The sequence below is a fragment of the Arthrobacter sp. KBS0703 genome, assembly GCF_002008315.2.
Classification (GTDB): domain Bacteria; phylum Actinomycetota; class Actinomycetes; order Actinomycetales; family Micrococcaceae; genus Arthrobacter.
This window is the reverse complement of record NZ_MVDG02000001.1, coordinates 3,756,439-3,871,130: the sequence shown is the minus strand read 5'-3', so window position 1 is coordinate 3,871,130 and position 114,692 is coordinate 3,756,439. Positions and strand designations below refer to the sequence as shown.

The window sequence follows — 114,692 nt, the reverse complement described above, 5'->3', positions numbered from 1 at the left end:
CTCCGTAGGTGTTGAACTGCACTTGCCCTGCGGAGAGCCGCGCGCAGGCGTTGTAGACCTGGGCGGCGGCGCCGACCGGAGGAACAGTCCCCAGGGTCAAAAGCATGACCAGGGCTGAAACCACCAGGGGCCGCAATCCGGACGGACGGTGCCACGAAAAAAGCCTCAATTTATCCCCCAAATAAATCGCGCCGCAGTGCCGCGCAGTCTGGCCAGCGGTAACGGATACCCCCTGTAGTAAACCACCCATTCAGGTGGGTGCCCCCGTGGATCGGCCTGTTCCCCAAGGTTTTCAGAAGTCGATCGGCGCACGATGGCCTTGTTCCACTCCCGGATCGGTAGTTGTGCATCAATTTCGTAGTCAGTCTTCTCCGCGGCAGAGCAAGGCTGGCGATAGCCACGGCCACCACATTGAAGCAAACGTGCCCGCAGCCCATACGAACTACCAGGAACTTGGAGGAGAAGTCATGGCAACACGAAGGGACATGCTGAAGCTGAGCATGCTGGGCGGCGCGGTAGCCCTTACCGGGATGAAGGAGGGCCCGGTCCTTGACGGTGTGGCAGCGAGGCGCGGTGCCGATGACAATGAAGCCACCACATCCACGCCGGTCACCACTCCGAGCAAGCTGGCCGCGAAGAACACTCCGGTCCCGTATACCGCCGCCTTCCGCCGTCCGCCGGAACTTGTCCCGTTCTCGACAGGTCGCGACCCTGACGGCCAGCGATTCGCGAAGTATTCGCTGACCCAGAAGCTGGGGCAGGCCCAGATCGCGCCCGGGCTGTCCACCACCTTGGCCGGCTACAACGGGATCTTCCCCGGCCCCACCATCCGCGTTCCGCAAGGCACACGCACGGAGGTCCGGATCAGCAATGCCCTTCCGGGGAGAGGACTGCTCTACACGGAGCCGTCCAACACGGTCACCCACCTTCACGGCTCGGCGTCGCTGCCGCAGTACGACGGCTACGCGAACGACCGCACCGCCCCGGGCAAGGTGAAGAACTACCACTACCCCAACTGGCAGGCGGCCCGGACGCTCTGGTACCACGACCACAACCACATGCTCACCGCGCAGGGCGTCTACTCTGGACTCGCCGCTATCTACACGTTGTCCGATGCGCACGAGCAGGCGCAGCTGCCTCAAGGCGAGTTCGACGTGCCGATCCTGGTCACCGACGTGATGCTGAACGCGGACGGCTCGCTCGGCTACAACGACAACGGGCACTCCGGCCTGTGGGGCGACATCGTGATGGTCAACGGCGTGCCCTGGCCCACCATGAAGGTCAAGCCCCGGATCTACCGGTTCCGGTTCCTGGTCGGCTCCATCACCCGCTCCTACCGGTTCGCGCTGTCCAACGGGGACCCCTTCTACGTGGTGGGCACCGACGCCGGCATGACCCCGAAGGTCCAGGCTGTTTCGTCCTGGCGGCAGGGCACCGCGGAGCGGTACGAGGTTTTGATCGATTTCCGGAAGTACCGGCCGGGCCAGTCAGTGGAGCTGCGGAACCTGAGCAACAAGAACAACGTGAACTACGCCAACACCGGCAAGGTCATGAAGTTCCAGGTCGTGGCGGATTCCCCGTCCCCGGCAGGGTCGAACTCCCGCTCGATCAGTTCCATCCCGTCCACCCTCGACATCGGACCGCACCCGAGCCGGGCCACCGGAGGCCTCGAGACCATGTCGCTGACCCCGGACATGGCCGTGGCCAAGAGGATCCTGCGGGTCCAACGCAAGGGCGGGGAATGGACCATCAACGGCGAAACCTGGGACACGGTGGAAAAGTCCAACTTCACCCGGTGTTTCGCGAACCCGCAGAAGAATCAGGTGGAACAGTGGACCATCGTGAACGAGTCCGGCGGCTGGTTCCACCCGGTGCACATCCACCTGATCGACGGCAAGATCATCGGCCGGAACACCAACGGCGGCAAGCCCTACGCCTGGGAGGGCGGCCCGAAGGACGTCTTCTACGCCGGGGAGAACGAGTCCGTCACTGTCCTCATGCAGTTCGATACCGGCAAGCACGAGGGCGGCCGCTACATGGTCCACTGCCACAACCTGGTGCACGAGGACCACGACATGATGGTCCAGTTCGCCGTGGGGGACCTGAGGAACAACGACCCCATCTACGCCGACCAGCCGGTGACGGAAACGATGCCGCCCGGACGTTTCGCGTCCACGTACAGGGCCGCCTACCCGGCAGGAACCTGAGATGAAGCGCCTTATCCTGATCGCGCCGGCGGTGCTGCTGTCACTCTCACTGAGCGGCTGCACCGGCGGTGCCCAGGCAAACCCGACGGCCAACCCCACGCCCGTCGCCGCGGCGAGCGAGTCCGCCACGGCCACGAAGGTGGGTGCCCAGTCCGAGGAAGGGCAGGACCTCGGCAACGGCCGGCCCAGCGTCAGCTTCGACGGCCTCATGGTCCGGCGCCGGGTGGTGATCGCCGTTCACTCAACGCTGGAGGCCAACGTTGAGGGCATCCGCAAGAAGCTGGACTCCGCTGCGGCGGCCCGGAACACCGTCCTGTCCAACATTTCCCCCGATGTGCTCGAGCCCGCCGTGCTCCAGCAGGTGGTTCCCGAAGTGATTGTGGCCCTTCCGGCCACGGCCAGCGTTGATGACGGCCGCGCCATCGTCACCAAGGCCACTGAAGAGGGCACCGCGAAACTGGGCGTGAACAACTTCTACGTCATCCCCGTGCTGGTGCACGATCTCCGGTTCAGCGTGAAGGCGGCCAACCCCGCCGCGCTGTCGGCTGCCGTGGACCGGGAGGGAATCCTCTCCGATGCGCTGGGGAACTACGACACGTCGGTCAAGGGCGGGGAGCTCAGCATCAGCTACACGGGACCGCTGCTCGGTGATGAGCTGGTGGAGACCGTCCGCGGAGGCATCGCCCGCCAGGCGCACGTTGCGTCATCCACCATTGCCGTGGGACCGAAGTCCACCTCCGGAACCGGCGTGGACATGGCCACCGAACCGCCCTGGGACCCTGAACTGCTTGTAAGCCAAGATGACCACCCCCACACAGACGGCTGAGGCCATCCGACAAGTTCCATCGATCCGGCACACAGCTGCCGGCGCCGCGTAGCGGCGAGAGTGACAGGAGTAGGCAGTGAGGAGCTTATCCAACCCCACCATCCGCGATGTTGCCGAGAGGGCGGGAGTCTCCTTGACCACAGTGTCGTACGTGCTGTCCGGCAGGAGCGGCGGCACGACCCGGATCAGCCAGCCCACCCAGGAACGCGTCCTGGCCGCCGTCGGGGATCTCGGCTACGTCCCCAACCAGGCCGCCCGCGGAATGCGCCGCGGACGGACGGACCTGGTGGCCATCGCCATCGGCGATCTTGAGTGGCCGCCGGACCGGGCGCTTGCCACGGCGGCTGCTTCCATCCTGCCGCGCCACGGCTACCAGCCCGTCATCCTGCTGGGCCAGACCTGGCGGCAGTTCATGCTCTCCGGCGGTGCGGACGGCGTCATTGTGGGCGTGTCCCCGCAGGCAGCCGCCGAGGACGGCACCATCACTGAACTCGCCAGGCGTGGAGTGGCGCAGGTGGTCATCGCGGAAACCATGCAAGCCGAACAGGCCGTCGCACTGCTGATGGACCAGATGGAGGCAAGGGCGCAGCACGACTCCGTGGGCCCGGTTCCTTTGAAGCGGCTCAGCGGTAGCGTCCTGTTTGGCGGCGGTGCGCTGCACGTGCTCCACGAGGTGCTGTCCGCCGTCGACGTCTTCGCGCAGCAACTCCCCGGTCTCTAGGAACCGGCCGCCGGCCGCAGCGTAACAATCGGACCCGCTCGCTGCCCGGCTGCCCGCTGAAGGGCAGGCGCCGCCGGCTGCCGCTGCCCGTCACTGGCCGTAGCGGTCCGAAACATCAGCGTGCCTGCGCGCCCCGAATCGGGCGCAATGCGTCATCCGATGGCGCCGGAAGACGCCCGCTGTTACTCAGTGTTTCTTCACGCGTCCCGTCGCGTCGTGGAGCCGGCTTACCCGGCCGGCGCCGGCAGATTACGCCGCGTTGCCCCTCGTGACCGCGCCCTTCAGGCGGTGATCCATCTCTGCTCTCATGGTGGACACGAACGCATTCAACCACCTGCTGAAGGGAAGCTCACCATGACTTCCGGCACCGCCCCCACCCCGAAAATCAGCCTCCAGAACATCACGAAGAGGTTCACCGTCCGGCCCACCAGGGAGAACCCCGAAGGCACGCTCCTGACAGCCCTCGACGGCATCTCCCTGGACGTCTCCGCCGGCGAGTTCATCACTCTCGTGGGGCCGAGCGGCTCCGGCAAAACCACGCTCCTCGACCTGCTGGCCGGGCTGACGAAGCCGGACGCCGGCAAAGTCCTGGTGGACGGCAGGGAAGTCACCGGACCGGGCCGGGACCGTGCCGTCGTCTTCCAGCAGTATGCGCTCTTCCCGTGGCGGACGGCGGCGGCGAACGTCTCCTTCGGCCTCGAAGGAGCCGGCAGCGACGGGAAACGCTTCAACCGCAAGGATCGCACCGAAAGGGCGCGCGAGTACCTCGAGCTCGTGGGCCTCGGCGGCTTCGAGGACCGGTACCCGCATGAGCTGTCCGGCGGGATGAAGCAGCGCGTCGCCATAGCCCGCAGCCTGGCCTACGAACCGGACGTCCTGCTGATGGACGAACCGTTCGCGGCACTGGATGCCCAGACCCGCGAGCAGCTCCAGGACGAACTGCTGCGCATCTGGGCCGCTACGGGCAAGACCATCATCTTCATCACGCACGGCATCGACGAAGCCGTGTACCTGGGCCAGCGGGTGGCGGTGCTCAGTTCCCGGCCAGGCCGGCTCAAAGAGATCGTGGACATCGACCTGGGCGACCGGTCCGGGGACGAGGACGTGCGCTCGAACGCCGCATTCGTGGAACACCGGCACAAGGTCTGGTCCCTCCTTCACGACGAGGTGCGGCGTGCCCAGGAAGCCGGGCACGCCAAGATCCAGCCGGACGGTTCGGCACCCGATGAAGCAAGAAACATCCCCACAGGAAAGGCAGCCTGATGAGCACGCCAACACTCGCCAAAGACACGACAACCCAGGACGCTCCCGCAACGGGCACTCCTGCGGTGGACGGCTCAGCAACGGACGCCGCGACGCCCGACGCGACCAAAGCCCCGGGCCAGGCGCCCCATGCCCTGTCTCTTATACACATCTAGATGTGTATAAGAGACCCTCACGGTTCCGCCTGGCGGCCCTGACGGCGGGGCGCGCGGCCTGGGGCGCCGGAGCGATCCTGCTGTTCCTGCTGCTGTGGGAGCTGGGCCCCACCTATCTCGCGCCGCCCTCCACGCGCGTCTTCCTTCCGCCCCTGCACGTGGTGCTTCAGGCACTGGGAACCCTCATCGAGAACGGCCAGCTGCAGAACCACCTCGCGGCCAGCCTGACCCGTTCGGCCAGCGGCTTCGGCATCGCCGTGGTGGCCGCCGTCGCCCTCGGCCTGCTGGTGGCGTGGTACCGGTCCCTGGACCGTTTCCTGAATCCGCTGCTGGAAGTGTTCCGCAACACGGCGGCGCTCGCGCTGCTCCCGGTCTTCACCCTGCTCCTAGGCATCGGGGAAACATCCAAGATCAGCATCGTGGCCTACGCCGCGTTCTTCCCGGTCCTGCTGAACACCATCGCCGGCGTCCGGACCGTCGATCCGCTGCTGATCCGGGCCGCCCGCTCGCTGGGGCTGTCGAACTTCCAGCTGTTCCAGAAGGTCATCCTGCCCTCCGCCGTGCCCACCATCTTCACGGGCGTCCGGATGGCGGGGACATCCTCCATCCTGGTCCTGATTGCCGCGGAAATGGTGGGGGCCAAAGCCGGCCTGGGCTACCTGATCGTGAATTCCCAGATGAGCTTCCTGATCCCGGACATGTACGCGGGGATCCTGACTGTTTCGCTGCTGGGCCTGCTGGTCAACTACCTGCTGGTCGCCGTCGAACGCCATTTCTCCCGCTGGCGGACTGCCGTCGGATCCCAGGCCGCGTAAGCGGCGCGCCCATACACGCCCCCCGAACACCAAGGAACGTCATGCCAGAACGTACACCCAGCAACAGCGACGCCGGCGGCGAACGCCAACTGCATCTGAACGCCTTCCTCATGAGCACCGGACACCATGAGGCCTCGTGGCGGCTGCCCGAAAGCGACAGCTTTGCGGGCACCCAGGTGGCCCATTTCCAGCGGCTCGCCCGCACGGCGGAACGCGGAACCTTCGATTCGATTTTCTTCGCGGACTCACCGGTGCTGCACGGGGACGTGCGCCAGCGCCCCTACGGCACGCTGGAACCCACGCTCCTGCTGAGCGCCATCGCCGCCGTGACCAAACGGATCGGGCTGATCGCCACGGCGTCCACCACGTACAACGATCCCTACAACCTGGCCCGGCGCTTCGCCTCGCTGGATCACATCAGCGGCGGCCGGGCAGGCTGGAACGTGGTGACCACGGCCGGAGAGGCCGCGGCGCGGAACTTCTCGCTGGATGACCAGCCCGCACACTGGCGCCGCTACGAGCGGGCCGCCGAGTTCCTTGACGCGTCCCGGAAGCTCTGGGACAGCTGGGAGGACGACGCCCCGGTGGGGGACAAGGCCGCCGGCGTCTGGGCGGACAGTTCCCGGGTCCACGCCGTCAACCACACAGGCCGGTACTTCCGGATCCAGGGCCCGCTGGACGTGCCGCGCCCGCCCCAGGGCCATCCGGTGATTGTGCAGGCCGGCTCTTCCGAGGACGGCAAGGACTTCGCCGCCCGTTACGCCGAAGCCGTGTTCACCGCGCAGCAGACCCTTGCGGAAGCCCAGCGGTTCTACGCCGACCTGAAGCGGAAGACCGCCGCCGTCGGACGGAACCCGGACCACGTCAAGATCCTGCCCGGCATTGTTCCGATCATCGGCTCCACCGAGAAGGAAGCGCGCCGCCTGGAACGCGAACTCGACGAACTGATCCACCCCGAACACGCGCGGAAGCAGCTGGCAGGCATCCTGCGGGTTTCGCCCGAGTCGCTGCCGCTGGACGCGCAGCTGCCGGAGGACCTTCCGTCGGAGGACGAGATCGAGGGCGCCAAGAGCAGGTACACGCTGATCGTGGAGCTCGCCCGGCGGGAGCGGCTGACCGTCCGCCAGCTCATCGGCAGGCTGGGTGGCGGCCGCGGCCACCGCACCTTCTCCGGCACGCCCGAGCAGGTGGCGGATGCGATCCAGGGCTGGTTCGAGAAGGGCGCGGCGGACGGGTTCAACATCATGCCGCCCGTGCTCCCGTCGGGCCTTGACGCGTTCGTGGACCATGTCATCCCGATCCTGCGGGCCCGGGGACTGTTCCGGCGCGAATACACGGGCAGCACCCTGCGGGAGCACTACGGGCTGCCCCGTCCCGCCAGCGTTTTTGCCGACGGCGGTCCCGCCGCGCCTGTTGCGCCGTTCGCCGACGGCGGTCCCGCCGCGCCTGTTGCGCAAGCCGCCCCTGCCGTCCCCGACGGCGCCCCCGAACCGACCGCGACCACCGAACCCGCCACGCCGACGAAAAGAGAATTCGTTGTTTCTGAACCGTGATTTAGACCCGGCCTCCCTCCGCGAAACCTTCGGCCACTTCCCCTCCGGCGTCGCGGCGCTGTGCACGCTCGTGGACGGAGCACCGCAGGGAATCGTGGCATCGACCTTCACCGTCGGGGTTTCGCTGGACCCACCGCTGGTCATGTTCGCGGTGCAGAACAGCTCGCAGACGTGGCCGCTTATCCGGGCAGGCGGCAGGATCGGTGTCTCGGTCCTGGCCGCGGGGCAGACGGACGCCTGCCGGCAGATTGCCTCGAAATCGGCGGACCGCTTCGCCGGCATCGGGCTCACTGCCACCGAACAGGGCGCGCTCTTCCTCAACGACGCCGGGCTCTGGCTGGACTGCTCGGTGGAGACTGAAGTCCCCGCCGGCGACCACGCCGTGGTCCTGCTCAGGGTGCACGGATACTCGGTTACGGACAGCAGCAGCGATCCGCTCATCTTCCAGGGGTCCGAATTCCGGAGCCTGGCGGTGCCCAGTTACGCTTAGCTGAACCGCCCGCATCCCGCAGCCTTCCGGGGAAGAACGGGCCGTGCCCGGTTGTTAATACCTAGTGGCAAGCAAGGTCGCGCCGAGGGGAGGCCTGCCATGACACGGATTGCGATCGTACTGGGAAGCACCCGGCCAGGCCGGCTGGGAAAGGCGGTGGCCGACTGGGTGCTGCTGCGGGCCGCCGAACGCGCCGACGCCCGGTTCGAGCTCCTCGACGTCGCCGACTTTGACCTCCCGCTGCTGGATGAACCGCTGCCGCCGTCGCTCGGCAAGCACGAGCAGGGTCACACCAGGGCCTGGGCGGAAGCGGTGGCCGGCTTTGACGGCTTCATCTTCGTGACGGGCGAGTACAACCACTCGATTCCGGGAGCGCTGAAGAACGCGCTGGATTACCTCTACGCGGAATGGAACAACAAGGCGGCGGCCTTCGTGAGCTACGGCAGCGCGGGCGGCATCCGCGCCGTGGAGCACCTGCGCGGCGTGGCGGCAGAGCTGCAGATGGCCGACGTCCGCGCCCAGGTGGCGCTGCCCCTGGCCACGGAATTCGAGCACTACAGGACCTTCACGCCCTCCGCCGCGGCGGAGAAGAACCTGGCCACGGTGTTCGATCAGGTCATTGCCTGGGCGGGCGCCCTCAAGGCGCTACGGCCGCCGGCCGGGAAGAACGAGCAAGACCGCGGCCACCTGGCGGCTTCCGCCTGAGGTCAGGAACCGCTGAGCCTCAGGAACCGCCGGGCGTGGAGTCCTGGAGGGGCCTCCGGGCCAGCAAGGCGGCCACGATGGCGCCGGAAATGTTGTGCCACAGCGAGAAAACGGCGGACGGAAGCGCGGCCAGCGGCGTGAAGTGGGCGGTGGCGAGTGTGGCCGCCAGGCCTGAATTTTGCATGCCCACCTCAAATGCCAGTGCCCTGCGAGCCTTGTCGTCCAGGCGGCCCAGCTTGCCGGCCAGGTATCCGAGTCCGAGGCCGAAGCCGTTGTGGAGCACGACGGCCAGGAACACGATGCCGCCTGCTGCCACGATCTTGCCGGCACTGCCCGCCACCACTACGGCCACGATGAGGGAGATGACGACGGCGGATGCCCAGGGCAGAGCCGGAAGCGCCTTTGCGACGAGGTTCTTGAGGAACAGCCGTGCCATCAGGCCGGCAATGACGGGCAGGAGGACGGTCTTGACGATGTCCAGGACCATGGCGCCGGCGTCGATGCTCAGGAACGATCCGGCGAGGAAGAGCACCAGTACGGGCGTGACGATCGGGGCGATCAGCGTTGACACGCTCGCCACGGCCACGGACAGGGCAACATCGCCCTTGGCCAGGAAGGCCATGACGTTGGAGGCAGTGCCGGACGGCGCGCAGCCAACGAGGATCAGGCCGACGGCCAGGGCCGGCTCAAGCTGAAGAACGGTGGCGATCAGCCACCCCGCCCCGGGCATGATCACGTAGTGGGCAACGATGCCCAGGACCACAGCCCACGGCCTGCGGGCCACGGCAGCGAAGTCGGGGGGCGTCAGCGTTAGGCCCATGCAGAACATGATGATGCCCAGCAGGTACGGGACGGCGGGGCCGAGGGGCTGGAAGGCGCCGGGGAGCAGGAATCCGGCCACGCCGGCAGCCAGCACCAGCAGCGGGAACACGGTCACGGCAACACGGGCGATCTTGGCCTCTGCCGCGAGGGCCGGATTCAGTGGCTCGACGCCGGCCGCCGTGGCCAACGGAGCAGTTTCGGGGGTCTTTGTTGCCTCAAGCATTCAATAATGCTGGCACTGAACAGCCGCCCCAAACCAATTCGTGACTGATGTCAGACAAATGTGTCGGCCGCGCAGAATCAGTCGGCGGCAGACTCATCGCTGGCGCAGTGCGGGTGCGATACTGGGTTGCACTGGATCGCGATGCAGGGGGCGGAAATGATCCTAGACACGGCAACACTCCGCGTTGCCTTCAGCGTGATGGCTTTAGTCATGGGCATCCTGTTCTACTTCTCCGCGTTCCGCACCACCCGTTCCGCATACAGTGGCTGGTGGTGCGTGGCCCTGCTGCTGTTTCTCGCGGGCGCGGCAAGCTTCCTCCTGGACGGAACACCCCACCAGGTGTGGGCCAACCCGCTGGGAAACGTCCTGCTCATTGCCGGGGTGGCGAGTGTCTGGGCCGCTGCGCGTTCGCTCCGGATGCTTAAATGCAACGTCTGGCTCTCCGTCGCCGTCCCGGGCATCGCGGGCATTGCCGCAGCCCTGGACAATCCGGGATCCAATACATGGGCCGGGGGTGCTGTATTCCTGGGCTCCATGTGCCTCTTCATTGGCCTGGCTTCCCGCGAGCTGTGGCAGCTGGAGCCCGGCTACTCCCGGGTGCGGATACCAACGGCCATAGCTGCCGGAGGCGTCGCCGTCTTCTACGTGGGCCGTCTGGCGATCTTCATCGCGGAAGGTCCGGCCGGTCCGACGTTTGTCACCTACTTCGGATCCTCCGTGACCACGCTAGTCACCATGGTGTTCCTGGTGGTCGGCTCCTTCAGCATGGCCGAACTCAGCACGGAGCAGCAGACGCGGGCACTCCAGACCGTGGCCAGGGAGGACGGCCTGACCGGCCTCCTCAACCGCAGCGCGTTCATTGAGCTGGCGGCGGCTGAGATGGACCGCTGCAGGCAGCTCGACACGTCCGGAACGCTGATCCTTGCCGATCTGGACCACTTCAAGACAGTCAATGACACCTTCGGCCACGCGGCCGGCGACCTTGCCTTGCAGGCGTTCGCCGATGCCTGCAAGGAGACGGTCCGCTCCACGGACCTTGTGGGGCGATACGGCGGAGAGGAGTTCATCCTCATGATCCCGGGCGTTGGTCCGCGCCAGGCCGAGACCATCACCACGGAGATCAGCCGGCGGCTTGCCAGATATGCCATACCGGAGGTGCTCCGGATGCCCACCGTCAGCTACGGCCTCTCCAAATTCACGGCAGGGACGGAAGACCTGGACGAGCTGATCGCCGCCGCCGACGTCGCCCTGTACGAGGCAAAATCGCAGGGGCGGAACCGAACCGTCCAAGGGTGACCGGGCCACGGCCCAGGAAGCCCCTATCCGTCAGACGTGGAGAGGCGCTCCGGCGTCGTGTCGAGCAGAAGGGCCTCCAGTTCCCGGATTTGCTCGTTTGCGCGGTCCAGGAAGCGGTTGACCGTGTCGGGGTCGATGCGCCCGTCCGTGCGGGAGAGGATGATCAGCGACTTCCAGAGCAGGGACTTTCCGGTGACCGCGCTGATGAGTCCTTCGAGGGCGAGCTGACCTGTGGCTCCGTCGGGGGAGTGCAGCGGATTCAGCGGATCCAGTTTGCCGATCTGGGCGCTGATCCACGACAACGGCTTCTTGTAGGCCGGCATGTGCAGATGCATCAGGTCGGAGAACTCGTGGAGCGCTGCCTTGTCCGCGCTCACTTCCGCGGCAAGGTGGCTGAGGGTGGTGCCGTGCGGCGTGCCGTCCCAGGTTTTGGCCGCCTGTTCGAAGAGGCGCTCTCCGGCGGCTGCCGCTATCAGATGGCTGTGCAAGTACGCGGACAACGAATTGTCATCGATGGTTCCGCCGTCGATGTTGCTCTCATTCACGGTCTTTTCCTCCCGGTGGCGGGCCGTCGTAATGGCTGTTCTGTCAGCATACTGATTAGTCCGCGGCTGGTGCAGGGGGATTTGGTGCGCATCCCCGGATGCTGCGGCGGGACAGTGAAAGGGCCGGCGCTCCGCTGCCCCCAAGGCAGCGGAACACCGGCCCTCCACGCGGTGCCCTAAGAGCCCCGCTGAATGCATGTTGTGGCGCTGTTAAGCCGCGGCCCGCACGAACGTGACCGGGCCCGTGGCGGTCAGCCAGGACAGCGGGTGAACCACGGTCTGGTTGGAGCCGTTCATGCCACCGCTGAGAACATTGCCGTTGCCGACGAAGATTCCCACGTGGCCGGACTGGACCACCATGTCGCCGGGCTGGGGGGTGGAGACGACGCTTCCGTAGTTCATGAACTGCATCGGGGCGAGGTCGCCCACCGGGATCCCGGAGGCGCCCAGTGCCTTTTCAACCATGGCGGTGCAGTCTTGGGTGATGCCCAGCTGGGCGTAGGCGGACGAGACCATGGAGGCGTTGACGCTGCCGGCGGCAGCCGCAGGGGCCTTGGCCGGAGCCGCCGCGGCCTGGACGGTGATTTTCGCCGGAGCCGGAGCAGCGACGGGTGCGGCCACGGGCGCCGGAGTCTCTGCCACGGGCGGCGCCTCCACGACCGGGGCTTCCACGACGGGAGCCGGGGTGGATTTTACGATGGGGCGCTCGTAGTCAATCCGGACGCTGGAGTCCGCACTCAGCGGAGCCTGCGCCTGGCTGACAGCCTCGGGTGCCGCGGCGGGTGCGGCGGCCGGGGCCGCGTCCTGCTGTGCGGGTCCGTTGGCGGCATTCGCGGCGATGCTTCCGGTGAAGGCAAGCCCCGACGCCGCGAGGATGACGGCGGTCTGGCGTCCCAGTCCTCCGGCCGTGACGGCGCGGGAGGCCGAAACGAGCGGATTCGAGCGGGTGGCGGCTGCGCGGCGGCGGCCAAGGATACTGTCTCTTATACACATCTGAGCCTCTCCCGATGCCTGCGAGGTGAGCTGTCGGATTCGGATGGGAGACACCCGGCCGCACGTCCTGAACAGAAGCAGGAGCTGCGCGGCTTCACCCCAAGGCCCGTTCAAGCGGGCCGAAAATTGGTTTCCCCGTCTCTGCCGGACATGGTCTGCGAACGGATCCCGGGCTGCGGCAGAGTTAGGCAATCAGCGCGGGAATGCCCTCTTCGGTGAAAAGGGCACCTTTTCCACGGTACGGGAGGCTCTTCCGAATGTCACATTAAGGTAACGGCACCCTGCGGTCCCTTAGTGGCCGGCGTTGAGCTTGCCCGCGAGGCGTTCGCGCATCTGGATGCTGGCCGCATTCAGTCCGATCAGTTCGACGTCCCGGCCGTGCCTGCGGTACTTCTCTGTCACGGCGTCCAGCACAGCGATGGTGGAGGCGTCCCAAAGGTGCGAGGCGTGCAGGTCGATCACCACTCCGGCGACGTGCGGCTCCGAGTCCCGGGCGTAATCGAACTGGGTGTAGAGGTCATTCGACGACGCAAAGAACAGCTCGCCGTCCACGGTGTACGTGGCCACGGTCCGGCCGTTCAGCTCCACCTCGGTCCGTTCCACTGTGGCAAAGTGGGCAACCCGCCGGGCGAACATCGCCATCGCGGCGAGCACCCCGGCGCCGACGCCGATCGCCAGGTTGTGTGTCACCACCACGGTGGCGACGGTGATCAGCATGACGGCCGTTTCGGAGCGCGGCATCCGCTTCAGGGTTTTCGGGGCAACCGAGTGCCAGTCAAAGGTGATGGCCGAGACGAAGATCATCACGGCCACCAGCGCGGCCATCGGGATGAGGCCCACGACGTCGCCCAGCGTCACCACCAGCACCAGCAGGAACGCGCCGGCGAGGAACGTGGAAACCCGGCTCCGCGCGCCGGAGCCCTTGACGTTGATCATGGTCTGGCCGATCACCGCGCAGCCGCCCATGCCGCCCAGGAACCCCGTCACAATGTTGGCCACGCCCTGGCCCCAGGACTCGCGGGTCTTGTTGGAGCGGGTGTCCGTGATGTCGTCCACGAGCTTGGCCGTCATGAGTGATTCCAGCAGCCCCACGAGCGCCATGGACAGTGCAAACGGGGCGATGGTCTGGAACGTCTCCAGGGTCAGCGGCACGTGGGGCACGAACAGCGAGGGCAGGCTTTCGGGCAGCTGTCCCTTGTCCCGGACGGCGGGGACATTGATTCCCGCCAGGACGGCCAACAGGGTCAGCAGCACGATCGCCACCAGCGGCGACGGTACCGCCGTCGTAATCCGGGGAACGCCGACGACGATCAGCAGGCCCGCGGCCACCAGCGGATACACCGGCCACGGGACGCCGATGAGCTCAGGAAGCTGGGCCATGAATACCAGGATGGCCAGGGCGTTGACGAAGCCCACCATCACCGAACGGGGGATGAAGCGCATCAGCCGGGTGACGCCGAGGACCGCCAGGAGGATCTGGAAGACGCCAGCCAGGATCACCGCGGAAATCAGGTAGTCCAGCCCGTGGCTGCGCATCAGCGGGGCGATCACCAGGGCCACGGCGCCGGTGGCCGCGGAAATCATGGCGGGACGGCCGCCGACGAAGGAGATGGTCACGGCCATGGTGAAGGACGCAAACAGGCCGATCCGGGGGTCCACGCCTGCGATCACGGAGAACGCGATGGCCTCCGGGATGAGCGCGAGGGCCACCACCAGGCCGGCCAGGGCCTCGGTTTTGAGCCGGCGCGGGGAGCGCAGTGTTGCCCGGACGGACTGGAGCTGTTCGGGCTTCATGGATCCCTATTTCTTGGTCTGGCGGTAGCGCTCGATCTGCTTCAGCCGCCGCTGGAGGCTGTCGCGCCGGGGGTGCGGAACGGCGTCGGGCGCCTCGGCTGTGAGGTCAATGTGCTTGGTGCCGTACTGCCAGAGGAGGAGGTCGTCCAGCAGCCGGTCCGGGCCGGGGGAGTAGCGGTGGTCCAGGGCCTTGCGGACCTCGGTGATCCGGTTGGCGCTGAGCAGGCCGGCGAGCTGCACGGTCTGGTTGAGGCCGTGGGCTGCCATGAGCTCGGCGGCCCATCCCCAGTCGTCATCTACTTTACGGTCCACGTGCGGAAGCAGCGTGCGCCAGACGTCGCGGATGCGGTTGGGCGTGAGCTGCGCCGAGCCCTCGCCGTCCATGTCCCAGTAGCCGCGGACCTCCTCGTAGCGTTCATGAAGGTCGGCGAATGCGGTCTCCACCGTTTCGAGCATGGCGGCGGTGGCGGTGAACTGGCGGTCGAAGTGCGGGGTCCAGGCCCGCGGGTCCTCGGCCTTGAACCGGATGTCATGCTCTATTTCGCTCCACGCATGCGCAAACACGGTGCGGATCTGGCATTCGAAGAAGTAGCTGCCGTTGGGCTGCGCCTCCGGGTTGAAGACCTGCTGGTAGTCCTTGACGGCCTCGTTCTGGATGGTCCGCAGGATGAGGTGGCGGCTGGAGTAGCCGTACGTCCCGGACTCGATGGAGCCGATGTCCTTCTCACGGTCGCCGCGGCAGTCGAAGAGTTGCCGCTGGCGCTTGATGAGGTTGGCCACGGCGGCGTTTTCGGCCGGCAGCTTGGTGATGACGCGGACGCCCACCATGTCGTTGAGGGTGCGGAACGGATCGGGGAACTTCAGCGCCCGTGGGTCGCCCGGTTCCAGCGGCTCTTCGGTGCGGGAGATTTTCTCCCGGAAGGACTCCACGGACTTGGTGCGGCCGGTGACGAACAGCGGCGTGACTTCGGTGTCCTTGAGCATTGTCCGGAGGGTCTGCAGGACCTCGCGGGTGACCAGCTTCAGGGCAGGCCGGACTCGCTCGTAGAGCTCTACGTTTTCCTGCACGGAGTCGCGCTGACTGACGTCCAGGCGATCCCAGTTGCTTGCCATGGTTCCAAACTATCAAGGGGGTGCGACGCCGGCGGGGGTGACACCCCCGCCGCCAGCCGCCGTCGTCATTCCTGAAACCTGGCCGCCTGCCCCGTCGCGGCGGTGGCTTCCGCCCGGCGGGACCGGCTCCCCTGTAGGCTCGGCACATGGCTGATGTGCGCCGTCGTGCCCTGCTGTCCAATGGACTGCCGGGCGCTGCGGCAGTGGTGAACCTGGCGGCGCTGGACGCCGTCCTGTTCACCGGGACCCAAGGAGGATGCAGTGAAGCGGCAGAAGTACCAGTACGGTGACCACCCCAGCCAATGGGGCGAGCTCTTTCTGCCGGAACCGCCGCCAGCATCCCAGTCCCGGAGCAAGCACACGGTGACCCGAGGCGTGGTGGTGGTCATCCACGGCGGCTACTGGCGCTCGCAGTACGGCGCGGAACTGGGAGAGCCGCTGGCCAAGGACCTCGCCGCGCACGGGATGGCCGCCTGGAACCTTGAATACCGGCGGGCAGGCAACGGCGGCGGCTGGCCGCACACCTTCGAAGACGTCCTCGCCGGGATCGACAAGCTCCGCGAAATAGCCGAAGAACACGGCCTGGATATTTCCCGTGTGGTGGCGCTGGGACACTCCGCCGGCGGCCACCTCGCCGTCTGGGCAGCCGGCCGGGACCGGCTCGCAGGGCTCGGGGCGCCGGACGCGGACCGGCAGGTCCTGCGGAACCTCAACGGCGAAGCGGTGCACCTGACGGGCGTGGTCAGCCAGTCCGGGCTTCTTAACCTGGCCCAGGCCGACTGGCTCGATCTCAGCAACGGCGCGGTGAGCAACCTCATGGGCGGCTCGTCCGGCAAGTACCCCAAGCGGCACAAGTACGCCGATCCCATGAGCGCCGTCCCGCTCGACGTTCCCGTCTATGCGGTCCACGGCCTTGAGGACGACACCGTACCCATGAGCCAGTCGGAAGCCTATGTGGCGGCCGCCCGGGCCGCAGGGGCGCCGGTGCAGGTGGTCAAGGTTCCGGGTGACCACTTCGCGCTGATCGACCCGAAGGCCTCGTCCTACCGGAAATGCCGCGAGCTGGTGCAGGAGCTGCTGGGGCTCTAGGGGAGGGCGGCTGGCGTGAAACGCCTGCCGGCCGCCCCCGCACCCCTGACGCGCTCCAAGGTTCCCTCTCACGTGGGAGACGGGAGTGGGGCAGTCCCGCTGCTCACGTTCCGGCCGGAAACGCCGGCCGGTAAACCGGTGGGAAAGCGTTCACGGGCAAGGAGTCGCGGATTGGCGGGTCAGAGGTGATGGGGTTGTTGGTCCGCAGGTCGCCCACTGAATACTGCACCATCATGTCGTGGTCCTCGTGCACCAGGTTGTGGCAGTGGATCATGTACCGCCCTCCCTCCCGCGGTCCGACGTCGAACTGCATCAGCGTGGTGATGGACTCGTTCTCACCGGCGTAGAAGACGTCCTTGGGCCCGCCCTCCCAAGCGAACGGTTTGCCGCCGTTGGTGTTGCGGGCGATGATTTTGGCGTCGGTCAGGTGGACGTGCACCGGGTGGAACCAGCCCCCGGACTCGTTGATGATGGTCCACTGCTCGACAGCCATTGGTTGGGGGTTGCCGAAGAGCTTGGTGAACCCGGACCTTTCTATGTCGTCCCAAATGACCCCGTTGATAGTCCACTGGCCGTGCTGGCGCATGAACTTGAGCTGCCGCTTCACCACGGCCATCTCCGGGGTCAGTTTCATCGTGGGGATACCGCCCCGGGACGCGGTGGGCGATCCGCCGTCGTCCAGTCGCGCGGGGATCGCGTCGATGGACCCCTTGCCGGAACCGGAGTCGGCCACCACCTGGAACCGCATGATCTTGTTGGTGTTGGCGAAGTCGAGGTTGTTCTTGTTGCTGAGGTTCCGCAGTTCCACGCTCTGGCCTGGCCTGTACTTGCGGAAGTCAATCAGGATTTCGTAGCGCTCCGCGGTGCCCTGCCGCCAGGACGACACGGCCTGCACCACCGGCGTCATACCCCCGTCGGTGCCGACAATGTACACGGGCTCTCCGTTGGACAGGGTGGGGCGGTAGGAGCGTGCAATCGAGGCGTCCAGCACCCGGAAACGATAGATGCGGGGCTTGACCTTCATCGTCGGCCACGGCACGCCGTTGACCATGATCACGTCACCCCACAGCCCCTTTTGGCCGTTGTCGTTGTACGCCAGAGAGCCATCGGCGTTGAACAATGCGTCCGACAGCATCAGCGGCACGTCGAACTCCCCCTGCGGCAGCTGCGCCAGGTCGAACCGGTCCGATAGCGGGTAGAACCCCGCCAGCCCCGAGTACACATTCTGGGCGGTGATGTGGTGCTTGTGGTCGTGGTACCAAAGCGTCCGCGCGGTCTGTCTGTTGGGATAGTGGTAATTCTTGACGTTGCCGGGAACGGTGATGTCGTTGGCATAGCCGTCGTACTGGGGCAGGGACGCCGAGCCGTGCAGGTGTGTGGACGTGCTGAAGGCGCCTGGCTGGAGAATGCCGAGCGGCGGGAAGGCGTTGCGAATCCGCACTTCGATCCGGGCGCCCTGTCGGGCCCGGATCGTGGGGCCTGGGAAGATGCCATTGTACCCGGCCACCGTGGTCGACAGACCGGGCAGGAACCGGGCCTGGCCGAGTTTCTGGGTGAGTGCGTAGCGTGCAAACGGCCGCTTCCGGTCGCCGCCATCGAAGCCCGTCTGGAAGGGCACCAGCTCCGGGGGCCGGCGGAATAGCGCCTGGAAAGGGATTGGCGTGTTCTTCGGTGCGAGCAGGCTCCCGGTAATGAGCGAAGAGGCCGGCGCCGCCCCACCAACACTCACCGCCACCCCGGTCAACGCTGCCGTGCCCGCCAAACCGAGCCTCAGAACTGCCCTGCGAGAAGACATGATTCCTCCAGATTGTGCGATCAGGTGGTGTTAAATGAAGCAGGCCCGCAGCCGATGGCCGCCGGCCTGCCAATCCCCCCTGAGGTGCAGAAACCTGAGGTACAACAACACCAGTGTTCGCTGGACAACTTCTGAAAACCTTGGAAGCTTGCCGGTATGGACTGCTATCCCACCCGAAATGGGGGCGTTAGTCGCCGAGCAGGCACCACGAGGTCCTGCAGGCAACGACCAGGCCCCGCCACCGGTGAGGCCTGGTCGTAGAGGGGTTGATGCTCGCGTACGCAAGAATGGGAACTCCACCGACCTCTGTTCGTTGCACAGTCATGGGGTAGGTAGTAAGGCCGCTGCCGGCTGAGTCCGGGCAGGGGCGCACCAGCCTTGCCCTCGGAGCTACCCGCTCGCCGTGACCATAAATGATAAGTACACTTACTGTCACAGTTGTTCCCGGTTGCTAGCGGCACCTGCATGGGGGAATGTAGTAGCTGGGGGTTGGGGTAGTTTTGTATATTACGATCACCGGCTTCACTAGGAGAAATATATGGGTGAATCCAACAGGTGGTGGACAACATGATTCGGCTTCGCAAATTGGCGCGCGCCGCGTCCGTTCTGACCACTCCGTTGGCGCCGGAGGATGTTCTTGCGCTTTTTAACCCTGTGTTCTCCGCCCGCCAGCTGCGCGGCGTGGTCACCAAGGTTGTTCCGGAAACTGCGGATTCGGCCACCATTTACTTCCACCCCGGCCGCGGCTGGAAGGCCCACAAGGCCGGCCAGTGGGCGCGGATCGGCGTGGAGCTGGACGGCGTGCGCCACTGGCGCTCGTACTCGCTCAGTGCCCCTGCCGGGCAGGATCCCGCCATCACGGTGAGTGACGTCGGCGCGGTTTCCGGCGTCCTGGTCCGGCAGACCAAGCCCGGGGACATCCTGTTCCTGGCGCCGCCGCAGGGCGACTTCGTCCTGCCGGAACACCCCCGCCCGCTGCTGATGCTCACTGCGGGCAGCGGCATCACGCCGGTCATGTCCATGGTCCGCACCCTGGTGCCGCACCGCCCGGACGCCGACGTCGTGCTCATCCACTCCGCCCGCACGCCGCAGGACAGCATCTTCCACGAGGAACTGTCCGAGCTCGCGGACCAGTTCCCCAACTTCCGCGTCACCCACTGGTACACCGGCGAACGCGGCCGGCTGGACTTCGGATCCAACGCCCAGCTGGAGGAGCTGTGCCCGGACTGGCGCCAGCGCGCCGCCTACGCCTGCGGCCCCGAGGAATTCCTCGACGACGCCGAGGCGCTTTGGTCCAGCGAAGCCGCCGCCCACGAGAAAGCAGCGCCGGGCCCGTTCGCCGCGGACCCCATCAGCCTGATCATCGAACGCTTCAACACCAGCCTGGTGGGCGGGGCGGGGCACGACGGCGGCCTGGTCACCTTTGAGGCGTCCGACCGCGAGGTTGAGGCCGACGGCGGCACGCCGCTGCTCGACGTCGGCGAAGACGCGGGAGTCCTGATGCCCAGCGGCTGCCGCATGGGTATCTGCCACAGCTGCCTGTTACCGCTGCGGGCCGGCCAGGTGCGCGACCTGCGCACCGGCGAAGTCCACGGCGAACCGGGCCAACTAATCCAGACGTGTGTTTCGGCAGCCGCCGGGCCCGTTAACCTCGACATCTGAGGAGCTACACCGTATGACTGCAATATCTGACCGCACAGCCGCGAAATCGACGTCGATCAACGGGACGGCGGCAAAGCACCGCCCCGGTGCGCTGGCCTCCTCCGGCAGCCCTCTGGTGCGTCCTCCGGCTGCGGCGCACCTTACCGATGAGCAGGTTGCCGAGATGGGCCGTGAACTGGACGCCATCCGGGACGACATCCTGGCCAAGCGCGGGGCGTCCGACGCCGCGTACATCCGGCGCGTCATCAAGGTCCAGCGCGGCCTCGAGATTTCCGGCCGCGCCGCGCTGCTGATGGGCCGCAACAAGGCCGCCTGGGTCACGGGCACCACTCTGCTGAGCCTCGCCAAGATTCTCGAAAACATGGAAATCGGGCACAACATCCTGCACGGCCAGTGGGACTGGATGCGGGACCCGGACATCCACTCCACCACCTGGGAATGGGACTTCGTCACGCCGGCACGTTCCTGGCAGCACACCCACAACGACCTCCACCACCGCTGGACCAACGTGGTGGGCCGGGACAACGACGTTGGATACAACCTCCTGCGCATGGATGCCGACCAGCCGTGGAAGCCGCACAACTTGGGCAACCCGCTGTACAACGCCATCCTGGCGCCCATCTTCGAGTGGGGCATCGCCATCTACGACCTCGAGCTGGTGGACTACCAAGAGGGCAAGAAGTCCAAGGAGGCCATGAAGCGTGACCTCAAGGCCCTGGGCCGCAAGGTAGTCACCCAGTTCACCAAGGACTACGCCGCGACTCCGGCCGTCGCCATGCTGACCGGCTCGGGCAAGCAGGCGCTCTACGGCACGTTGACCGCCAATGCCGTCCGCAACGTCTGGGCCCATGCGGTGATCTTCTGCGGCCACTTCCCCGAAGGGGCAGACACGTTCACCGAGGAAATGGTGGAAGGCGAGACCCGCGGCGACTGGTACGTCCGGCAGATGATCGGCTCGGCCAACATCTCCGGCTCCAAGTTCATGCACCTCATGACCGGAAACCTGTCCCACCAGATCGAGCACCACCTCTTCCCCGACCTGCCGTCCAACCGGTACGGCGAGGTTGCCCCGAAGGTGCAGGAAATCTGCAAGCGCTACGGCCTGCCGTACACCACGGGTCCGCTGCTCAAGCAGGTCGGATCGTCCTGGGCCAAGGTCTTCAAGCTCGCGCTGCCGGGAAAGAAGTCCTAGCGAATTACCGCAGCGGGAGCGTGCAGCGGGCCGGAAGGTCCGCTGCACTGTTGCCTGCCCGGATCCACTGAGCGCCGGGCCGCGTTCTCTGGCAGAGTATGTCCATGCTCACAGTTATTGGCGAGGGCCTCGTTGACGTCGTCCAGCGCAGCTCCGGAATCGAAGCCCACGTCGGCGGCAGCCCGCTCAATGTCGCGGTGGGCCTCGCCCGCCTCGGCCACCCCGTGCAGTTCATCGGCCGCTATGGCCGCGACGCCTACGGCGAGTCGGTGGCCGCCCACCTGAAGGCCAGTTCGGTCATGCTCCCGCAGGCCCCGGACGGCCTGCCCACCAGCGTGGCCACCGCACTGGTGGACGACGACGGCGCCGCCACCTACACGTTCGACCTCGCCTGGGAGCTTCCCGGCCTCGCCGAACGGCTGCCGTTCATGCTGCAGGGCACCACCCTGCTTCACACCGGCTCTATTGCCACGATGCTGGCGCCGGGCGCCGCTGACGTCCTGGCCGCCGTCGAACATTCCCACCCCTCCGCGACCATCAGCTTTGACCCCAACTGCCGCCCCAGCATCATCACGGATGCGGACTATGCCCGGCGCCAGGCGGAGAAGTTCGTGACTCTTTCGGACGTCGTCAAGGCGTCCGACGAGGACCTCGCCTGGCTCTACCCGGGCGTCGACGTGCTGGACTCGGCGCGGCGCTGGCTGTCGCTGGGCGGCGCCGAAGGCCCAGCCATGGTGGTGGTGACCCGCGGAGCGGCCGGCCCGTGGGGCATCACGGCGGCGGGGGAGACCGAATTCGCCGCGCCCCGGGTGGAAGTGGCGGACACCGTGGGTGCCGGCGACTCCTTCATGGCCGCGCTGCTGTCCGGCGTGGTGGACCGCGGGCTGGCCGGAGCCCAGAACCTGTCTCTTATACACATCTGATGTGTATAAGAGACAGGCCTCGCCGCCCTCCTGGCGCACGCCTCCCGCGCCGCCGCCGTGACAGTGTCCCGCGCCGGTGCCAATCCGCCCACGCGTGCCGAACTCAACCGCGTCGAAGCAGCAGCAGAGGAAGCCGAAGTCACCACCATCTGAAAGGCCGCCATGACATCCGCCAGTCCCTTTCCCAACCTCCCGGACGTACCGTCGTTCGAGCTCACCAGCCGCTCGTTCCAGGACGGTGAGACCCTGCATCCCGCGCAGCGCAGCGGCAGGATGCACGCCGGCGGCGCGGACGAGTCCCCGCAGCTGAGCTGGAGCGGCGCGCCGGCGGGCACCGCAAGCTTCGCCGTCACGGTCTTTGATCCCGACGCCCCCGGCGCCGGGGGGTTCTGGCACTGGGCTGTGCTCAACATCCCGGCCGATGTCACGTCGCTGCCGGAGGGAGCCGGAGCCGAGGCAGGCCCGCAGCTCCCGCCCAGCGCCGTACAGCTGAAGAACGACGCCGGCTTCCACGGATATCTGGGCGCCGCCCCGCCGCCCGGGCACGGCCGGCACCGGTACGTCGTCACCGTCTATGCCCTGGACGTCGGGGAACTGAAGACCGGGACCAAGCCCGCGGGTCTCGGAACCGAGCTCGCCAAGCACCTGCTGGGCACGGCCACGCTGACGGGAATCTACAGCCGCTAAGCCGCTGATCGATTCCACTCCGCTTATCGAGCTTGTCGAGATCGAGATTTCAGCAGGCCCAACCACCGCCGGGCATTCGATAGGCGTAGGCTATCTATGCTTCCGCGGCGACGGGAGCCCGGGATCGGAAGCGGTGACGAAGCTGGCATGGACACACGGAAGCTGAAGTATTTCCTGGCGGTGGTTGACCATGGCGGCTTCAACCGTGCCGCGGAACACCTGCTGATCGCCCAGCCCTCACTGTCCCAGACCATCGCCGGCCTGGAGAACGAGCTGGGCGTGCCGCTCTTCCACCGCATCGGCCGCCGCGTGGTGCTCAGCGAAGCCGGCAAGGAACTCGTCGGACCCGCGCGGCTGGTGATGCGCGATCTCGATGCGGCACAGTCGGCGGTCCAGGCTCTTCGGGGCGTCCGCAGCGGCAGGCTGGACATCATCACCATGCCGTCCCCGGGCATTGAGCCGTTGACGTCCATGATCGCCGGCTTCATCCGGGCCCACCCGTCGGTCCGGCTCAATGTCAGCGCCGCGTTCACCCCGGAAGAGGTGATCGAATCGGTCCGCAGCGGAAGCACCGAGATCGGCCTGGCCGGCTCGTCCAGCGCCATCAAGGTTCCCGGCGTCCAGGTGATCAACCTCGAGCGGCAGCCGCTGATCCTCATCGTCAATCCCCACGCGGACACCTTCGGCCCCGGGGCGGCAATCCAGCGTGAGGACCTTGGCGGGCACCGGCTGATCGCCAGCCAGCGCGGCTCGCTGATGCGTTGGCTGGTGGATGACGCCCTGGCCCACGGCGTTGACACTGAGATCGTGGTCGAGGTGGCCCACCGGACCTCCATCCTGCCGCTGGTGCTTGCCGGTGTGGGCCACGCGGTGATGCCGTCCTCCTGGGCCCCGACTGCCCACAAGGCAGGGCTGCGCACACTGCTGATTGAACCGGTATCGCACCTCGATGTGGCCATCCTGAGCAGGAAGGAAGACCTGACGCCTGCGGCCCGGGCATTCCTGGCAATCGCGGAGCTCCACGCCGTCCAGGACGAGACGCACGCCGCGAACCAATAGGCTCAACCTATTTACCGTATCGAATCTTGGTCTTGGACGCCGTTCGGGGTCATGCCCTCTACTTGAAGAGGAAGGGCAGTGTGACGCTGCTAACAGACTCAACGAGGAGGTAGGCACATGAGCGCCACCCAGATATTCACCATCGCTTCAATCCCCGCAGACGGCGTCGGCAAAGAGGTCGTCTCCGCAGGCCGCCGGGTCCTGGACGCCCTGGCCGAGAACTCCGGCGGCAAGTTTTCCTTCGAGTGGACCGAGTTCCCCTGGGGCTGCGGGTACTTCGAAAAGACCGGCCAGATGATGGACCCCAAGGGCCTGGAGACCCTGAAGGACTTCGACGCCATCTACTTCGGCGCCGTCGGCTGGGAAAACGTCCCGGACCACATCAGCCTCTGGGGCCTGCGCCTGAACATCACCCAGAACTTCGACCAGTGGGCCAACATCCGCCCGGTGAAGTTCCTCCCCGGCATCCAGTCGCCGCTCCGCAAGGCCGACCACACCGAGCTCGACTGGGTGGTTGTCCGCGAAAACAGCGAAGGCGAATACGCCGGCCTCGGCGGACGGAACCTCAGCGGCCGCGGCCCGGGCAACGAGGTCGCCCTGCAGACCGCGTTGTTCACCGAGAAGGGCTGCGAACGCATCATGCGCTTCGCCTTCGACCTCGCCCGGACCCGCACGGTGAAGAAGGTCTCCTCCGTGACCAAGTCCAACGCCCAGCAGTACGGCATGGTCCTCTGGGACGAAACCTTCCAGCGCGTGGCCCTGGACTACCCGGACGTGGCAACCGAAAGCGTCCTGGTCGACGCGATGAGCGCGAAGTTCATCCTCAAGCCGGAGGACCTGTCCGTCGTCGTGGCATCGAACCTGAACGCAGACATCCTTTCGGACCTCGGCTCGGCCCTGGCCGGAAGCCTCGGCCTGGCAGCCAGCGCGAACCTCAACCCGGAGCGCCGCTTCCCGTCCATGTTCGAACCGGTCCACGGCTCCGCTCCGGACATCGCCGGCAAGGGCATCAGCAACCCGATCGGTGCGATCGCCAGCGCCGCACTGATGCTGGACCACTTCGGCTTGCACAAGGAAGCCCGCCTGGTCGAGGCCGCGATCGAGCAGACCACCGCAGCCGGGTACCTGACCCGCGACGTCGGCGGCGAAGCCAACACCGACGACGTCGCCGACGCCATCATCAACGCCCTGAGCCACACCCTGGCCGCCGTCTAACCAGAACACCGGACCAGCCGACAAACCGGCGGTCAGTACAAGCCCGGAGTGGGCGGCGGTGCCGCAAACCGCCGCCGCCCTTTCCGCCACTTTCATTCTTCAAAGCACCCTCCAGCGACATTCCACAACGAGGTAGGAATCATGGATCACATCACCACCGCCGGCACGGCAACGCCGGCACCCAAGACACGCTGGTACAAGCAGCTGTACTTCTGGGTACTGACCGCCATTCTCATCGGCATCCTGGTCGGCTGGCTCGCACCGACAGTCGGCATCGCCATGGAACCCATCGGCACCACCTTCGTCAGCTCGATGAAGATGCTCATCGGCCCGATCGTGTTCCTGACCATCGTCGGCGGCATCGCCAGCGTCGCGGACCTCAAAAAAGTTGGCATGACCGGCCTGAAGGCCCTGACCTACTTCCAGGTCGGCACCATCTTCGCCATGATCTTCGGCCTGGTCGCCATTAACATCTTCCGCCTCGGCGACGGCGTCAACGCGGACGCGGGTTCGATCAAGACCTCAGAGTCTGCCGCGAAGCTTATCGACGCCGGTGCCCACCAGGAATGGTGGCAGTTCCTGACCCACATCATTCCCAACAGCATCGTTGGCCCCTTCGTCGAAGGCGACATCCTCCAGATCATCTTCATCGCCGTCGTCTTTGGCATCGCCCTGAATGCCATGGGCAAGGTCGGCGCGCCCGTCCTGGACGGCGTGCAGCGCCTCACCGGAGTCATGTTCAAGATCCTGAGCTTCATCATGAAGGCCGCTCCCATCGGCGCCTTTGGCGCGATGGCGTTCGCCGTCGGCAAGTACGGCGTCTCCTCACTCACCAGCATGGGCGGGCTGATCGCACTCTTCTACGCCACCTCGATCCTCTTCGTCGTCGTGGTCCTCGGCTCCGTCATGGCGTTCCTGAAGCTGAACATCTTCACGATGATCCGGCACCTCAAAGAGGAATACATGCTCATCCTGGGCACGTCCACTGCCGAACCTGCCCTGCCGGGCCTGATGCGGAAGCTCGAACATGCCGGCGTGAAGAAGGAAACCGTCGGACTCGTCGTCCCCACCGGCTACAGCTTCAACCTCGACGGCGCCGCCATCTACCTCTCCCTTGCCGCCCTCTACATCGCCCAGGCCACCAACACGGACCTGACCATCGGCCAGCAGCTGGGCCTGCTCGCGGTCATGCTGCTCACCTCCAAGGGCGCAGCGGGCGTCGCCGGTGGCGGCTTCATCGCCCTGACCGCCACGCTCACCACCATCGGGACCATCCCGGCCGCCGGCATCATGCTCATCTTCGGCATCGACAAGTTCATGTCCGAGTGCCGGGCCCTGGTGAACTTCACGGGCAACGCCGTCGCCACGCTGTTCATCGCCTGGTGGGACCGGACCCTGGACGCGGACCGCGCCCGCCGCGTCTTCGCCGGCGAGACGGTTGAGCCGATGCCCAGCGAGGACCCGATCCACCTCGACGAGGTCACGGACATCGACGACGACCTGGCCGAATACGGCCACCACGCCCCCAAGGAAATCAGCCCAAAACATGACGGGGGCGCCGATGAAGCCGGACACTCCCGCCGCCGCGGTCCGGCCTACTCGGAAACCGTCTGACATGCACAGCACCACCGCCCCGAAAACCGTGCGGACCCTCATCGCGCCCGACAAGTTCAAAGGCAGCCTCACCGCCGGCGAGGTTGCGGCCGCCCTGGCCGCGGGGCTCCGCTCGGCAGCCGGTGCCGCCGGCACAGCCGGAGCGGTCCATTGCGAACTGCTTCCGCTGGCGGACGGAGGTGACGGCAGCGTCGATGCCGCCGTCGCCTCCGGCTTCACCCGGCGAAGCTACACGGTCGCCGGCCCCACGGGCCAGCACGTCCAGGCGGACATCGCGTTCGACGGCGAGACCGCCGTCGTCGAGGTCGCCAACACCTGCGGCCTCGGGCTCCTCCCGGACGGAAAGCTGGAACCGCTCAGCGCATCCAGCCGCGGCTTCGGCGAAGCCATCCTGTTCGCCCTCAGCCTGAAGCCGGCCAGGATCGTCATGGCCCTGGGCGGCAGCGCCAGCACCGACGGCGGCATGGGAATGCTCACAGCCCTGGGCTACAGCTTCCGCGACGCCGACGGCCGGCACCTCTACGGCAGCGGCAGGGCCCTCGCACTGATCGACTCCGTCCACCGGACCGGACTCCCCGAACTGGCGGACACGGAACTCATCGTCGCCAGCGACGTCCACAACCCGCTGCTCGGCGGCCAGGGGGCACCGGCGGTCTTCGGCCCGCAAAAAGGCGCCGAGCCGAAGGACATCGCAGCCCTCGACCAGGGCCTGGAGCACCTCGTCGCCAAGATGGCGGAGGCAGGGTTCGCCGACGCAACGGCGCTGGCGGGGCACGCCGGCGCCGGAAGCGCCGGGGGAATCGGCTACGCCTGCCTGCTCCTCGGCGCCAAACAGGTCTCCGGCGCGGACTACTTCCTGGACCTGCTCGGCTTCAACGCCCGCAAGGACAGCTGCGACGTGGTCATCACCGGCGAAGGCAGCATCGACGAACAGACGCTGTCCGGCAAGCTGCCGGCCGCCGTCGCCCGCCGGTCTGGCTCCCGCCCGATCATCGCCGTCGCCGGCCGTTCCCTGTTGCCCCGGGAGCGGTGGTCCGAAATGTCGCTGACGAGGGTGTACACCCTGGCCGAATACACCGACCAGGACTCGTCCAAGGACCCCGAACTCTCCGCCGCTCTGCTCCAACGGATCGGCAAAGACATCGGAACAAGCCTCCTGTAGCGGGACAGCCCACCCGCCGCAAGAACGAGATTCGCCCGCCCGGGGGTAGCCCGGGCGGGCGTTTCCTGTGGGGCGTTGTGGCGGTCCAAAATCGGTAGGACACTGGGGAAAACGATGTGAAAGGAGACTGTTGTGCGCAAGAGAACAGCATGGATCATCGGAGCAGCAGTGGCTGCGGCAGCCCTGGGCGGCGCAACGGTTGCGGCGGCGGCCGGAAGCCTGGTGGTTGACGACTTGACCTCCAACGGAGGTTCCCAGAGCACCCTGAGCCAGGCCGATCGCGACAAAGCTGTCGAGGCCGCGCTTGCCAAGGTGGGGCCGGGGACGGTGACCGATGTTGAGGGCGGCGGGGACCCGGGCTCTGCCTACGAAGTTGAGATCCGGCTGAACAGCGGCCCGGAAGTCGAAGTGAACCTCGGCCCGGACTTCCAGGTCCTGAACCAGGGCGCCGAGGACGACTGACCGCCGCCCGTCCGCTGATGGAGCCCGCCCGCTGATCGAGCCTGTCGAGATCGAGGTTCCGACAGGCGGAACACTCCCGCTAGCGCCGGCGCGCTGCCGTCAGGCCGGCGTCACTCCGACCGGCGCGCTTGGGGGTCTTCCAGTCCGGCAGAACGCTCAGGCCGTCATCGATGATGCGGGTAAGCGATCCCGCTGCAGCGTCCCGGCGGCGGCGGCGCAGCCATGCTGCGAGGTTGCGTTCCGAGGCGTCGGGCGCGTTGGTTGCGGGGTACCGGCCCGTTTGCCGCACCATTCCGACGAGCTCGTTCATACGTTCGACGCTTCGCCGGGTTGCCCTGGCAGGGTCTCCGTTGGCGGCGGCAAAGTGCTCCTCACGAAGCGCCGGATCGGCGGTCCGTGCCGCCGTCAGGTGGTAACCCACGGTCGATATGGGCGCCCCGGTCTGATCCGAGATTTGGCCGCGGCTGAGGCCGCGCCGGTACATCCGTACCCACTCCGGGTTGGGAACAAGATCCCATCGTATGTTTGCCACTGACTTTCACTTCCTCGGTCGGTTCTTCCGCTTGTCTTGAGGCGAGAAAGGGTTAGGGCGGCCTGTTCGTGCTCATCCACCGCCGGAAGCCCAGCGCGCGATAAATTACGGCCGCGGGTCTGGAGGTGGCGTACATGGTGGCATTCTTTCCTGTAGCGGATCACGAAGGTCTCATGCACAGGATGGTGCACCGGTCATGAGAGCAAGCTGAGAAGCCCGTGCCGTAGGGACAGACCGGCCCTCCGTCAGGGATACTTCGAGAATGAATGGGCGGGGGCAGGCGTGAGAATTCTGGTTGTCGAGGATGAAAAGCAGCTGGCCGATACGGTCCGCCGCGGGCTGGCCAACGAAGGATTCGTGGTGGACGTCGTTCATGACGGCATCAGCGGGGTCTGGGCTGCGACGGAGAAGCCCTACGACGTGATTCTGCTCGATCTGATGCTGCCGCTGCAGAATGGCTATGACGTACTGAAAGAAATCCGGGGCCGCAAAATCTGGACGCCCGTTCTGGTGCTGACGGCCAAGGACGGCGAGTACGACCAGACGGATGCCTTCGACCTCGGAGCCGATGACTACCTGACGAAGCCGTTCAGCTTCCTCGTCCTGGTCGCCAGGATCAGGGCGCTGGTGCGCCGCGGAGCGCCGGAGCGGCCTGTCGTCCTGGAGCTGGGATCTTTGAGCCTTGACACGGCAAGCCGCCAGGTGCGCCGGGGGGAGGCCGCGATTGCCTTGACCGCCAAGGAGTACGCTCTGCTGCACTTCCTGATGCGGCGGCCTGGCCAGGTGATTTCAAAGGGCGAGATCCTGGACAACGTGTGGGATGCCGCCTTTGACGGCGGAGATAACGTCGTCGAGGTCTACGTTGGATATCTCCGCCGGAAAATCGACGTCCCGTTCGGCGTGCAGAGCCTGATGACGGTGCGGGGGATGGGCTACCTGCTCACCGCCGACAAGGCCCCGGTGGGATAGCGCGGCGCTAGCTAGCGCGGGACTTTCTTCCCCGGGATTCTCGTCCCGGCGATTTTCGTCCCGGCCCCGGCCCCGGCCCCGGCCCCGGCCCCGGTCCCTGCCCCGGTCCCTGCCCCGGCCTCGTCGGCAGGCGCGGCGTGCGGGAAGACCATTTCAAAGCGGCAGCCCCCTCCTGGCGCTTCCGTTGTCCTGATCGACCCGTCGTGGGCTGCCATCACGGCGGCGGCGATGGCAAGGCCCAGACCACTGCCGCCCTGTTCACGGGACCGGCTCTCATCAAGCCGGACAAACCTCTCGAAGATCCGCTCCCGGTCCGGGGCCGGCACAGACGGCCCGTCGTCATCGATGGTCATGATGGCTTGGCTCTCGCCGTTGCGAATCTCGATGGTCACCACGGACTTGGCATGCCGGTCGGCATTGTCAAGGACGTTACGGACCACCTGGGCCAGCCTGCGCGCATCGCCGGTAATCCGGGCCGGTTCGAGGTGCGCCACAATCCGGTGCCGGCTTGTGGAACGCAGGCGGACCACCTCGTCGTTGAGGATGTCGTCCAAATCCACGTCGGACTTCTCCAGGCGCAGTCCTCCGTCGTTGGCCTTGGCAAGCGTGAGCAGATCTTCAACGAGGTACCGCATCCGTGCGGTCTCGCCGGCAAGGACCGACTTCATCTCCTCCCACGTGCGTCCGGAGGGGTCGGCGGCGGCAATTTCCACCCCGGCGCTGAGGGTGGCGAGGGGGCTGCGCAGTTCATGGCTGGCGTCCGAGACGAAGCGCCGCTGTTCCAGATCGGCTGCCTCAATCCGGTCCAGCATCGAGTTCATGGTCTGCGCCAGGGCCTGTATCTCGTCGGCCGTGGGCGGCACCTCCACCCGTCCGTCCAGGCGGCGGGCGCTGATCATGGCGACTTGGCCGCGGATTCTCTCCACCTGGCGCAGGGACCTGCCTACCAGCATCCAGACGGCGATCCCTACCAGCGCCAACAGCAGCGGAATGGCGCCGAGCACGAACCACGACACGGTGGCGACGGTGTTGGCCTCGACCTGGACTGTGGCTGCCACCACCACCGTATAGAGGGCGCCCTTGTCACGGACGCCGGTCGCCACAACCAGGAACTCGTCGTCGTTTCCGAGGCTGGGCAGTTCCGGCACACCCTGGATGAGCATTTGCCCGGCGCTTGGGCGCGAAGCGGTCAGGGGAGTTGCTGCCGCGGCAGGCACCGAGGAGGCGAGAACCGCCCCCTTCGGATCCAGGATCTGGACATACTGCCCGGTGTCCGCGCCAGACTCAATGAAGTGGCGTCCTTCATCCAGGCCCTGGCCGGAGATTTGGGCGGCGACCTCCGCGGCTTCGGCCCGGGCGGCGACCTCCGCGGCGGAGACGAGCGACGTCCGGAGCAGTATCAGCAGCGTCAGGCCGCCAATGAGGAGCGCCACGGCCACGACGAAGACAGCAGTGGCCGTTGCGCGTTTTCGCACACCCCAGAGCTTCCGGGGCAGGCCACGGCCGGCAAGCGTCCGGACAGCATCCATGCTCCAAGGATGCAACCGTCACCGGCCATATACAAAGTCCGGGCCCAGGTTTCTCAGCCTGTCCACAACAACTCTCAGTATTGGCTCAGCAGCGGCCACTGCGTCTCGCTGTTGTACCTCACGCGACGTCAGGAATTGGCGTCGCACGCATGACACAAGCAACGGGCTCGGGATGTCAGTGGAGCATCGGGGAGTTCGCCACGGCGGATGGTGTCACGCTCCGGTGGGCCGCACTGGTGGAGGAAGGCCTGGCGCACGTGAAGGCCGGCAGCTGCAGGGCCCGGGGTTTGGGCGGAGGGGGGCCCGGCGCCGCCGTATGGGGGTACGGCGCCGGAGTTTAGGGAGCCTGCACCGCACGCGCGAAGCGTCCGCGTGCGGGGCTGGGAGCGCCTCGTGGCGGCGAGCTTCATGGGCCGCGCAGTACGGGCGGTGACCAGCCTCGCTGAGGCGGGAGGTCAGTGTGCCGGGGGACTGCGTGCGGTTGCCGCGCATGATGTCTCCTTCCGGTGGTGCGCATACTTTGAGCGTATGTCAGAACAAACTATTGACCCAGCGATTAGAGCGCTCTAATCTGGTGGGAACTGAACTGCACCACTCGTAGCATTCCCCGCCCGAAGGCCGTGGCAGTCCGGCCGAACGATCCAAGGATGTCAACAATGTCGTTGCACGCAGCACACCGGCCCGCATCGGGCTCCAAACACGGCGGGTATCTCACCCGCCTGACCATCATCTCCACGCTTGGCGGACTCCTGTTCGGCTACGACACCGGAGTCATCTCCGGTGCGCTGCTGTACATGCAGGACTCGTTGAACATGAACGCCGTCGAGCAGGCGACGGTGGTCAGTGCCCTGCTGTTCCCCGGCGCCGCCGCGGGTGCACTGACCGGAGGCCGGCTCGCTGACGCACTCGGCCGCCGCGGCACGCTCCTTGTCTGCGCACTGCTGTTCCTCCTGGGCGCCCTGGGCTGCGCCATCGCCCCCAATGTCGCCTTCATGGTGTCCTCCCGCGTGATCCTCGGCCTCGGTGTGGGCGCGGCGGCGGTAACCTGCCCCCTGTATCTGGCGGAAATGGCGCCGGCAAACCTGCGGGGCCGCATGGTCACCATCAACGAGCTGATGATCGTCACCGGTCAGATGCTCGCCTTCGCCATCAACGCTCTTCTCGACACCCTCATCCATGACACGTCCGTGTGGCGCCTGATGCTCGGCGTGGCGTCGATCCCCGCGATTGCGCTTCTGATCGGCATGCTGATGCTGCCGGAATCGCCGCGCTGGTTCGCGCTCCGGGACCGATTCGCGGATAGCCGGCGGATCCTGGACCTGAGCCGGGACCGGGACGAAGCAGAGGCTGAGTACAAGGAGATCGTCGAGTCCGCCACGACGGCCCGCAACGAGCGCTCGCATGCCTGGCGCGACCTGAAGAACAACCCGTGGATGCGCCGGCTGCTGTGGATCGGCATCGGACTCGCGGTCGTCCAGCAGGCGACCGGGATCAACACGGTGAACTACTACGCGCCCAGCATCCTTGAACGCAGCGGGCTCGGTGTGAGCGCGTCGCTGGTGGCAACCATTGCCGTGGGCGTGACATCGGTGGTCATGACCATCGTGGGCATCTGGCTCCTGGGCTTCGTCGGGCGCCGCCGCATGCTCATCATCGGATTCTCCGGTGTTGTCGGATCCCAGGCGCTTCTCGCCGTCGTCTTCATGCTTCCGCAGTCCAACGCCGTCAGTTACACGATCCTGGCCGCCATGATGCTCTTCGTGGCCTTCGTGCAGTGCTTCATCGGGACCTGCGTCTGGCTGCTGCTTTCGGAGATCTTCCCGATGGCCATCCGGGGATTCGCCATGGGGATCGCGGTCTTTGCCCTGTGGACCGTCAACGCGGCGATCTCCTTCCTGTTCCCGATCCTCGTGGTCGCCTTGGGATCGACGGGAACCTTCGCCGTGTTTGTGCTGGTCAATGTTCTGTCCCTGGTCTTCGTTGCCAAGTTCGTGCCGGAGACGAGCGGGCAGTCCCTGGAAGAACTGGAGGTGCATTTCCGCACCGGCGCTTTGCCCATCATCGTTCCCCCGACGGCGACGGCGACGGCGACGGCGGCCGGCGAGTCCGCGGCGACGCGGCGGTGTCTCTTATACACATCTAGATGTGTATAAGAGACAGCAGTTGCCCTGCACCGGCCGTAAGCGGCTCTTCCAGTCGAGGCTGCCGGGGGCGGCGGGTGCCCGCCGCCCCCGCGCGGTACGCTGGCCGGAAAGAGGCGGGCAATTGTCGGGGAATGAAGTGATGCAAAGGGGAACGGGCAAGCGCGCCACCATTGAGGACGTTGCGCAGGAAGCCGGCGTCTCGCGCGCACTCGTTTCCCTGGTGCTGCGGGGTTCGCCCAAGGTCAGCGAGCAAAAGCGAACAGCCGTCGCCGAGGCAATGGCCGCCCTGGACTACAGGCCGAGCAACGCAGCGCGCTCGCTGGCCAGCGGACGCACGGGCATTGTGGGAGTGCTGCTCGATGACCTGGCGAATCCCTGGTTCGTGGAGTTGCTCGATGGGCTCAGGAGCGTGTTCCTGGAGAAAGACCTGCGGATGGTCCTCGGCGACCCCCGCTACCTCGCCCGCCCGGGAGAAAGCCCGGTGTCCCCGTTCATGGATCTGCGTGTGGACGGACTCGTCATCGCCGGAGACATCGCGCCCGACGACGACCTGACACGGGCATCCATGCACACACCGACGGTCGTAGCCGGCATCCGCGGCTTCGACCTGCCAGCGGCAGACCTTGTCGCCAACGACGACGTCGCCGGCGCGCGCATCGCCGTCGAACACCTGATAGACCTCGGCCACCGCGATATCGCCCATCTTGCCGCACCCACCAGGTCCGGTGCCCTGCGGGCCGGCTCGTATCGGGACACCATGTCCCGCAACGGCCTCCAAGACTACGTCCGGGTGGAGCAGACGGACATGACTGAAAGGTCCGGCTTTGAGGCCATGAGCCGGCTTCTCGACGGCGGGCGGCAGCCCACCGCCGTCTTTGCCGCCAACGATGTCCTCGCCGTCGGAGGGCTCTCTGCCGCCGCCGAGCGCTCCGTCAGCATTCCCGCGCAGCTCTCACTCGTCGGGTACGACAACACCTACCTGGGTCAGATCCGGCACCTTTCGCTGACCACCGTGGACCCCGTCAGCCGCGACGTCGGCATACATTCCGCGGATCTGCTCCTGCAGCGCATGGCCGACCCCCTCCGGCCCCAAAGCTTTGAAGTGCTTCCCCCTCAACTCGTGGTCCGGAGCAGCACGGCTGCCGTCACCCGGGATTCCGGGCGGCCCGCGGAATCAGGGTAGGGCCGCGCCATAATAAAGGGAGCGGCAGGGGTCATCCCGACGGTGCGGGCCGGAAACGGCAGAGAACAACCTGGGTCAGTGCGCTGGCCGTGTTGGGCGCATGGCTCCCGGAGTCATACCAGTGATCCAGGTGGCCCGCACTTCTGCCGGGTTGCGGCCCGGGCTGCCGGCTGACCGGAACGGCGCATCCCTACGCCGCGCTCCGCTTCGGCCGTTTGTGGCCGGCCAAGGCGGCTGCCGAAGGCTGTGGAGACGGCCTGTTGACGACTGAGATGACGGCGCCTTCGGGCACGGTGCTGTCGGCGTGCAGTCGGACGCCGTCCCCTATTTGAGCGCGGGCCCCGATGCGCGAGTGGCTTCCGATGCGGACGCTGTTGCCGAGGACTGCACCCGCGCCCACGTAGACGGCGTCCCCGATGACGGCGCGGTCACCGATGTGCGCCCTCCGGTTGATCCAGCTGCCGGCGCCGATGCGGCATCCGGAACCGACCTGGGCGCCCGCTTCCACATACGTGCCGGCCCCGATGACTGACGCCTCGCCCACCTTCACGCCCCGGCCGATGAGACCGCCGCCGTTGGCATGGCGTCGGTACGTGGCGACATTCCCGCCGTCGTCCTCCACGGATTCTATGGAGTTACTCATTCCCTTCCTGTTCCTTGGCCTGCCCGCGCTTCCGGAGGGGCAGGTACCCAAATTACGTCCATGGAATTAACGTTCGGGCAGGGCCATGCATTCCGGCGCTGACTGGCAGATCAGCGCCGGCCGGTTCACGGCACTGGGCCGTGTTTTGGAAGCATGAGCACGCAGACCCAACGGCTTTCCCCGGTGGGGGAGTGACGGTATGCAGATCAGCGTCCGCTTATTAGCCGATTGGATGCCCTTTACTGCAGGTGGTTTCCCCGGGCGGGATTTCGTGTCCCTGAATGCAGGTCGTCGACGGCGGCGGCGGACCTTCGTGGGCGATGAAGAAGAGGCTGCTCTTGCCGTGGCTGATGGCGTCGTTCTCGCGCTGAAGCCAGGAAGAATGGTGAATGCCGGTCTTCGACTTATCGTCATGTCCATGCATGGGGTGCTTGAATGGATTCCTGACCACGGTGACCGCGACCCTTCCACGCTACCGTCGCTGCGACTGCAGTGATCCGCCGGTGCAATGAGTATAGAACTCGAGCGCGTCAGCGGATACCAATTGCCGGACCCGATTCCTAGGACTGGGGCCGACTATTGGCGGCTCGACGCTCGGCCTTCAGCAGCCGCAGCCCGCTGGCCAGGACGCCGACGTGGCTGAACGCCTGGGGGAAATTTCCGAGGAATTCGCCGGTATCCGGATGGATCTGTTCCGGCAGCAATCCCAGCGGGTTCGCACGGCTGCAGAGGGACTCGTAGAGTTCGTGGGCCTTTTCAACCTGGCCCTGGCCGGCCAGGTTGTCCACCAGCCAGAAGCTGCAGAGCAGGAACGCGCCCTCATTGCCGGGAAGCCCGTCCGGAGAAACCTCAGGCAGATAGCGGAACAGGAGGCCGTTTCCGGCATCGAGTTCGGCGGCGATGGCCTTGGTAGTGGACACCATCCGCGGGTCATCGAAATCAATCACATTTCGAACGGGAAGCGAGAGCAAGGACGCGTCCAGCCCTCCGCTCCCGCCCAGGTGCTCAGTAAGCGTGCGCCTCTTGGCATCCCAGGACTGGTTCAGGGCAGCCTGCCGGATTTCCCGGGCGGTTGCCTCCCAGCGGCGCTTTGGGTACGGAAGCCCGTCCCTGCGCGCGATCTGGATGGCGCGGTCGATGGCGACGTAGCACAGCGCCGCCGAGTAGGTGAAGGGGCGGCCCGTGCCACGGATTTCCCACGGACCGGAGTCCGGGACGCGCCACTTCCTGATAGCCATTTCAACAATCGGCGTCAGCGCAGCCCAGAGCCGGTTGTCCACACGCTTGCCGCTCCCCGACCACTGGTAGGCGATGTCGATGATCTCGCCATACACATCGTGCTGGAGCTGGTAGCGGGCGCCGTTTCCCCACCGGACCGGCGCCGATCCGCGGTATCCCCGCAACTGCGGGTCCTGTACTTCGTCGGGCGGCTGGGATCCGTCCAGGGCATACATCACGTGCGGCACGCCGTCGCGTTCAACGTTGGTCAGGACCCATGCGAGGAACACGTCCGCATCGCTCGGGTCGCCAATGCGCCTGAGAACATAGTTGGAGAATGAGGCGTCACGGACCCAGGTGTACCGGTAGTCCCAGTTGCGCGGCGTGCCGGGCCATTCCGGCAGGGACGACGTCGCGGCTGCCAGAATGGCGCCGGTCTCGGCATGGTCCAGCATTTTGAGCGTGAGGGCGGAGCGCTTCATTAGCTCCGCCTGGGAACCTTCGCAGTCCAGGCCGGAGGCCCAGCGGCGCCAGGCATACACGGTCTGGTCGATCAGCTTCTTGGATTCCGGATGCTGACGCAGCCGGAACCGGCCTGCCCAGTGCAGGACCATGGTCAGGGATTCTCCCGCGCGAAGCGTGAAGGCCGCGGACAGTCCGTGCCCGTCAGGAAGGAGTTCGACGGAAGACCACAGATAGACTTCCTGCATTCCGTCCTGGCGCCAGTCGAATCTCCAGCCAGTGGCCAGCGCGTTGAACGTGACACCGGCCTTGGGGATCAGGCGGATGCGGATCGGGACGTCCCCGCCCACTGCCCTCGCGTGCCGTAGCAGTTCGGAGCGGCCGGCCGGGACCGGCTCCGACAGGTCGGCACCGGAGCGCAGGGTCAGGGCGTCAGTCAGTTGGAGCGTGCCGCGGTCGGACATGAGTGACGTGACCAGCACGCACGAATCCTCGGTGTAGCGCTGGAAGGATGCCAGCGTTCGAACCGGGGCGATTTCAAAGCGGCCGCCGTACTCCATATCGAGAATCCCGGCCAGGAAGGGAGGGCTGTCGAATTCTGGCAGGCAGAGCCACGTGATGGCCCCGTCACGCCCCACCAGCGCGCAGGTGGATCCGTCGCCGATAAGCCCGTGGTCCTCGATCGGGAGATACCCGTCCCGGCTAACCACCGCCCGCGCATGCGCAGCAGTCATCATGACTGCACACTCCTTTGGGTCCTGTTCAGTCTCCTATAAGGATTCTCTCGCCGCCGCGCAGTTTACGCCACGTCCTTTCATTGCCGTCGGCTAGGCCGGCGTCGCCACCGGTAGGACTACCTAGAGAGCGGCCCGGGCTTCGTCGGCGTTCAGAAGTTTCCCGCCCAGCCCGCCGTTCTGGTGAAGGTCGCCGCGCATCAGCTCGAGCCGGCCGGCCGCGTCGATTCCGCCGGCTTCGACCGGATCAAAACCGGAGGCGATGATGAGCCGTTCCACCGTCTCGGCCGCGTCGTCGTCGTCGGTCGCATAGAACAGAACCGCGCGCCCGGATGGCCGGTTGGCCGCCGAACCCAGGGCCTCTGCTCCCAGCGTGCCGAAGGCCTTCACGAAGTGCGCTCCGGCGGGGAGCAGGGCCGCCAGGACCGAGGCAGCTGATCGGTCGGCCGGCAGCGTGTTGGTATAGCCGCCGTGCCCGTCGGGGCCTATTGGGTTGGACGGGTCGATCACCACTTTGCCGGCCAGCGACTGCGACAGTTGGGAAATGAGTTATCCAGGTCCGGGACGGCGCGCTTCCGTAGTGCCCGATGGGCCTCCCGGCAGGGAAACTCCGTGCAATGGTGTAGGTTGCATTCCGGTCAGACAACAACCCCCGGAAAGAGAATCACCCACGTGGCAACCGATTACGACGACGCCCGGACCGGGATGCCCGCGGGTTGGTTCGGCTAGATGCTCCGCCTGAAACGCCTTGCGGTCCTCGCCCTTTTCGCGTTCTGCGTCATCACCGGTCTCACGTTCTGGGCGCTCCACGTCTCCGGTACGGAGGCCAGCGGGGCCAATCCGCCGCCCCAATCGGAGGCGAAACTTGGGGTGCTCTCAGCCAACAGCGCCGTCAACGTCACCCACGGCAAGTTTGACGCCCAATGGCTCGTCCGGACGGCGGCGCGGACCGAGATACCGGTCCGCGCCCTTCGTGCCTACGCGGCTGCGGCCGGGGTGGCGAACGCCGAGGCACCGGCGTGCAGGATCGGCTGGAACACGGTGGCGGCCATCGGCTTCATCGAATCCGCCCACGGAACTCACGGCGGCGGAAGCCTGAATGCCGCCGGGCAGGCGAGCCGGCCCATCGTCGGCCCAAGCCTCGACGGCGACGGCTTCGCCGCCATCCCGGACACGGACGACGGCGCCCTGGACGGCGACGCCCGCTGGGACCACGCCGTGGGACCAATGCAGTTCATTCCCACCACCTGGCAGCTGGCCGGGCGGGACGGAAACGGGGACGGCGAAGCCGACCCCCTTAGCATCGACGATGCCGCCCTGAGTGCCGCCTCGTACCTCTGCGCCGGCAGCCGCGACCTCACCACCGCGCAGGGCTGGACCGACGCCATCTACTCCTACAACCAGTCTGATTCCTACGTGAGCCACGTGCGCGACCAGGCCATCGCCTACGCCGCGCAGGCAGGCCCGGCCGAATAAATCCACACGGCTGGTGCCCTCACCGGGCAGCCCGCACTGCTTTGCGTTGTGCTCAGCCGCTCCCGGTGCAAGGGTGGAGACCGACACTGCTTTCGCGGGCCTCTTTGCCGGCGGAAGGCACTTCAACTGATGGAGGAGTAGCCATGACCGAGTCGAATGATGACCAGCGGGAGTTGAGTCATTGGAGCAGGAGCCTGGCCCAGGCGCTGCAGATCCTGGACCTGGAAGTCGAAGATCAGGCGATCCTGGACCTGGCGGCGAAATCGGCTGAGGCGGTCAACCCGTCGGCCGGTCCGGTCAGTGCTTTCCTGGTCGGTTTCGCGGCCGGTCAGGGCGCCAAGAACGGCAAGACCGGTGTGGAGGCCTCCGTGAACTCGGCCATTGACGTTGCCGAACGACTGCTGGAAAACGAGCATTGGGGACGGGGCGGCTGGTCCGGAACGGCCCAGTAAGCGGCGGAGCCAGGGCCGGTCGACCGGCCCTGGCTCCGCCGCGTGGACGGACGGGCCCTACTCCCCGGCCGCTGTCGTTGGCGCCACGGGCTCCTGCTCCCGGGCGGGGTCCAGCCGGACGATCACGGCCTTGGACACGGGCGTATTGCTGCCGTGGGCCACGTTCTCCAAGGGAACCAGGACGTTTGCTTCCGGGTAGTAGGCGGCGGCGCACCCCTTGGCGCTCGGGTAGGCCACGATCCGGTAGTTGCGCAGTACGCGCTCCGCGCCGTCGTCGGAGATCCCGTGGACGTCCACCCGCTGGCCGTCCGTCAGCCCGAGCTCTGCCAGATCCTCCGGGTTGACGAAGATGACGTGCCGGCCCTTCTTGATGCCGCGGTAGCGATCGTTGAAGCCGTAGATGGTGGTGTTGAACTGGTCGTGTGAGCGCAGGGTCTGCAGGATTAGGGTGCCGGCCGGGCGGTCCAGGTGCTCCAGCTCGTTGACGGTGATCACGGCCTTGCCGGTCGGCGTGGGGAAGGTGCGGGAATCGCGCGGGCCGTTGGGCAGGACAAAGCCGCCTTCCTGGCGGATTTTCGTGTTGTAGTCCTCGCAGCCGTCCACGACGCGGGAGATGTGTTCGCGGATCAGATCGTAGTTTTTCTCGAAGCCGGCCCAGTCGGCGCTTGTTTTGCCCGGGATGGTCGCCCGAGCCAGCCGGGTGATGATGGCGACCTCGGAGAGCAGGGCCGCCGCCACGGGTTCAACCTTGCCGAAGGAGGGGTGCACGGCGCAGACGGTGTCTTCCACGGAGACGAACTGCTCGCCGGCGGCCTGCCGGTCGATTTCGCTGCGTCCCAGGGTGGGCAGAATAAGGGCCTCGCTGCCCGTCACGGCGTGTGACCGGTTCAGCTTGGTGGAGACCTGGACGGTCATCTCGGTGCCGTGCATGGCGGCCTCGGCGGCGTTGCTGTCCGAGATCGCCCCGACCAGGTTGCCGCCCATGGCCATGAAGAACTTGATGCCACCTTCGCGCATGGACTGGATGGTCTTGACGGCGTCGGCGCCGTGGTCCCGGGGCGGTTCGAAATCGAACTCCTTGCCGAGGGCATCCAGGAACGACGGCGGCATCTGCTCCCAGATGCCCATCGTCCGGTCCCCCTGGACGTTGCTGTGGCCGCGAATCGGCGAGGCGCCCGCACCGGGTTTGCCGATGTTGCCGCGGAGCAGCAGCAGGTTGATGATCTCCTTGATCGTGGCCACACCCCGTTTCTGCTGCGTCAGCCCCATTGCCCAGGTGACGATGACCTTATCGGCTTTGAGGTAGCGGGCGGCCAGTTCGTCGATCTCTTCGACGCGCAGCCCGGTGGCCTCCAGGACGGCGTCTTCATCCAGCTCGGCGAGGTGCAGCTTGAGCTCCTCGAGGCCTTCGCAGTGCTCCTGGAGGAACGCGTGATCCAGGACGGTCCCGGGGTTCCGGGCCTCGGCGTCGAGGACGCGTTTGGAGACGGCCTGGAGCAGGGCCATGTCACCGCCGAGGCGGATCTGGATGAACTGGTCGGCGATCTCGGTGCCGTGGCCGATGATGCCCTTGACCTGCTGGGGGTTCTTGTACCTTTTCAGGCCCGCCTCCGGCAGGGGGTTGACGGCGACGATTTCCGCGCCGTTGTCCTTGGCCTCCTCCAGGGCGGTGAGCATGCGGGGATGGTTGGTGCCCGGGTTCTGGCCCATGATGATGATCAGGTCGGCCTTGCCGAAGTCGTCGTAGGAGATGGTGGCCTTGCCGATGCCGATGGTCTGGCCCATGGCCCAGCCGGAGGATTCGTGGCACATGTTGGAGCAGTCGGGCAGGTTGTTGGTGCCGTAGCCGCGGACGAACAGCTGATAGGCGAAGGCGGCCTCGTTGGAGGTGCGGCCGCTCGTGTAGAAGGCAGCCTGGTCAGGGGAATCGAGGCTGTTGAGTTTGTTGCCGACAATCGAGAACGCTTCGTCCCAGCTGACCGGCCGGTAGTGGTCCTCGCCGGCAGGTTTGTAGACGGGCTCGGTCAGGCGCCCCTGCATGCCCAGCCAGTACTCGGAGCGGCTGAGCAGGTCGGACACAGGATGCCCGGCCCAAAAGTCGGATGAAACGACAACGGGGGTCGCCTCCCAGGTGACGGCCTTGGCACCGTTCTCGCAGAATTCGAAGGCCTTGCGGTGATCCGGGTCTGGCCATGCGCAGCTCATGCAGTCGAAGCCGTCCTTGTGGTTCATGGACAGCAGGGTTTTCCGCGTCCGCTCCACGCCCATATGCTCCAAAGCCGGGACCATGGAATGCAGCACGCCCGGCATGCCGGCGGCCCAGTTCTTGGGCATCCCGACCTCGATGTCGTTCTCGTCGGGTTCTTTCACCGGAGGATTCTCGCGCACCATGGCCACTCTTCCTGTCGCTCTCCAACGCAGCGACCTTATGGCGGCCCTGCACGTACCTCAGGACTAACAGCTGTGGCCATTCACCGCAACCAAATCGGCGGCCGGGTTGCGAGTTGGTACCTGGGGGAGGGTCAGGACCTTCGACGGCGCCAAAGGGCGGCCGCTGTACCGGCCAGGACCAGCGCGGCAGCGCCGCCAGCGGCAGCCAGCCAAGGAGGACCGCTTCCCGCGGGAACGCTGTCCGCCTGGGCGGCCGCCGTCGTTGAAGGAACGACGGCGGGTGACGGCGCGTCAGACGCAGTGGCAGTTGGTGCCAGAACGGTCAGGGTGGCGTCTGCCCTGTTCGCGACGACGACGGTGCCGTCCGGCGTCACCGCGAGGCGCCCCGGGTCTTTGCCCGTCGCGACTGTGCGCGTTGCTTCCGAAGCTCCGGACGGAATGACCGACAGGGTCTGGTCCCCACTGTTCGTGACGTACGCGGTGCCGTCAGGAGCTACGGCGACATCTTGTGGTCCGTGGCCCACCCAGACAGTCCGGGCCACCGCTGTGGCGCCGGCTTCGATGACGGCGACCTCATCGCGTTTGACGGTCGCGACGTAAACAGTGCCGTCCGGCCCGGCGGCAATGCCGTGCGGGTTGGCGGTGGCACCGACGTCGATGGTGCGGGCGGCGCGCACGGCGCTGGGCGGGACGACGGACACGGTGCCGTCGTACTGGTTCGTGACGAACGCTGTCCCGTCCTTCGCCACGGCCACCTGGCTCGCCCCGGAACCAACGGGGATGCTCCGGTCCACCGCAGTGCCGTGCGGGAGGATCACGGACAACGTGCGCTCGGACGGGTTCACGACATAGAGCGACCCGTCCGGCCCGACAGCCAGCCGGTGTTCTCCGGGGGAGACGGGTATGGTCCTCGCTACGGCATCCGCGTCTTTGGCGATTACGCCGATTTCAACTTTGCCCGGACTGCCCTGCAGGGCATAGAGGGTGCCGTCCGGGGCGGCCGCGAGCGACGACGGATAACTACCAGTGCGGATGGTCCGCGATGGTTCCGTTGCGCCGGGTTGAAGTACACGGATGCCGCCGGGAAGCCCGTAGTTGGACACATAGACCGTGCCATCCGAGTCCGTGGCAACGCCGAGGGGAACGCCCCCGACGTCAACGACCGAGCCTTCGCCAGCCAGGGCCGGCGGTGCGCCGAGCAGCAGCAGAGCGCCGACCACAGCGGCCACCGGCACCTTGACAAATTTCACTACAATCCCCCCATGAGACGCCTGACCGGCAAGATCGCCGGTCCGCCTATTGAGAATACAGCCAACAACTCTGTCCTCAGTTAGCGGTTATCCGGGGCGAGGGCCGGGCCGCCGTCTGCCGGATTTGCCCGGAGCGCTGGATGCCGGCGTGGGACCATTAATTGCGCTTCGGGTCGTCTGGCTTTAGGGCGGCAAGCAATGCGAGCGTCATGCTTCACCATCGGTGCGCTCGATGTGGAAGTGTACTGGGCCCAACGGGCGGCGTTGCGCTAATCGAAGCGCAAGGCGTTCCACTCAAGGATGCGCGGAACGGCGAGCCCCTCGACTGTGAACGGATCGCCGGCGATGAAGCGTTCGGCATCCTCGCGTGAAGTGAAGATCCCCATCGATGGAATCCGTCCCGCGACCGGTTTGGGGCCTCACCCCTTGGCGTTCGACCGCGTCGGCGCTGAAGAACAACTTCGGGTCCTCCGAACCCAAGAGATCACGGTGGAAACTGATGGCGTCCACCGGATCGGTGTCGATGAAAAGAATGGCCACCGACAGGGAGTGCACCACCGTATAGCGGGTCGGGCCCTCCACCCAGGATGACATCCCGGTGTACTCCCGGACATCCAGACCTTCACCGAGCAGGCCATTCGCCGCGAGCAGTTCGTAGACGGCGTGCCAAGCCCAGTCCATGAGGTCATTGATCGCTGCATCCACCGTTGGAGCGCTCATATATCGATGGTGGCACTGGCTTCGCCAATCACGCGGACATGAGATGCGCGTGTCGCTGCCGTGCCGCGGTCTGGCGGCACTGTCGGCGGCCAGCGTCCGTTGCGGGGCCGATCATCGGCGCCGGGGCGTGCCGTGCGTCCCGCGCTGGTGGTCAACGTCGGGCGAGGACCCGTCGTGGACACGGACGCTCTGACGGCAGAGGTGGCCTCGGGTCGCCTGCATTGCGCACTCGACGTCGTCGATCCCGAACCGTAGCCGAAGGAACACCCTCTCTGGCAGGCCGCGAACGCGCTGATCACACCACACATCGGCGGAAACGCCTTCGAACCACGAATCCGCAAGCTGCTGGCGAAGCAGTTGTCCGCCCTCGCCGAGGGCCGGGCGCCGGCCAACCTCGTCCAGGCGGGACCGTTCCAGAGGTCCGCGACGGACGGCGAGAACTCATTCTTCGCGATGTCAGAACAGCACGGCGACCCGTCAAAGGAGCCGCGGTCATGAAAAAACGGGCTTTGGTGAATTCTCGCCGCCGCGATCTTCATACAGCCAAGACCCGCACCGAGTGCCCGGTACCTGCCGCTTCGCGCCCAGAGACCGAATACGGGCAGGCGCGCGGATTACACGAGGGGGCGGTCCTTCCCGGCGTGAATGTGCAGCCGGTGACATGGCAGCGGGAAACAAGCCCCGCCGGACTCAACGCCGCGATCGGGCAGTGAATTACTACGGCGCGGCCGGCCGAGCCGACACCGCCGTGCGGCGTAGTCGACCTGGACGATCTGGGAAGGTGCAGGACCGTCGCCGGCCACGGACGTTCACCGCCAATTTGGAGGGTCTGCAGCGTTTGGGTGCCAGCTTTTTTGCAGGGTTCGCAACCCACAGTTGTCGCCTGGGGGAATCGCGCAGAAGAGTTACCCGCGGGACGAGGAGGTCTCGTGGTCAGGAGTCGGGTCTCGGAACCGCATGAAGGTGACGATCGGTGCAGCTGTGTTGACGTGTGCCCCACGCCAAGGAGGCGCAGACCATGTCCGAGGAATCTGCAGAATCTAGCGGGGTCGCGCGGCGCACGATACTGCGCCTGGGGGCGGCCGGGGAGCAGGGGCCGCACTCGTGGCGGCGCAGGCCTGGGCCGCTCCGCTGCTGGCTCAGCGGGGGCTGCTCTCGCCGGACGGCGCCTTCGCCGCCGCGTCGACGGCGCTAAGTGACGAGTTGTTCTACATTGAAAAATTCCCCACCAGCCCGCTGATCATCTCGCCGTTCAGCGACCCGCTGCGCATCCCGAAGGCGCTGGCACCGGTGCCGAAATCCGTCTTCAGCGCCTGGCGGAATCCGCCGGGACCGGGACCGGGTCAGCAGAACTCGCTGCGCAATGAACGGCACCAGGTCTGGACGAGCCAGGTCGGCCTTCCAGACCCGATCGTCTACAAGATCAACCTGCTTCTGCGGACCCACTCGTTCACTACGTCGCAGGTGCTGCCGATCGACTCGAACGGCAGGCCGGCTGTCTCGTTCGATGCCTCCGGCAGGAAATTCGCCGCAGGCACGAGGCGGGCCCTGCCTCCGAGCACGATCTACGGTTTCAACGGCACCTTCCTTGGGCCGATGATCAACGCCGAATACGGCAGGCCGGTCCTGGTCCGGTTCGAGAACCACTTGGACGAGAACCCGCTGAACCTGGACCGCCAGGACTTCGGATCTCCCGACTTGTCGTTCCTGACCCACCTGCACAACGGCCACACCGCGCCCGAGAGTGACGGTAACCCGCATTACTCGATGGTGGCAGGGCCGAGGCACCCGGGCTTCAGGCCGCAGATGTCTGTCGACAACCTCTACCTGAACCGGCCCGCCGGCGGGGACGACCGCGAGAAGCAGAGCTTCTTCTGGTTCCACGACCACACGATGGACCACACCGGCTCGAACGTGTACAAGGGCTTGGTGGGCCTCTACCCGATCTATGACCCGAAGAACGGCACGGATATGGGTGACGAGCGGCAGGGGCTGCGGCTGCCGGGGGTCCGCACGAACAACCCGGACGGATCCTTCGACGTCAAGTACGATATCCCGCTGGCCTTCACCGACTTCCGGTTCGACGACGGCGTCACCATGCACAAGGACATCCACGATGTGCAGGGCGAGTTCCCGGCCGCCAAGAACCCGGCGACCCATCCGGAGTGGTGGGGCAAGACGTTCTACAAGCACTTCCCCAACCACGGATTCGTCGGCGACGTCTGCACGGTCAACGGCACGGCCTTTCCGGTGCTGACGGTGAAGCGGCGCAAGTACCGCTTCCGGTTCCTGGACGCCTCCGTCTCCCGGATTTACGAGTTCAAGCTGATGAGCTCGACGCTGGGCCCCAAATCGTCGGCGTCGCTCGGTTACGAGGACGACGAGCTTGAGGGCCAGTACCGCATCGAGGACGGCCAGCAGTGCATGCAGTTCACCCAGATTGCCACGGACGGCGGGCTCCTGCCGATCCCCATCAAGCGGGATTCCTTTGAGCTGTGGCCGGCCAAGCGCCGCGAGGTGATCGTTGATTTCACGCGGTACCAGGACGGCACACCGACCACCAAGGGCGACGTCGTCTACCTGACCAACGTCATGAAGATGCCCAACGGCCGGATGTGGTCGAATTCGTCCCGGTTCTTCCCCGACCCGAAGTACAAGGTGCCGGTCCTGAAGATCGTGATTGGCGATACCGCGCAGGATGACAGCCAGATACCCGCTGCCCTGCGTCCGCTCCCGCCGCTGCCGTCCAACTGGCAGAGTCTGCTGGATAACCGCATGATCTTCGAGGTGAAGCGCGGGAGCGTGGGCGGCGAGACCGAGTGGCTCATCAACGGCAAGCCCTTCGACCCGGCGAGCGTGCTGGCGAGCCTGACAAACCGTGCCGGCCGCACACCCCTGGCCCGGCAAAAGAAGGGCAGCTTCAACCTCTGGGAGCTGCGCAACGGCGGTGGCGGCTGGGTGCACCCGTTCCACCTGCATATGGAGGAGCACCGGACCGTCATGCGCAACGGCAAGGACGTGACCCGCACGGTGGATCCGGGGCACCCCGATGACGCCTCGAGGGAAGACACCGCAGCGCTGGACCCCGGCGAGTCAGTGATCGTCTACCGGGGCTTCAGGGACTTCACGGGGCCGTATGTGGGGCATTGCCACAACCTGGCGCACGAGGACCACGCCATGATGTTCGCCTGGGAAGTCACGCCGTGACGGACGCCGCCCCGCGGGGCATATGTCGCTAAGCCTCTTTGCCCCGGCCGTTTCATAGCCACTGTCAACTTATGTTGACGGCACCTCGCACAAGGAAGTCGGGCGCGCCGAGGCATCCCTGGCCCGCAAGGCCCGGCAGTCGGGCCTGTCCTGGGAGGCGATTGCACTGTGCCTGGGGGTCAGTAAGCAGGCCGTCCACCCCAAATACGGAAAGCAATAGCCTCTCCTCACGGGAAGTATCATCCCGGCCGGCGGCAGGCGCCCATGAATCAGCTGGGCTATGCGGCCACCTCGCTGTTGACCGCCTCGCCCCGGGCCGGGCCCCATGGAATGTGGTGGCCGTATACCCAGTCGAAGTCGCCGGCCGTGCCGCGTGACAGCGAGCGGAAGACCGCCCTGAGGGCCAGGTCCTGGAAGACCCGCTGGAACTGGCCCCTGATCTTCGGCGCCGCATTCCGGCGCCCCCATTCCACCACCGCTTCTGCCCGGCCGCGGCGCTCCGATTCGTAGTGTGCCAAGGCCGGGGTAATGCCTTCCGCCCCGACGCCGAGGAGGCCGCCGCCCAGCGTGACGGCGTCCTCGATGGCCATGGAGGCGCCCTGCCCCGACGACGGCGAGGCCGCGTGGGCGGCATCGCCGACCAGGACCATTCGGCCGCGCTGCCAACTCGGAATGGTGGGGAAGTCATAGGTCATGTACGGGTGATGATGCCGTAGGTGGCTTCAATAATCGCGGCCATCGGTGTACGGTCCCCGGACACGAGACCCGTCAGCCAGTTCTTGAGTGCGGGAGCATCCAGCTCGGCAGCATTGCCGGAAGACCGCTGCAGCGGATTGGCGAACCACCAGATCCTACCGTCCGGGTCCGGCATGTAGCAGTAGAAACAGCGCTTGCCGAAGACCATTTTCATCCGGCCGGACTCAACGTCCAGTGCGGGTCCGCGGCCCGCCGGAACAATCCCGCCGGTGTTCAGCAGCGGGATGCTCCTGGGCTGCGGGGATGAAGGCGCAATGAGCGGGCGTACGGCGGACCGCAGTCCGTCGGCGCCTATCAGGAGGTGGCCGGAAGCGATGGTGTCGTCGTCGAAACGGGCGGTCACGCCATCGGACCCTTCCTCAACGGCCTGCAGGCGCTTGCCGTACTCGATGCGGGCGCCGCGCTCGACGGCCTCGTTGCGGAGCAGGGCGTAGAGCTCCGAGCGGGTCATGGTGCGGGCTGTGGTTCCGTCCGGCAGTGTGCCGCCGTAGTTGAAGTCGGCAAGGTGCCTCCCGGTGCTGCCCAGATACATCGACATGCGTGGCGTGCTGAAGCCCAGGCGGCGGGCGGCATTCTTGAGGCCAAGTGTTTCCAGGGCGTCGAAGCCGTTGACGGCGAGGGTCAGGAAGCCGCCCACGCCGTCGGACGGTTCGGGGTAAGCCTCATAGACCGTGGCCGCATGACCGGCCTTCCGGAGGGCAAGGGCGGTAGACAGCCCGGAAATCCCGGAGCCGATGATCAGGCAGTTCAACATGGCGACGTCCCATCAGGATATTATTTCGTTCGGATGAAAGAAATATAATTTCAGGCGGTGCCGGCGGTCAATCCCTTCGGTCAAACGAAATACTTTTGCTAGCCTCGGAACATGCAAACCGATCAGCGAGAAGCCCTGGTGGCCGCGGTGTACGAGTCGGGCCGGGAACTGTCGACGGCGGCCGTCATGTTCCACACGGCACTGTCCGAGCTGCGCGGGCTCTCCGCGACGGAAGGCAAGGCGATCGACATCCTCATGCGCTTCGGGCCCATGACGGCCGGCGAGTTCGGTGAACATTCCGGGCTCGCGCCTGCGTCAGTGACCGGATTGATGCAGCGGCTGGAGAGCAAGGGCGTCGCCCGCCGGGTCCGGCACACGGACGACAGGCGCAAGGTCCTGATCGAGCTCGTGGGCGACCAGGCAGCCGCGGCGGCACCCTACTTTGCGGACTTCATGGACGGGCTGGCGGCACTCCTGGAGGGTTACAGCGACGATCAGCTGCGCACGATTGCCGACTATTCCACCCGGTCCGCCCGGATCCAGCAGGAGGCCGCGGGCGGCTGGCCACGCCACCGTAGGCCGGGACGGCCTGGCGTGACCTTGGCTGCCTAGCCCACATCCGCGGGCTGGCCATCCCGCTCGTGCGCGGGATGGGGCGGGCCGGGCGCCGCGCCGGTGCGCTGCGGCTGCCCGCACGTGGCGTTCCCTCTGGCGCGCGTTGGCTTGAGGTTGAAGGTGATGACGCCGACAACGATGAGGGTCAAGGCGACGGCAAGGGCCGGGGTGATGTGCTCGCCAAAGAGCGGGACCGCGACCACTGCCGTCAGGACCGGGCTCATGGCGCCGGTGGCGGCGGAAATACTGCTGCCGAGTGCGCGCACGGCGTAGGCGTAGCAGAGTGTGGACAGCAGCCCTGTCCCGACGCCCTGAAGCGCGGTGAACATCAGCACGTCGGGCAGTTTTGCCGTGCCGTCCGCCAGACTCGATGGCATGAGGCCGGAGATGGCGAGGCCGGCGGCGGCCAGCGCCGAGGGCGCGCAGATAAGAACGACGACGCCAACAGGGTCCAGTTGCGTGCGCCGGAGGCCGACCGTGAACAGGGCCCAGGCCAGCCCGCCGGCGAGCAGCACGCCGATGCCGGCGAGCGTCGTCGCCGTCGTTGCCTGGAGCGCGCTCGCCGCGACACCCGTGACGATCGCGCCGAGGGCGAGCAGCTGCCGCCCGGGGATACGGCTGCGCCAGGCGAGAAAGGCGGCCGCGGTGACGAACAGGGGTACCGTGCCGGGCACGAGCAGGCCAGTCAGGCCCGCTGTGGTCAGGCGCGCCCCGAGTGCAAAGAGCAGGAAGTGCGGCAATCCGCCGACGAGGAGCAGGAGGAGTGCGTCTGGCTGCTCCCGCCGAAGTGCGCGCACCGTGGGTGGGATCCACGGAATGAGGAGCACCGCCGGCGTCAGGAAGCGGATAAGCGCGACATCGACCGTGGTCAGGCTTGATGCGCCGATTCCCTTGGCCGACAGCGCAAATGAGGACCAAAGAACAATCGTGGCGGCGAGAGCGCCTGCGCCCATCAGCCTCGTATGCACCTGGCTGTTCACCGGCAACTCCCTTCAATCTCCGTGTATGTGAGCAATGTTAGGGAAATGAGTCAGGCAGGCGATTGCCATTTCTGCTAAGAAATTGCCTTCCAGTAGTAGAATCTGCCAATGGTGACCATCGATGACATTGACCGGCATATCCTGCTTGAGCTGCAGCAGGACGGCCGGCTGACGAACCAGGAATTGGCGGACCGCGTGGGCCTATCGCCATCGCCGTGCCTTCGCCGCGTGCGGCATCTGCAGGACAGCGGAGTCATTGCGGGCTACACCGCCGTTGTGTCGCAGGGCGCGGTCGGGCTTGCCATCACGGCCTTTGCCCGGCTGACGCTCCTATCGCACACCCCGCAGGTCGTAGACGCGGTCGAGGCGAAGCTCCGCTCGGTCCCGGAAGTGGTCGAGGCCTACCTGCTCGCCGGTGATGACGACTATCTCGTCAAGATCGTCGTCGATTCGTTCGCCACCTACGAGGAGCTCCTGCGCAAGGACCTCCGCGCCATTCCGTCGCTCGCATCGATCAAGACGACGTTCGCCTTCGCCGTCACAAAACCGCTGTCGCCGCTTCCGATCCCTTGATCGAAAGCCCGTGCCCGGCATAACCGGCGGGCGCGGTTGATGGTTCAGCTCACGCCTGTCTTGGGGGGCCGCTGGACTCGCGGGGGATGAGTGTTGGTACTGATTTCCGGATGGTCGGCTCTTTGCCGGGGTTGACGAGCAAATCGATGGCCGTGCTTGCGATCTGGCTCAGCGGGACACGCACCGATGACAAAGGAATGGGAAGCCTGGCCGCGAGGGGGGTGTCGTTGTATCCGACCAATGCCAGATCCTGTCCGACGGTGATGTGGGAGCGTTGGGCCGCGGCGATGATGCCCATTGCGATGTTGTCGTTGGCGGCGAAAACGGCGGTGGGCCGTTTTCCGGCGCTCCCGCCCAGGAGCGACTCGCCGGCGGAGAGTCCGTTTTCGATTCCGTAGCCGGCGGCGATCAGCCATTCTTCGGGCGGATTGATGCCTGCTTCGTCCAAGGCTCTGCGGGCGCCGGCTAGCCGGCCGACCGCGCTGGAAGTGAAGGACGGGCCGGTGACGACGGCGATCTCGCGGTGGCCCAGGTCGATAAGGTGCCGGACGGCAAGGTAGCCGCCGACGTCGTCGTCTCCGACGGCGGAGGGGCTCACACCGTCGGTGCGGAGCACCAAAGCATGCGCGACGCCCCGCTCACGAAGACGGCGGGGAAGCGCGTCGTCGAGCCGGGCCGTGGCGAGGATGAGCCCGTCCACGTTGCGGTCCAGCAGGGTTTCTGCGGCCCGGCGCTCCTCTTCCGGGTCGTCCCCGCTGGTGGCGACCATGGCGAAGTAGCCGCGGTCCGCTGCTGCGCGCTCGAGCTCCTCGAACATGAGGGCCATCACCGTGTCGCTGAGGCGCGGCACGAGCACTCCCAGGGTCCGGGTTTCCCCGCGGCGCAGGCTCGAGGCGAACGAGTTTCGGCGGTATCCGAGGTCCGCTGCCACCTTCCTGACGTGCTGGGCCGCGGCCGAGCGGGATTGGGTGCCGCGTTCGTCCAGGGCGCGGCTGGCCGTGGAAAGGCTCACCCCGCTGGCGGCTGCAACATCCCGCAGTGTGACACTTGGGCCTGGTGCAGCCGGTTCCATGCGAGTACTCCTGTTCGGGATCGTCCTAGAAGACACTCTATTTCCTCCTTGTTCGGAACGTGCCCCTTGACAGTGAGGTGAGCCACACTCCACAATGAAAACGTTCCCGCAAACGTTCTCACATTCTAGCGGGACTACGATCAAGAAGACAGAGGAAGCTCTCATGACCATCGATCTCCGCGGACTTGTTCCCGCACCTGTAACGCCGTTCAACCGGGACGGCAGCGTCGACGTCGACGCCATCCACCGGCTCGGCGGCTGGCTGGCCAGCGTCGAAGGCGTCAAAGGCCTGGTGGTCCTGGGCCACGCCGGCGAAGGGACCTTCCTGACCCAGGACGAGCAGGCACTCGTCATCAGTGAGTTCAAGAACGCCGTCAACGGCGAGATCCCGATCATTGCCGGCATCACCGGGGAGGGGAACACGGTCGCTGCCCTGGAAGCCAAACGCGCGGTCGAGGCCGGCGCCGAGGCCGGCCTGGTCTATCCGTCCCACGGCTGGCTCCGTTTCGGTTACCAGCAGGGCGCCCCGCAGACCCGCTATAAGGAAATCTACGAAACTTCCGGCCTGCCGCTGATCCTCTTCCAGTACCCGGACGCCACCAAGGCCACCTACGACCTGGAAACCCAGCTCGAGATCGCGGGCCAGGAAGGCGTGTTCGCCACCAAGAACGGTGTGCGGAACATGAAGCGCTGGGACACTGAAATCCCCGTCCTGCGGGCCACCTATCCTGGCCTGCAGATCCTGACCTGCCACGACGAGTACCTGCTGCACACCATGTTCGACGTCGACGGCGCACTGGTCGGATACGGCGGACTCGCCCCCGAACCGCTCGTGGAGCTCATCGCCGCCGGCAAGGCCAAGGACTACGCCGCGGCCCGCGCCATCCACGACCGGCTCCTGCCGGTGACCAAGAACGTCTATCACCGCGGGTCGCACATGGAAGGCACAGTCGCCCTCAAGGAAGGCCTCGTTGCCCGCGGCATCCTCGAGCACGCTACCGTCCGGCCTCCGCTGCTTCCCCTGGCCGAAGGCGCCGGCGATGAAATCGCCCTGGCCCTGAAATCCGCCAACCTGGGCAGCGTCACAGTTCCCGTCTGATCCCCGGATCCAAAGGATGGCGGGCCGTCCGCCCGCCATCCTTTCCAAAACTTTCACTCCACTCTTGGTCAATGAGGACCCCAGCACCGCAGCTGGAGAAGGAGGACTCGCAATGCGCGAGCCGAACAGCACCGCAACCATCCCCAGCGGCCCGGACGCCGCCAGAATCAACGCGCAGCTCGTAGCCAGGCTCGAACGGCTCCCGGTCACGCGACGCCTGACCCTCATCCGCATCATCATCGGGTCAGCAACCTTTTTCGACGCCTACACGGTCCTGGCCATCGCCTTCGCGATGCCCCAGCTCGCGGCCGAATGGCACCTCAGCGCTGGCGAGATCGGAATGATCCTCTCAGCCGGCTACGTCGGCCAGATCTTTGGCTCCCTCTTCTTCGGGCACCTGGCAGAGAGGATCGGACGGCTGCCCGTCCTGCTCATCACCATCCTGCTGTTTGTCACCATGGACATCGCCTGCCTCTTCGCCTGGGGCGCATGGGCCATGATCGTCTTCCGCTTCCTCCAAGGAATCGGCACCGGTGGCGAAGTGCCCGTCGCCAGCGCCTACATCAACGAATTCATCGGGGCCAAAAAACGCGGCCGGTTCTTCCTCCTCTACGAGGTGATCTTCCCTGTCGGCCTCATGTTTGCAGGCATCGCCGGCTACTTGCTGGTACCGGTCTTCGGCTGGAAAGCCATGTTCATCGTCGGTCTCATCCCCGCGGTACTCACCATCCCCATGCGGGCGCTGATGCCCGAGTCTCCCCGCTGGCTCGCCTCCACCGGACGCGTCAAGAAGGCCGACGCCGTCGTCAGCATGCTCGAAAACGAAGCACTCAAAGCCGGGGCCGCCCTGCCCGAACCCGTAGTACGGCCGGTGGACCCCAAGGCCACCGCCCGCTCCGACTGGCGTGAACTCTTCAAAGGCATCTACCGCAAACGCACCTTCACCATCTGGTTCCTGTGGATCTGCGTCTACATGGTCAACAACGGACTCATCACCTGGCTGCCCACACTGTACAAGCAGACCTTCAACCTGCCACTGCAGACCAGCCTCGCCTACGGCTGGGTAACGTCGGCTGTCGGTGTGATCGCTTCGATCCTCTGCGCCCTGCTCATCGACCGGGTCGGCCGCAAGCGCTGGTATTCCGTGGCCTTCCTCGCCTCCACCGTTCCCCTCATCATCCTCACGGCCCTGGGAGCCGTCTCAGCGACGCAGGTCGTTGTGTTCGCCAGCGTCGCCTACGCCATTCTGCAGACAATTTCGTTCTCGCTGTACCTCTACTCCGCCGAGCTCTACCCGACCCGGCTCCGTGCCATCGGCACCGGCTTCGGCAGTGCATGGCTGCGCGCGGGGTCCGCCGTCGGACCGCTCCTCGTCGGATGGATCGTCGACAACTTCGGCGTCAGCTACGTCTTCACCGTGTTCGCGGCCGTCGCCCTCATCGGAGGCCTCATCACCATCGTCTTCGCCATCGAAACCAAGGGCCGCGTCCTCGAAGAGCTCTCGCCCTAACCGGCAGCAGCACACAAGTACGGCACCACAGCGGCCCAGACCTCAGCGAGGCTGGGCCGCTGCTGTGCCCTCCTGATCGTGCGGCAGGTCAACCAGGGGGCGCACTTGGTGTCATGGCTGATTCTGAAGCGGTAACGACTCGACACTCGACAGGAGGCCGCTCTTGGGCTGGCGGATGGCGACGCGTCAGCATCTGAGGCTTTCGGGGCCGCGTTTCGCCTGGTGCCGGGGCCGGAGCGTGAGGACGCAATACACCGGGCATCCGTCGAAGCGGCCAAGGCATCCGCTGTTCTGACTTTCGATCTCGCCGCGCTCACATCCACAGGCGCCACGCTCGAAAGCATCCGAAAGGAGCATCCAGCCTGGTGGGCGATGGTCGAGCATCTGAACGCCGCGCTTGATCGGATCGACGAGCTCAATGCCGAGGTAGATCACCGCGCCGCCCCGACCGACGCCGTCTGATGCGCGCAAAGTCCGGCCGGCCCGGCGCGGACGCCAACGGCCTTACCACATCCGGGCCGCGGGTCTCGCGGAGGTCGGCGGCTGGGTGAAGCACTTCGAGCACTACTGGACCCAGCGAGTCGACGCGCTGGCCAACCCGGCGCGCTGATCAGTTTCCTGTTCTCCGAGGGCCAGCTAGACACCACCGTGACGTGGCGGCTCGAGGCGGCCGAGGACGGGACCGTCCCGCACCTTGAACACCAGGGCTTTCGGCTCGACACTCCCATGGGCCAGCAGGCCTTCGAGGGCATGGGCAACGGGTGGCCGGGCCTGCTTTCCCGGATCGACGGGGTTCTCTCCGGCGTGTCCTGATTCGGCCGCACGGTTCTGGTGCCGTTCGCCTGGACGGCCCGTTCCCCGCTGTAACGGACAATGGAAGGCATGACCTTTACGACGCTAGCCCTTGTCCGCCATGGCCAGACAGACTGGAACGCGCAGCGCCGGCTGCAGGGATCCACGGACATTCCGCTGAACGACGTCGGCCGCGGCCAGGCCCGCGACGCCGTCGCCGTCCTGCAGGACTACCAGTGGGACGCCGTCGTGTCCTCGCCGCTGAGCCGTGCCGCCGAGACCGCCAACCTGATTGCCGCCGGGCTGGGGCTCAGCGTTGACCGGCGCGTGCCCGAGCTCGCCGAGCGTAGCTTCGGACCCGCGGAGGGCCTGCAGGCCGGCCCTGAACTGGAAGCACTGCGCACGCCTGATGGCGGTTTCCGCGGCGCAGAAAGCGAGGACGCGGCGGCCTCTCGCGGGTTGGCCGCGCTGGAAGCATTGGCCGAGGAGTTCCGCGGCCGCCGCGTCCTGGTCGTCGCCCACGGCACGCTCCTCCGGGTGAGCCTCGGCCTCGCCATCGGCCGCACCCTGCAGAGCATCGACAACGCCGTGCTCAACCTGGCCCACCACCATGCTGTTGACGGCTGGGAGCTGGAATACTTCAACGGCGAGCGGGTAGCGGCCGCCGTCGAGGTCTGACCCGGTGGGCTCAACTAGCGGGCTGGAACCATTCCCCGGCCTTCATGACCGCCGCAACCTCGAGGTCCCCGCCGAGAACCACCAGATCCGCACGCAGGCCCTGCCTAATCCGGCCGACGTCGGTTAGCCCCAGCATGTCCGCCGGATTCTGCGTGGCTGCGCGGACTGCGTCGGCGAGCGGGATGCCCGCGTGACGGACCGCGTGCCGCACTGCGGCATCGAGCGTGAGGATGCTGCCGGCGATGGCGCCGTTGCTGACCAGCCGGGCCTCGCCGTCGGCCACCCGGACCTCGAGCCCGCCGAGATCATACGTTCCCTCGTGGGCGCACGCCGCCGCCATGGCATCCGTGACAAAAACGGCCCGGGCCGGGCTGCCCGCGATGAAGCGGACCAGTGACGGGTGCAGGTGCACGCCGTCGGCTATCACCTCGGCGAAAACTGCCGGGTCCTCCAGCAGCGCCAGGGCAGGCCCGGGTTCGCGGTGGTGGAGTGACCGCATCGCGTTAAACACGTGCGTCCCGGCAGTGGCGCCCGCCGCGATCGCCTGGCGGGCCAGGTCATAGTCGGCGCCGGTATGCCCGACGGCGGCCACCGCGCCGTAGCCGGTGATCTGCCGGATGGCCGCGAGGCCGCCTTCCAGCTCAGGGGCGATGGTGACCATTTTGATCGTGCCCCGGCCGGCCAGCATGAGCCGGTCGATGCTGGCCGGGTCCGGGGTCCGCAGCAGGCTCTTGGTGTGCGCGCCCCGGTGGTACGGGCTGAGCCAGGGTCCTTCCAGGTGGATTCCCGCCAGCACGCCCTCTTCCACCAGGTCCGCCAGCGCCGCCACCGCGGCCTCAAGGTGCTCCAGGGAGGCTGTGACGAGGCTCGCCATGAGCGTGGTGGTCCCGTGCTCACGGTGCACTGCGGCGATCCGGACCGCGGCGGCCGCGGGATCAGCGTCATTGAAGCTGAAGCCGCCGCCGCCGTGGATGTGGGCGTCAATGAAGCCGGGGGCCAGTGTCCCGTCCGGATAGCTGGCGTCTGGTTCGCGGGGCGGGGTCCCGCTGCCCGCGGCGCTGATGCGGCCTGACCGGACTTCCACCCAGCCCGGCTCGAGGACAGCCTCGGGCGTGATCACCCGGGCGGCCGAGATGAGCGTCGGACTCACCAGGTTTCCGTGATCTTGCGCAGGCCCCGGGGCTGTCTCTTATACACATCTAGATGTGTATAAGAGACAGGGCCGCTGCCATGGCGTGGGCCAGGCGCTGCAGCGGCAGTATCTCGAGGACCGGAGCGAGCCGTTCGCTGACGGCCGGGAGGGGCACCACATGGTTCTGCGGGCGGGCCGCCGCGGGGTCGCCCACCAGGCAGACGTCGGCCCCGCGCGCCGCCAGGCGCTCCAGCACCGGCTGCAGGGCGCGTCCGCCGGCGCCCGGGGAGGCGATCGCGATGACGGGACGGTCCTCGTCGATCATCGCGAACGGTCCGTGCAGGAGATCGGCTCCGGAAAAGGCATGGGCGGCCAGATAGGACGTTTCCATCAGTTTCAACGCCGCCTCCCGTGCGGTGGGATATGAGAATCCGCGCCCGGTGGTGATGATGTGGTTCACGTAGCGGTAGCGGTCTGCCACCTCCAGTATCTCCGGTCTGGCCAAAACATCCGCCGCGTGGCCGGGCAGGGCCAGCGCATCGGTCCCGGCACCGCCGCCCAGGCGTCGATGAGCAGCCAGAGCGCCAGCAGCTGGGAGGTGTAACTCTTGGTGGCGGCCACGGCACGCTCCGGCCCGGCCAGAATGTCCAGGTGGTGCCGGGCCGCGCCGCCAGGGGCGAGGACGGCGCATTGGTCACCGCAACGGTGAGCGCGCCGCCGCGGGCGGCCGCGGCGGTGGAGTCCACCAGGTCGGGGATCCGCCCGACTGGCTCACGGCCAGCCAGAGGACCCCGTCCATCTTGGGTTCCGCGCGGTACACGGTAAGGCTCGACGGCGACGCGAGCCCTGCCGGCAGGCCCAGGACGGTCTCGATGAGGTACTTCGCGTACAGGGCGGCGTGGTCGCTCGTGCCCCTGGCGGCCAGGAGGACGTACCGGATGTCCGCGTCCCGAAGGACGGCGGCCAGGCGGCGGATCTCGGGGCGGCCGTGGTCGAGCTGCCGGGCGAGGGCCTCTGGCTGCTCGAGGATTTCGGCGGCCATCAGCACGCCGGGAGGCTGGGTGGCGGCGCCGGCTGCGGCAAGGGTGGTGTTCGGCGTTGTCATGTGTCTCCTCGAAAGGGGCTTGGGGGTGGGTGCTTTTGAAGCGGGAAACAGAAGGGGCAGGGTGTTCAGGCCGGGACGGGGCGGTGCTGGTGGGCTGGCGCGGCGACGTCGTCGAGGGCCAGTTTCACGGCGCCCCAGGCGGGGCCCGGTCCAGCACCCGCACGTCGGCCATGCCGCGTTCTCCTAGAAGCTCCCTGACCCGGCCGGCCAGGACCGGCTGGTTGACCAGCATCCCGCCGGCCAGCAGGACGGGCGGACCGGCGTGCCCGGGCGCGGCGGGGACGGTGCCCAGCCTCTCGCTGACCGCGGCGGCGAGACCGGACAGGTACCGGGCGGCGTCGTCGACGATCGCGGCGCCGGCCCGGTCGCCCCGGGCCGCAAGATCGAAGACCGCTCCGGCCAGGCCGGCCCAGTACCGGCGCTCCGGGTTCCGGTAGAACAGGTCCAGCAGGTCCGCGGGCTCAGCAGCACCGGTCCGTTTCAGAAGCTGGGCGGTCAGCGGCCCGGCGGGCAGGCCGCCGTCGTGCTCCGAGAGAGCGTTGCGGACCGCACTGCGGGCCACCGCGTAACCGCTGCCCTCGTCGCCCAGCAGGTATCCCCAGCCGCCTGCCCTGGCCTCGCGGCCTTCGCCGGTCCGTGCCCAGGCCGCGGAGCCGGTGCCGGAGATGAGCACCGTGCCGGGCGTCGAGCCCTCCGGCGGCGAGGATGATGCGGGTGTCATGGACCACGCGGATCCGTGCGCCGGGAAACCGGCGGGACAGCAGGGCGGCCAGGCGGTCCCGGCCGTCGCGCGTGTCCGCCCCGGCTGCACCGGCGAAGACGGCGTGTATTCCGTGGCTGGTACGGTTTCCCGCGCCGAGCCGGCCGGCGATCTCGTCCAGTGCCGAGGCTGCTGCCTCGTGCCCGACGGAGGCGATGTTCGCGCTGCCCGCCGTGCACTCGGCGACGCTGGCGCCGCCGCCGTCGGTAAGAATGGCGTGGGTCTTGGAGCCGCCGATATCCAGGCCCAGGACCCGCATCACTTGGCCGCCGGCTTGCTGCCGGTGGCTTCCGGCCAGCGGGCGCCGTTTTCCCAGTAGTGGCGGATTTCCTCGAGGTTCCGGCCCTTGGTCTCCGGGGCGAGGCGGTGGACAAAGATGAATCCGGCGATGGCCAGCACACCGAACACGGCGAAGGTGCCGGCGCCGCCCAGGCGCTGCAGCATGGTGAGGAAGAACGCCGCGACAATCACGTTGGCCACGAGGTCCGAGGTCAGCATGGCGCTGGCGCCCAGGGAGCGGAGCCGGGCGGGGAAGGACTCGCCGGCGTAGACCCAGACCAGCGCGCCGAAGCCGAAGGTGAAGCCGACAGTGAAAAGCAGGACTCCCAGGAACCCGATGACGGTCAGGGCGCCGCCGAAGTCACGTCCGGCCATGAATACGCCCACCAGGATGACGTTGGCGGCGATCATCATGCCGATGCCGCCGAGGAGGATGGGCCGGCGTCCCACCCGGTCCACCAGCGAGAGCGATACGAAGACGGCAACCAGCGACGCCGCCTGGACCAGCGCCGGCAGCAGGAGGAGCGCGGCGTTGCCGGTGAAGCCCATCGCCTCGAAGATCCGCGGGCTGTAGTACACCACGGCGTTGATGCCCGTGATCTGGATGAAGAAGCCGAGGCCGACGACGAAGACGGTCGCCTTGAGGTAGGGGGAGCGCAGCATCTCCCGCAGGCCTCCGCCGCGTTCCTCGCTGATGGCACGCTGCATGTCGGCCAGTTCGGCGTCCACATCGGCGTCGGGTTCAATGGAGGACAGCGTGCGGCGGGCATCTTCCCTGCGTCCGCGCATCATGTACCACCGGGCGGTGTCCGGGAGGCGGAGCGTGACGGCAAGGACCGCGACGGCGGGAACTGCGGCGAGGCCCAGCATCAGGCGCCAGTTCTCGGATGCGGACAGCGCGTAGGCGGCGAGGTACCCGACGATGATGCCGATGACGGTGGCCACCTGATAGGCCACGAGCAGGGCGCCGCGCACCTTCGGGGGCGCAGATTCCGCCACAAAGACGGGCACCACAACCACCGAAATGCCGATGGTGAGGCCGAGCAGGAGGCGTGCGACGAGCAGCATCGGGACGTCGGCCGCGAGGGCACTGAGCACCGCGAAGACGGCATACGCTCCGGCGACGCCCACCATGCAGGCCTTCCGGCCGATCTTGTTCGCGAGCCAGCCGCCCAGGACGGCACCGAGCACTTCGCCGATGACGACGGCGGTGGTCACCAGCTCCTGCTGGCTGGTGGAGAGCTGGAATTCCTTGGTGATGAACAGCAGGGCGCCGGCAATATTCGACAGGTCGTAGCCGTAGATAATTCCGATGGTCGCGGCGGTGCCGCCGACCAGAAGCCCGAGACGGGGAGTTTGGCGCAGGTCTTGCAGGAACGACATCATTGGGTCCTTGTGCGTGGGGAAATGTGGGGGAGTGTGTCCGGGGCGGGGCCCCGGAGGATTGGTATAAACCAATTTCTCCTATTTTGGCGTAGACCAATTTTCCTGTCAATAGGTAATATCGGATCCATGGAGACCCCCGCCGCTGCCGCGCTGCCCAAGTACTACGTACTCAAGGAGCAGATCCTCACCCTCATCGAGGACGCGGTCCCGGGAACGCTGATTCCGACGGAGCGGGCGCTCGCCGAGCAATACGGCACGTCCCGCACCACGGTGCGGCAGGCGATCGGCGAACTCGTGGCGGAGGGCCGCCTCGACCGCACCCAGGGGAGGGGCACGTTCGTCGCGCCGCCCAAGGTGACGCACGTCCGCCAGCTCACCTCGTTCACCGACGACGCGGCAAGCCAGGGGATGACCGCCTCCGCGCGGATCCTGGACATCAGCGAGGTGCCGGCGGATACCGTGACCGCCAAGCGGCTGGCCGTGGAACCGGGCACCGGCGTGCACCGGGTGGAGCGCATCAGGCTGGTCAACGGCGAACCGCTCGCCCACGAAACGGCGTTCCTCGCGGGCGACCTGCCGGATCTTGCAGGCAAGGTGGAGGCCCGGGGATCGCTGTACTCGGCCCTGCGCGAAGACTACGGAATCCGCATCAGCGAAGTCGAGGATACGGTGGAGACCAAGCTCGCCGGCCCCGAGGAGGTCCGGTTGCTGGACGTGGAAATGGGGGCGCCCATGCTGCTGGTGCACCGGCTCGGCCTCGACCCCGACGGCCGGGCCGTTGAGTGGACGGAATCGGTCTTCAGGGGCGACCGGTTCCGCTTCGTGGCGCGGATGCACGTCTAGGAGTGCGGCCCGCCTAAGACTCCGGCCCGGCCGGCGGTTCCTTACGCCGCACGGCGCCACATTAACCTATGTTGCGCCCAGCGTCGGACGGTGTCGCCGGGCATTGAGAAGTATGTAGCCGGGTGGTTGTGTGGGTCCACAAGCATCGACGGGGTGGCCCAGCGCCCTCCTTGAATCGGGGGGCCATGATTACAGCTTTGGTTCACAGGATCCGGACGCAGTGCAGCGCGGAACTGAATCTCTTCCGCAGCCAGGTGCACGCCCTGGCCTGGCAGGACATCGGCCCCGGAGGCCTGGACGCAGCGGCCACCACCATGGCCCGCCGGCCCTGCCTGGCCACTCCCGGCGTGTCCGTGGAGATCGTCGGCTTCACGCGCTGGCTTCCCGGTCACGGGAGTACGGCGGTGGGCGTGGCGGTGGCCATGAACCTTCAGCCCGACCGGAGGGCATCAAGCGTCCACTGGGAGGAAGCCCACGCATGGGCCGGCGCGGTGGCCGAGGCGCCGTGGGTGATGGCCGAATACATCGGAAGCCAGGAGAGCCCCGGCGGGATGGTCTTTCACTATGCGTTGAAGTCCGCCGAAGATCTATACAGTTTCGCGGAAGGCCCGACGGCGTAATAGGCGCCTTGCGCAGGACAAGACCGACCACGCTAAAGCCCGGCCACAAAAGATCGGCAAACAGCAAAGGTCCGGCGGGAATCTTCCCGCCGGACCTTTGCTGTTTGGTGGATTGTTGAGTGTGCCGGACCAGCCGTGCCGGATTATTCCTTGCCGAGCCCGGCCGCGGATGTCTTCTGCCCGGTGACCGTGTTCAGCGTGGTGAGGTCGAAGATGCCGTTGATGTCGGCCTTTTTGGTGGTGCCAGAGTCCACGCCGTCCTGCAGGAGCTTGGTGAAGGCGCCGGCGAGCGGGTCAACGGTGAACACGATGTTCTGCAGCGAGCGGTCGATGACGTCCTGCGGCAGCGCCTTCCCGGCGGCTTCCTTGAGTGCGGCGTTGACGTCGGTGGCCTTCTGCGCGGCCGGGGTGTCGTTGAGCCACTTCACCGCTTCGACGTGCCCCTTGAGCAGTCCTTCCACGGTCTGCGGGTGCTCGGCGGCGAACTTCTTGTTCACGATCAGGACGGTGGTGGGGAACGCGCCCGGCTTCCCGGTCAGCGAACCGTCCCACAGGTCCTTCTCATCCACCAGGACCTTCGCGCCGGCCTGGAGCACCAGGCGGGAGGCCCAGGGCTCGGGCAGCCACGCGCCGTCGAGCTTGCCGTCCTGGAACAGTTTCAGCGTCTGGGCGTTCTCGGTGGGGTTGATCGCCACGTCTCCGCCGCCGTCGGTGTTGGTCTTGTAGCCCTGCTTGCCCAGCCAGGCGCGCAGCGCCACGTCCTGGGTGCCGCCCAGCTGCGGCGAGGCCAGGGTCTTGCCCTTCAGATCCGCCGCGGTCTTGATCCCGGGCTTGACCACCAGCTGCGCCCCGCCCGAGGCGGCGCCGGCGATGATGCTGATGGACTCGCCCTTGCTCTTGACGAAGGAGTTGATGGCCGGGTTCGGGCCGATGTAGGTCGCATCGATCGCTCCGGCGTTCAGCGCCTCGATCGCCGCGGGGCCGGCGTTGAACACCTGGGTGGAAAGCTTGGTGCCGCCCAGGTTCTCCTTGATGAAGCCCTGCTTCACGCCCACCAAAGCGGCGGCGTGGGTGATGTTCCCGAAGTAGCCCAGCTTCAGCTCCGCGGCCGGGCTCGTGGCGGCGGCGGGGTTGGCCGCTGCCGGTTGCGTGTTTTGGGCGGCCGTGGACGCCACGGCGGCGCCGGCGCCGAGAACGGCCAGCACGCCGGCGGCGATGCCGATCTTGAGCCGGCGGGAGTACTTCGGGCTGCGGGTCTCACCCGCCGCGATGCGGGTGGATCCCGGGTTGTCCTGTGAGGTCGACATGGTGTTTCCTTCGGGGCTGTGTTGGGGGTGTTGGACTGAGGTTACGTAGAGCCTCAGGCCGCCCACAACGGCCGCCGTAGCAGGGATTCACCGGGCGTCGCGAACGTTCATCTTGAGTCGCAAACCGTTAAAAAGCGTCAGGCGCGGACGCCAGTGCGCCCAGTACGGCAGGCAGGAGGCGGTCGTTCCGCCCCCACACGGGATCGAGCAGCTCGAGGTACCAGGAGTCGGCAAGGACCAGGGCAAGCGTCTCGTTGCTTTCGTCGGCCCAGTCCCGGATCTGTTCGGATTCGATGGGGCTTTCGCTGGTCCCGAGGACGGTGACCACCTCGTCGCCGTCGAGCGTCACCGGGATGGACGCGCTGCTCATCTCTCCGGGGGCGTGGGCGACGGCGACGATCTCGGTCTGCGTCGAGAGCTGCAGGAGGATCCGTGCCGACTCGGCGGAGCAGAAGCCCGTCACGTACTGCCGCTGGGAGTGACTCGCCCCGGGTGGCAGGCCCGGCTGGGATTCCTTCGTGAAGAGCCCGCTGCGGTTGATTTCGGCGAGCTGCCCGGCGATGGGTCCGGTTTCGGCGTCGAAGCTTGGGGCGAGGGTTCCCGCCTGGTACTGGCTCTTGCCTTCCAGCCACCGTGCGGTCAGCTCGCCCGCGGCGGCAAGTGTGGTGGCCTGCCGCCACACTTCCCTGTCCACCAGGAGCCTGCCGTAGCCGTCCCGCTCGTCCGTAAAGTGATTGTTCATAGTTTCGAGCCTAGAGCCGTTTGCCGGCCACCGGACAGGGGACATGACGGCGGCGGACGCAGGATGAACCGCCGTTACGCCGTGTATCCCACCGTTTCAGGGTGCTTTGACGGCGTTTTTCCGCTGCCGGATAGTTGCTGCCACAAGAACCTCAGCCGCTACTTCCAAGGGGAAAATCATGGCCCGCAACTCTCTCACATCCGGCCTCGGAACGCTCAGGCCCGGCGTTGGCGTGGCTCTCGCGGCCACTGCGCTGCTGGCGCTGTCCGCCTGCTCGGATCCGGGGGCCGCGGCCGCAGGAAATGCTCCCACAGCCTCCTCGTCCTCTGCGGGAGCCAAGACTTCCGGAGCCAAGACCTTCAACCTGTCTCCGCAGCAGGACCGCGTCCCGGTCACCGTGGACCAGGCCGCGGCCGCCCTCGTTCCGGAAGCCATCAAGAAGGACGGCAAGCTGACCGTGGCCGTCAGTCCGTTCGCACCGCCGCTGGCGGTGTACGCCACCGACAACAAGACGCCGGTGGGCAATGAGGTGGACATCGCCGTCGCGCTGGCCCAGACGCTGGGACTGGAGGCCGACATCGTGCCGACCGCCTGGGCGGACTGGCCGCTTGGCGTGGAATCGGGCAAGTACGAGGCCGTACTGTCCAACGTCACGGTGACCGAGGAGCGCAAGCTCAAGTTCGACTTCGCGAGCTACCGGGACGACAAGCTGGGCTTCTACGCCAAGAACGACAGCGGCGTGACCAAGGTCGAATCCGCCGCGGACGTGGCCGGAAAGCGGATCATCGTCGGCTCGGGCACCAACCAGGAAGCCATCCTGCTGCGCTGGGACGAGGAGAACAAGGCCAAGGGGCTCAAGCCGGTTGAGTTCCAGTACTACGACGACGACTCCGCCTCGAACCTGGCGCTGCAGTCCGGCCGGGCGGACCTCACGTTCGGACCGAACGCCACCGCAGCCTACAAGGCCGCCAGCGACGCCAAGACCAAGCTCGTGGGCCTGGTGGACGGCGGCTGGCCGCTGAAGGCAAGCATCGCGGCCACCACCAAGAAGGGCAACGGCTTCGCGGCCGCCGCCCAGGCCGGGCTGAACCACCTGATCGACGACGGCAGCTACGCCAAGATCCTGGACCGCTGGGGCCTCTCCTCCGAGGCCGTGCAGAAGTCCGAACTGAACCCGGCGGGCCTGCCCAAGAAGTAGGCCCGCCGACGTACCTCCGCCGCCTGCCGGACGCTGCCGTTTGCTGAACCTATCGGTGGTTGAACACTGTGCGGCGGAGGAAGCCGTTCCGGAACTTTTCTTCCGGATCCATGGCGGTGGCCAGCGCCACGAAGTCCCCAAAGCGCGGGTACAGCGGCGCAAGGCCTGACGCGTCGCTGGTGAAGAGCTTGCCCCAGTGCGGGCGAGCGCGGAATGGTGCCAGCGCCGCCTCTATGACCGGCAGCAATGCTTCGACCCGCTGCTGGTCGGGCTGCCACGTGAAGTGGAGGGCGATCCCGTCGCGCCCGTAATTCGGGCTCATCCAGAGGTTGTCCGCAGCCACCGTACGGATCTCTGAAATGAGCAGGAGCGGCGTCACCAGGTGGGAGAGGGAGCGCATGGTCCGGATGGCGTCCACCGCGTGCTCCCGGGGTACCAGGTATTCGGACTGGAGCTCATCGCCCTTGCTGGGCATGTGCTCCATCCGGAAGTGGGCGAGCCTGTCGGACCAGGGCCCGGGAATACCCAGCTGCTCACTGCAGGTACTGCCGGCTACCCCCGGAATGGGGTGCTGCGCTTCCGCCGCGGGGGTTCCGCCGAAGAAATCAGCAGCAGCCGGCCCGGACGGATCCGTGGTCCGCCGCTTCAGCCACGCCTGCCCGGCCGCGGCGCCGGACCAGTCCGTGAACAGGCTGACGCTGTAGGCCGAGGACGTCACGGCATCGAAGTCTGCCAGCACCTGGTCCCAGGCGGGCTTTTCGAAAACCGTCTGGGCCACCTCGAACGCGGGCTCGATGTCCAGGGTCAGCCGCGTGACAATGCCCAGGGCCCCCAGCCCGACCACCATGCCCTCAAAGTCCGGCGTCTCGCCGCGGAGCGCGGCCAGGAGGCTGCCATCGGCCGTCACCATTTCGAGGCCGGCAACCGCGGTGGCCAGGTTCCCGTTGGTGTCCCCCGAGCCGTGGGTGGCGGTCGCCACGGCCCCGGCGATGGAGATGTGGGGCAGCGAGGCGAGGTTGTGGAGGGCGAAACCCTGGCGCTGCAGTTCGGCGGCAGCGGTCCCGTACAGGGTCCCTCCACTGACGGTGACCGTTCGGTTGGCGGCATCCACGGCGATTTCCGGGTCCAGCCTGTCCAGGGCGGCCAGGACACCGGCGGTGTCGGCGATGTCGTTGAAGGAGTGGCGGGAGCCCAGCGCCCGGATCTTGCCGGCGCCGGCTACGAGCTCCTGCAGTTCTTCAACGGTTTCCGGATGCGCCACGTGCTCGGCGCCGTAGGCGAGGTTTCCGGCCCAGTTTCGTTCGCTGACGCGGACAGGGGTCATTGCGGTTCCTTCTGGTTGGCGAGCACGGTCAGCTGGAGAGCACAGCGTCGTTGGCGAGCACTGTCAGTTCGACGGCGTCCGGCCGCTCGGCGGTGCTCTGGATGATGACCGATGCGCCGCTGCGGGCAGATTCGAGGACCGATTCCATGACGTCGAGGACGTGGTACGCCAGCCTCCCGCCTGCCCGCGGCTCTGCGCCCGGCGGCGTTGAGGCGAGGTCGGCGATGCCGAAGCCGCGGCCCGAGTCAACGTAGCCGGCCGACACCGGCAGGGTCTCCCATGCCTCGGCGCCGAGCGGAAACAGCTGGACTTCGCCGTCGAAATGGTTCGGATCCGGCACCACCAGCGATCCGAGTTCGCCGTGGATCTCGATGTTGGACGACTTGGAGTTTACGGCGTCAAAGCTCATGAACAACGTGGAGAGCGCGCCGGAGGCATGGACCAGGACCCCGGTGACGTGGGAGTCGATGTCAACGGGGACTCGTTCGCCCTGGCGCGGCCCCGAACCGATGGTGCGTGCGGTGCGCGTATGGCTGGCGGCACCCATGACCGAGACCACGGGGCCGAGCAGGGTCACCAGGGCGGTGACGTAGTAGGGTCCCATGTCCAGCAGCGGGCCGCCGCCGGGCTGGTAGTAGAAGTCCGGGTTCGGGTGCCACCGTTCGTGCCCGGGGGTCACCATGGTGGCGGTGGCGGAAACCGGTGCGCCGATCAGGCCGTCGTCGATCGCCTTGCGGGCGGTCTGGATCCCGGTGCCGAGCACCGTGTCAGGGGCGCAGCCGACGGCTACGCCCGCCTCGCGGGCGGCCTCCAGCACCTGCCGCGCCTCGGCCGTGGCCGCCGCCAGCGGCTTCTCGCCGTAGACGCTCTTCCCAGCGGCAATGGCCTTCAGGGCGACCTCGGCGTGCGCGGCGGGGATGGTCAGGTTCAGTACCAGGTCGACGTCGTCCGCGGCGAGCAGGTCCTCCACGGAGACGGCACGGACGCCGTCGTAGCCCAGGGCGACGGCCTCGGCGCGTGCGGGGTCCAGGTCCGCGACGGCCACCAACTCGATCTGGTCGAGTCTGCGGAAATTGGTCAGGTACTGGGCGATGATGGCGCCGCAGCCAATGATTCCTACTTTCAACGGCTTGCCCACAGCAGGCCCCTTTCAATGATGGTGCGTACGTTCTGGTCTTGGAGGATTTCGACGCGGTGGCCGGGGGTTGCGACGAAGATCCGGCCTTCGCCCCACTGCCGCGTCCAGATGGCCGGTGAGGTGACTTCCCGGTGCCAGGGGTCCCATTCGCGGGCTTTCTGGGTGGTGGTGGCGAGGACGTCGATGTAGTCGTCGGAGAGCACCCAGTACTGCTCGGTGACCAGATCGAAGTCGGAGATGCCCTCGGTGATGGGATGAGTGGCCGCGGCGGGCAGCATGTTCACGGTGTAGGGCACGTAGTTATCGGACTGCTCACCGGCGCACTCGTCCGGGTGCTTGCCGGGATGGCAGGCAAACTGGCCGCCGATCAGGTGCAGGTAGTCGGAGTTATTCCGGTAGGAATCGGCGATCCCGCCGTGCCAGCCGGCCAGTCCCGTGCCGTTTTCGACGGCGGTCCGCAGGCCGGCGAACTCCTCTTTTTCGATGGTGGTCATGGTCATGCACTGCAGGATCAGGTCGACGCCGGCCATGAAGGCAGCGTCGGCGTAAATCTTGGGCGACTCCTCGACGCGGACTTCATAGCCGTTGTCTTTAAGGTACGGAATGAAAAGTTCGGTGGCTTCGAAGGGCTGGTGCCCGTCCCAGCCGCCACGGACCACCAGGGCGGTCTTGCGTTCTGTCATGGGGTTCCTTTGATGAGCGCCGGCGGTGGCCGGCGGAAGTGTGGTCAGCGGGTGGCGAAGGCGGCGTCGAATGCCGCGGCGGGCGGGGCGATGGCAGCGAGGCCTCTCACGAGGGCGAGGGCCTGCGGGGCGCCGGTGAGGCGGTCCATGCCGGCGTCTTCCCATTCGATGCTGGTGGGTCCGGCGTAGCCGATCGCGTTCAGCGTCCGGAAGATCCTGTTCCACTGCACGTCCCCGTGCCCGGCCGTCACGAAGTCCCAGCCGCGGCGCGGGTCGGCCCAAGGCAGGTGCGAACCGAGCCGGCCGTTGCGGCCGTCGAGCTGGCGCACGGATTCCTTCACATGGACGTGCAGGATGTGTTTGGCGAAGTCCTGCAGGAACATCACGGGGTCCAAGTCCTGCCAGATGAAGTGGGACGGATCGAAGTTAAGCCCGAAGGCCGGCCGATGCCCGATGGCCTCGAGCGTGCGTTTGGTGGTCCAGTAGTCATAGGCGATTTCGGAGGGGTGGACCTCCAGGGCGAAGCGCACGCCAACCTCATCGAACACATCAAGGATGGGGTTCCAGCGGTCCGCGAAGTCCCGGTACCCGGCGTCGATCATGGCCTCGGACGCCGGCGGGAACATCGCCACGGCCTTCCAGATCGAGGAACCGGTGAAGCCCGTGACGGTCTTCACGCCAAGCCGGGCCGCGGCCCGGGCCGTGTCCATCATGGAGCGCGCGGCGCGGGAACGGACGCCTTCCGGGTCGCCGTTGCCCCAGACCTCCGGGGTGAGGATGTCCCGGTGGCGTTCGTCGATCGGGTCGTCGCACACGGCCTGGCCGGTCAGGTGGTTGGCGATGGCGAAGACCTGCAGGTTGTTCTTTTCGAGGATATCCAGACGGCCCTGGAGATACTCATCGTCCTCCGCGGCGCGGCGCGGGTCGAGGTGATCGCCCCAACAGGCAATCTCCAGCCCGTCAAAGCCCCACTCGCCGGCGAGCCGGGCTACCTCCTCAAAGGGCAGGTCGGCCCACTGGCCGGTGAACAGCGTAATAGGTCGGGTCATGGTGCTTTCCTGTTCTGTATTCATGCGCTTAGACCGCCTGCCACTGGCTGGAATGTGCCGCGCTGGATTCCACGGCGGCCAGCACCCGCTGGACCTGGAGGGCGTCCGCGAACGTCGGTTCCGGCTGCCGTCGTTGCGCCAGCGCGTTGACGAGGTCCACCACCTGGTGGGTGAACCCGTGCTCGTAGCCCAGGCCGTGGCCGGTAGGCCACCAATGGCCCACATAGGGGTGTTCGGGTTCTGTCACGAGGATCCGGCGGAATCCGGCGTCGGGGGAGTCGGCGGCCTCGTAGAAGGAAAGAACGTTCATGTCCTCGAAATCGAAGGCGAGGGATCCCTTGGTGCCGTTCAGCTCCAGGCGCATCGCGTTCTTCCTGCCGAGGGCGTACCTGGTGGCTTCGAAGACGCCGACGGCGCCAGCTGAAGCAGCGCCGCCGTCGAACCGGGCACTGAAGATCGCGGCGTCGTCAACGGTGACGGCCCCGCGGGGCGCCTCAGCGCCTGCGTCACCCTGCCCGCCGAGCCCCACGAGGTTCCCGGCCAGGGGCCGCTCGGGCACGAACGTTTCCAGCAGCGCCGAAACACCGGCGATCTTCTGGCCGGTGAGCCACTGGGCGGTGTCGATGATATGCGCACCGATGTCGCCTAGGGAGCCGGATCCGGATTTGCCCTTGTCCAGCCGCCAGGTCATGGGCGCGTTCTCGTCGCTCAGCCAGTCCTGCAGGTAGTGGGCGCGGACGTGCCGGATGGTTCCGAGCCGGCCTTCCTCCACCATCCGCTTGGCCAGTGCAAGCGCCGGCGTGCGGCGGTAGCTGAATCCGCACATGGCGAACACCCCGCGCTTTGCGGCCGCCTCGGCTGCGGCGGTCATGCGCTCCGCCTCGTCCACGGAGTTGGCCAGCGGCTTTTCGCAGAGCACGTGCTTGCCGGCCTCAAGGGCGGCGACCGCGATTTCGGCATGGGTGTCGCCGGGGGTGCAGATGTCGACCAGGTCAATGTCGTCGCGTTCAATCAGGCGCCGCCAGTCGGTTTCGGCCGACTCCCAGCCCAATTTCCCGGCGGCAGCCCGGACGCCATCGGCGTTCCTGCCGGCCACCGCCGTGAGCTGCGGCTGCAGGGGCAGGTCGAAAAAGCGGGGCGCCGTCCGCCAGGCGTGTGAGTGGGCGGCGCCCATGAACGCGTACCCGGCCATGCCGACGCGCAGCGGCTGTGTATCAGTCAAGAGTGGTCCTTCCGGCTATTAGGTGGTCGAGGTTCTGGTGGTTGAGCTTCTGGTGGCGAGCTTGCCGAAACCGGGCCTCGACAAGCTCGACCACCGCGGCATTATTTGCTGAAGCCCGCGGTCAGGCCGCTGAGAAGCTGGCGCCGGGCCACAACGTAGAGCACCAGCAGCGGCAGCGTGGCCAGCACCACGGACGCCAGAACCGCGGGGATGTTGACGCTGAATTCGCCCTGGAACGTCCACAGCGAGAGCGGCAGCACGCGGGTGCCCGGGCTCTGGGTCAGGATCAGCGGGAACAGGAAGCCGTTCCAGACGTGCAGGGCGTTGTAGATGCCCACGGTGATCACGGCCGGCTTGGTCATCGGCAGCGCGAGGCGCCACAGCATGGACCAGTCGGAGCAGCCGTCCAGCCGCATTGACTCGAAAAGTTCGTTGGGCACGTCCCGCATGAAGTTGGAAAGGATCAGCACGGAGACGGGTATGGCGAACGCTATGGACGGCAGGATGAGCGCCAGCAGGGTGTCGTACAGGTGAGCGCGGGTGATCATCCAGTAGATCGGAATGATGGTGGCATGCAAGGGAATGGCCAGCCCGAGCAGGAAAAGGTTGTTGGTCCAGCTCAGGAAGCGGCCCTTGCCGCGGACGATTGCGTAGGCGGCCATGAACGAGACGAACAGTGCCGGAATGACGGTGCCCAGCGTGACGATGACGCTGTTGGTGAAGTACCGGACAAAATCGTTTTCCAGGACCAGCTTGTAGTTGTCCAGTGTGGGTGCAGCGGGCGGCAGCATGGGGTTGGAGGCGAAGAACCCGGCCTGGTTCTTCAGGCTGGTGACCACCACGTAGTAGATGGGCAGGATGATGACGAGGAGCCAGAGCCAGCCACCGAGGCCGCCGAGGAGGTTCGGCCGGAAACGCGAGGCACGCCTGATTGCCGGACGGGGGGCCGCCGCGGTGCGGACGGGTGCCGCCGGCGGAACCGGAAGCTGTGTCGTGGAAGCCATCAGGCTCCTTCCAATTGGCTTGCGTTCCGGTTTTTGCCGCCAAGCCGCTGCAGGAGCAGGGCGAGGCCCAGCCCGATGGCGATCAGGATGACGCCGAGGGCACTAGCGGCGCCCATGTCGTTGGCCTTGAAACCGGTCAGGTACATGTGCAGCGGCAGTAGCCTGGTGCTGTAACCGGGGCCGCCGCCGGTCAGGACGAAAATGAGGTCGAAGTAGGCCAGGCTTCCCACCACCATGAGGGTGGAGGAGGTGATGATGGTGTACTTCAGCTGGGGCAGGGTGATGTTCAGGAACTGCCGGACGCGGCCGGCGCCGTCGATTTCTGCCGCCTCATACAGCGATGTGGGGATCTGCCGCACGCCGCCTTGGTAGATGAGCGTGTGGAACGGGACGAACTGCCAAGCGATGACGAACACCACCACGAACAGGACCAGGTCCGAGTTTCCGAGCCAGTCCTGGATCAGGAAGGGCACCTGGAGCCCGGGGCCGAGGCCGAAGTTGGGGTCCAGGAGCGCCTTGAACGCGATGGCAACAGCGGCTGACGATAGCAGCAGCGGCAGGAAGTAGAGGACGGCGAGTGCTGCCCGGTATTTCTGACCGCCCGCCGTGAACACCCCCAGCAGGAGGCTGATCGGCGCCTGCACGATGAAGGAAAAGAACATGATCTTGGCGGTTACGAGCAGAGCGTTGCCGGTGACCGGATCGCTGAGGACGGTCGCCCAGCTGCTCAACCCGTCAAGGCGGATCTCGCGTAGCCCGTCCCAGCTCGTGAAGCTGAGGAAAACCACGCCCGCCAGCGGCACAACGGCGAACACCAGGAAGAATACGAGGGCCGGCACTGCCAGCCACCCCGAGGGGCCCGCGTCGCGGACCCCCCGGCGGATGGAACTGTCTACAGCCACGGCTCTACTTTCCGATCGTGGCGTTCATCGTGGAGACAAACTGCTCGGGCGTGATCTTCTTGAGGAAGATCTGGTCAAGGTTGGACAGCATCGCGTCGCCCTGGGCGGGGCTCAGCGCCTGGTCCCAGGAGAGGGTGAAACTCGGGGCCGCCTTGGCCAGGCCGTAGACGAACGTGAGGAAGTCCTTGTCCGGTGACGCTGCGAGCTTGCTGTCGATGCCGTTGACCACCGGCACAGCCCCGGAACTGATCAGGGCGTCCTTATCGGTGTCAGTGAACATTCCGTCCTTGACGTAGTTGAGTGCGGCCTTCTTTTGCTCGTCTGTGGCCTTGGAAGAGATCGACCAGAAGTTGGACGGATTGCCGACGACGTTGGCGGGGTCGCCCTTTCCGCCCGAGACAGTGGGGAAGGTGGTGAAGCCGAGCTTGCCGCTGCTCACGAAGTCTGCCGCGTCCTTCTTCATGCCCTGGTAGATCCAGCCGCCCTGCACCACCATGGCTGCCTTGCCGGTATAGAGCAGGGCCTGGTCCGCGTTGCTGTCAGCCGCGATGGAGGAGAAGCCGTTCACGAAGCCGCCGGCGTCGACCAGTTCCTGGATCTTGGTCAGTGCCTCGCTGACCGCGGGGTCCGACCACGCACCGGCCTTGTTTGCAGCGATGTTGGCGAAGACCTCGGGGCCGCCGATGCGCTCAACAAGGTATTCCAGCCACATCAGGTCCGGCCACTTGGACTGCCCGCCCAGGGAGAACGGCGCAATTCCGGCCTCCTTGAATTTCGGCACGAGGGCCATGACGTCGTCCCAGGTCTTGGGCGGCTGGGCGCCGACCTTGTCGAACACTTCCTTGTTGTAGTACAGGACGACGGGCTGGACGTTGTTGTTGGGCAGCGCGTAGGTCTTGCCGTTGATTTCACCGTTCTTCAGGACGGAGGGAAGGTAGCGGTCCTTGACCTGGGGGTTCTCCTTGATGAACGCGGAGAGGTCCTCCACCTGGCCGGCATCCACGTAGGACTTCAGGACACCGCCGCCCCACCCGTAGATAAAGGTGGGGCCCTCGCCGGCGCCCACAGCTGTGCGGACCTTCGTCTTGTAGGCATCGTTGGCGAAAAAGTCCAGCTTGATGGTCTGGTCGCTGTGGGCGCTGTTCCATGTCGCCACCGACTTCTGCAGCACAGGCTGGTTGCCTCCGGTCAGTCCCCACATCGTGGCGGTGCCGGAACCTGCGGAGGTGGAACCTGCGGGGCCGCTGGAACCGCACGCCGCCAGACTGACAGACAGTGCGGCGGCGGAGATGGCCATGGCGGCGGTGCGCAACTTACGGGTATTCATCTGATCTTTCATCCGTCCTCCGGGGTCGGCGCTGATTGCCCGGGTGTGAGAGGTGGCAGGCCTGCCGTCCAACGGGAGGCCGCGTGCCGCTGATGATGATTTGTGTGGTCTTGGGTTTCGAAAAATTTCGTAAAACCTGCGACTCGTGCAACCCAAAGTAACGGTGACCCAGATCACCAGTCAAGACCAAAACTGAAAAAAGTTCAGAACGTTGACTAATGAACGGTTGACCTCGCGGGGCGCACGGTACAAACTGTTTGCATCGAAACTTTTCGAAACTTCCGGGGGTTCTTGTGTCAACTGTTCAGGGCGTGGACAGGCCAACGCTGGCCGCTGTCGCGCGGGAAGCCGGCGTCTCGGCTCCGACCGTCTCCAAGGTCATCAACGGGCGGGAAGACGTTGCTGCCGTCACCCGGGCCAAGGTTCTGGCCGCGCTTGAGCTCACGGGGTACCAGTCTCCCCTGCAGCGCAGGACGGCCGAGGGCCGCACACCGACCGTGGAAGTGGTGTTCGATTCCCTCAACTCCGCTTACTCCGTGGAGGTCCTCAACGGAGTGATGGAACATGCCGCCGCCGAGGACGTCCAGGTCATGTTGAACGTCACCAGCCAGCAGTCGGCATCAAAGCTGACCCCCGAGCGGCGGGCCCAGCGCATCCTGGATGAAGGCCGCGTGGGGCTGATTGTTGTGACTTCCGCGTTTGGGGAGGCGCAGCTGGACGCGTTCTACCGGCGGCACATTCCCGTCGTCGTCATCGATCCGCTTAATCCGCCGCCGGGAGATGTGGTGAGCGTCGGCGCGAGCAATTGGGCCGGTGGAAAATCCGCCACCGCCCACTTGCTGGAGCTGGGGCATCGCCGGATTGCCTACCTGGGCGGTCCGCCGGAAGCCGAATGCAGCCAGGCCCGCCAGCACGGCTACATGGCCGCGCTGATGGCAAGCGGGGTGGCGGTGAACGACGAGTACGTCGTCCCGGGCGTTTTCCGTCCGGAGCACGGCGTGCGGGGCCTGCGGAAGCTTCTGGCCCTGGATGAACGCCCGACGGCGATATTTGCGGCCAGTGACAGCATTGCCCTGGGCGTGCTTGCCGAGGCCCGCCGGCAGCGCATCCGCATTCCCGATGATCTGAGCCTGGTGGGCTTCGACGGCACGTTCCAGGCCGAGGAGGCGGTGCCCGCGCTGACGTCCGTGGCGCAGCCCCTGCAGGAGATGGGTCGGGCCGCAATGCGCTTCGTGCTGAGGCAGGCCCGGGGCGAGCTGCTGGACTCCCGCCGCGTGGAATTAGCCACTCACCTGGTGGTCCGCGAGTCGACTGCGCCGCTGACTGCCCGCCGCTGAGAGCCCCCCGCCGAAGCACCCCTGCGAAGGGTCCGCTCAGCCGGTCAGTTCAGCAGGTCATGCGGACTGGCAAAGACCTCGCGCAGCCTGCTTCCCGCCGCCCCGCGCAGCGCAGCGGTCTGCCCGAGGCCGGAGAAGGCGACGCCGTCCGGGGGCACCACGCCGGGGGCGTAGCTGCCGAGGCTCCGCAGCAGGCTCGGCCGGATCCACCGGTCCAGCCCGGCGAAATGCCCGCCCAGGATCACCGCGGACACGTTGACCATGCGGGCGGCGGACGCGAGTGCTACGCCCAGATAATGGCCGGCCGTCTCCACGGCCCGGGACGCCTCCGGCGAGCCGGCCCCAAGGGCTCCCAGGAGTGCGGCCATCCGGTCGGCGGTCGTTGTGCCGTCGATGCCCGCGGCGGAGAAAATCGCCTGCTGTCCGGCGACGGTCTCCAGGCATCCGCGGCCCCCGCAGCTGCATGGCCGGCCGTCGGGCTGCACCACCAGGTGCCCGATTTCGCCGGCATGTCCGCCGGGGCCCGCGAAGAGCTCGGACCCGAAAATGAGCCCGCCGCCCACGCCGACTTCGCCCGAGACGTAGAGGTAGTCCCGGTAGGAGGAGCCGTGGCCGTACCAAAGTTCCGCCAGGGCTGCGCTGTTGGCCTCGTTGGAGAGGACGACGCCGAGCGGGGCCCCGGGGAGCAGGGCCTCCAGGTGCTGCACCAGCGTGGCATCCCGCCAGCCGAGGTTCGGTGCGGTCAGGACGGTTCCGCGCGCCGGATCCACGAGGCCGGGCACGGCCAGCCCTCCGCCCAGCAGCACCATCCCGTCAGCCTCGGCTGCCGTGGTGACCCGCCGCGCCAGGGCGCGTAGTTCCCCGAGCACCTCCTCCGGGCTGCCGCCCGGTGGCCGCTCAACCACTTCCTGGACGCGCACTTCACCGAGCAGGTCCACGACGCCGGCTGCCAGGTAGTCAACGTTGATCTCCGCGCCGAGCGCCCCCCGCTGCCGGTTGAGCACGAGTCCGCTTCCTGGCCGGCCGCGCTCGCCGTCGCGGGTGACCCCCACTTCCTGAAGCAGTCCGGTTTCCAGCAGGCCGGCGACCAGGCTCGAGACAGACGCCTTGGTCAGGCCCGTGCGAGCGGCGATCTCGGCCCGGGTGCAGCGTTCCGTCCGCCGGATGGCGCCCAGCGCCACGGCCAGATTCTGCCGCCGCACATCCTGGACCCGGCCGGGAGCCTCAGCCTGCACTGTCTACCCCGCGCATCGTCCGCCCTTCCGCTGTTCGTTCCGGTTTCTTTCGGCATCGCGCCAAAAACTCTTGACCCAAGTTCACCACAACCCATATAGTTCAGATTCCATACTAATTCGTTTCCTTTTCTGGAACCATATCCTGCTAGCCCAATGAGGTGCTCACTATGGCTGTTACGCCAACCCCGGAAGACCGCTTTACCTTCGGCCTGTGGACTGTCGGCTGGACCGGCGCCGATCCGTTCGGCGTCGCCACCCGCCCGGCCCTGGACCCGGTGGAGGCGGTCCACAAGCTGGGCGAACTCGGCGCCTATGGCATCACGTTCCACGACAACGACCTCGTTCCCTTCGATGCCACGTCCTCCGAACGCGAGCTGATCCTGAAGAACTTCAAGGCAGCCCTGGCCGAGACGGGCCTGAAGACCCCCATGGTGACCACCAACCTCTTCAGCCACCCGGTGTTCAAGGACGGCGGCTTCACCTCCAACGACCGGTCCGTCCGCAGGTTCGCCCTCGCCAAGGTGCTGCGCAACATTGACCAGGCCGCTGAACTCGGCGCCGAAACCTTCGTCATGTGGGGCGGGCGGGAAGGCAGCGAATACGACGGCTCAAAGGACCTCTCCGCCGCCCTGGATCGGATGAAGGAGGGCGTCGACACGGCGGCCGCCTACATCAAGGACAAGGGCTACGGCCTCCGCATCGCCCTGGAGCCCAAGCCCAACGAGCCCCGCGGCGACATCTTCCTGCCCACCGTCGGGCACGGCCTGGCCTTCATCGCCCAGCTCGAGCACGGCGACATCGTCGGACTCAACCCCGAGACCGGCCACGAGCAGATGGCCGGACTGAACTTCACCCACGGCATCGCCCAGGCGCTGTGGGCCGGCAAGCTCTTCCACATCGACCTCAACGGCCAGCGCGGCATCAAGTACGACCAGGACCTGGTCTTCGGCCACGGCGACCTGACCAGCGCCTTCTTCACCGTGGACCTGCTCGAAAACGGCTTCCCCAACGGCGGCCCGAAGTACGACGGCCCGCGCCACTTCGACTACAAGCCCTCGCGTACGGACGGCTACGACGGCGTCTGGGAATCCGCGAAGTCCAACATGGCCATGTACCTGCTGCTGAAGGAACGCGCCCTAGCCTTCCGCGCCGACCCCGACGTCCAGGAAGCCCTGAAGACCTCCGGCGTTTTCGAGCTGGGCGAATCCACCTTGGCCGCCGGCGAGACCACCGCGGACCTGCTGGCTGACGCCAGCGCGTTCGCGATGTTCGACGCCGACAAAACCGCCGAGCGTTCCTTCGCGTTCGTTCGGCTCAACCAGCTCGCCATCGAACACCTGCTCGGCGCCCGCTGATACCGGAATCCTCAACCGCTGCCGGGCCCGCTCCTGCGGGCCCGGCAGCACCGGCCCCCGCCCCGGCGTGGGCCCCGACCGAAAGAACAGCCGATGCCCCTGGTTGCCGGAGTCGACAGCTCCACCCAATCCTGCAAGGTGGTCATCCGTGACGCCGAGACCGGTGCGCTGGTGCGCCACGGATCAGCCCGGCATCCGCGAGGCTCCGAGGTGCACCCCGACGCCTGGTGGGAGGCCCTGCAGGAAGCGATCGCCCAGGCGGGCGGCCTCGACGGCGTTGCCGCGATATCAGTGGGGGGCCAGCAGCACGGGATGGTCTGCCTCGACGCGTCCGGCGACGTGGTCCGCCCTGCCCTGCTGTGGAACGACACGCGTTCCGCCCCGTCCGCAGCGGCCCTGATCAAGGAAGCCGGACAGGGGAGCGACGACGCCGGCCGGCGGCACTGGGCCCGGACCACCGGTACGGTACCCGTCGCTTCCATAACGGCCACCAAGCTGCGCTGGCTGGCCGAGAACGAACCGGACAACGCAGCCCGCACGGCCGCCGTCTGCCTCCCGCACGACTGGCTCAGCTGGCGGCTGGCCGGGTTCGGACCCGGAAGCGGCGCGGAGGGCCTGGCCGCGCTCCGGACGGACCGCTCAGATGCCTCCGGAACGGGCTATTGGTCACCCGCAACCGGCGCCTACCTCCCCGAGGTACTTGGGGGCACGCTCGGGCACGTGCCCGTGCTGCCTGCGGTCCTTGCGCCGCTTGCCAGCGGTTTCGCCACGCCCGCCGGCGCACTGATCGGCCCCGGCGCCGGGGACAACGCCGGGGCGGCTCTCGGCGTGGCCGCCGGGGTGGGCGACGTCGTGGTTTCGATCGGGACATCCGGCACGGTCTTCGCCGTCGCCGACAAACCCACGGCTGATCCCCTCGGCCTGGTTGCGGGTTTCGCTGACGCAACGGGCCACTACCTGCCCCTGGTGTGCACACTCAACGCTTCCCGGGTGCTCGACGCGACCGCCGCCTTGCTGTCGGTGAGCCTGCCGCGGCTCTCCGAGCTCGCGCTTTCTGCCGGTCCCGGCGCCGACGGCCTCGTCTTCGTCCCGTACTTCGAGGGTGAGCGCACCCCCAACCTCCCGGACGCGACGGGCTCGCTGCACGGGATGACGCTGCAGAATTTCACGCCGGAGAACCTGGCCCGCGCCGCCGTCGAGGGAATCGTCTGCTCCCTCGCGGACGGGTTGAAGGCGCTCACGGACCTGGGGGTTTCCGCGGAGCGGATCATCCTGGTTGGCGGAGGCGCGCGCTCCGCCGCCGTGCAGCAGGCGGCGGCAGCCATCTTCGGCCTGCCGGTCGTGGTGCCGGAACCGGGGAGTACGTGGCCGACGGCGCGGCCCGGCAGGCTGCCGGCGTGCTCCTGTCTCTTATACACATCTAGATGTGTATAAGAGACAGCCGCCCGTCCGGCCCCCGACGTGCTCGCACGCTACCGCGCCGCCGCCGCCGGCGGCCACTTTTAGTGACTGCCGGCGGGCGGAGTGCCTGTTCCGGCGAGGCGACCATGCCGCCGTCGTCAGTTTGGCCGCATCACTGAGCGGGCTGCAGTGCCGGATCCGCAGATCCGGGTTGCCGGGCACGGGCGCGTTTGCTCTTGGCGAACCGCAGATACAGCGACGGCACAATGAAGAGGTTGAGCAGCGTTGAGGTGAGGAGGCCTCCCAGGATGACGATGGCCATCGGGTGCTCGATCTCGTGGCCCGGCACGTCTCCCATGATGACCAGCGGCACCAGGGCGAGCCCGGTGGCGAGGGTGGTCATGAGGATCGGCGACAGCCTTTCCCCTGCGCCCCGCAACACGAGCGGACCGCCGAACGCGACTCCTTCATTCCGTTCCAGGTGCTGGCAATGGCTGATGAGCAGGATGCCGTTCCGGGCCGCGATTCCCATGACCGTCAGGAACCCTACGAGCGATCCCAGCGAGAGGACCCTGCCGGAGAAATAAGCGGCAAGCACCCCGCCCACGAGCGCTATGGGCAAGGTGAGGAGGGCGAGGACGGCCAGCCGCCAGCTCCGGAACGATGCCTGGAGGAACACGAAGATCAGTGCCAGGGCCGCCACCGCGAAAATTGTCAGGCGTTCGGTGGCAGCCTGCCGCTCGGTGTATTCGCCAAGAAGCTGGACGCTGTAGCCTTCGGGCAGGTCAAGGGATTCCAGCCGGTTCTGCAGCTGTGAGACCACCTGGCCCAGGTCCGCCCCGGCATCGATGAAGGAACCGACTTCGACCCTGCGCGAACCGTTGGTCCGGTCGATGAGGTTCGGGGTGGGCTGTACGCTGACCGCGGCGACATCGGCAAGGCGCACACGCTGCCCGCTCGGCGTATCGATGGGCAGGTCCTGGATGCTCGTGACGCTGGTGCGGGTCTCCGGAGTGCTCCAGACCTGGACATCGTAGGCCCTTCCGTCCCGGAAGACGTCGCCCACCTCTTCGCCGGCCACGAGCGTTGCGGCCGCCCGCCGCACGTCGCCGGGTTTCAGCCCGTACTTTTCCGCCGCCGCGAGATTCACCTTGACGGTGATCTGCGGCACTTCAACCTCCAGGGAGATGTGCGCATCGTCAGTTCCCGGGATGTCGGTGAGGATCTTGTGGATCCGTTGTGCCTGCTCACGCAGCACGTTGAGGTCGTCCCCGTAGACGCGCACCAGGATCGGTTCGCTGGCGCCGGTCAGGACTTCTTCGATCCTCTCCTTCAGGTACGTCTGCACGTCACGGTGCAGGCCCGGGTAACCGTCGACGACTTCCTGGACCGCTGCCACTGTCTTGTTGTAGTCGGCGTGGCGGTCGATGCTGATCCAGTGTTCGCCGGCGTTGACGCCGACTATTTCGTCCGCCTGGAAAGCCTGCCCGATGTGCGTCCCGCAATTGAGGACACCGGGCACCTTGAGGAAGGCCTCGCAGCCCCGCTGGGCAATGCGGTATTCCTCTGCCGCCGACGTGCCGGGCTCGGACACCCAGTGCATCAGGAAGTCGCGTTCCTTGAACGTGGGGAACAGGGATTGGCCTAGCAGGGGAGCGGCCATAAGCCCCACAACCGCCAGTGCTCCGAAACCGAGGTAGCCGTAGCGAGGCCGTTTCATGATGCGGGACAGGACGGCATGGTATCCGCGCTTGAGGACGCGGACCAGCGGCGGGTCGCGTTGTTCCAGTTTTGCCCGGCCCAGCAGGATCAGCGCCAGGGCGGGCGTCACTGTCAGCGCCACCAGCATCGACGCCATGACAGCCAGGGTGTAGGAGACGGCCAGTGGCCTGAAGAAGACGCCTGTCAGCCCGTCCAAGAAAAGGATGGGAAAGGCGGCCACGACAATAATCAGGGTCGCGTAGACAATGGGGCTCCGCATTTCCAGCGAGGCCTTCAGGACCACCGACGCCGTGGATTCGTCGCTGCCCCGGGCGCGGTACTGCCGCAGCCGGCGCATGATGTTTTCGACGTCGATGATTGCGTCGTCGACGACGACCCCCACCGCAATGACGAGCCCGGCGAGGACCATCGTGTTCACCGAACTGCCGGTGGCGTAGAGGACCATGACGGCCGTGAGCAGGGAGAGCGGAATGGCCGCCAGGCTGATCAGCGCGGTGCGCCATTGGAACAGGAAGGCGCTGAGAATCATGACCACCAGCAGGCAGCCCAGGAGCAGGGCCAGGCTCAGGTTGGAAATCGCCTCCTCGATGAAGCTGGCCGGGCGGAAGATGGTGGTGTCAAAGGTGATGCCGCTCATTCCCGGCTGGAGTTCGTGAAGGGCTTCCTCGACCCCCTTCGTCACGTCCAGCGTGTTTCCCCACGGAAGCTTCTCCACGATGAGCATGAGCCCGTGCCCGTTGTTGATGACCGCGTCGCCGATCAGCGGCTGGTGGTCCTCGACGACCCGTGCCACGTCGCCCAGATGGAGCGCGACGCCGTGATTTTCCCGAATGGTGACGCGGGCCAGGTCAGCGGGGCTGGTGATCGGCTGGACATGGCGGACGCTCATCCGTTGATTCGGGCTGCCGACGAAGCCGCCGGTGCCGATGAACTTTCCGGGCGAGTACTGAAGCAGCCCCGCGTCCACGGCTCCGGCGGTGACCTCCATGACCTGGTTGAGCGAGACATTCTGGGCTTTGAGCCGCTCGGGCTGGACCTGGACCTGCAGCATCTGGAGCCGTTCGCCCCAAATGGCCACGTTGGCCACGCCCGGGACCCTGAGCAGCCTGGCCCGGATGGTCCAGTAGGACAGCATGGACATTTCGATCATGGACCGGTTGGACGAGGTCATGCCGATCTTCATGACGCGGCTGGTGGACGACAACGGCTGCAGCATCACCGGCGGAGCGGCCCAGGTGGGCAGCGCCGCCGTCACCGACGCCATGCGTTCCGATACAAGCTGGCGGGCGTTGAGCAGATCCGTGCCCTGTTTGAACACCAGCACGATCGAGGAAAGCTGGGGCACGGATTTCGAGCGGAGCTCGTCGAGGCCGGGCATGCCGCTCAGGGATGCCTCGATGGGCACCGAGACCAGCTCCTCGACTTCCTGCGCGGTCAAACCAAGGCAGGCAGTCTGGATTTCCACGCGTGGCGGCGCGAATTCGGGAAAGACGTCGATTGACGCAGAACTGAGCTGGAGGGAACCCAGCACCATCACCACACACGCCAGCGCAACGACGATCGTTCGGAACCTGAGGCTGATTCCTATGATCCAGCGCATGTCAGTTCGCCGTATCCAGCTCTGCGCCGAACAGTTCCTCGGCCCCGAGGGTGACCACCTTGGTGCCCGGCGCCGGGCCGCCGCTCAGCTGGGCGACTTCCCCGTCGATGCGCACCACGGTTACGGGCTGGCGGACGAAGGCCAAGGGCTCGGGATTCGTGTAGACCCACGTCTTTCCCTGGCTGTCGTACAGGATGGCCAGGTACGGAACACTGAGTTTCCCGCTCTTCGGATCCGCTGACGTCGTGGAGGTCTGCAGCCCGATGTTCCCAAGCGCATGCTCGGTGAGGACGATGCGCTTGACGTCGGATCCCGGAATCTCCTGAAGGCTAGCAGCGGCGTCGCCGGCGGTGGTAGCCTCCGCCGACGGCTGGCTGCAGCCGGGCAGGGTCAGCGCCAGGAGGACCAGGGCGAGTAGAACCAGTAGGCGGCACGGCCGCGGCGATTTCCCCATCATGACGGATCCCGGCTTTCAGATGCTGCCCGGCGTTCGCCAAAAATGCCGTCCGCGGGTGCCTGGTCGGGCGCGAAGCGGAGCAGTGTGGCGGGCAGGACAAAGAGGGTGTAGAGGGCGGTTGTCAGAAGGCCGCCCCAGATGATGATTGCGAGCGGTTGGATGACCACGGCACCGGTCGCTCCGCCGAGAAGAACCAGCGGCAGCAAGGCCAGGCCCGCCATCACAAAGGAGGCGAGGGTCGGCTGCAACCGATGCCGCGCGGCACGGATCACGTCGGCCGGCGCGGGAGTGGCACCCGCCCTGGAGCGGAGGTTCCGCACCTCGCCGGCGAGAAGCAGGCAGCTGCGGGCTGCGATTCCCAGGACGGCCGAGAACGCGATCACTGCCACCAGGGAATTGGTTCCGCCCGCAAGCGAGGCGGCAAAGACGCCACCGGACATGGAAACGATCAGCCCAAGGAAGACTGCGGCGGCGAGGCGCCAGCCTCCCAGCGCGGTCTGGAGGAGGACCAGGATGCCGAAGGCCGCCACGGCCGCCAGCAGCCACAACCACTGGAAAGCGGACTGCTGCTGGGCATACTGGGTGAGGATCTCGGCATGGTAGGCCAGCGGGAACTGGATCGCCTGGATGCCCCTTTCGATGTCCTGCTGGATATCACTCAACGCGCGCCCCTGAATGTCGGCCTTCACATCAACGCGCCGTGACGTGTCGTCGTGAAGAATCACGGCTTCGTTCGGCACCACGTTGACCCCGGCGACGTCGCCAAGGCGCACATGGCCGCCGTTGGGGGTGTCGATCAGCAAATCGCGGACGCTGGTGACGCTGTTGCGGGTGGACGGTGTTCCCTTCACCACCACGGAAAAGACTTTCTGCTGTTCGTAGACGTTGCCCACTTCGATGCCCTGCAGCAGGGCTGCAGCCGCGCGCCGCACTTCACCGGGAACGACGCCTGCCTTCTGGGCCTTGGCCAGATCGACCTTGACCTCGACGGTGGGTTGTTCGTTGGGCGCATCTACACGCGGGTTCACCACACCGGCCGTGTGTGCGAGGACCTGCCGCACCTCCTCTGCCTTTTGGCGGAGGGTAGCCATGTCCACGCCGTATACACGGACCGCAAATCCGGAGTCGGCGGCTTCCCGGATCTGGTCGATCTTCTGTTGCGGGTATGTCGAGACTTTCCCGGTCAGGCCGGGGTAGCCGTCCACGACCCTCTGGATGGCGCTAACGGTGTTGCGGTAAGACGCATCCGCGGCCACAGTCACCCAAATCTCGCCGGAGCTGACGTCACCCACATGGTCGGACGTAATCGCGCGCCCCACCTCCGTTCCGACAGTGGCGACTCCGGGCAGGGCCCCGAGTTCGCGCGCGGCAGCGTCGGTGATCCGGGTCATTTCCTGGTCCGACGTGCCGGTCATCGCCTTCCACTCAACTACCAGCGTCTTGTCTGCGAGCACGGGCACCACAGGCTTATCGGTGACCAGCCCGGGTGCCAGGGCAAGTCCGGCCAGGGCGATGACCGCGACGGCGGCGAAAGCCCACCAGGTCTTGCCGTTCCGGCGTGCCAGGAACCGCCCGTACCGGATGCGCAGGCGCTGCATGGCCCGGCCTTCCCGCTTCCGGGAGGAGGATTCCGGCAGGAGGAACGCCAGGGCCATGGTGGCGGTCAACGCCACAATCATGGAGACGGCCAGTGCCAGCAGGTAGGTGAGCACCAGGGGTCCGAACATCGCGCCGTTCTCACCCGGAACGAAGAACGCCGGCAGGACGCTCAGTGCGATGATCAGCAGGGAGTAGACCAGCGGCGTCCGAACCGCCTGGAAGGCCCCAACCAGCAGGTTGCTTCGTGGCTCCCCGGTATCCGCTGTGCGTGACGTGCGGTGGGCCCTGATGGTGCCGGTGAGGTCTTCGGTCACGTCGCCGATGATGACCGTGAGGGCGAGGATCATGCCGGCCAGGACCATGGTGTTGAGTCCGCCGCCACGCAGGGAGAGCAGCAGGGCTGCCGCGATGAGCGAGAGCGGAATGGCGATCAGGCTGATGAGCGCCGTGCGCCATGAACGGAAAACGAATCCAAACATTGCCCCGATCAGGAGCAACGTGACGAGCATCGCGTCGCCGAGGCTGCCCACCTCGTCCTGAATAAATGACGACTGGCGGTACACGCTGGTGTCCACGACCACGCCCTGCAGCCCGGGCTGAAGTCCGTGCAGGGTCTCATCGATTCCCCTCGTGACGTCAGCGGTGTTCGTGTCCGGGAACTTCTCGATCACGAGCAGCAGCTCAGCGTTCGGGCCCACCTGGGCGTCACCGATCAGCGGCTGATGGTCTGTCTGCACCTTGGCGACATCGCCCAGGAGCAATTTGTGGGATGTGCCCTGGAGGCTGACTTTCCCCAGGTCCTGGGGTGTGGTGATGGGAAGGACGTGCTGGACGCCAAGCCGCTGATGTCCTGTCTCCAGGAATCCGCCGGTGCCGGGTGTGGACGCCTCCAGATAGCTCAGCGGTGACACCCACACGGAGTTTCCGGTGGTTCTGATGACCTGGTCCAGCGTCACTCCCTTTGCCTCGAGCTGCGCGGGATCCACGAGCACCTGGAGCTGCTGGTCGCGCTGTCCCCAGATGGAGATGTTCGCGACTCCGGGGACGGCCAGAAGTGCGGGCTTCATGGTCCACCGGGCCAGGACGGACATGTCGATGGCCGATATGTCTTTGGATGTGAGCCGGATCATCATGACCCGGCTGGTTGATGACAGCGGCTGCATGAGGACCGGTGCGGCCGAAACGTTCGGCAGGGCCCTGGCCTGGGTCAGGCGTTCCGCCACCAGTTGGCGTGCCCGGAACATGTCAGTCCCCGGCTTGAACACCAGTGGTATCGAGGACAGGCCCGGAACCGACTTGGACCGGATGGCTTCCACCCAGGCCACGCCGTTCAACAGGTCGGCCTCCATGGGGGAGGTGATCAGCTGTTCGACCTCCGCGGCAGACAGTCCCAGGGCCTCGGTCTGTATCTCAACCTGTGGCGGGGCGAATTCCGGATAGGCGTCCACGGACATGCCCGGCAGCGCGGTGAACCCGTAGGCGAGGACGCCTGCTGCCACCACGAGAACCAAGAGCCGGAACTGCATAACCCATCGAAGTACCGCGGCCATCATGGCCGTTGCCGCGCAGACTGCGGGGCCGGTATTTCTTTGTGGATCCAGCCGGGGCGCCACCGCCATCGGCCTACGTTCAGGCGGGTCGGTTCCCGGGTTCCCAGGAACGCCCCGCGCGGATTTACCTTCAGATTTTCTCCGAGGTGACCAACGAAAACTTTCTGGACTGAATCAACGTTCACGGCGCGGCTCCATTGCGTGTGCCTTAGCGCCCCCCATCGTCTAGGAGAATAATGGTCCTAGAGACCCTGCGCGTCAACGGTCCTTTGGGAACGCCCGTGCGCTTGGCGTTAGATGGGCTGTTCGCGCAGGGTCAGCAGCAGCCCGATGATGCCGGCGGTGTCATTGCCGGCGGTGTCAGCGTCCGCCGTTTCGGTACCTGCGGCCGCGCCGGCCCTGTCCACGCGCTCACACCTCCAGTCCGACGGCGGCTTCCGCCCTCCGCGGGGAACCCAGCCCCAGGTTTTCCCGCAGCGTCCGTCCGGCGTACTCGGCGGGATAGATGCCCCGCTCCTGGAGTGCGGGGACGAGGTGGTTGACGAGGTCGTCCAGGCCGGTGGGGACCAGCCACGGCGAGATGTTGAACCCGTCCACCGCGCCGGTGCGTGCATAGTCCACCAGCCTGTCCGCCACCTCCGTGTAGGAACCTGTGAACGTGGCGTCGACGCGGCTGGTCCTGGCCGAGACGAACTGCCGGATGCTGAGGCCCTTTTCCTTTGCCTCGGCCCGCCATTGGTCCGCCAGCTGCCGGGCCTTGGCGCCGTGGAAGCCGCTGCCGCGGGTCTCGGATGACTCCTCCACCACGGGATCGATCGCGGGCAGGGGTCCGTCCGGATCGAAGTCCTGGAGTTCGCGCCCCCAGAACTGCTCGAGGTAGGCGAGGGCCTGCTGCGGGCCGATCTGCAGGCTCCGCACCCATTCCTTCTTGTCCCGTGCCTCCTGCGGCGTGGCGGCGAGGATGAATTCGCTGGCCGGCATGATCTTGACGTCGTTCGCGCCGCGGCCCGCTTTGAGGGTGCGCCGGACGATGTCGCGGCGGAACTCGAGGGCGTCGTCGAACTTGGGGTGCGCCGAGAAGATGACGTCGGCCTGCCGGGCGGCGAAGTCCCGGCCGTCCGGCGAATCGCCGGCCTGGAACAGGACGGGCCGGAACTGCGCGCTGCGCGGCAGCCTGGGGCGGTAGTCCACGGTGTAGTGCTGGCCCTCGTGGTGCACAATCCGGGCGGAACCGGGGGCAGCCCAGGAGTCGGCACCCTGCGACGCGGCGACGGCGCCGTCCTCCCAGGAGTCCCAGATCCGCTTGGCCGTCTGCACGAACGCCTCGGCGTGGACGTAGCGGTCGGCGTGGTCCAGGTAACCGCCGCGGCGGAAGTTGGCCCCCGTCCAGGCATTGTCCGTGGTGACGACGTTCCAGGCGGCCCGTCCGCCGGAGAGCAGGTCCAGGGTGGACAGCCGGTGGGCGAGGTCCGCGGGATCGTTGTAGGTGGTGTTCTGCGTGGCGACCAGGCCGATGTGCGAGGTCACGGAGGCCAGGGCGGCGAGCATGGCCTGCGCGTCCGGCCGGCCGGCGACGTCCAGGGCGTGGGGCCTGCCGAGGTGCTCGCGGAGCCGCAGGCCTTCGCCGAGGAAGAACGCGGCGAAGAGGCCCCGCTCGGCGGTCTGGGCGATCCGGCGGAAGGACTCGAAGTCGGTCTGGGAGCCGGATTCCGATGACTTCCAGATGGTCCCCGAGTTCACGCCCTGGAAAAAGACGCCGAGCTGCAGCTGGCCGGACGGCACGAAACCGCCGCCGATAGGTGTTTCAGTCATGGTTTTCTCCCTAGATTTCGGCGCCGGAAGGCACGGCGGACTGCGCGGCCGGCTGATCGCCGGACTCCGCAGCAGGCTGAACGGCGGCATAGCGGCTGGCCGGCGGCGAAGCCCCAGCAGCTCGCGGAAGCTGACGCCCGGCCGGACCGGAGCCAGAAGCCCCCGGCGCCGCAGCGCCGGAAGTACCAGCTGGGCCAGTTCCTCCAGCTCCACGTCCAGGACGGCCGGGTGCAGCCGGACGCCGTCGGCCGTTTCCAGCAGGACGGCCAGCAGCTCCGTGAGCCCGGCGGCGGTGCCGACGAAGCGCGCCCTCCGGCTCTGCCACGGGGTGTGCGCGTCCAGTTCGGCGAGCCGGGCCGCGGCGGTCTGGCCGCGGGCGTCGAGGACGACGTCGAGCTCGGCAATGACCGCCGGTTCGGCAAGGATGGCCGGTGCGCCGGCCGCGGTGGCGGTGGCCGCCCGGAACCGGACGGCGCCGCGGGCATCGGCGACCTCGGCGGCCAGCAGCTCGGGCGCCGGGCGCGGATACGAGCAGCACATCGGCAGCCCCGGACGCCACGACTTCCTGTGTCAGCAGTCCGGCGGGCACCAGGACGGGCAGCTGGCCCTGGAGCGGCCGCGGATGATCGACGGGCCCTTGACGGAGTAGTTCTCTCCCGCGAAGTCGGCGTAGTGCAGCTTGTCGACGTCGAGGTAGCGCCCGGTGGCGACGTCGCGGATCACGGCGCCGTCCTCCCAGGAGTCCCAGAGCCGGCGGCTGACCTCGATTGAATCGGCGGCCTCCCGTGCGAGTCCTTCCGCGCCGACGGCCTCGCGTCCCACGGCGGCGGCGTCCTCCGCGCTGCCCGACGCCGCAACAAGCCAGCCGGCGCGCCCGCCGGACACGTAGTCCAGGCTGGCGAGCTGGGTGGAGACGTGGAACGGTTCGGTGTAGACGGTGTCCACCTCGGGGACCAGGACGATGGAGCTGGTGACGGGACCGGCAAATGCCGCGCGCTGCAGGGCGTTCAGGCGTCCGGCGATGTCCCGGCCGCCGGACTGGGCACCCCCGGTGACGGGGCCGTCCGCGAACGTTGCCACGTGGAAGCCGGCGGACTCGGCGGCGAGCACCGTGGTCCGGATCCGGGTTCCGTCCAGCAGCTCGGTGGGGGCATGCCGGGCCTTGCGCCACGCCGCGGGGTGCGCGCCGTCACCGTCGAGTTCCAGGGCGATGAAGCCCGGCCGGGCGGGAATCGGGGGAGTGCTCACTTGCTGGCCTGCCTTTCGGAGGGAATCTGTTCGCCGGCCTCGATGGCCACGGGCAGCCGGTTTTCGGCCGGCGGAAGCGGGCACGTGGCGAGGTCCGTGTAGGCGCACGGCAGGTTCACCGCCCGGTTGAAGTCCAGGGTCACGCGGCCGTCCCGGCCCGGGGCGCCCACCGTGAGTGAACGGTTGGCCGCGTAGGTGGTCTTGCCGGAGGTCTGGTCCGTGAAAAGCACGGACAGGGTGCCGGGCGCGTGGCCGTTGAACGCCGTGAGGGTCAGGTCCCGGCCGTCCAGGCGGAAGCGGATCTCGCCCGGAGCCTCGTAGACGTGCCGGATGCCTTCGACGGCGGCACCCACAGTGGTGGGGCGCGGCTGGTCGAAGGCCACGAACGTCCCGCCCACGGCGAAGCGCGCATCCGGCGCGTAGGCCGGCGTGCCGCGGTATCCGCTGAGCAGCGGGTTCTCCGGGTGCCGGGGCCGGACGATGTACTCGCCCCCGCGCTTGGCGAGTTCGACGACGGCGGCACCGGCCGTGAGGTTGATGCCGTCCCGGTCCGCGATCGGACCGAATGCAACGGTGACGCTGCCGCCGTCGGGGTTCAGTTCCTTGCCGTCGCGAAGGAGGCTTTCGCCGGGCTCCAGAACCACAGTGACGGCGTCGTCCGCCACGCTCCAGGTGCCGGGAACGCCATCCAGCCGGGCAGGCTCGGCGCCCAGCCAGTGAAGATGGGTCACGGCGAGGAAGCCGTGCGGGTCGGCCCGGTGACGTTCGTGGGCGGCATGCCACTCGTTCCATTCGGCGGCGAAGACGGCCGCCGGCTGAGCGGTTTCAGTGTGCGTAGACGTGGGCATGATCGCTCCTGTAGTTGTCGTGGTCGGCGCTGACGGTGGCGGCCGCGTCCGGCTCGGTGGCTCCCGCGGACTCGGGACGGCCGCCGAACGGGTCCGCGGACTCCCACAAGGTGGTGGGCGCTGCGGCCCGCACAGCCGGGATGACCTCGAGCGCGAACCGCTCCAGGATGTCCAGCTGCTGCTCGAACGGAAGGGTGGTGGGCAGGGAAATGGACTGGAGGTCGTGCCCGTACAGCCCGTGGTAGCTGAGGATCTTGTCGATCACCTGTTCCGGGCTTCCCACCAGCGCGGGGCCTTCGGCGACCGCGTGGTCGATGTCCCGGAACGGCGAATTGTTGCCGGGGACGTTGCGGGCTGCCGTGAGGGCCTCGTACACGGGGCCGAACTGGCGCTTGGCTTCCTGGGTGGTGTCCGCGAGGAACACGCCGCCGGCGCCGCTGCCCGAGCCCAGGTAGGCGTGCCGCGGGTCATGGGCGTGGCGCGCGTATTCCTCCCGGTAGTGGTCGATGAGCGCTTTGTAGTTTTCCCGCGGCTGGATGGCGTTCGCCGTGAACAGCGGATCCCCCCACCGTCCCGCCAGCGCGGCGGAGGTCAGCGTGGTGGCGGAACCGTGCCACACGCGGGGCGCCCCGGCGAACGGCCGCGGCGTGGTGCTGGCTGCGCTCAAGGGTGCGCGGAAGCGGCCGGACCATGTGACGTGCTCCTCCCGCCAGAGCCGGCGCAGCAGCGCATACTTTTCGGCCAGCAGGTCCCACTGGTCGGCCAGGTCCAGGCCGAACAGCGGGTACTGCAGCACCTCGTTGCCCTTGCCGACCACCAGCTCCAGGCGTCCCCGGCTGAGCTGGTCGATCGTGGCGTAGTCCTCGGCCACCCGCACCGGGTCCAGGACGGACAGGACCGTGACGCCGCTCTGCAGCCGGATCGTGCGGGTCACGGCGGCGATCGCGGCCAGCACGGTGGTGGGCGAGGACGAGATGAACTCACCGGCATGGCGCTCGCCCACGGAGAAACTGTCATAGCCGAGCTCTTCCGCGCGCCGGGCGGTCTGCACCACCTGGTTCAGCCGGTCGGCGGTGGAGACGATCCCGCCGGTCACCGGATTCTTCAGGTGCGGAATGATGTCCAGGACCTGGAACTTCATTTTGCGGCCCCGGACTGCGCTGCCGCGAAGTTGGCCTCGGTGACGGTCTTGGACTCCGGCAGGGCTTCCTCGGACAGGCCCCAGCGGTCCAGCACCTTGGCGTAGGAGCCGTCCTTGATGGCGGAGTTCAGCGCGTCCGTGATCACGGGCGCCAGGCCGTTGCCTTTCAGCGTGGTGGCGGCCACGAGCGTCTCGGACGGCCAGCCGGCGTTGACCTTGCCCACGATCTTGAGGTCGTCGCGGGTGTTCTCCCGGTACGTGGTGGACGGGTACGGCGCGATGTTCAGGTCTGTGCGCCCGGAGGACAACGCCAGGATGGTGTCGGCGTCGGAGGAGTAGTACTGGAGCGTGGCCGGGGCCTTGCCCTTGTCCTCGAGCTCCTTGTTCCAGGCCAGCAGGATCTTCTCCTGGTTGGTGCCGGAGCCCACCGAAACCTTCAGGCCGGAGATGTCATCGGCGCCCTTGATGTCGTAGGACGTGGACTTCTTCGCTTCGAAGCCCATGTAGGCGGCGCGGTAGCTGGCAAAGTCGAACAGCTTGACCCGGTCCTTGTTGATGCCCACGTTCGAGAAGACGGCCTCGAAGTCGCCGGACTGGGTCTTCAGCGGCCAGTTCTCCCAGGAGGTCACCTGGATGTCGAGCTCCAGGCCCAGCTTGTCCGCCACGAGCTGGGCGATGTCCAGCTCGGAGCCGATGGGCGTCTTGTCATCCGTGGCGTGGAAGGACAGCGGGATGGAACCGGCCGTGGTGGCCACCGTCAGCTTGCCGTCCTTGGCGATCAGCTCCGGGACCTTCGCGGCCAGCGCCGCATCCTTCGCTGCGCGGATCCGCTGCTGGTCCGGCGAGGTGTTGTACACGACTCCGTTGCGGGCTGCCGTCGTGGCCGGATTTCCTCCAGAGCCGGAGGAACCGGAGGCGGCCGCCCCCGGATCGGAGCAGCCGGCCAGCGCCGCGGTGCCGATGAGCGCGGCTGCACCGAAAAGTACGACGGCGGGACGCGCCGCGAGCGCGCGGGTCCGGGTTCCAGCGGGCTTCTTGGCGGGGGACTGGTTGCCTGCGGACGGGCGGGGAGGGAGTGCCATGGGAGGTCCTTAGATGTTGAAGGCGGGTTCGATCACCTTGGAGAAGAAACTCCGGGTGCGTTCTTCCTGCGGGTTGGTGAAAATGTCCTTGGGGGCGCCCTGTTCCACGATCTGGCCCTGGTCCATGAACACCACGGTGTCCGCCACGTCCCGGGCGAAGCCCATCTCGTGCGTGACGATGATCAGGGTGGTCCCGGACTTGGCCAGTCCGCGGATCACGTCCAGCACCTCGTTGACCAGCTCGGGGTCAAGGGCGGATGTGGGCTCGTCGAACAGCAGGATCTTGGGATCCAGCGCGAGCGCCCGGGCGATGGCCTGTCTCTTATACACATCTAGATGTGTATAAGAGACAGGGAGAGCTGGCGCGGGTAGGCGCCGGCGCGGTCCTTGAGCCCCACCCGGTCCAGCAGTTCGAGGCCGCGCTCGCGGGCCTCCGCCTTGGAGGGGCGCGGTTTTCCGGGACGCTGGGCCACCACGGGTGCCTCGGTGACGTTTTCCAGGGCGGTCAGGTGCGGGAACAGGTTGAAGTTCTGGAACACCATGCCGATTTCGGTGCGCTGCTGCAGGATGTCCTTTTCGCGGAGTTCGTGGAGCCTGTTGCCGCGGACGCGGTAGCCCACCAGTTCGCCGTCGATGGCGATGAACCCGCCGTCCACCTTCTCCAGGTGGTTGATGGTGCGCAACAGGGTGGACTTGCCCGAACCCGAGGGGCCCACGATCACCGTCACGCCGCCGGGCTCCACGGTCAGGGTGATGCCCTTGAGGACCTCGGTAGCGCCGAAGGACTTGCGGACTTTCGTGATTTCCACGAGCCCGCGGGTGGCGGGCGGTGCAAGGGTGGCGGTGCTCATCGGAGGCTCCTGACGGTGGCGTGGGTGGCGAAGAATTTCCGGGCCTTCTGCAGCGGGGTGAGCGGCAGGGTGCGCACCGCGCCCTTGGAGTAGTGCCGCTCGATGTAGTACTGGAAAACGCTGAGCACCGAGGTGATCACGACGTACCAGAGCGTGGCCACGAGGAGCAGGGGCAGGACCTGCTGGGTGCGGTTGTAGATGACCTGCACGGTGTAGAACAGCTCCGAATAGGCCAGGACGTAGACGATGGACGTGCCCTTGACCAGCCCGATGATCTCGTTGAACGCGTTGGGCAGGATGGCGCGCATGGCCTGCGGGAGCACGATCCGGGTGGACCTCCGCCACGCCGGGATGCCCAGGGCCGCCGCCGCCTCAAGCTGGCCCTGGTCCACCGACAGGATGCCGCCGCGGATGATTTCCGCGGAATAGGCCGCCTGGTTCAGGGTCAGGCCGAGCCCTGCTGCCGCAAACTGGCTGATCAGTGTGGTGGTCTGGACCTCGAAGAACCTGATGTCCGTAAACGGGATGCCGAGGCTGATTTTCTCGTAGAGGTAGCCCAGGTTGTACCAGAGCAGCATCTGGACCAGGAGCGGAGTGGACCGGAAGATCCAGGAGAACATCCAGGACACGGAGAGCAGCAGCGGCGAGGACGAGATCCTCATGAGGGCCAGGATGAAGCCCAGGACAAACCCGAGCACGCCGGAGATGGCCGTGAGCTTGAGGGTCTCCACGACGCCCTTCACCACGGACTGCGCGGTGAACCACTGAGCCACCACGCCCCATTCCCAGCGCGGGTTCGTGGCCAGCGACCATGCCACCACGGCCACTCCCAGCGCCACCACGGCGGTCCCCACCCAGCGCCAGGGCCGGGGACCAGCGACGAGGGGGTAGTCCGCGTAGTCGGCGGCCGGCTTTCGTGATGCGGGCACGCCGCCGGACGGTCCGGACGTGTTGCCGGACGGGCCGGATGCGCTTGCGGCTTCGGGTGCAATTCCTGCCGGGTCGCCCTGGGCGGCGGCTGGCGCAGCAGACGCCGGCTCCGGTGCGGACTGCGGCACCGTGGTTGCTGCTGAACTCATACGCCACCTCGCTTCTTCGTTTGGTCTTTCGGGGTTGGATGGCTGCCAATCTAGGTGGGCCGCAGACGTCCGGCAAAGCGGCAAGTTGCATTCGTTCATCCGGCTTATCCGGGCGTCATGAGACGAATTCTTGCGCGGATTTACGCGCCGTTACGCGGGGTGAACGGCCATGACCAGGCCCCTCGACCGGCGCCCCGTGCGCCCCCTAGCCTGAGGGCTCCGAGCCCGTCCCGAACAGGAGTTCCCGATGCCAGCGCAGCACCCGTCCGTGGTCTTCATCGGCGGCGGTCCGCGCACCGCCGGCATCCTCGAGCGGCTGGCCGCCAACAGGCCCGAGCTGGCGGCCGGGCCCCTGGACGTCCACGTGGTGGAACCGTACGAGCCCGGTTCCGGCAGGATCTGGCGCTTCGACCAGGACCCCGGGCTCATGCTGAACTCGGCGGCCGCGGACGTCACCATGTTCACCGACACGTCGGTGCTCTGCGAGGGCCCGGCAGTGGACGGCCCGGGACTCGCCGGCTGGGCCGCCGGCGTGTTGGACGGCTCCATCACCGATGTTCCGCCGCTGCCGCCGCATCTGCTGGAGCAGCTGCGCTCGCTGTCCGGCACCACGTTTCCCACGCGGCAGCTGCAGAGCAAGTACCTTGAGTGGTTCTACCGGCGGGCAGTCCGCGCCCTCGGCAGCGGCGTCACGGTCACCGTTCACCGGGACACGGCGGTCGCCGTCGAACCGCTGACCGCCGAACCCGACGGCGCAGGGTACGGCCTGTCTCTTATACACATCTAGATGTGTATAAGAGACAGCTGCACGCCGACGTCGTGGTCACCGCACTGGGGCACACGGACTCCCAGCCGGACGCCCGCTCGAAGCGCTGGGTGGACTTCGCCGCTCGGCACGGCGGGTTCCATGCAGCTCCCAGCTACACCACCGACATCGACTATTCCGCCGTGGCCCCCGGGCAGGACGTGATTGTCTCCGGGATGGGGCTGGCCTTTGTTGACCTGCTGGTGCTGCTGATGGAAGGGCGCGGCGGCCGCTTTGAAGAAGCGCCCGACGGCGGCCTCCGTTACGTGCCGTCCGGGGCAGAACCCCGCCTCTGGGCCGGATCACGGCGCGGCGTTCCCTACCATTCCAAGATTTCCTCGGCCCTCCGCGGCGAACCGGCCGGGAATCCCAGGTTCTTCACGGCGGAGGCCGTTGACGCGTTGTTGGCGCGCCACGGCGAGCTCGATTTCCGCACGCAGCTGTGGCCGCTCATCGCGAAGGATGCCGGCTACGGCTACTACCGCGAACTGTTGACCGGCAGCCCTGCGTCCACGGGGCAAAGCGGGAGGGCCGCCATGGGCTGGGCCGAGTTCTCCCGCCGGTTTGCCGCCCTGGACTGGTACAGCGCCAGCCGCCGGGAACTCGTGGCGGAGGCCGTCCCGGACACGGCATTGCACCTGGACCTTGAGCGCCTGGACCGGCCGTTCGACGGGCGGCAGTTCGCCGGCCACCGCGAAGTGCAGGACGCCGTCGCCGCGTATGTCGAGCACGACCTTGAGCTCCGGACGGGCCCCGACCATCCGGAAACCCTGGCGCTGTTCATCGCGCTGCTCAAGGTCTACATGGACCTGGGCCGGATCGTTCCGCCCGAGCGGCTGAACGCCCGGTCGCAGCAGGACGTGCACGGCTGGTGGCACGGATTCTTCAGCTTCGTGGATTCCGGGCCGCCGCCCCGGCGGCTGCGGGAGATGCTGGCGGTCCACCGGGCCGGGCTGCTGCAGTTCCTTGGCCCGGGGCTGAGCGTCGCCGCGGACGAGGAGGCCGGGCAGTTCGTGGCCACGTCACCGCAGTCCGGCCTCACGGTGCGGGCCACGGCGTTCATCGAGGCCCGGCTGCCCGCACCGTCTGTGGCGGAGTCCGCCAACCCGCTGCTCCGCTCCCTGCATGCCGCGGGGCTCGGTACCGAGCAGCACCTGCTCACGGCGGACGGCGCACATTCCACGGGGCGCCTCCTCGTCTCCTCCGCGCACCAGCTCGTGGGACGCGGGGGACACCCCCAAAACCGGCTGTTCGGCGTCGGGCCCGGAACCTCCGGGTGGGGCGCCGGCGCCTTCGCGCGCCCGGGCACCAACGCGGCGCCGTTTCGCGAGAACGATGCCCTGGCGCGGCGGATCCTCACCGCGCTGGCCGAACTCACTCCGTCATCCACCGTCACCGCCGCCGTCGGAAAGGCCTGAACATGCAACTCGAAACCGCTCCGCCGCGGCCGGACGCCGCCGCCTTCACCGTCCTGGAACTGCCCATGGACGACCCGCGGGTCCGGCTGCTCCTGGACGAGCTCGCCGTCGAGTATGACTCCCGCTACGGCGACCTGTTCGGCCGGGGCTCGGCCGCCGAGGAACTCAACAAATACCCGGCCGCGGAATTCCAGGCGCCGGCCGGGGCGCTGCTGATCATCCAGGAGAACGGGGAATCCGTGGCGGGCGGAGCGTTCCGCCGGTACGACGCGCAGACGGCCGAGTTCAAGCGCATCTGGACGCATTCGGCGCACCGGCGGCGCGGCCTTGCCCGCCGGGTCCTGGCCGAATTGGAGCACCTCGCGGCAGCGCGCGGGTACCGGGGCGTCTACCTCACCACGGGCCCCCGCCAGCCCGAGGCCAAGCATCTGTACCTGAACACGGGGTACACGCCGCACTTTGACCTGGCGGCGGACCCCGAGACAATCGGGCCGCTGGCGTTCACGAAGGACCTGCCGGGCTGACGGCGGATTCCTTGCGGGTCGTCTCTCCGCTCCGCCGGCCCGGGCAGCCGCGGCAAACAGCGAAGAACCCCGCGCAAGTGTCCCTGCGCGGGGTTCTCCTAAGTAGCAACTCCGCACATGGGGGAATGCGGAGGGGCTGAGACCAAACTATCGGTATCCGGCTCTCGGTTCAACCGGACCGTGGTCCGGCAAGTCCAGCCCGTGCGGCGGAGCTGTTAGGCGCGGACGGCGGACCCCAGGTTTACCGGGTCCTCGTCCGTGAGGTAGGCAAACTCGGAGTGGGCGGCCAGGTCGATGCCACGCAGTTCGTCCTCCTCGTGGATGCGAAGTCCCATGGTGACGTCCATGACCTTGGCGATGATCCAGGTCAGGCCGAAGGAATACGCCAGCACCGCCACCGTCGCGAGGGCCTGGATGCCCAGCTGCTGCGGCCCTCCGCCATACAGCAGGCCGCTGACGCCGTTCGGCGCGCTGCCGGTGGCAAAGATGCCGATCAGGAGCGTGCCGATGATGCCGCCCACGAGGTGCACGCCGACGACGTCCAGGGAATCGTCGAAGCCGAGCCGGAACTTCCATTCGATGGCCAGCGAGCAGACGGCTCCGGCAATGGCGCCGATGGCCACCGCACCGAGCGGGCTGACGGCACCGCAGGCGGGCGTGATGGCCACCAGTGCCGAGACAAGTCCGGAGGCCGCGCCCATGCTGGTGGTTGCTCCGTGCCTGACCCGCTCCACCGCCGCCCAGGCCAGGAGTCCGGCAGACGCCGCTACGGCCGTGTTCAGGAAAACGACCGACGCGGAGTGCCCGGCGGTCAGGGCGGAACCGGCGTTGAATCCGAACCATCCGACCCACAGCAGGCCTGCGCCCACCAGCACCAGGGGCCGGCTGTGCGGCTTGGTGTGCTCCATCTTGGGCCATCCGGAACTCCGGCCCAGAACCAGGGCGAGGGCCAGTGCCGCGGCGCCGGCATTCATGTGCACCGCTGTTCCGCCGGCGAAGTCGATGGCTTTGATTCCGTTCGCGATCCAGCCTCCGGTTACTGAGCCGTCGGCAGAATTGAACGCGAACACCCAGTGGGCAATCGGAAAGTACACCAGCGTGGCCCACACGCCGGCGAACACCATCCAGGCGCCGAACTTCATCCGGCCTGCGGCCGCTCCGGCCACCAGGGCGGTGGTGACGCAGGCAAAGAACAGCTGGAAGGCAGCGAAAAGGGCTGTGGGCAAGGCCTGATCGGGATTATCCGCCAGCACGGGCTCCATGCCGGCGTACTGGGTGATGTCCCCGATCAGGCCCAGGCCGTTCACGGAATTGCCAAAGGCCAACGAGTAACCGAACAGGGCCCACAGCACTGCCACCAGGCTGGCCCCGCCAAAGCACATCATCATCATGTTTAGGATCCGGCGCGATCCCACCATGCCACCGTAAAAGAGGGCCAGGGCGGGAATCATCATGCAGACCAGGGCGGAACTTGCGAGGATCCAGGCAACATCTCCAGCGTTCACGGGAACTCCACTCGTAATCGGGGTGAGGCATCTTGCTGAGACCGACGAATGCCGTTGTCCACACAACATAGAGCGCGGAGAACTGCCGTAGGTTTCGCTCACGTTAAATGCATGTCACCGCCGGACGGCTGTCATACCGGCGACGGCGGCCCCCAGACCGGGGTCCGCCGTCGCCGGGCTTCAGCAAACGCGTTCCTAATGGGTGGTGCTGTGCGTGATGTCCCCGGCGCCCGCATCGCCGAACCAGCCCGGCACCGTTCCGGTGAGGCCGATGACGCCCACGGCGATCGCTGCCACCACCGTGAGCGAGCGGATATGGGAAGAGGCTGGCGGAGGTTCCGAACCGTTGCCGGCCCGGGAACGGGCACTGCGGCGCAGCAGGACGGCGGCCAGCATCACGGCGCCCAGTTCAAGGACGCAGGAGGCAACGTCGGCCACGCCCACCGGTTCGGGAATGCCGGCTCCGGGACCGAACGGCAGCCCCGTGGTGCGGGACCACGCCCAGACGCACAGCGGTAGGACCGAGACCTGTCTCTTATACACATCTAGATGTGTATAAGAGACAGGGCATTGGTGCGCCGGCCGGCGCGCAGCAGGGTGATGCCCACGACGAGCTCCGCCAGGGCTAGGACCAGGAAGAAGGCTGCGGCCTCGGTCCAATGGTCCAGGTGCTCCGGGATGACGGCGGCGTGGATGGCTGCCGCGCCAAAGAGCGCGGCCGCCAGAACCAGCCTGCGGTGGTCAAGCGCCGGCCGGCTGTCTCTTATACACATCTAGATGTGTATAAGAGACAGGGGTGCGGCTCCTGCTTTCAGGCGCCCCCCGCGGATAGCCACCAGCCAGCCGACCACCACCACGTTGGTGGCGAGGATGATCGCGCTGCCGTAGCCGAGGGCCGCAAACTGCAGCCCGAGAGTCGCCGGCCCGAGCTCTGCCGTGGCGTCGGCCGTCGAATTGTGGTGCATGACTTCCATGAGCCGCAGCTGCAGGACGTAGTCCCACGCCGAACTGGCCGCACTCTCCACGACCCCGGCCACCGTGCCTGCCGCCGCGACCAGCAGCCCGGTGGCTATCACGGTCCGCGGCCTGGACGGCTCGGGGCCGAACCAGCGCACTGCCAGTGCTAGGGCTGCGAGCACCGCCACCATGAATACCGGCACGGCGGCGGCTGATTCGCGCAGCCAGCCCAGGAAGGGCTCCTGCGTGCGCTCGATGGCACCGACGGCACCCCGCATCGACATGATCCAGAAGCCGTCGGCGAAGGACAATGCCGCCGCGAGGAGCCCCACGGTTGGCCACGGGACGGCCGGGCGCCCCCGCGTGGGGGCGCCCGTTCCGGTGGTGGCATTCGCCTGCTGGGTGGTCACGGCGTGATCTCCCAGCCGAACATCATGGCATGGTCTTCATGGGCGAGGTTGTGGCAGTGCGCCACGTACGGTCCCACGAAGTCCCGGAACCCGCGGTAGACGATCGTGGACTCGCCGGGATCCAATGCCACCAGGTCCTCACGTGAGACGTCGTCCGGATGGGACTTGTCGCCGCCGCGGGTGACGTCCTTGCCGCCCCGCATGACCACCCGGTGCTCCTCCATGTGCAGGTGGAAGGGGTGCACCCAGCCGCCGCCGCCGTTGCGGATCTCCCAAAGGTTGAAGCTGTTCTTCTTTTGCTGCGCCAGGGGCGTGCGGCCGGCCCGGTTCTTGAGGCTTGCCGCCACGGTGTTTGGTGTGAACGGCTTGCCATTGATGAGCCATTCGGTCTCACCGCCGGCGCTGCCCCGCTCCACCTCGAAGATAAGGCGGTTGTCCAGCATGCTCTGCCAGTTGGACGGTAGCGGCGGAAGGTCGCGCATCTTCACGGGGATCTCGCTGTCGTCCGGCGCGTCGTCACCGATGACGATCTTGATCATCGGCACCTTGTAGGCAGGGTCCGGCGCAAACCGGGACGAGTTGGCCCACATCCGCCCATTGGGCATCTTCATGACGTTGGTGAGGTAGATGACGTCGCCCTTGGTAGTGGGCGTGCCGTCCTGGTACCGGCTGAAGTCGACCACAACCTCGCGGCGCTTGGCAGGCCACAGCTCGAACGAATCCCGCTTGATCGGAAAGGGCAGGAGCCCGCCGTCAGAGGCGATCTGGGTGAACTGCATGCACTGCTGGGCATCCGGGATCCGGTACTGTCCTTCAAGCTCGTCGCCCTTGTAGCCGAGCGAAGCGGAGGTCTTGGGGCCCTGGGTGGAGCTCATCAGCTTGAACTCGTAGATTCTGGCAATCGAGGCGTCCAGGAACCGGAAACGGTACTTGCGCCGCTTCACTTCCATCACCGGATAGGCGGTGCCGTTCACGGTGAAGATGTCGCCCACGAACCCGTGGCTGGGGAAGTGCTTGTAGAAGGTCTTGCCCCACCATTCCGGGTGCTTCGCCGGGTTCTTGGCGTCCGGGAAGTCGCCGTGCACATCGTGGATGTCCTTGTGCATGGTGACGCCATCGTCGAGCCGGCAGTCATAGAAGGCCAGCGGGATGTCGTAGTCGACGTCGAAGGACCCGTCCGGGTTGTCCTTGCGCACGCCCGGCAGCCGCAGACCCTGCCGCTCGTCGCCCATGTCCATGCCGTTCTTGGGGTCGTAGATGGGGTAGAGCCCCACCATGCCCTTATAGACGTTGGAACCCGTGTGATCCATCCGGTGATCGTGGAACCAGAAGAAGCTCTGCTTCTCGCGGTCGTCGTTGCCGGCCGGCCAGTTCAGGTACAGGTTGTCGCAGAACGTCTTCGGCAGGTATCCCTCATACTTGGGTCCGGCGGTCATCGAGTAGTGCGGGTTGCCGTCGCTTTCGGGCGCGGTATGACCGTTGTGCAGGTGGGTCAGGAAGGACCAGTCCGGCGAGCCGAAGTCCTGGCGGTCCAGGTTCAGCGGGTTCTCGTCCAGGTGGTTCTCGAACCGGACCAGGGCCGGCCTGCCGTACTCGGCGTTGATCATCGGTCCCGGGAACGTCCCGTTGAAGCCGTAGATCGTGCTGAGCGGAAGGGTCCGCTTGGTGCCGGCGGGGTATGACTTGCGCTTCTCATCGAAGGAGATCGTCGGCCGCCCGTTGGCATCAATCGGCAGCACCTGGGACGTGGTGAAGGCATGTTGCCGCAACAGGATGTCGATCTTGTACACGAGGGGGTCGGGCGAACCGATCTGGCTCGGCCAGATCTGGTGCCGTTCATTCCTCATGGAGTTCTGCTGGCCCTGGCCGGGTCCCGGCGGCTCGTTCCACTCGGTGTAGCCCTTGACAAAGCTGTCGCCCACCGCGGGCGTCGGGGCCAGGGCCTTGGGTATGGGCAGCTGGTCCTTGAACGGGGTCAGGATCAGCGGGCTCGTGGGAAATGCCTCGATGTAGAACAACAGATCACCGAGTGCGGTGGACGAGGCGGCGAAGGCGCCGTCCGGGGAGAGCAGGCCCTTCTGCGCGAGCAGCGGACCGGCCCAGCCTTGTGCCGCAACGAGTGCGGCTCCGGCCCCGCCGGCGGCACCCAGCCGCAAGAGCGTACGGCGGGACACATTGGTTGTTCCTGCGGATTCTTCTGACATGGGTATGCGCCTCCTTCACGGGGCAGAAAAAGATGGCCTGCTGGCCCCGGGTTCGATCAATGAAGGTCCTGCCCGGCGGTTTCTGCACCGGGAAGCTATTGCCTGCGGGAACCGGCTGCGCTTGTCGTTGCCCCGCGCAACCACTGTGTGCGGGAGGGCTTGGAAAAACGTTGTTGTGTTGCCGGCGCATACCCCTCATTGAGATGGGTATAGCGACCCCTCGATTACTGGTTTGCTGTCAGCATGGCGATCGCTGAAGAGCTGCGGCCGTGCCTGCGCGCCCGGCAGGCCGACGACGGCCGGACTAGAAAATCGGTGCCAGGCCGTTCCAACCGGGGCCCACCTGCGCCCTTGGAAGAAATGTGCCGGAGCCACTGCCGGGGTAGAGCCACAGAACGCCGGCGCCGTCGCGCGCCAGAAGGTCGGGGTTGCGGTCGCCATTAAAGTCGCCTGGGCTCACGACGGCGGTCATGGTGTTCCAGCCGTTGCCAACCCGGACGCGGGGCAGGAATCCGCCGGTGCCGTTGCCGCGGTACAGCCAGAGATCCCCGGTGGCCGCCTCCCGGGCCAGCACGTCTGCGGCTCCGTCGTTATTCATGTCGCCGGGACCCACGAGGGCGTTAAAGATGGTCCAGCCGTTGCCCGCCTGGACACGTGGCAGGAATCCGCCGGAGCCGTTACCCGGGTATAGCCACAGCCTTCCGGTGATGCTCTCCCGCGCAAGGACGTCCACGCGCTGGTCGCCGTTGAAGTCGCCCGGGCCCAGAATGGCGCTGAAGATGTTCCAGCCGTTGCCCACTTGGATGCGGGGCAGGAATCCGCCGGTCCCGTTGCCGCGGTAGAGCCACAGCCTTCCGGTGGAAGTTTCCCGGGCAAGGACGTCCAGCGGGCCGTCGCCGTTGAAGTCGCCTGGTGTTTCAAGTGAGTTGAACACGTTCCAGCCATTGCCGATGCGGATGCCGGGAAGCCTGCCGCCCAGCCCCGTCCCGGGATACATCCGCAGATCGCCTGTGGCGGTCACCCGGGCGAGGACGTCGTTCTTCCAGTCCCCGTTGAAGTCTGCCGTCGCCCTGGACAGGGTGGAGGCCGGAACGGGCAGCGGAGTGAAAGCGTACGGGTCGCAGGTCAGATCGTAATCCCGCGCATCGTCGTACCACTGCGAAAGGTAGACCCGGCCGCCGGAGAAGCTGGCTTTCCGGCAGAGATCCAGAGCCTCAGAGGGGAAATCGAGGCGGCCTGCAGTGGCCCAGACCGCGACGCCGGAGAGACGCCAGGAGCCGGTGATGCTAGCCCAGCCGGAGGCGAACGAGTAAACGCCGTACGAGAATCCGGCGTCGCGCAGGCCCCGCATGTTGCCCTCGATGATGTAGCGGTTCTCGCGCTGCTGCAGGGCCGTGGCGGTGGGCCATGGCTGGGCGGGCCGGGGCTCCACGTCGATCCACACCATCCGCGGCGCAAATCCGGCCCGGGTGAGGCTGGCCACCGCGAAGCGTGCCTCCGCGTAGCCGACGTTGGAGAACTGTCCGGCCCGGGTGGCGGAAGCCCACGGCCCTTGGGCCCCGTGGGCGACAATCTGCGCCGGCGTGGGGAAGGCCGCCATGGTGTAGGCCTGCGCCGGCTTCCCGTTCATCCTTGCCCAGGCCACCTGGCTGGCCAGGCACGGGTTTTCGGTGAAGGGCAGCCCTTTGGTCAGGCCGATAACCACGAATCGTGACGAGGCGGGCGGAAGGGGTAGGCCAAAGCCGCCCACCGCCGTCGGGCATTGGGGCCAGGAGATATCGTGGCCGTTCAGCGTAATGGCCTGCGCGCGGGGTGCCGCGGGGACGAAGCCGAGGAGGACGGCCAGGCAAACAATGAGTGCCGTCAGGAGGCGCCGAGCCGATGCCGCCTTCACGTCTCTCCCGGCCGCGCTCGGCGGATGCGGGCACGGGCCGCTTGCCGGCGTTCCACGCGGGAAAACCAGCCCCGAATGATGAATCTTGCCGTCCATCTCCGACTGCTCCTTAGCCACCCCCATTTTATGTCCGGACGGAGCAGTATGTCCGGACGGCACAGCACATCACGTGCCGGCCGGGCCGCCGCTCGCGGAGCGGCCGGGAGCGGCCCTGGCTATCGCATGGACCGCTGCATGTCCGCAGCTGCCGCCCGGTGATACGTGAGGGCGTCGGCGGCGTCGAGAACCTCCAGCGCCGTCATGTGGGCCGCGGCGGCCACGTCTCTGATGGGCATGCCGCGGGTGACCGCCCTCGCCACGGCAGCCTGCAGCTCGGGAGCAGAATGCTCGTGTTCAAAATCTGGGAATGTGTACGTCGCGGCAGCTTCTTCAACCGCCCGGATAGCTTCTTCGCTAGTCATCGCCGGCCTCCATCCCGCTCCACTGCGCTGGCCTGTCGCTGTGGATCGCGCATCTCCTGTGTCATCACGCTTGGTCGCAAATTCTGGGCAGCCCTTGGAGTGGTTCATGGCCCTGGGCTGGTGATCGGTGGGGGATCCACCGTGGGTTGCAGATGGTGCAGGCGATTGGCACGGAGGCGCATATTTCGTGGTTATGCTCCTGGAGGTGGCATCGCGGAGGCCGGTTGGCCCGCAGTCCTGCTCGAAAACGACAATGCCGCACCGCATTGAGCTTCTGGTTGCCGTGGATTTTATTGGCTCCTCCTGGTATGGCGCTACAAAAGAGCGCTGCCAGGGTCTGGGGCAACAATCAAAGTTTAAGGGAAGCTCAGCGAGTTGAAAAGGTCTTGGCGAAACTCGTCAGCTAGAGATTCAGCGTCCGCCCGATGACTTGCGACGCGGTGTCGTGCAGGGTCTGGTTGTTGGCGCGGGCAAAGGTGCGCAGCCTCCTGAACGCCTCTTCCATGTCCACCCCGGCGGTGTAGGCGATGACGCCCTTGGCCTGCTCGATCAGGACCCGGCTGTTCAAGGCGCGCTGCAACTGTTCGTTGACGAGGGCTGATTCCCGGAGGGTGCGCTCCTGCAGGATGCTGATGGTCGCGACGTCCGCCAGCGCCTGGCCGATGGCGGCGTCCTCCTGGCTCAGGGCTCCGGGGTGCTCACCGAACAGGCCCATCGCTCCGATGGTCTTGCCGTGAACGCGCATGGGTACGGCGTGAACGGAACGGAAGCCCTGGGAGAGGGCGGCTGCTTGGAATTCGGGCCAGCGCCCGTTCAGGGACCGGATGTCCTCCAGGGCCACGGGTGTTCCCGTCTGGTAGCTTTCCACACATGGCCCGCTGCCGGCCTGCAGCTGGAGGATCTCCACCAGCTGGCTGCGTTCACTGGTGGAGGCCACCACCTGCAGTTGGCCATGCGGATCAGCCAGCAGCAGGCCAGCAGCCGCGGCGTCGAGCAGGTCGACGGAGGACTCGACGAGGGCATGGAGCAAGTCCAGAACGTCGTAGTCACCAACTAGCGTGTCTGTGATCCTTACGAAGGCCGCGCTGACGCGCTCAGCGCGGCTTGTGGTCACCATGTGCCCATTTTATCGCAGGCCCGGGTTGCCGCGTGTGTCATTCTGCGGGGCAAAACTGAGCAGGCCCTGCAGAACCGCATCAGCCGTTTCGCGCAACGTCATTCCATTGGCGAACGCATGCGCGCGCAGCAACAGCAGGGCATCCGCGGCGCTCGCCCCGGACTGCGCCAGTACCATCCCCGTTGCCTGGTGGATTTCCCGCCTCGACATGAGGGCGGCTTCCAGTGCCGGGTCTTTGTCGGGCGAGTTCACTTGGAGAACCCGTCGAAGCAGGTGCCATGCGGTCTGGCCGGCGAGGATCGCTGCGGTTGAATAGTCGGCATGGCTCAGGTTCCCCGGCTGCATGCGGTGAAGTTCCACCACCCCCAGGTCCAAGGCGCCCACGGTAACCGGGAAGACAAACAACGCCGCAGCCTCCGTCTCCAGGAGCGCCTTCGAAAACACCGGCCACACGTACGGGTGGGTGTGCCGCACGTCCGGGACGAGGACGGGGAGCCGCGTCTGGAGAGCCTCCCACCTGGGACCTTCCCCCAGATCGAACTGCAGTTCATCCAGGCGTGCCGCCAGCGTGTCGCTCGCGCACACCAAGGTCTCGGCCGCCGCCCCGCCGAACATGGAGACGGCAGCACCGGCCACGGGGAGTTGTTCCAGGAAGGGTCTGCAGAGGTTCCCGCCGGCCGGGCGGGCGGCCGCGGAAGCGTCGGAATCAGCCATGGATCCTGCCCCGCTGGAACGGGAACATCTGCGGGGCGGCATGCGCAGTGTCCATGGTGTGCCTCAGATCCCCACATCGGCCCCGTCGGGCAGAATCGAGTTGCGCCGAACGGGAGCAACAGGTCTTTCACCGCCAAGAATAGTCCGTTCCCGCCGGTCTTTGCAGGTCGGGCGGTCGCGGCGCCAAACGGTCGGGCGGAGTCGATGGTTTGCCGGCGGGCCGTTGCATGCAATTTACCTATGGTTTACAGGCGAAGCCTTGTGCGGCCATGCGCGTCCGCGACAGACTTTTAGCAGTTGATGAACGGCTCGTTCGAGGCCGTTCGACCAGACCAGCGGGAGCCGGACACAGCGAGGCGTTCGGACCTGCTCCGCGGCAGGGAGGCTCGCGGAGGAGCCGCCCCAGACCGGAAGGACAGCCATGGCCGGCAAGTTTGAAGTGTTCGTGGACGCGGAGTCGCATTTCCGGTTCCGGCTCAAGGCCTCCGACGGTACAGTGCTCGCCGTGTCGGCCGCCTTCGATGACAAGCGCGGGGCCGCCGCCGGCATCGCCGCCGTGCGCGAGTGTGCCGGGACGGGGCTGGTCACCGACCTGTGCTCCGCCAGCCGGCCGAACGCAACGCCCCAAGCGGCGGAGCATGCCGCCGTCCCGCAGGCATGGGAGAACCACCAGCCCGCCCCGGCAGGCGGCTTCCGCGCCCGGGCCAGGAAGCCCGCCCGGCCGCGGCCTGTCTCTTATACACATCTAGATGTGTATAAGAGACAGCGCCTGAGCAGCGCACGTGTTGCCGGGCTCGGCGCGGCAGGCGCTCTGCGGCGTTGCTACAGGGTGGCTTCCGGTTGCGCGGTGCGGGACGCCGGCTCGGATTGAGCGTGCCACATCCAGGACGCCCATGCCGCGGCCGTTGGCGGGGCCGGTCGCCGGAATAGTGGGCCAGTCCTCGTCGCCCGCGCGCCAGAGCCGGATGTCGCCGTCGAAGTAGTTGGGGTCCGGCAGCGAGATCGTGGCTTCCGTGCCGGTGATTTCGACGAAGCCCATGCGCTGGCGGGGGATTCGAAGCTGAACACGCTATGCGAGGAGGCCCCGCCGTCGAACTGCGCCATGGCGCTGACATGGGTGGGGACCTCGACGGCGAATTCTTCCCCGGCTTTGGGGCCGGAGCCGATGACGCGGACTTCCTTGGCCTTGGAGCCGACGGCGGCCACCTTGCGGACGGAGCCAAACGTCTGGACCAGCGCCGTGATGTAGTAGGGCCCCATGTCGAAGAGGGGGCCGGCGCCGTGCTGGAACAGGAACGCCGGATTGGGGTGCCAGGATTCCGGACCCGGCGTCTGGAACGTGGTCAGGGCGGTCAGCGGCATCCCGATGTCGCCGCGTTCGATCAGCAGCCGGGCGGTCTGGAGCCCGGCGCCGAGGGTTGTGTCCGGGGCGCAGCCAAGGCGTAGTCCGGCGGCATCCGCCGCCTTCAGCAGCGCCAGGCCCGAGGCCCGGTCCAGCGAAAACGGCTTCTCGGTCCAGACGTGCTTTCCGGCGTTGACGGCGGCGGTGGCCACCTCCACATGGGCGGCCGGAATGGTCAGGCTGACGATGATTTCGACGTCGGGATGATTCAGTGCCGCGTCCACCCCGCCCCATGCCGGTATGCCGTATTCCTTGGCGCGTGCCGCCGCGGCCTCCTCGAAGAGGTCGGCGATGATGTGCACCTTGAGGTCGGGGAAGACCGTCAGGTTGTCGAGGTACTGCTTGCTGATGTTGCCGGCGCCGATGACCGCGACGCCGACGGATCTGCTGCGGCTCATGCTTCCGCCGCCAGCAGGTAGGCCAGGCTCTGGGCAATTCCGTCGAAGATGTCACCGGAGTAGTCGTCGAACTCCACCACTCCGACTTCCAGGGCGGTGGCCGCGGCGATGACCTCCAGGACGGGCACCCGGCCCTGTCCCGCAGGCTGCTGGGCCTTGGTGTCGGTGGTGAGCGGGCCGTCCTTGATGTGGATGAACTTCACCCGGTCACCCAGGCGCTGGAGCAGTTGCACCGGGTCCTTTGCGGGGTCCGGTGATCTGTAAACCTAGGCCGAGCCTAGCCTAGGAAATCTGGGCGACGGTGTATTCGAAACGGCCGGAACCGACCTCCCGGGGCTCCTGGCCCGGCAGCTCAACGCGGGCAGTGGCTCCGGTGGGCACCTCGATGGAGACGCTGTGCCCGCCGTCGGCGTTTCGCCAGGAGATGGAGGCGGTCCCATAGGGGGTCTCGTGCCGGGCGGAGGCAGAGGTGAGGCCGCCGCCAGGCTGGGGACGGAAGAGGATCCGGCGGTAGCCGGGCTCGAGCGGCGCGATGCCGGCCACCACGCGGTGCATCCAGTCGGCCACGGCGCCGAGCGCGTAATGGTTGAAGGACGTCATCTCGCCCGGGTTGATGGTTCCGTCGGCAAGCATGGAGTCCCACCGTTCCCAGATGGTGGTGCCGCCCTGCTTCACCGCGTACAGCCAGGAGGGGCACTCCTTCTCCAGCAGCAGGTCGTAGGCCGTGTCCACGGCGCCTGCGGCCGTCAGCGCATCCGAGATGACCGGCGTTCCCGCGAACCCGGTCCCGATGCGGTTCCCGCCCTCGCGCACCAGCTGGGCCAGGCGTTCGCCGCCCATGCGGGCCAGCTCCTGGTCCGGGTACAGCCCGAACACGATGGCCAGGGCATAGGCGGTCTGCGCGTCGCTGGTCATCCGGCCATCCGGCAGGATGTACTCCGAGGCGAAGGCATCCGCCGCGGCGCGGGCGAGTTCGAGGTAGTGCAGCTCGTCGTCGGCCTTGCCCAGCACGCCGGCCGCCTTTGCGAGGTGGCGGGCCGACCAGGCGAAGTACGCGGAGGCGACGAGGTGCCTGTCCGTCATGGCCTGGGTGGGGTCCTCCGGCGGGGCGGTGGGATCAAGCCAGTCACCCAGCTGGAAACCGGTGTCCCACAGGTGGCTGTCGCCGGCCAGGCTGTCCAGCAGGTCCACCCAGGCCTTGGCGCTCGCGTACTGGTCGGCCAGGACTTTTTCATCGCGGAACCGCTCGTACAGCGCCCAGGGCGTGAGCACGGCCACGTCGCCCCAGACTGCGCCCGGGCGGATCGGGGTCCAGTAGTTGCCGCCGGGAATCACCGGGACGTACCAGGGAACAGTGCCGTCGGGCAGCTGTTCGGCGGCGACGTCCTTCAGCCAGGAGGAGAGCATGCCGGAGCAGTCGTAAAGGAAGCTGGCGGTGGGGGTGAAGACCTGGATGTCTCCGGTCCAGCCGAGCCTTTCGTCACGCTGCGGGCAGTCCGTGGGGATGTCCACGAAGTTGCCCTTCATGCTCCACAGCACGTTGTCGTGGAGCCGGTTCAGGTCCGGATCGGAGCACTCGAACCAGCCCGTGCGTTCCATATCGGTGTGATGGACGCGCGCCACCACGTTCTCGGCGACGTCCCCGCCGGTCCAGCCGTCGATCTCGGCGTAGCGGAAGCCGTGGAGGGTGAAGCGCGGCTCCCAGGTTTCCGTGCCGGCACCGGCCAGGGTGTAACGGTCGGTGCTGTCGGCCAACCGCAACGGGCGGGTGTAGAGCTCGCCGTCCTGGAGGACCTCCGCGTGGCGGAGGGTGACCACGGACCCGGCCTGTCCGCTGACGGTGATCTGCAGCCGGCCCACCAGGTTTTGCCCGAAGTCGAGCAGGACCTTCCCCGACGGCGAGGTCCGGACGGTCACCGGCCGCATCTCACCGGTGCAGCGCACCGGCGGCCCCTCGGGGGCCACCAGGGTTGCGGGATCGCGCTCGACGCCGACGACGGGCTGCCAGCCCGAATCGTCGAACCCGGGCCGGCTCCACCCTGCCGCCAGCTCCCGGGCGTCGAAAATCTCACCCTTGTAGAGGCTGCTGAACAGGATGGGGCCGAAGGACGCCTTCCAGCCCTGGTCGGTGCCGACAACGGTGACGGAGCCGTCGTCGTGCGTGACGTGCAGCTGCGCCAGCAGCGCGATCTTGTCCCCGTAAAGGTTCGCGTTGCCGCCGTTGAAGCCGATGCGGCCCCGGTACCAGCCGTCGGCGAGCCAGGCGCCGAGCGCGTTCTCGCCCTCGGCGAGATGGCCGGTGACATCGTAGGTGTAGTAGCGCAGCCGCTGGCCGTAGACGGTCCAGCCCGGCGCCAGGGCGTCGTCGCCGACCCGCGATCCGTTGAGCTCCATCTCGTACAGGCCGTGGGCGGTCACGTAGAGCCGGGCCGAGGCAACCGGCCGCGGGAGGGTGAAGCCGCGGCGCAGCAGCGGCGGCCGCCGGTCGGCATCGGCGTCCTCTTCCCAGCCCGGGGATATCGCTGTGGCCGTCCAGTCCCCGGCGTTCAGAAGGCCGGTTTCCACGGCGGCGGCCGGGCTCCATTCGCTCGGCTCCTCCTGGCCGCCGCCCCAGACGCGGACGCTGACGTCTGCCCGCTGCGCCGAGGCCAGGGGAGCGCCGGGCCAGGGAACCAGCACTGATTCCGGGGAGTCAACGCGTTCACTCGTCCAGGTGCCCTCGGGCGTGGCCACCGTCAGCTGGTAGGCCTCCTGCGTCCAGCCCGCCTCGGCGCTCGCCTTCCACGAGATCCGGGGCGTCGGGGTGCCGATGCCGAGGGCGCCGGGGAGGTGTTCAAAAGTCACGGGTCGGACGGTGGCAGGCATGGAGGAAGTCTCTTTCTGGGGTTTCGACTGGCTGGCCGTATCCGGCCCGGTGCTGTTGGCGGTTAGTCCTGCTGGCGGTTAGTCCTGCTGGCGCTGGGGCTCAGCCCTTGACGGCGCCGGCGGTCATGCCGGCGACGATCTGGCGGTTGAAGAACAGGTACATGATGAACGGCGGGATGGTGATCAGCAGGATGTTCATGAACAGCAGGTTGTAGCTGGTGGTGAACTGGCTCTGGAAGTTGAACAGGGTCAGCTGCACGGTGGCGTTGGCGTCGCCCGGGAGGAAGTAGAGCGGGTTCTGGAAGTCGTTGAAGATGTGCACGGACTGGACCACGATCACGGTGACGATAACGGAGCGCAGCAGCGGGAAGATGACCCGGAAGAACAGCCGGACCGGGCCGCAGCCGTCGATGACGGCGGCCTCGTCGAGCTCTTTCGGGATGGAGGCGATGAAGGCGCGGAAGAGCATGACGCAGAAGGACAGTCCGAAGGCCACTTCGATCAGGATCAGGCCCGGCAGGGTCTTGAACAGGCCCATGCTTTGCAGGACCCAGATGGTGGGGACCACGGCGGGCGGGATGATCAGCCCCGAGAGGATGAGGAAGTTCGCCACTCCGTTCCAGCGGGACCGGCGGCGCTGCAGGATCCAGGCGACCATCGCGGCGAGGATCACCAGGACGGTGACACTTACCACCGTGAGGATCGTGCTGTTGATGAAGGCCGTGACGAGCATGAACTTGCGGGCGGACAGGACGTCCTGGAAGTTCTCGAGGAAGTTGAAGGTGGTGGGCCAGGAGAAGTCGAGCTTGGCGGCCTCCCGGCGGTCCTTCACGGCGGTGAGCGCCATGAAAGCGAGCGGGACGATGAAGACGACGACGGTGACGGCGATGGCCAGGGCGCCCAGCCCGTAGCGCTTGAGTGCGGTGGTCACTGGTCGACCTCCTTGCGGTTCAGGAACATGGACAGGGGCAGGATGATCGCGGTGACGATCAGGAACAGGACGACGTTGCCCGCCGTGGACAGGCCGTAGAAGCCGGCCTGGTACTGCTTGAAGATGACCGAGGCGATGACGTCCGAGGTGAAGCCCGGGCCGCCCTTGGTCATGGCCCAGATCAGGTCGAAGGAGCGGAGCCCGCCGATCAGGGACAGGATGATCACCGTTGCCGTGGCCGGTCGGGCCAGGGGGAGGGTGATGTTGAAGAAGCTCTGGAACGAGCTGGCGCCGTCCACTTTGGCGGCCTCGAAGTACTCCTGCGGGATGGACACGATGCCGGCGATGTAGATAACGGTGGCGAGGCCCACGCCCTTCCAGACGTCCACCAGGGCGACGGAGAGCAGCGCCCAGGCGGGATCCACGAGCCAGGCCGGCCCCTGGATCCCGATGACCTCGAGGGCCTTGTTGATCATGCCCTTGGATGGGTCCATCAGGATGGTGAAGACGATGCCGACGCCGATGCTGCTCAGGAGTACCGGGAAGAAGATCACGGACCGGAGGTAGCCGCGGGCGATGATCTGGGAGGTCAGCAGTACTGCCAGCAGCATGCCCAGGACCACTTTGAGGGCGGACGTCACGAGGCCGTAGATGAACGTGTTGGTCAGGCCTTTGAGGAGGGCCGGCTCCTGGAAGAACTGGACGAAGTTGTCCAGGCCAATGAAGGTGAAGTCCGTGAGGGTCCAGCGGGTGAAACTGAAGAAGAACGACGCGAAGGTCGGGATCAGGAACAGGGCCGTGTAGACGACGGCAGCGGGAAGGTAGAACCAATAGGGGTACGTCGACTTCCCCTTGGGGCGCTTGGGCTGCACGGCCTGGCGCGGGCGCGTGGCCGAAACTGTCGGTGCGGTGTTGACTGTCATGGGAATCTTCCTAGGGGCCGTCCGGGCCGGCAGGCGGCCCGGACGGCGGGTTGGGTTAGGAGGCTAGTTCCAGCCGGGCAGGTTCAGCTGCTTGGCCTGCTTCTTGACGTCCTCGTCGTAGAGGACGGCGGCGTCCTTGGCGGACCGGATGCCCGAGCCCACCTCGACGGTGATCTGTTCGAGGGCAGGGCCCTTGACCGGGGAGAGGTACTCCAGCGCGGGGCTGTTCTTGGACTGGTCCTCGAAGTACGGGAGCATGTCCTTCACCGCGGCGGGCACGTCCGCGGGCAGGTCGCAGCCCTTGACGAGGTAGGGGCCGTTGGCACCGACGGCCTTGGTCTGGGAGTCGCAGCCGGCCTTGCTCGCGATGAACGCCTGGAACTTCTTGGCTTCATCGAGGTTCTTCGTGGACTTGGGGATGTAGACGCCGCCCGGCAGCCAGACCGTCAGGGCGTTCTTCGACGCGTCCTCGCCCGGAAGCGGGAAGAGGCCGATGTCGTTGAGCTTGTCCGGGAAGGTCACCTTGAGCTCCGGCAGGGCAAAGCTCAGGATCGGGTATTGCGCGCCCTCACCGTTGGCCAGCTTCTCGAGCCCCTGGGCGTAGGTGGCGGAGGCGAAGTCCTTGTTGAACAGGCCGGCCTTCGCGGCTTCCTCGAGGTGCTCGAAGCCCTTGACAGCCGCCGGATCGGTGGCGTACTTGGCCTTGTTGGCCGTGTAGTTGGCGGCGAAGTCCGGGTCCGCCTTGGCCACGTTGGCGAAGTCGCCGAGGACGAACAGCTGGGAGGTCCACGTGGTCTGGTACGTCTGGATGATCGGGTCGATGCCCGCTTCCTTGATCTTGCGGCTGTTGGCCAGGAACTCGGACCAGGTCTTGGGAACGGACAGGCCCAGCTTTTCGTAGACCTTCTTGTTGTAGAGCACCGCGCCGGCGTTGCCGGTGCCGACCGGGACGCCGTAGATCTCCTTGCCGGCGGTCACGACGGGCTTGAACGAGTCGGAAACGTTGGCCATGTAGGGCTCGCTGGTGACGGGCACCAGGTTCTGCTCCGGCGAGATCTGGTGGAAGAGGGAACCTGAGTTGTACGAGAACACGTCTGCCATGTCTCCGGTGGACAGCCTGGTCTTCACGATGTTGTCGCCTTCGCCGCCCTGCGGCCGGGTCTCGACCTCGACCTTGATGGTCGGGTTCGCGGCGGTGAAGTCCTTGGCGAGCTGCTCCGCGTATGTGACGGTGTTCTCGGTGTTGTCCACCAGCCAGGTGATGGTCTTCTCGCCGCCGCCTGCGCTGGTGCTGCCCCCGGCGCAACCCGTCAGCGCTACCGCCAGCGCCGTGACGCCTCCAGCCAGGGCGGCCCAATGCCGTGTGCCCGTAATGGCCATCTTTACCTCCTCGTAAAGCCCGCAGGCCCTCGGGCCTATGGAACGTTTCAATTTTGCCTAGCTACGCCATCCAGACTCTGTGCTTGGATTGTGTAGATCGGTCTACGTTTTCCACTGTAAGGCATGTCACAGATCCTCGCAAGAGATTTGTGTAGATCAGTCTACAATTTCCTGTAGGACGGCTCCACGAGGACGCTGGAGGGGGAAATGATGTCGGAGCAAGTGAAGCGGGCCACCATCAGCGACGTGGCCCAGCATGCCGGCGTGTCAAAGGCCGCGGTCTCCAAGGTGCTGCGGGGCGCCTACGGCGTCAGCGGCGCCATGAA

General features: G+C 66.9%; 100 protein-coding genes, 8 pseudogenes and 1 riboswitch (2 of these 109 only partly in view). Of the genes and pseudogenes, 47 read left to right on the top strand and 61 right to left on the bottom strand.

What is annotated here, in order from left to right; all coding sequences use genetic code 11:
* On the bottom strand, window positions 1–106 hold the 5' end (the start) of the coding sequence (locus B1A87_RS24190; protein ID WP_260680934.1) for a hypothetical protein. The gene continues 1,343 nt to the left of window position 1, outside the view; 106 of the gene's 1,449 nt are visible here — the first part of the coding sequence; the start codon lies at window positions 104–106; its stop codon lies off the left edge, out of view.
* A 361-nt stretch (window positions 107–467) separates the two neighbouring features.
* On the opposite strand from B1A87_RS24190, the gene B1A87_RS17980 reads away from it, so the two are divergent.
* The 9 genes from B1A87_RS17980 to B1A87_RS17945 all read left to right on the top strand — a co-directional run bounded on the left by B1A87_RS17980 (window position 468) and on the right by B1A87_RS17945 (window position 8,735).
* Window positions 468–2,207 carry a multicopper oxidase family protein gene (locus B1A87_RS17980; protein WP_144275869.1) on the top strand — a complete coding sequence of 580 codons (1,740 nt, stop codon included), beginning with the start codon at window positions 468–470 and terminating at the stop codon, window positions 2,205–2,207.
* 1 nt (window position 2,208) lies between these two features.
* Window positions 2,209–3,033 (top strand): hypothetical protein, encoded by an 825-nt coding sequence (locus tag B1A87_RS17975; protein WP_078028647.1) that lies wholly within the window; start codon window positions 2,209–2,211, stop codon window positions 3,031–3,033.
* A gap of 76 nt (window positions 3,034–3,109) precedes the next feature.
* A complete protein-coding gene (locus tag B1A87_RS17970; RefSeq protein ID WP_078028646.1) occupies window positions 3,110–3,754 on the top strand; it encodes a LacI family DNA-binding transcriptional regulator in 645 nt (214 codons plus the stop codon).
* 354 nt (window positions 3,755–4,108) lie between these two features.
* Complete coding sequence (locus B1A87_RS17965; RefSeq protein WP_078028645.1) at window positions 4,109–5,017, top strand: ABC transporter ATP-binding protein; 909 nt, start codon at window positions 4,109–4,111, stop codon at window positions 5,015–5,017.
* Window positions 5,017–5,172 (top strand): hypothetical protein, encoded by a 156-nt coding sequence (locus B1A87_RS24185; protein WP_260680932.1) that lies wholly within the window; start codon window positions 5,017–5,019, stop codon window positions 5,170–5,172. The genes B1A87_RS17965 and B1A87_RS24185 overlap by 1 nt, the downstream gene beginning before the upstream one ends.
* Window positions 5,173–5,174: 2 nt before the next feature.
* Entirely contained in the window at window positions 5,175–5,987 is an 813-nt protein-coding gene (locus B1A87_RS17960; RefSeq protein ID WP_260680931.1) for an ABC transporter permease, read from the top strand.
* Between the two features lie 41 nt (window positions 5,988–6,028).
* Window positions 6,029–7,540: an LLM class flavin-dependent oxidoreductase gene (locus B1A87_RS17955; RefSeq protein WP_260680930.1), complete on the top strand. Its 1,512-nt coding sequence runs from the start codon at window positions 6,029–6,031 to the stop codon at window positions 7,538–7,540.
* A complete protein-coding gene (locus tag B1A87_RS17950) occupies window positions 7,524–8,030 on the top strand; it encodes a flavin reductase family protein (RefSeq protein WP_078028643.1) in 507 nt (168 codons plus the stop codon). The genes B1A87_RS17955 and B1A87_RS17950 overlap by 17 nt, the downstream gene beginning before the upstream one ends.
* A 99-nt stretch (window positions 8,031–8,129) precedes the next feature.
* Window positions 8,130–8,735, top strand: coding sequence for an NADPH-dependent FMN reductase (locus tag B1A87_RS17945; RefSeq protein WP_078028642.1), 606 nt, complete (start codon window positions 8,130–8,132; stop codon window positions 8,733–8,735).
* Window positions 8,736–8,754: 19 nt separating this feature from the next.
* On the opposite strand, the gene B1A87_RS17940 is transcribed toward B1A87_RS17945, so the two are convergent.
* Window positions 8,755–9,780 (bottom strand): bile acid:sodium symporter family protein, encoded by a 1,026-nt coding sequence (locus B1A87_RS17940; protein ID WP_078028641.1) that lies wholly within the window; start codon window positions 9,778–9,780, stop codon window positions 8,755–8,757.
* A 156-nt stretch (window positions 9,781–9,936) separates the two neighbouring features.
* On the opposite strand from B1A87_RS17940, the gene B1A87_RS17935 reads away from it, so the two are divergent.
* Complete coding sequence (locus B1A87_RS17935; protein WP_078028692.1) at window positions 9,937–11,076, top strand: diguanylate cyclase; 1,140 nt, start codon at window positions 9,937–9,939, stop codon at window positions 11,074–11,076.
* Window positions 11,077–11,099: 23 nt separating this feature from the next.
* Here the strand turns inward: B1A87_RS17935 and B1A87_RS17930 are convergent, their stop codons facing one another.
* From B1A87_RS17930 to B1A87_RS17915, 4 genes are all read right to left on the bottom strand, one after another.
* Entirely contained in the window at window positions 11,100–11,621 is a 522-nt protein-coding gene (locus B1A87_RS17930; RefSeq protein ID WP_078028640.1) for a hypothetical protein, read from the bottom strand.
* 210 nt (window positions 11,622–11,831) lie between these two features.
* Window positions 11,832–12,614 (bottom strand): hypothetical protein, encoded by a 783-nt coding sequence (locus B1A87_RS17925; RefSeq protein WP_185982359.1) that lies wholly within the window; start codon window positions 12,612–12,614, stop codon window positions 11,832–11,834.
* Window position 12,615: 1 nt separating this feature from the next.
* Window positions 12,616–12,815, bottom strand: a riboswitch (cyclic di-AMP (ydaO/yuaA leader).
* 90 nt (window positions 12,816–12,905) lie between these two features.
* On the bottom strand, window positions 12,906–14,408 hold the full coding sequence (locus B1A87_RS17920; protein ID WP_078028638.1) for a SulP family inorganic anion transporter: 1,503 nt from the start codon (window positions 14,406–14,408) through the stop codon (window positions 12,906–12,908).
* A gap of 6 nt (window positions 14,409–14,414) precedes the next feature.
* On the bottom strand, window positions 14,415–15,521 hold the full coding sequence (locus B1A87_RS17915) for a GTP pyrophosphokinase family protein (protein WP_078028637.1): 1,107 nt from the start codon (window positions 15,519–15,521) through the stop codon (window positions 14,415–14,417).
* A 146-nt stretch (window positions 15,522–15,667) separates the two neighbouring features.
* Between B1A87_RS17915 and B1A87_RS23135 the strand changes: the two genes are divergently transcribed.
* The gene (locus B1A87_RS23135; protein ID WP_185982358.1) at window positions 15,668–15,811 is read left to right on the top strand and encodes a hypothetical protein; all 144 of its coding nucleotides are present in this window, start codon (window positions 15,668–15,670) and stop codon (window positions 15,809–15,811) included.
* The gene (locus B1A87_RS17910) at window positions 15,783–16,610 is read left to right on the top strand and encodes an alpha/beta hydrolase (protein WP_078028636.1); all 828 of its coding nucleotides are present in this window, start codon (window positions 15,783–15,785) and stop codon (window positions 16,608–16,610) included. Before B1A87_RS23135 ends, B1A87_RS17910 begins: the two co-directional genes overlap by 29 nt.
* 103 nt (window positions 16,611–16,713) lie before the next feature.
* On the opposite strand, the gene B1A87_RS17905 is transcribed toward B1A87_RS17910, so the two are convergent.
* Window positions 16,714–18,228: a multicopper oxidase family protein gene (locus tag B1A87_RS17905; protein WP_260680929.1), complete on the bottom strand. Its 1,515-nt coding sequence runs from the start codon at window positions 18,226–18,228 to the stop codon at window positions 16,714–16,716.
* 744 nt (window positions 18,229–18,972) lie between these two features.
* On the opposite strand from B1A87_RS17905, the gene B1A87_RS17900 reads away from it, so the two are divergent.
* The 9 genes and pseudogenes from B1A87_RS17900 (at window position 18,973) to B1A87_RS17860 (ending at window position 28,381) form a co-directional block, all read left to right on the top strand.
* Window positions 18,973–20,067, top strand: coding sequence for a ferredoxin reductase (locus tag B1A87_RS17900; RefSeq protein WP_078028691.1), 1,095 nt, complete (start codon window positions 18,973–18,975; stop codon window positions 20,065–20,067).
* Window positions 20,068–20,080: 13 nt separating this feature from the next.
* Window positions 20,081–21,259, top strand: a complete 1,179-nt coding sequence (locus tag B1A87_RS17895) for an acyl-CoA desaturase (RefSeq protein WP_078028634.1) — start codon at window positions 20,081–20,083, stop codon at window positions 21,257–21,259.
* 104 nt (window positions 21,260–21,363) lie between these two features.
* Window positions 21,364–22,335: pseudogene (locus tag B1A87_RS17890) on the top strand (carbohydrate kinase).
* 9 nt (window positions 22,336–22,344) lie between these two features.
* Complete coding sequence (locus tag B1A87_RS17885) at window positions 22,345–22,869, top strand: YbhB/YbcL family Raf kinase inhibitor-like protein (RefSeq protein ID WP_078028633.1); 525 nt, start codon at window positions 22,345–22,347, stop codon at window positions 22,867–22,869.
* 147 nt (window positions 22,870–23,016) lie between these two features.
* Window positions 23,017–23,928: a LysR family transcriptional regulator gene (locus B1A87_RS17880; protein WP_078028632.1), complete on the top strand. Its 912-nt coding sequence runs from the start codon at window positions 23,017–23,019 to the stop codon at window positions 23,926–23,928.
* A 117-nt stretch (window positions 23,929–24,045) separates the two neighbouring features.
* On the top strand, window positions 24,046–25,143 hold the full coding sequence (locus B1A87_RS17875) for a tartrate dehydrogenase (protein WP_078028631.1): 1,098 nt from the start codon (window positions 24,046–24,048) through the stop codon (window positions 25,141–25,143).
* A gap of 141 nt (window positions 25,144–25,284) precedes the next feature.
* On the top strand, window positions 25,285–26,757 hold the full coding sequence (dctA, locus tag B1A87_RS17870; RefSeq protein ID WP_078028630.1) for a C4-dicarboxylate transporter DctA: 1,473 nt from the start codon (window positions 25,285–25,287) through the stop codon (window positions 26,755–26,757).
* Window position 26,758: 1 nt separating this feature from the next.
* Window positions 26,759–27,919, top strand: a complete 1,161-nt coding sequence (locus tag B1A87_RS17865) for a glycerate kinase (protein WP_078028629.1) — start codon at window positions 26,759–26,761, stop codon at window positions 27,917–27,919.
* Between the two features lie 132 nt (window positions 27,920–28,051).
* A complete protein-coding gene (locus B1A87_RS17860) occupies window positions 28,052–28,381 on the top strand; it encodes a PepSY domain-containing protein (protein ID WP_078028628.1) in 330 nt (109 codons plus the stop codon).
* A gap of 79 nt (window positions 28,382–28,460) precedes the next feature.
* Here the strand turns inward: B1A87_RS17860 and B1A87_RS17855 are convergent, their stop codons facing one another.
* The gene (locus tag B1A87_RS17855; RefSeq protein ID WP_139362844.1) at window positions 28,461–28,913 is read right to left on the bottom strand and encodes a hypothetical protein; all 453 of its coding nucleotides are present in this window, start codon (window positions 28,911–28,913) and stop codon (window positions 28,461–28,463) included.
* A gap of 282 nt (window positions 28,914–29,195) precedes the next feature.
* Here B1A87_RS17855 and B1A87_RS17850 point away from each other — a divergent pair, with 282 nt between their 5' ends.
* Window positions 29,196–29,882, top strand: a complete 687-nt coding sequence (locus tag B1A87_RS17850) for a response regulator transcription factor (protein WP_078028626.1) — start codon at window positions 29,196–29,198, stop codon at window positions 29,880–29,882.
* 11 nt (window positions 29,883–29,893) lie between these two features.
* Here the strand turns inward: B1A87_RS17850 and B1A87_RS17845 are convergent, their stop codons facing one another.
* Complete coding sequence (locus tag B1A87_RS17845; RefSeq protein ID WP_078028625.1) at window positions 29,894–31,411, bottom strand: cell wall metabolism sensor histidine kinase WalK; 1,518 nt, start codon at window positions 31,409–31,411, stop codon at window positions 29,894–29,896.
* A gap of 656 nt (window positions 31,412–32,067) precedes the next feature.
* On the opposite strand from B1A87_RS17845, the gene B1A87_RS17840 reads away from it, so the two are divergent.
* The gene (locus B1A87_RS17840; protein ID WP_144275868.1) at window positions 32,068–33,564 is read left to right on the top strand and encodes a sugar porter family MFS transporter; all 1,497 of its coding nucleotides are present in this window, start codon (window positions 32,068–32,070) and stop codon (window positions 33,562–33,564) included.
* Here B1A87_RS17840 and B1A87_RS23130 read toward each other — a convergent pair.
* Window positions 33,541–33,714, bottom strand: a complete 174-nt coding sequence (locus B1A87_RS23130; protein ID WP_185982357.1) for a hypothetical protein — start codon at window positions 33,712–33,714, stop codon at window positions 33,541–33,543. The genes B1A87_RS17840 and B1A87_RS23130 overlap by 24 nt on opposite strands.
* On the opposite strand from B1A87_RS23130, the gene B1A87_RS17835 reads away from it, so the two are divergent.
* Window positions 33,695–34,738 carry a LacI family DNA-binding transcriptional regulator gene (locus tag B1A87_RS17835; RefSeq protein ID WP_078028622.1) on the top strand — a complete coding sequence of 348 codons (1,044 nt, stop codon included), beginning with the start codon at window positions 33,695–33,697 and terminating at the stop codon, window positions 34,736–34,738. The two genes, B1A87_RS23130 and B1A87_RS17835, sit on opposite strands and share 20 nt — an antisense overlap.
* Before the next feature lie 190 nt (window positions 34,739–34,928).
* Here the strand turns inward: B1A87_RS17835 and B1A87_RS17830 are convergent, their stop codons facing one another.
* Entirely contained in the window at window positions 34,929–35,381 is a 453-nt protein-coding gene (locus tag B1A87_RS17830) for a DapH/DapD/GlmU-related protein (RefSeq protein ID WP_078028621.1), read from the bottom strand.
* A gap of 199 nt (window positions 35,382–35,580) precedes the next feature.
* Here B1A87_RS17830 and B1A87_RS17825 point away from each other — a divergent pair, with 199 nt between their 5' ends.
* Window positions 35,581–35,877 carry a hypothetical protein gene (locus B1A87_RS17825; RefSeq protein WP_139362842.1) on the top strand — a complete coding sequence of 99 codons (297 nt, stop codon included), beginning with the start codon at window positions 35,581–35,583 and terminating at the stop codon, window positions 35,875–35,877.
* Between the two features lie 64 nt (window positions 35,878–35,941).
* Here the strand turns inward: B1A87_RS17825 and B1A87_RS17820 are convergent, their stop codons facing one another.
* Both B1A87_RS17820 and B1A87_RS17815 read right to left on the bottom strand, forming a co-directional pair.
* Entirely contained in the window at window positions 35,942–37,798 is a 1,857-nt protein-coding gene (locus B1A87_RS17820; RefSeq protein WP_221937593.1) for a glycoside hydrolase family 15 protein, read from the bottom strand.
* Between the two features lie 120 nt (window positions 37,799–37,918).
* The gene (locus tag B1A87_RS17815) at window positions 37,919–38,308 is read right to left on the bottom strand and encodes an NADPH-dependent F420 reductase (RefSeq protein ID WP_139362841.1); all 390 of its coding nucleotides are present in this window, start codon (window positions 38,306–38,308) and stop codon (window positions 37,919–37,921) included.
* A gap of 216 nt (window positions 38,309–38,524) precedes the next feature.
* Here B1A87_RS17815 and B1A87_RS17810 point away from each other — a divergent pair, with 216 nt between their 5' ends.
* Window positions 38,525–39,271, top strand: a complete 747-nt coding sequence (locus B1A87_RS17810; protein ID WP_078028618.1) for a lytic transglycosylase domain-containing protein — start codon at window positions 38,525–38,527, stop codon at window positions 39,269–39,271.
* 143 nt (window positions 39,272–39,414) lie between these two features.
* Window positions 39,415–39,723: a DUF6457 domain-containing protein gene (locus B1A87_RS17805; RefSeq protein WP_078028617.1), complete on the top strand. Its 309-nt coding sequence runs from the start codon at window positions 39,415–39,417 to the stop codon at window positions 39,721–39,723.
* Between the two features lie 57 nt (window positions 39,724–39,780).
* On the opposite strand, the gene B1A87_RS17800 is transcribed toward B1A87_RS17805, so the two are convergent.
* The 3 genes from B1A87_RS17800 to B1A87_RS23125 form a co-directional block, all read right to left on the bottom strand.
* Complete coding sequence (locus B1A87_RS17800) at window positions 39,781–42,114, bottom strand: FdhF/YdeP family oxidoreductase (RefSeq protein ID WP_078028616.1); 2,334 nt, start codon at window positions 42,112–42,114, stop codon at window positions 39,781–39,783.
* A 131-nt stretch (window positions 42,115–42,245) separates the two neighbouring features.
* Entirely contained in the window at window positions 42,246–43,364 is a 1,119-nt protein-coding gene (locus B1A87_RS17795) for a hypothetical protein (protein WP_078028615.1), read from the bottom strand.
* 294 nt (window positions 43,365–43,658) lie between these two features.
* Window positions 43,659–44,084, bottom strand: a complete 426-nt coding sequence (locus B1A87_RS23125; RefSeq protein WP_185982356.1) for a hypothetical protein — start codon at window positions 44,082–44,084, stop codon at window positions 43,659–43,661.
* A gap of 141 nt (window positions 44,085–44,225) precedes the next feature.
* Here B1A87_RS23125 and B1A87_RS17785 point away from each other — a divergent pair.
* From B1A87_RS17785 to B1A87_RS24180, 3 genes and pseudogenes are all read left to right on the top strand, one after another.
* Window positions 44,226–44,582, top strand: a pseudogene (locus B1A87_RS17785) (NAD(P)-dependent oxidoreductase); the annotation flags it as partial.
* Between the two features lie 606 nt (window positions 44,583–45,188).
* The gene (locus tag B1A87_RS17780; RefSeq protein WP_260680928.1) at window positions 45,189–47,291 is read left to right on the top strand and encodes a multicopper oxidase family protein; all 2,103 of its coding nucleotides are present in this window, start codon (window positions 45,189–45,191) and stop codon (window positions 47,289–47,291) included.
* A gap of 61 nt (window positions 47,292–47,352) precedes the next feature.
* A complete protein-coding gene (locus tag B1A87_RS24180) occupies window positions 47,353–47,511 on the top strand; it encodes a transcriptional regulator (RefSeq protein ID WP_078027611.1) in 159 nt (52 codons plus the stop codon).
* 58 nt (window positions 47,512–47,569) lie between these two features.
* On the opposite strand, the gene B1A87_RS17770 is transcribed toward B1A87_RS24180, so the two are convergent.
* Entirely contained in the window at window positions 47,570–47,986 is a 417-nt protein-coding gene (locus B1A87_RS17770; RefSeq protein WP_139362731.1) for an NAD(P)/FAD-dependent oxidoreductase, read from the bottom strand.
* Entirely contained in the window at window positions 47,983–48,801 is an 819-nt protein-coding gene (locus B1A87_RS17765) for an NAD(P)/FAD-dependent oxidoreductase (protein ID WP_139362732.1), read from the bottom strand. Before B1A87_RS17765 ends, B1A87_RS17770 begins: the two co-directional genes overlap by 4 nt.
* Before the next feature lie 111 nt (window positions 48,802–48,912).
* Here B1A87_RS17765 and B1A87_RS17760 point away from each other — a divergent pair, with 111 nt between their 5' ends.
* Complete coding sequence (locus tag B1A87_RS17760) at window positions 48,913–49,413, top strand: MarR family transcriptional regulator (protein ID WP_144275867.1); 501 nt, start codon at window positions 48,913–48,915, stop codon at window positions 49,411–49,413.
* On the opposite strand, the gene B1A87_RS17755 is transcribed toward B1A87_RS17760, so the two are convergent.
* Window positions 49,410–50,396, bottom strand: coding sequence for a DMT family transporter (locus tag B1A87_RS17755; RefSeq protein ID WP_260680927.1), 987 nt, complete (start codon window positions 50,394–50,396; stop codon window positions 49,410–49,412). The two genes, B1A87_RS17760 and B1A87_RS17755, sit on opposite strands and share 4 nt — an antisense overlap.
* A gap of 108 nt (window positions 50,397–50,504) precedes the next feature.
* Here B1A87_RS17755 and B1A87_RS17750 point away from each other — a divergent pair, with 108 nt between their 5' ends.
* Window positions 50,505–50,969 (top strand): Lrp/AsnC family transcriptional regulator, encoded by a 465-nt coding sequence (locus B1A87_RS17750; protein WP_056623766.1) that lies wholly within the window; start codon window positions 50,505–50,507, stop codon window positions 50,967–50,969.
* Between the two features lie 49 nt (window positions 50,970–51,018).
* Here the strand turns inward: B1A87_RS17750 and B1A87_RS17745 are convergent, their stop codons facing one another.
* Window positions 51,019–52,041: a LacI family DNA-binding transcriptional regulator gene (locus B1A87_RS17745; RefSeq protein ID WP_078027601.1), complete on the bottom strand. Its 1,023-nt coding sequence runs from the start codon at window positions 52,039–52,041 to the stop codon at window positions 51,019–51,021.
* A 163-nt stretch (window positions 52,042–52,204) separates the two neighbouring features.
* Between B1A87_RS17745 and B1A87_RS17740 the strand changes: the two genes are divergently transcribed.
* From B1A87_RS17740 to B1A87_RS17715, 5 genes are all read left to right on the top strand, one after another.
* Window positions 52,205–53,140: a dihydrodipicolinate synthase family protein gene (locus tag B1A87_RS17740; RefSeq protein WP_078027602.1), complete on the top strand. Its 936-nt coding sequence runs from the start codon at window positions 52,205–52,207 to the stop codon at window positions 53,138–53,140.
* Between the two features lie 112 nt (window positions 53,141–53,252).
* Window positions 53,253–54,650, top strand: a complete 1,398-nt coding sequence (locus B1A87_RS17735) for an MFS transporter (RefSeq protein ID WP_078027603.1) — start codon at window positions 53,253–53,255, stop codon at window positions 54,648–54,650.
* Between the two features lie 222 nt (window positions 54,651–54,872).
* Window positions 54,873–55,112, top strand: a complete 240-nt coding sequence (locus tag B1A87_RS17730; RefSeq protein WP_313902495.1) for a hypothetical protein — start codon at window positions 54,873–54,875, stop codon at window positions 55,110–55,112.
* A 186-nt stretch (window positions 55,113–55,298) separates the two neighbouring features.
* On the top strand, window positions 55,299–55,463 hold the full coding sequence (locus tag B1A87_RS17720) for a hypothetical protein (protein WP_260680926.1): 165 nt from the start codon (window positions 55,299–55,301) through the stop codon (window positions 55,461–55,463).
* A gap of 69 nt (window positions 55,464–55,532) precedes the next feature.
* Window positions 55,533–56,120 (top strand): histidine phosphatase family protein, encoded by a 588-nt coding sequence (locus B1A87_RS17715; protein WP_078027604.1) that lies wholly within the window; start codon window positions 55,533–55,535, stop codon window positions 56,118–56,120.
* A 10-nt stretch (window positions 56,121–56,130) separates the two neighbouring features.
* Here B1A87_RS17715 and nagA read toward each other — a convergent pair whose 3' ends face one another.
* From nagA to B1A87_RS17695, 5 genes are all read right to left on the bottom strand, one after another.
* Window positions 56,131–57,270, bottom strand: coding sequence for an N-acetylglucosamine-6-phosphate deacetylase (nagA, locus tag B1A87_RS17710; protein ID WP_078027605.1), 1,140 nt, complete (start codon window positions 57,268–57,270; stop codon window positions 56,131–56,133).
* A gap of 49 nt (window positions 57,271–57,319) precedes the next feature.
* The gene (locus B1A87_RS24175) at window positions 57,320–57,733 is read right to left on the bottom strand and encodes an SIS domain-containing protein (RefSeq protein WP_260680925.1); all 414 of its coding nucleotides are present in this window, start codon (window positions 57,731–57,733) and stop codon (window positions 57,320–57,322) included.
* 213 nt (window positions 57,734–57,946) lie between these two features.
* Entirely contained in the window at window positions 57,947–58,357 is a 411-nt protein-coding gene (locus tag B1A87_RS24170) for an SIS domain-containing protein (protein WP_260680924.1), read from the bottom strand.
* Window positions 58,358–58,481: 124 nt separating this feature from the next.
* Window positions 58,482–59,078 carry an N-acetylglucosamine kinase gene (locus B1A87_RS24165; RefSeq protein ID WP_260680923.1) on the bottom strand — a complete coding sequence of 199 codons (597 nt, stop codon included), beginning with the start codon at window positions 59,076–59,078 and terminating at the stop codon, window positions 58,482–58,484.
* A 297-nt stretch (window positions 59,079–59,375) separates the two neighbouring features.
* Entirely contained in the window at window positions 59,376–60,782 is a 1,407-nt protein-coding gene (locus B1A87_RS17695) for a sugar porter family MFS transporter (RefSeq protein ID WP_260680922.1), read from the bottom strand.
* A gap of 126 nt (window positions 60,783–60,908) precedes the next feature.
* Here B1A87_RS17695 and B1A87_RS17690 point away from each other — a divergent pair, with 126 nt between their 5' ends.
* Both B1A87_RS17690 and B1A87_RS17685 read left to right on the top strand, forming a co-directional pair.
* Window positions 60,909–61,625, top strand: coding sequence for a GntR family transcriptional regulator (locus tag B1A87_RS17690; RefSeq protein ID WP_078027609.1), 717 nt, complete (start codon window positions 60,909–60,911; stop codon window positions 61,623–61,625).
* Window positions 61,626–61,810: 185 nt separating this feature from the next.
* Window positions 61,811–62,245, top strand: coding sequence for a hypothetical protein (locus B1A87_RS17685; RefSeq protein WP_078027610.1), 435 nt, complete (start codon window positions 61,811–61,813; stop codon window positions 62,243–62,245).
* A 143-nt stretch (window positions 62,246–62,388) separates the two neighbouring features.
* Here B1A87_RS17685 and B1A87_RS17680 read toward each other — a convergent pair whose 3' ends face one another.
* Together B1A87_RS17680 and B1A87_RS17675 are read right to left on the bottom strand one after the other, a co-directional pair.
* Window positions 62,389–63,552 (bottom strand): ABC transporter substrate-binding protein, encoded by a 1,164-nt coding sequence (locus B1A87_RS17680; protein ID WP_144275866.1) that lies wholly within the window; start codon window positions 63,550–63,552, stop codon window positions 62,389–62,391.
* Between the two features lie 127 nt (window positions 63,553–63,679).
* Window positions 63,680–64,294 (bottom strand): DUF6919 domain-containing protein, encoded by a 615-nt coding sequence (locus tag B1A87_RS17675; protein WP_078027509.1) that lies wholly within the window; start codon window positions 64,292–64,294, stop codon window positions 63,680–63,682.
* A 178-nt stretch (window positions 64,295–64,472) separates the two neighbouring features.
* Between B1A87_RS17675 and B1A87_RS17670 the strand changes: the two genes are divergently transcribed.
* Complete coding sequence (locus B1A87_RS17670; RefSeq protein WP_078027508.1) at window positions 64,473–65,492, top strand: ABC transporter substrate-binding protein; 1,020 nt, start codon at window positions 64,473–64,475, stop codon at window positions 65,490–65,492.
* Between the two features lie 49 nt (window positions 65,493–65,541).
* On the opposite strand, the gene B1A87_RS17665 is transcribed toward B1A87_RS17670, so the two are convergent.
* The 8 genes from B1A87_RS17665 to B1A87_RS17630 form a co-directional block, all read right to left on the bottom strand.
* Window positions 65,542–66,816, bottom strand: coding sequence for an FAD-binding protein (locus tag B1A87_RS17665; RefSeq protein WP_078027507.1), 1,275 nt, complete (start codon window positions 66,814–66,816; stop codon window positions 65,542–65,544).
* A 28-nt stretch (window positions 66,817–66,844) separates the two neighbouring features.
* On the bottom strand, window positions 66,845–67,954 hold the full coding sequence (locus B1A87_RS17660) for a Gfo/Idh/MocA family protein (RefSeq protein WP_078027506.1): 1,110 nt from the start codon (window positions 67,952–67,954) through the stop codon (window positions 66,845–66,847).
* The gene (locus tag B1A87_RS17655; protein ID WP_078027505.1) at window positions 67,939–68,637 is read right to left on the bottom strand and encodes a ThuA domain-containing protein; all 699 of its coding nucleotides are present in this window, start codon (window positions 68,635–68,637) and stop codon (window positions 67,939–67,941) included. Before B1A87_RS17655 ends, B1A87_RS17660 begins: the two co-directional genes overlap by 16 nt.
* A 44-nt stretch (window positions 68,638–68,681) precedes the next feature.
* Entirely contained in the window at window positions 68,682–69,686 is a 1,005-nt protein-coding gene (locus tag B1A87_RS17650) for a sugar phosphate isomerase/epimerase (protein ID WP_078027504.1), read from the bottom strand.
* Between the two features lie 28 nt (window positions 69,687–69,714).
* Window positions 69,715–70,908: a Gfo/Idh/MocA family protein gene (locus tag B1A87_RS17645; protein WP_078027503.1), complete on the bottom strand. Its 1,194-nt coding sequence runs from the start codon at window positions 70,906–70,908 to the stop codon at window positions 69,715–69,717.
* A gap of 101 nt (window positions 70,909–71,009) precedes the next feature.
* Complete coding sequence (locus B1A87_RS17640; protein ID WP_078027502.1) at window positions 71,010–71,912, bottom strand: carbohydrate ABC transporter permease; 903 nt, start codon at window positions 71,910–71,912, stop codon at window positions 71,010–71,012.
* The gene (locus tag B1A87_RS17635) at window positions 71,912–72,814 is read right to left on the bottom strand and encodes a carbohydrate ABC transporter permease (protein ID WP_078027501.1); all 903 of its coding nucleotides are present in this window, start codon (window positions 72,812–72,814) and stop codon (window positions 71,912–71,914) included. The genes B1A87_RS17640 and B1A87_RS17635 overlap by 1 nt, the downstream gene beginning before the upstream one ends.
* A gap of 4 nt (window positions 72,815–72,818) precedes the next feature.
* Window positions 72,819–74,141 carry an extracellular solute-binding protein gene (locus B1A87_RS17630; protein WP_078027500.1) on the bottom strand — a complete coding sequence of 441 codons (1,323 nt, stop codon included), beginning with the start codon at window positions 74,139–74,141 and terminating at the stop codon, window positions 72,819–72,821.
* 311 nt (window positions 74,142–74,452) lie between these two features.
* Between B1A87_RS17630 and B1A87_RS17625 the strand changes: the two genes are divergently transcribed.
* Window positions 74,453–75,478, top strand: a complete 1,026-nt coding sequence (locus B1A87_RS17625) for a LacI family DNA-binding transcriptional regulator (protein WP_260680921.1) — start codon at window positions 74,453–74,455, stop codon at window positions 75,476–75,478.
* 44 nt (window positions 75,479–75,522) lie between these two features.
* Here the strand turns inward: B1A87_RS17625 and B1A87_RS17620 are convergent, their stop codons facing one another.
* Window positions 75,523–76,680: an ROK family transcriptional regulator gene (locus tag B1A87_RS17620; RefSeq protein ID WP_260680920.1), complete on the bottom strand. Its 1,158-nt coding sequence runs from the start codon at window positions 76,678–76,680 to the stop codon at window positions 75,523–75,525.
* Between the two features lie 200 nt (window positions 76,681–76,880).
* On the opposite strand from B1A87_RS17620, the gene xylA reads away from it, so the two are divergent.
* Window positions 76,881–78,068, top strand: coding sequence for a xylose isomerase (gene xylA / locus B1A87_RS17615; protein WP_078027497.1), 1,188 nt, complete (start codon window positions 76,881–76,883; stop codon window positions 78,066–78,068).
* A gap of 93 nt (window positions 78,069–78,161) precedes the next feature.
* A pseudogene (locus tag B1A87_RS17610) lies at window positions 78,162–79,471 on the top strand (xylulokinase); the annotation flags it as partial.
* A 170-nt stretch (window positions 79,472–79,641) separates the two neighbouring features.
* On the opposite strand, the gene B1A87_RS17605 reads toward B1A87_RS17610, so the two are convergent.
* The 10 genes and pseudogenes from B1A87_RS17605 to B1A87_RS17560 all read right to left on the bottom strand — a co-directional run bounded on the left by B1A87_RS17605 (window position 79,642) and on the right by B1A87_RS17560 (window position 94,458).
* Window positions 79,642–82,791, bottom strand: a complete 3,150-nt coding sequence (locus tag B1A87_RS17605; RefSeq protein WP_078027495.1) for an efflux RND transporter permease subunit — start codon at window positions 82,789–82,791, stop codon at window positions 79,642–79,644.
* A gap of 1 nt (window position 82,792) precedes the next feature.
* Window positions 82,793–83,248: a hypothetical protein gene (locus B1A87_RS17600; protein WP_078027494.1), complete on the bottom strand. Its 456-nt coding sequence runs from the start codon at window positions 83,246–83,248 to the stop codon at window positions 82,793–82,795.
* Entirely contained in the window at window positions 83,245–86,400 is a 3,156-nt protein-coding gene (locus B1A87_RS17595; RefSeq protein ID WP_260680919.1) for an efflux RND transporter permease subunit, read from the bottom strand. The genes B1A87_RS17600 and B1A87_RS17595 overlap by 4 nt, the downstream gene beginning before the upstream one ends.
* 408 nt (window positions 86,401–86,808) lie before the next feature.
* Complete coding sequence (locus B1A87_RS17590; RefSeq protein ID WP_078027493.1) at window positions 86,809–88,209, bottom strand: NtaA/DmoA family FMN-dependent monooxygenase; 1,401 nt, start codon at window positions 88,207–88,209, stop codon at window positions 86,809–86,811.
* Between the two features lie 10 nt (window positions 88,210–88,219).
* Window positions 88,220–89,457: pseudogene (locus B1A87_RS17585) on the bottom strand (LLM class flavin-dependent oxidoreductase).
* A complete protein-coding gene (locus tag B1A87_RS17580; protein WP_078027491.1) occupies window positions 89,454–90,305 on the bottom strand; it encodes a DUF1684 domain-containing protein in 852 nt (283 codons plus the stop codon). The pseudogene B1A87_RS17585 and the gene B1A87_RS17580 overlap by 4 nt, the downstream one beginning before the upstream one ends.
* A complete protein-coding gene (locus B1A87_RS17575; RefSeq protein WP_078027490.1) occupies window positions 90,283–91,446 on the bottom strand; it encodes an LLM class flavin-dependent oxidoreductase in 1,164 nt (387 codons plus the stop codon). Before B1A87_RS17575 ends, B1A87_RS17580 begins: the two co-directional genes overlap by 23 nt.
* Window positions 91,443–92,528 carry an ABC transporter substrate-binding protein gene (locus tag B1A87_RS17570; RefSeq protein ID WP_078027489.1) on the bottom strand — a complete coding sequence of 362 codons (1,086 nt, stop codon included), beginning with the start codon at window positions 92,526–92,528 and terminating at the stop codon, window positions 91,443–91,445. The genes B1A87_RS17575 and B1A87_RS17570 overlap by 4 nt, the downstream gene beginning before the upstream one ends.
* 9 nt (window positions 92,529–92,537) lie before the next feature.
* Window positions 92,538–93,379, bottom strand: a pseudogene (locus B1A87_RS17565) (amino acid ABC transporter ATP-binding protein).
* Window positions 93,376–94,458: an amino acid ABC transporter permease gene (locus tag B1A87_RS17560; protein ID WP_185982355.1), complete on the bottom strand. Its 1,083-nt coding sequence runs from the start codon at window positions 94,456–94,458 to the stop codon at window positions 93,376–93,378. The pseudogene B1A87_RS17565 and the gene B1A87_RS17560 overlap by 4 nt, the downstream one beginning before the upstream one ends.
* A 247-nt stretch (window positions 94,459–94,705) precedes the next feature.
* On the opposite strand from B1A87_RS17560, the pseudogene B1A87_RS17555 reads away from it, so the two are divergent.
* Both B1A87_RS17555 and B1A87_RS17550 read left to right on the top strand, forming a co-directional pair.
* A pseudogene (locus tag B1A87_RS17555) lies at window positions 94,706–96,681 on the top strand (FAD/NAD(P)-binding protein).
* Between the two features lie 2 nt (window positions 96,682–96,683).
* Window positions 96,684–97,205 (top strand): GNAT family N-acetyltransferase, encoded by a 522-nt coding sequence (locus B1A87_RS17550; protein WP_078027486.1) that lies wholly within the window; start codon window positions 96,684–96,686, stop codon window positions 97,203–97,205.
* A 215-nt stretch (window positions 97,206–97,420) separates the two neighbouring features.
* On the opposite strand, the gene B1A87_RS17545 is transcribed toward B1A87_RS17550, so the two are convergent.
* From B1A87_RS17545 to B1A87_RS17505, 9 genes are all read right to left on the bottom strand, one after another.
* The gene (locus tag B1A87_RS17545) at window positions 97,421–98,710 is read right to left on the bottom strand and encodes an ammonium transporter (RefSeq protein WP_078027485.1); all 1,290 of its coding nucleotides are present in this window, start codon (window positions 98,708–98,710) and stop codon (window positions 97,421–97,423) included.
* 195 nt (window positions 98,711–98,905) lie between these two features.
* Window positions 98,906–99,148, bottom strand: coding sequence for a hypothetical protein (locus tag B1A87_RS17540; RefSeq protein WP_144275865.1), 243 nt, complete (start codon window positions 99,146–99,148; stop codon window positions 98,906–98,908).
* 107 nt (window positions 99,149–99,255) lie between these two features.
* A complete protein-coding gene (locus B1A87_RS17535) occupies window positions 99,256–99,483 on the bottom strand; it encodes a hypothetical protein (RefSeq protein ID WP_144275864.1) in 228 nt (75 codons plus the stop codon).
* A complete protein-coding gene (locus B1A87_RS17530) occupies window positions 99,484–100,077 on the bottom strand; it encodes a hypothetical protein (RefSeq protein ID WP_144275863.1) in 594 nt (197 codons plus the stop codon).
* Window positions 100,074–102,281, bottom strand: a complete 2,208-nt coding sequence (locus tag B1A87_RS17525) for a multicopper oxidase family protein (protein WP_078027483.1) — start codon at window positions 102,279–102,281, stop codon at window positions 100,074–100,076. The genes B1A87_RS17530 and B1A87_RS17525 overlap by 4 nt, the downstream gene beginning before the upstream one ends.
* 304 nt (window positions 102,282–102,585) lie before the next feature.
* Window positions 102,586–104,175: an FG-GAP-like repeat-containing protein gene (locus tag B1A87_RS17520; protein ID WP_260680915.1), complete on the bottom strand. Its 1,590-nt coding sequence runs from the start codon at window positions 104,173–104,175 to the stop codon at window positions 102,586–102,588.
* 215 nt (window positions 104,176–104,390) lie between these two features.
* Window positions 104,391–104,636: a hypothetical protein gene (locus B1A87_RS17515; RefSeq protein WP_078027481.1), complete on the bottom strand. Its 246-nt coding sequence runs from the start codon at window positions 104,634–104,636 to the stop codon at window positions 104,391–104,393.
* Window positions 104,637–105,039: 403 nt separating this feature from the next.
* Window positions 105,040–105,753 (bottom strand): GAF and ANTAR domain-containing protein, encoded by a 714-nt coding sequence (locus B1A87_RS17510; RefSeq protein WP_078027480.1) that lies wholly within the window; start codon window positions 105,751–105,753, stop codon window positions 105,040–105,042.
* Between the two features lie 9 nt (window positions 105,754–105,762).
* Complete coding sequence (locus B1A87_RS17505; protein ID WP_078027479.1) at window positions 105,763–106,467, bottom strand: GAF domain-containing protein; 705 nt, start codon at window positions 106,465–106,467, stop codon at window positions 105,763–105,765.
* Between the two features lie 421 nt (window positions 106,468–106,888).
* Here B1A87_RS17505 and B1A87_RS24745 point away from each other — a divergent pair, with 421 nt between their 5' ends.
* Window positions 106,889–107,338, top strand: a complete 450-nt coding sequence (locus B1A87_RS24745) for a DUF1508 domain-containing protein (protein WP_313902494.1) — start codon at window positions 106,889–106,891, stop codon at window positions 107,336–107,338.
* On the opposite strand, the pseudogene B1A87_RS17495 reads toward B1A87_RS24745, so the two are convergent.
* The 6 genes and pseudogenes from B1A87_RS17495 to B1A87_RS17470 all read right to left on the bottom strand — a co-directional run.
* Window positions 107,303–108,267: pseudogene (locus B1A87_RS17495) on the bottom strand (Gfo/Idh/MocA family protein); the annotation flags it as partial. The gene B1A87_RS24745 and the pseudogene B1A87_RS17495 sit on opposite strands and share 36 nt — an antisense overlap.
* Window positions 108,264–108,509: pseudogene (locus tag B1A87_RS17490) on the bottom strand (sugar phosphate isomerase/epimerase); the annotation flags it as partial. The pseudogenes B1A87_RS17495 and B1A87_RS17490, both read right to left, overlap by 4 nt.
* A gap of 40 nt (window positions 108,510–108,549) precedes the next feature.
* Window positions 108,550–111,111: a glycoside hydrolase family 78 protein gene (locus tag B1A87_RS17485; protein ID WP_313902493.1), complete on the bottom strand. Its 2,562-nt coding sequence runs from the start codon at window positions 111,109–111,111 to the stop codon at window positions 108,550–108,552.
* Window positions 111,112–111,232: 121 nt separating this feature from the next.
* A complete protein-coding gene (locus B1A87_RS17480) occupies window positions 111,233–112,063 on the bottom strand; it encodes a carbohydrate ABC transporter permease (RefSeq protein ID WP_078027477.1) in 831 nt (276 codons plus the stop codon).
* Window positions 112,060–112,986 (bottom strand): carbohydrate ABC transporter permease, encoded by a 927-nt coding sequence (locus tag B1A87_RS17475; protein ID WP_078027476.1) that lies wholly within the window; start codon window positions 112,984–112,986, stop codon window positions 112,060–112,062. Before B1A87_RS17475 ends, B1A87_RS17480 begins: the two co-directional genes overlap by 4 nt.
* A 63-nt stretch (window positions 112,987–113,049) precedes the next feature.
* Window positions 113,050–114,366 carry an extracellular solute-binding protein gene (locus B1A87_RS17470; protein WP_078027475.1) on the bottom strand — a complete coding sequence of 439 codons (1,317 nt, stop codon included), beginning with the start codon at window positions 114,364–114,366 and terminating at the stop codon, window positions 113,050–113,052.
* A 207-nt stretch (window positions 114,367–114,573) separates the two neighbouring features.
* Between B1A87_RS17470 and B1A87_RS17465 the strand changes: the two genes are divergently transcribed.
* On the top strand, window positions 114,574–114,692 hold the beginning of the coding sequence (locus B1A87_RS17465; RefSeq protein ID WP_260680914.1) for a LacI family DNA-binding transcriptional regulator. Its footprint extends 913 nt past the window's final position; only the first 119 of its 1,032 coding nucleotides appear in the window; its start codon is at window positions 114,574–114,576; its stop codon lies off the right edge, out of view.

Bases quoted from the DNA above. Each gene is read 5' to 3' on its own strand.
- B1A87_RS17670 (WP_078027508.1), top strand. From the start codon at position 64,473: ATGGCCCGCAACTCTCTCACATCCGGCCTCGGAACGCTCAGGCCCGGC.
- B1A87_RS17975 (WP_078028647.1), top strand. From the start codon at position 2,209: ATGAAGCGCCTTATCCTGATCGCGCCGGCGGTGCTGCTGTCACTCTCA.
- B1A87_RS17695 (WP_260680922.1), bottom strand. From the start codon at position 60,782: ATGATGTCGTTCCTGCAAGACCTGCGCCAAACTCCCCGTCTCGGGCTT.
- B1A87_RS17655 (WP_078027505.1), bottom strand. From the start codon at position 68,637: ATGACAGAACGCAAGACCGCCCTGGTGGTCCGTGGCGGCTGGGACGGG.
- B1A87_RS24745 (WP_313902494.1), top strand. From the start codon at position 106,889: ATGGCCGGCAAGTTTGAAGTGTTCGTGGACGCGGAGTCGCATTTCCGG.
- B1A87_RS17865 (WP_078028629.1), top strand. From the start codon at position 26,759: ATGCACAGCACCACCGCCCCGAAAACCGTGCGGACCCTCATCGCGCCC.
- B1A87_RS17980 (WP_144275869.1), top strand. From the start codon at position 468: ATGGCAACACGAAGGGACATGCTGAAGCTGAGCATGCTGGGCGGCGCG.
- B1A87_RS17630 (WP_078027500.1), bottom strand. From the start codon at position 74,141: ATGAATACCCGTAAGTTGCGCACCGCCGCCATGGCCATCTCCGCCGCC.
- B1A87_RS17830 (WP_078028621.1), bottom strand. From the start codon at position 35,381: ATGAGTAACTCCATAGAATCCGTGGAGGACGACGGCGGGAATGTCGCC.
- B1A87_RS17880 (WP_078028632.1), top strand. From the start codon at position 23,017: ATGGACACACGGAAGCTGAAGTATTTCCTGGCGGTGGTTGACCATGGC.
- B1A87_RS17605 (WP_078027495.1), bottom strand. From the start codon at position 82,791: ATGCGCTGGATCATAGGAATCAGCCTCAGGTTCCGAACGATCGTCGTT.
- B1A87_RS17940 (WP_078028641.1), bottom strand. From the start codon at position 9,780: ATGCTTGAGGCAACAAAGACCCCCGAAACTGCTCCGTTGGCCACGGCG.
- B1A87_RS17840 (WP_144275868.1), top strand. From the start codon at position 32,068: ATGTCGTTGCACGCAGCACACCGGCCCGCATCGGGCTCCAAACACGGC.
- B1A87_RS17765 (WP_139362732.1), bottom strand. From the start codon at position 48,801: ATGTTGAACTGCCTGATCATCGGCTCCGGGATTTCCGGGCTGTCTACC.
- B1A87_RS17770 (WP_139362731.1), bottom strand. From the start codon at position 47,986: ATGACCTATGACTTCCCCACCATTCCGAGTTGGCAGCGCGGCCGAATG.
- B1A87_RS17735 (WP_078027603.1), top strand. From the start codon at position 53,253: ATGCGCGAGCCGAACAGCACCGCAACCATCCCCAGCGGCCCGGACGCC.
- B1A87_RS17955 (WP_260680930.1), top strand. From the start codon at position 6,029: ATGCCAGAACGTACACCCAGCAACAGCGACGCCGGCGGCGAACGCCAA.
- B1A87_RS17665 (WP_078027507.1), bottom strand. From the start codon at position 66,816: ATGACCCCTGTCCGCGTCAGCGAACGAAACTGGGCCGGAAACCTCGCC.
- B1A87_RS17560 (WP_185982355.1), bottom strand. From the start codon at position 94,458: ATGAGTTCAGCAGCAACCACGGTGCCGCAGTCCGCACCGGAGCCGGCG.
- B1A87_RS17525 (WP_078027483.1), bottom strand. From the start codon at position 102,281: ATGTCAGAAGAATCCGCAGGAACAACCAATGTGTCCCGCCGTACGCTC.
- B1A87_RS17570 (WP_078027489.1), bottom strand. From the start codon at position 92,528: ATGGCACTCCCTCCCCGCCCGTCCGCAGGCAACCAGTCCCCCGCCAAG.
- B1A87_RS17915 (WP_078028637.1), bottom strand. From the start codon at position 15,521: ATGGCAAGCAACTGGGATCGCCTGGACGTCAGTCAGCGCGACTCCGTG.
- B1A87_RS17760 (WP_144275867.1), top strand. From the start codon at position 48,913: ATGCAAACCGATCAGCGAGAAGCCCTGGTGGCCGCGGTGTACGAGTCG.
- B1A87_RS17845 (WP_078028625.1), bottom strand. From the start codon at position 31,411: ATGGATGCTGTCCGGACGCTTGCCGGCCGTGGCCTGCCCCGGAAGCTC.
- B1A87_RS17590 (WP_078027493.1), bottom strand. From the start codon at position 88,209: ATGACTGAAACACCTATCGGCGGCGGTTTCGTGCCGTCCGGCCAGCTG.
- B1A87_RS17740 (WP_078027602.1), top strand. From the start codon at position 52,205: ATGACCATCGATCTCCGCGGACTTGTTCCCGCACCTGTAACGCCGTTC.
- B1A87_RS17825 (WP_139362842.1), top strand. From the start codon at position 35,581: ATGCAGATCAGCGTCCGCTTATTAGCCGATTGGATGCCCTTTACTGCA.
- B1A87_RS17945 (WP_078028642.1), top strand. From the start codon at position 8,130: ATGACACGGATTGCGATCGTACTGGGAAGCACCCGGCCAGGCCGGCTG.
- B1A87_RS17820 (WP_221937593.1), bottom strand. From the start codon at position 37,798: ATGATGACTGCTGCGCATGCGCGGGCGGTGGTTAGCCGGGACGGGTAT.
- B1A87_RS17895 (WP_078028634.1), top strand. From the start codon at position 20,081: ATGACTGCAATATCTGACCGCACAGCCGCGAAATCGACGTCGATCAAC.
- B1A87_RS17650 (WP_078027504.1), bottom strand. From the start codon at position 69,686: ATGACCCGACCTATTACGCTGTTCACCGGCCAGTGGGCCGACCTGCCC.
- B1A87_RS17515 (WP_078027481.1), bottom strand. From the start codon at position 104,636: ATGACTAGCGAAGAAGCTATCCGGGCGGTTGAAGAAGCTGCCGCGACG.
- B1A87_RS17800 (WP_078028616.1), bottom strand. From the start codon at position 42,114: ATGGTGCGCGAGAATCCTCCGGTGAAAGAACCCGACGAGAACGACATC.
- B1A87_RS17685 (WP_078027610.1), top strand. From the start codon at position 61,811: ATGATTACAGCTTTGGTTCACAGGATCCGGACGCAGTGCAGCGCGGAA.
- dctA (WP_078028630.1), top strand. From the start codon at position 25,285: ATGGATCACATCACCACCGCCGGCACGGCAACGCCGGCACCCAAGACA.
- B1A87_RS17900 (WP_078028691.1), top strand. From the start codon at position 18,973: ATGATTCGGCTTCGCAAATTGGCGCGCGCCGCGTCCGTTCTGACCACT.
- B1A87_RS17750 (WP_056623766.1), top strand. From the start codon at position 50,505: ATGGTGACCATCGATGACATTGACCGGCATATCCTGCTTGAGCTGCAG.
- B1A87_RS17920 (WP_078028638.1), bottom strand. From the start codon at position 14,408: ATGAAGCCCGAACAGCTCCAGTCCGTCCGGGCAACACTGCGCTCCCCG.
- B1A87_RS17715 (WP_078027604.1), top strand. From the start codon at position 55,533: ATGACCTTTACGACGCTAGCCCTTGTCCGCCATGGCCAGACAGACTGG.
- B1A87_RS24165 (WP_260680923.1), bottom strand. From the start codon at position 59,078: ATGACACCCGCATCATCCTCGCCGCCGGAGGGCTCGACGCCCGGCACG.
- xylA (WP_078027497.1), top strand. From the start codon at position 76,881: ATGGCTGTTACGCCAACCCCGGAAGACCGCTTTACCTTCGGCCTGTGG.
- B1A87_RS17675 (WP_078027509.1), bottom strand. From the start codon at position 64,294: ATGAACAATCACTTTACGGACGAGCGGGACGGCTACGGCAGGCTCCTG.
- B1A87_RS24185 (WP_260680932.1), top strand. From the start codon at position 5,017: ATGAGCACGCCAACACTCGCCAAAGACACGACAACCCAGGACGCTCCC.
- B1A87_RS17965 (WP_078028645.1), top strand. From the start codon at position 4,109: ATGACTTCCGGCACCGCCCCCACCCCGAAAATCAGCCTCCAGAACATC.
- B1A87_RS24170 (WP_260680924.1), bottom strand. From the start codon at position 58,357: ATGACAACGCCGAACACCACCCTTGCCGCAGCCGGCGCCGCCACCCAG.
- B1A87_RS17810 (WP_078028618.1), top strand. From the start codon at position 38,525: ATGCTCCGCCTGAAACGCCTTGCGGTCCTCGCCCTTTTCGCGTTCTGC.
- B1A87_RS17535 (WP_144275864.1), bottom strand. From the start codon at position 99,483: ATGTGTATAAGAGACAGCCGGCCGGCGCTTGACCACCGCAGGCTGGTT.
- B1A87_RS17835 (WP_078028622.1), top strand. From the start codon at position 33,695: ATGCAAAGGGGAACGGGCAAGCGCGCCACCATTGAGGACGTTGCGCAG.
- B1A87_RS17595 (WP_260680919.1), bottom strand. From the start codon at position 86,400: ATGATGGCCGCGGTACTTCGATGGGTTATGCAGTTCCGGCTCTTGGTT.
- B1A87_RS17600 (WP_078027494.1), bottom strand. From the start codon at position 83,248: ATGATGGGGAAATCGCCGCGGCCGTGCCGCCTACTGGTTCTACTCGCC.
- B1A87_RS17885 (WP_078028633.1), top strand. From the start codon at position 22,345: ATGACATCCGCCAGTCCCTTTCCCAACCTCCCGGACGTACCGTCGTTC.
- B1A87_RS17575 (WP_078027490.1), bottom strand. From the start codon at position 91,446: ATGAAGTTCCAGGTCCTGGACATCATTCCGCACCTGAAGAATCCGGTG.
- B1A87_RS17680 (WP_144275866.1), bottom strand. From the start codon at position 63,552: ATGTCGACCTCACAGGACAACCCGGGATCCACCCGCATCGCGGCGGGT.
- B1A87_RS17550 (WP_078027486.1), top strand. From the start codon at position 96,684: ATGCAACTCGAAACCGCTCCGCCGCGGCCGGACGCCGCCGCCTTCACC.
- B1A87_RS17925 (WP_185982359.1), bottom strand. From the start codon at position 12,614: ATGTGTATAAGAGACAGTATCCTTGGCCGCCGCCGCGCAGCCGCCACC.
- B1A87_RS17640 (WP_078027502.1), bottom strand. From the start codon at position 71,912: ATGGCTTCCACGACACAGCTTCCGGTTCCGCCGGCGGCACCCGTCCGC.
- B1A87_RS17470 (WP_078027475.1), bottom strand. From the start codon at position 114,366: ATGGCCATTACGGGCACACGGCATTGGGCCGCCCTGGCTGGAGGCGTC.
- B1A87_RS17935 (WP_078028692.1), top strand. From the start codon at position 9,937: ATGATCCTAGACACGGCAACACTCCGCGTTGCCTTCAGCGTGATGGCT.
- B1A87_RS17505 (WP_078027479.1), bottom strand. From the start codon at position 106,467: ATGGCTGATTCCGACGCTTCCGCGGCCGCCCGCCCGGCCGGCGGGAAC.
- B1A87_RS23125 (WP_185982356.1), bottom strand. From the start codon at position 44,084: ATGAGCGCTCCAACGGTGGATGCAGCGATCAATGACCTCATGGACTGG.
- B1A87_RS17805 (WP_078028617.1), top strand. From the start codon at position 39,415: ATGACCGAGTCGAATGATGACCAGCGGGAGTTGAGTCATTGGAGCAGG.
- B1A87_RS23135 (WP_185982358.1), top strand. From the start codon at position 15,668: ATGGCTGATGTGCGCCGTCGTGCCCTGCTGTCCAATGGACTGCCGGGC.
- B1A87_RS17875 (WP_078028631.1), top strand. From the start codon at position 24,046: ATGAGCGCCACCCAGATATTCACCATCGCTTCAATCCCCGCAGACGGC.
- B1A87_RS17745 (WP_078027601.1), bottom strand. From the start codon at position 52,041: ATGGAACCGGCTGCACCAGGCCCAAGTGTCACACTGCGGGATGTTGCA.
- B1A87_RS17510 (WP_078027480.1), bottom strand. From the start codon at position 105,753: ATGGTGACCACAAGCCGCGCTGAGCGCGTCAGCGCGGCCTTCGTAAGG.
- B1A87_RS17690 (WP_078027609.1), top strand. From the start codon at position 60,909: ATGGAGACCCCCGCCGCTGCCGCGCTGCCCAAGTACTACGTACTCAAG.
- B1A87_RS17580 (WP_078027491.1), bottom strand. From the start codon at position 90,305: ATGCCCACGTCTACGCACACTGAAACCGCTCAGCCGGCGGCCGTCTTC.
- B1A87_RS17475 (WP_078027476.1), bottom strand. From the start codon at position 112,986: ATGACAGTCAACACCGCACCGACAGTTTCGGCCACGCGCCCGCGCCAG.